Genomic DNA, 115,343 nt, shown 5'->3' on the forward strand with positions numbered 1-115,343 from the left:
CTTAGTTGAATCCCTCCCACAATTCATGTGCAGAGTCAATTCTAAAATCTAAAATCTAAAATCTAAAATCTAAAATTATTGCTGGGCGGTTTAAACTGCTGAGTCTGGTCAGGAAAATTCTGACCCGGATTTAATATGAGAGCTTAGTTGAATCCCTCCCACAATTCATGTGCAGAGTCAATTCTAAAATCTAAAATCTAAAATCTAAAATCTAAAATTGCTAGACTGACGGGCTTTATACTGTTTTTTCTGCTAAACTGCCCCGGAATATGTCAATAAATGTTTGATAACTGGTATGATTTACGTGCTTCGAGAGCATAAAATACTCGGAAGCAACCAGTGGGGCCAGACACAAACCTCACTATAAAACGCCGTAGAGGGAAAGATTGCCAGTACCTTGAAGGAAGTTCTCGATCTCCTTAACAGGAGTCAGAAGCCCACATCACAATCTATAGATTTGATGTAGGAGTGTCACATTCTAGAGCGCATTACAGGACAGGCTGAAGTAATGGCGAGACGACAATCTGACCAATTCCACACACCACCGCAATACAACCCATCCCCTAAACCGACGGCACAGTTCAGTGCAGAGGCGACAGGCGATGCGAGTTCCTTCGTAACGGCTGCGCCGACCGAAGGAAAAAGAACTTTTTGGCAGTGGCAGCTTATCTGGCTGAGTCTCCTGGTGGGATTTGGAGTAACGGGGGCCGCTGCATTTCTGTGGTTGCTGACGATGCCTCCACCGCCCAATTGCCAGCAACTGTCGCCGCTGGCGGCGGACGGAGAGCGACTTTACTGCGCTCAGCAAGCTGCTAAGTCGGGCAAGCTAGAACAGCTAGAATCGGCAATGGCATTGGTGCAGGCTTGGCCGAAAGAACATCCGCTATACTCGCAAGGTCAACATTTGATAGGGGAATGGTCGAAGGCCATTCTGGGATTTGCCAGGGCAAAAATTGAGAGGGGCGATTTGAAAGGTGCTCTGGAGATTGTGGCGAAAATTCCGAAAACCAGTCGGTCTTACCCCGAAGTAGAAGAGGCTGTGACTGCTTGGGAAAAAAATTGGCAGGAGGGCCAAAAACTCTACGATACAGCCCTAGCAGCTTTGAAAAGTGAGGATTTAAGGAAGGCTTGGGATTATGCTCAAGCTTTGTTCAAGCTGGAAAATATTTTCTGGAGTCAGAAGCGTTACAACGAGCTGATAGGGCAGATTTCTTTGGAAAGAAACGGCTGGCAGCGCTTGCAAGAGGCTAGAGATTTGGCGAAGGACGAGACTCCGCAAAAGTTCGCTGAGGCGATCGTCCTAGCTCGAAAAATAGACTCGCAGCTTTTTGCCCGCGCTAAAGCTGAGAAGGAAATTGAGGGCTGGAGCCGGACTTTGCTGGCAATGGCGACTAAGCGGTTGGGGGCGAAAGATTTGCCGGGGGCGATCGAGGCTGCTTCAGTTGTGCCGCAGGATTCCCCGCTGTTTGCGGAAGCTCAAGATTTGATGCAGTTGGGTAGGGCTCAGGCAGTGACGTGGAACCAGTCGATATCAACTCCGCTGCCGCAACACATTTTTAGCTTGCTGGAAGGGAAGGGGGCGGCGAGCCAAATAGCTCCGGGTCGCCCTCTGTATAAGCAAGCTCAAGTTCAAATTGAAAGTTTGCAGGTGCAGTTTCAAGATTTGCTGCGTCTGCAAGTGGCCAGCACGATCGCGAGTTTCGGTCACATAGGGACGTTTGGACTCGCGATCGAGCAAGCGCAAACTATCGGAATCAATCAGCCGCGGCGGATTCACGCTCAAACTTTGGTGGCTGCTTGGCGCCGAGAAATTCAGCGGATAGAAGACCAATCTTTTCTGACTCTGGCGAAGCAGTTGGCAGAAACGCAAACGGTTGAAGGACTCAAGGGCGGCATGGCTCAGTTAGTCCTGGTTGCTCAAAACCGGCCCCGCAGAATAGAAGCGCAAACTCTCTTGGCTGAGTGGACGAAACGCATAGAAGTTATTCAAGATCAGCCTTTTTTGGATGAAGCGATCGCCCTGGCGAAGCAAGGAAAACTTAGTGCTGCTATTGAAAAAGCTTCGGCAATTAAGAGCGGTAGGATTTTGTACGCGAAAGCTCAGGATAATGTCTATCAGTGGGTGAGCGAACTGCAAGTGGCTCAAGACAGACCGATTCTAGATCGCGCTGCGGAATTGGCATCTCAAGGCAGTCTAGGAGCGGCGATCGATACTGCTTCCCAAATCGGTTACGGTAGGGCGCTGTATTCAGAGGCGGCAGGTGCGATCGGGCGCTGGAGTGCTGAACTCAGAGCCAACAGTGCGCCCCCGCCGGAACCCGCTCGCGAGTACGCGCCGGAGCCCGCTCGCGAGTACGCGCCAGCTCCAGCAGAGGAGTACGCGCCAGCTCCAGCAGAGGAGTACGCGCCAGCTCCGCGACAGGAGGAGTACGCGCCAGAGCCAGAACCTTACTATCCGCCTGCGAGAGAGCCGGAACCGGAACCTTACTATCCACCCGCTCCGGAGCCGGAACCTTACTATCCGCCTGCGAGAGAGCCGGAACCGGAACCTTACTATCCACCCGCTCCGGAGCCGGAACCTTACTATCCACCCGCGAGAGAAGAGGCGCCGGCCCCGGCTCCGGAACCGGCTCCTCCGGCTCCAGCTCCAGAACCGGCGCCACCCTCGATTCCTGAATCGGTTGGGCCTCCTGATGCTAATTTGCTCCCGGAGTAATTGGGTTTTCGCGCGATCGCTCTCTAAAATCTCAAAACTAAAATCAAGTGAGTAATTTCCAAGTGCTGACGATCGAAGGCGACCCCATTTTCCGGCTGGGGCTGCGAATCGCTTGCGAGCAGTATCCAGACTTGCAAGTTGTTGCAGAGGTTTCAACCCCAACCGAGGCTTTGCGAGTTCTAGAAACTCGCTCGCTCGACTCTGGAGCAGCCAAGAAGCCCGCAGATTTGGTAATTTTGGCTGTTGAGACCCTAAATTTGCGATCGGGTCAAATAGAGGCGGTGGCATTTTGTCGCCAACTCAAAAGTTTGTACCCCAACCTGCCTCTGTTGCTGCTAGGCGGGCAGCTGACACCGGATCTGTTGGCGGAGTTACAGGCGACGGGCGCGAATGGCTATTGTCCTAAAGGTAGAGATATTTCCCTGACAATCGAAGCTATTCGCGCTGTGGCGTCTGGTTGCACTTATTGGGCGCCGGATGCGAGAGCTAACTCGGAAATAGAACTAAACGCAGCGGTGGTTCAAACAGTAGAAAAATCCGCAGTAATTGTAGATAAAAATGCAGAGAATTCGACAGTTGATACGCCAGTACACAAAAAAATGCTGGCTCATTTGTGCCTCTCTGGACTGCGCGAAATAGATGCAACTTTGGCGGTTGTTCAAGCTGATTTGCAAGAGATCAGATCCGCCGAACCGACAGATTTGCCCTCTATTTTAGATGGGGTTGTACTCAGCGGGCGCCGCAGGGAATTGCTCGCAGCTCGCTGGATAGTCAGTCAGTTATTATTTGAAGGGAAAGGGGAGAAGGCAGAAGGCAGAAAGCAGAGGAAAGAAGGCAGAGGGGAGAAAGAAGAAATTAGAGGCGAGAATTTGTTAAAGAATTCTCAATCGCAATTAGCGAAGTCCCAAGTTTTGGCGGGATCTTTGGTGGTTGCAACTAATTGGCAAGGTAGCTTGTTTGACTCGGCGGCAGCTAAATTGCAGTTTGATTTGGTGAATTTGACTGGCTTGCCTTTGGAAATCGATATTTTGCGATCGCCCAAAAAGCGTGAATTGATGAGTTCCATCCTGCGGAAGTTAAAGGATTTGCTGGAAGAATTGCGCTTTTCGCAAGTGCAGCAAACTCAATTGTCGCAAAAAATGCCTGCTATTTTACGGGATTTGTGGCAGGCGACAATCATAGATTTTTTTGGCAGATACTATACACTGCAAACGGGAGAAAATCTGGTTTTTGATGACAGTCAAACAAGCTTGAAACTGGCAGAAAGTCAAGGGGAAAGCGCTGCTGATATCTTGGCAGGCAGCGCTGTAGAAGTTGTGCCGATGCTGCTGGCAGATGCTGATGTAGTTGCAGCACAAATCCTTGATAAAATACCGATGACAGTTGATTTATTTGCACATTTGCTATTTGAAATTCCTCTAACAGTTGACAATATTTCTTGTGTTGCTGGCAGCCCGGAAGCGATGCAGCGAGCTGAAGCTTTGTTGGAAAATTTGGCAATTCAAGTTGCTAGCGGAGTTGTACAGCCTCTACTAAATAATTTGGCAAATATTGAAGAAATCAAGCAAATTTTTTACGATGGTAAGTTGATTTCGACGCGAGAAATTGAGAGATTTCGGAATGAGTTGTCGTGGAGATATAGCTGGGATAGATATTTTGTGGAACCGAAAGCTATTTTTGAAAGCAGGTTTGGGCTCTTTGTTTTGGGCGATTCGGGAATTAAGAAAATTTCTATTTATGCTCCGAGAAATCTGGAGTTAGCACAGTTGTCTGGGTGGCAGTTAGCCTTGACTTTGCTGCTGGAAACCAGGGATGCGATCGCACCTAGAGTTCGCGCAGTTATTTCGCTGTTGGGTGCTGGCGTTGTTTACGTTTTAACTCAGGTTATAGGGCGGGGAATTGGTTTGATAGGGCGGGGAATTATCCAGGGGATTGGTAATTCTTTGCAGGATAGCAAGTTTGGGAAAAATGGGTAATTATTTACAGGATATTCTAGGTTATAGAGTACACTAAAGCCAGTATATTAACAGGAAAATTAAACTGTACTTCATAAACCCGGAGTTTGGTCGGCATCTTGTAGCTGCAACAAAGCTTCGGTAACGCTCAATTAGGGTTCTCCCCGTTCCCAGGCGTAGACTAAATTAACAGCAGCTTTTACCGGAGTTTTCCCAACATCAGACCAAGTGTCCTTCGAGAGTAAAGCCGAGGTAATGTACTCCGAGGCTGCATTTTCATCTCTCTCTTCAAAGGTGACGAAGCTTGTGGGATAGATGCTTAAAGTTTGGTAGTCTGTGCGGGGTAGTGCTTCAAAGTATTTGCGGATAACAGCGGGAATTTTGGTGTCTTCTAAAGGTTGTGCGCTCAGAGATTCGATGAAGGTGATGGCGTTCGATTGAGCGACGATGTTGATGCCGTCGCGGGGGAGTTTTAAAAGTGCATCGGATTATAAATCTTATGCTTTGAGCTTGTAGATATAGCAATCCTAAATCATTTGTGAATTTCTTACTCCCTCCCCGCGGCTTCGGGGAGGGTTGGGGTGGGTAAAAAATTTATGACTCATTTAGGATTGCGATAGTTAAAATTTGATGCTCTTGGGTAGTTGGTACTGGCGAGTAGAGCAATTACACTAACTAATTTAACCTGTACACGCAAATATTAGGGAATAATTAGGAGGTGCTAATAAAGAATTTCCTCCCACATCGTCTAGGTGAAAATGGTCACCTTTTTTACTATCATGAGGGAAGAAATTTACCAATGACCTACCCAGTATATTAAAAGCAGATTTAGAACCTTCAAAAATCAGACGATTATTAGTGATACAAATTTTAATTAAACTTTTTCCCCCCGGACTTTCCATTGGTAATAACTTTATTGAAATGGCTTCCAAGTTTTCAGGATAAAACTTGGACTTTACTTGCTCTGCATGAATAGTTAAATCTTGACTAATTCCAAGGAAAAGCGTTCCCAGTTTGCTTAGACCGCTTGCCGAATCAGATATTTGTATTTCTGGTTCGTTCCAATTACCATCAAATAAAATATACATAGCTTGCATCCTTATTTAGTAATCTGTTGGCGTAATTGTTGTTGGGTCAATTGGAATATGAGGATCTGCTAAAGCACCCCCTTGAATAACACCGTCAAACTGTGTTTGAAGATTAAGATGCGATCCTAACTGCTGTACATGAGGAGTGTTAGAATTTACATCAAAACCTACACGTCGTGTGACTCTTGTACCCGTAGTATTTGCAAACTCTTGAATTGCTTGAACACCAGTCGGAGTTTCAATGAATCGCGTTGGTACATCGGGTTCCAGAAACTGCTCAGCTCTTTCAAGGGCTTCATCAAGGCTGATTGGATCTCCACCTCCAGCACAAGTATTATGAACCAGCACCCCCAACTCCGAGACAAAGTAAGTCGGGATACCCTCAACATTAAAATTGTCAACCTCAAACGGTCCTTCCCGCTTCTCAACCCGATCGACCTCAACAACCCGACCATCTCCAGTCTGCAACAACGACCCAACAACTAAATCCTTCGCCTCAATCCACCCTTTATCCGGTATCCAGAAAGGATGTTCTCCCGTAGTAGAAATTACCTCCCCATCTGCATAAAGGTCAACCAGCACATGAGTTTCCCGTACAAAAGTCTCCAAAACCTGCCGCGTCTCAATCCCCCGGAAATTTTCTATTTAAGGAGTTCTCAAAAGTTGATTGCATCGCTCTAGTACCATTAGCTCAATCTTAGGTAACATTTCTTGAAGATAGTCATCTTCTTTGCCTGCATAGGGAATCAGTTTGAAATTGGCTTCAATCTTTTGCAAAAAATCTATAATGTTTTCAGGTTTTCGGGCATCTAAATAATTTCATGCCAAAATTCACTATCTGTGGTAGAGCCTACAATTTCAGGAATTTTCATTAATATATCTTTACTATTGTCGCCAGTTCTACTTCGTATGTATATAGTTGCAGCAGCTTGAAAAAAAATAGTAAAATCCGAAGCTATTAATTTAGAGTCTTGATAAGATTGCCATCTAGCATAAGCCATTATTTGTGCAGTCTCAGTGTTTAATAAAATCACGTATCCATCAGAACCTGCTATTAATAAATAGTTATAGGGACGTTCGCCAATTCCCCACCAACGTAAAACAGTTTCTTGCTTTATATTATTTTTGACAAGATATTCTGCATAATTTTCCTTATTACCAAACCAAACTCCACCTAATGTTAGGTTGCCGCAATCATATTGAAGAATAATTTGTTGAAAAGATTCTGGAAGTTTTGTTTTCAAAATAGATTCCACTTGTTTTAAAGTTTCAATATTTATGTTAGATTGCTTTATGATTAAATCACTAAAATCCGATCTAATCTCAGTCGGAATTCCCAGAAAAAGCTGTTTCATTTTTTCTATAATTTCAGGCAATTTAAATAATAAATTTTCCATATCTTGAATATCTTTTTATTTTTATTTGTGGTGAAATGATCCACCTAAACCAATGTGAGTACCTTGGGGAACTGGGATAGCATGAGCACCTAGATCTACATAGGGATCGGTTTTGGTGATTTGTTGATTTATTAATGATTAATAGCAATTTTTTCGGTAATTAGGGGATTTTCCATTGCTGACACATTGATTTTATTGCATTTGCCTTATTCCTTATTTTTTATTCCTTATTCCTCCTTCGTTCTTGCTTCTGCTATAAAATGTTTATGGCTGGTGGTATTATAACTAAATGCTATCCAGTTGACAATCAAGCAATTGGGTCTCTTTCCCCCGGATTCATCGGTAGAAGCAAACTAAAATCTAACATAGGTTGACATTTTATGAGTATTATGATAGCGATAGATGCCGATCGCATAAACAGTTTAGATTTGTCTCCGGTGCGGACTGTGATTGAAAAGTGGCTGGCCGAAGGAGCGATCGCCCAAAACGAACAGCAGCTACAATTTGAAATTGAGTATCCGCGCGAAGACTTAGATCCGCGAGAAATTTCGGAAATTCCCGAAGTGCGGCTGTGGTTTATTCGCTTGGATGCTTGTTATCCTTGGCTGCCATTTTTGCTGGATTGGAAAGCAGGAGAATTGGCGCGCTATGCCGCAATGTTGGTGCCGCACCAGTTTCACCGAACCCAAGGTATTCAGTACAATCCTGAAGCTTTGGAAATGTTTTTGATGAACAAAATTTTTGTGTTGACTGATTGGTTGAATCAGCAGGGAATCCCCAGTAAATCGAAGTTGATGGCGATGTCGCAGATGTTTGGTTATGATTTGGAAGATGCTTTTTTTGATGTGATTGTGCCGCACAAATAAGCGAGCGCGCCTCTAATTAACATACTCCTAATTAGGTAGGCTACTCTATACCTTAAGACTAAGAACAAAGGTATAAACCCGGTTTCTTCCCTTGTGGGGCGGGCTTTCCAGTCCGCCTCCCCAGCTATAAGTTCCATCCACAATAGCTTAATTAATCTTAACAGCAACCGCAATCCGGCTTTAATACAATACTTTACCCAGCGCGCCTCAAAAAATTGTTGCTGGACTTCAGAATTTTCTCAGAATTGAGAGTTAGTTTAAAGAGACAACGATCGCCCGATTCAATCGATCGAGGAAATTTACCATGAAAACAGATTACCTCATCGTCGGCAGTGGTTTATCAGCACTGGTTTTCGGAGCTTTGATGGCAAACTCCGGCAAAACCGTACAAATCCTCGAAGCTCACGAACATCCCGGAGGCTTTGGTCACACCTTTACGATGGCCAAAAAATACACCTTTAATGCCCAATTCCACTACGTTTGGGACTGCGGCGAAGGACATACAGTCAATCGAGTTCTCAAAAAACTCGGTCTCGATCGAGATGTCACCTTTGAACGGTACGATCCGAATGGCTACGACCACATGAGAATGCCTGGGTATGCGCTCGATATTCCCTCAGAACCAGAGGAACTGATCCGCAGATTGTCGGCGCTGTTTCCCGAAGCGGGCGAGAGAATTCGCCAATTCGTCAACGAAGTCGAGAAAACCGGCAACGGACTCAGAAAACTCGCTCCTCCCGTCAAACCAATTGAATTGCTCAAAAATTTCGGGGACGTATTCTGTGCTGTCCAACACCTCAACAGCACGCTTCAGGACGTTTTCGACAAGTTCCAACTCCCGCAAGCCGCCCAAACCCTATTAGCCCTGCAATGGCCGGACTTTTTGCTGCCTCCGAACCAGCTTTCTTTCTATGCTTGGATTGCCTTGTTTAGAGGCTATCAAGAAGGTGCATTTTACCCGACGCAGCATTTTGAATATGTCATCAATTCTTTAGTTAAAGTCATTGAATCCAACGGGGGGAAAGTTCTACTAAACCATGAAGTCACGAATTTTAGGGTGACAAACAGAACAGTAACGGGAGTTGAAGCGATGGATTTGACCACCCATCAAACCCATGAATTCACGGGCGACACCGTAATTTGCAACCTAGACCCGAAAAGAGCGGCGAAGATGATTGGAGAGGAACTGTTCTCTAAAACAGTGCGGCGCAAACTCAACTATGAGTATTCTGCATCTAACTACATGGTGTACTGCGTTGTCAAAGACATCGAGCTCCGAGAGTATGGATTTGGCAAGTGGAATACGTTTCATTCGGAACACTTGGATCTAAATGAAGCCTTTGCTCAAATGTACGAGCAAAATGATTTTTCTCGTCCGAGCTTTGCAATTACAACTCCAACTTTACTGACCCAAGCGCGGCGGGATTGTCCAGAAGATTGTCAAATTGTGGAATTTCTGACTGTTGCTAATTACAGCTATTTTAAACAGCTTTGGGAGAGCGATCGCAAAGCTTACAGACAGAAGAAACAAGAGATTCTGGACTCGATTTTAGATGTAGTTGAAAAACACTATGTTCCGAATTTCCGCAAACACATGGTCTTTCATATTACCGGAAGTCCGACGACTAACGAGCGCTTCTGTTGGTGTCCTAACGGTAATTCCTACGGTTCCAGCCTGACGCCCCGCAACATGGGGGTCGATCGGCTAAATCATGAAACATCCCTCAACAATTTCTATTTCTGCAACGCCTCCTCGGGCTATCCAGGCTTTGCACCGACATTTTGGACGGGGGCGCTGCTTTATCAACGTTTATCCGGCGATGCGATTTTAGGCTAAGCAATGCCAATTAAATAACGGCGATATCTCGTAGGTTGGGTTGAGGCTTTGCGAAACCCAAAATTTGCTGATATCTGTCAGGAAACGGCAATGCCCTGTCCCTCGCCGGCAAGATTTGTAGGGATAGATGATTGCCGTTTCGTACCGATAATATCGGCATTCAATTAATATCTATTCAACTAATCAATAGCGGTACAGTTTGCAGTGTGTACCTACATATAAACCTTAGAGGTAAGTGTTGTAATAGCTATCAAATACAATTCGTCAAAAGAATGCAACCGTAGGCAATATTCCGACCACGAGCTTCATCAATTATTCCCAATTATTTCATCAAAAATCGAAAATACAAAATCCACAATGGTATAACCTATCAATCTAGGAGTGAACTATGAGAATTGCAATTGTTGGGGGCGGAGCGAGCGGTATGGCAGCAGCCTACTGGCTCGATAAACAGGGACATCACGTCACTGTGTTGGAAAGTCAGCCGATTTTAGGCGGACACATTCGGACGCTGAACAAAAATGTTGTACCCAACCAATCGGAGTGCAATGAAATATTAGAAAATGGGGTGCTGGAATTTCCCACTGTGTTTTACAATTTCGTGGCTTTTATGCAGGATCTAGGGGTGCAATTAGAACCCGTGCAGATTGGTTCAGCGCTGTTTTTTAAAGATGGCACTCACTTTTTGTCTGCGGTATCTATCCAAAAGAATTTCACCGGAATCCAACGCCTAATCGAGTATTTGCGACTTGATAGTCTTTACGCTCGTTCGGCGGGATTTATTTTAAAAATGCGGTTTGCTAAACAGCATGATTTCTACGATGTGCCGCTTTCTCAGAGTTTGAAAAGTTCGTGCATCCGCAATTATTGGCTGAAGTTGCTGACGATGTACAGCTACTCGATACCGTTTGAATTGCTCGACAATTTCCCGGCAGAATTAGCGATGCCTGTTTTGCGCGAATATGGCTCTGTCAACTGGGTGAGGATTAAAGGCGGGGTGTATTCTTACATTGAAAAGATTTTGGAGCGATTTAAGGGCGATATACGGCTAAATGTGGAGATTGCCAATATTTTTAGAAGTGCGAATGCTGTAAAAATTGTGCTTTCTGATGGGGAAATCCAGGAATTTGAGAAGGTGGTTTTTGCGATGCCACCAGATCGAGTTCTGAGGTTATTGTCTGATCCGACTGATGCGGAAACGAAGCGGTTTTCCGCGTGGAAAGCCAATTATGCAACGACTGTACTGCATTCGGATACATCGATGTACGATCGCTATGGTATCCGCAAGTTATCAGAATTTGATTTTTTCGAGACGGACAAGGGATGGGGATATAATGCGAGCTTGAATCAGCTTTGCGGTATCTCCTCCCCACGAGAGTACAGTTTAGCTTTTCAACTGCAGGAGTCGATCGCCCAAAAGCAGATTATTCACATTCAGAAACATCACACGCCGCTGTACACTGTCGAGTCTTTTCGATATCGAAATGAAGTTATCGAGACTAATGGCGAGAACAACACTTATCATGCGGGAGCTTATTTGGGGGATGGTTTGCACGAAGGAGCCATTACCTCTGCTTTGCGAGTCGCGAAATTAATCGGGTGAGATCAATTGTGATGCTACAAACTCTCGCAAATATCAGTAAATTTCTTGCCGGTGCAACACTCTCACAAAAGTAATGATGTCGGCATCAAAAGTTAAACCAATGCGAGAGTCGTACACTCGGATGCGAAATTAATTTTTGGCCTTGCCTAAGCTGCGACACCACGTGCTGCAGTTAAGTAGACATCATTGCTCAAAGATGGGGGGATTGTTGATCCGGCTAACTGAGTACCCTCAAAGTTGGTTCCCGTGAAACTTGCGCCGCTCAAGTCGGCTTCGCTCAAGTCTGCATAGCACAGCCTAGCCCAATCAAGGTTTGCCTGCACCAAAGAAACCCCCACCAGATTTGCCCTGGTTAAATCTGCTCCCATCAACTGGACGCCCCGCAACTGAGCCCCGCTGAGATTGGCAGCTAACAAGTTCGAGCCTTCCAGGTTTACCCCGTTTAGTTTGGCTTCACTCAGGTTGACGCCATTGAGATCCGTCCTGCTCAGGTCGATGCCATTGATATAAGCTTTGCTGAGATAGATGCCTGTTAGTTGAGCGCCAAAAAGCTTTGCACCGCTGAGTTTTGCCCCTCCGCAGTTTGCCCAGTTGAGGTTGGCTCCCGTGAGGTTGGCGCCTCGCAGGTTGATGAATTGCATGTCGGCTGTACACAAATTGGCGTTCCAGAGGATGGCGATCCGCAGGTTGCTACCGATGAGTTGGGCGCCACTCAACTTTGCCCTGGGCAGTTTTGCTTTGACGAGGAAAGCTCCGCTGAGATTGGCTTTTGTCAGCTCTGCATCGGCTAGTCTGGCTTGACCCATTTTGGCAAAACTCAGATTTGCCCTGTAAAGGTTTGCGTCGTTGAGTTCTGCTTTGGTGAGATGCGCCCGACTCAGGTTAGCTCCCGACAGGTTAGCCCTTGAAAGGTTGACGCCAACTAACATAGCTCCGCTGAGGTTTGCTCCGCTGAGGTTTGCGTCAGCAAAGTCTCTGTTTCCATTTTCGTATTCTTTGAGCAGCTCGGTTACTTCCATACGGGTCACATTCCTTATAGCGGAAATTAATCTAGAAATAAACACTCTTTATAAGTATTTTATCTCAAAAGGAGCGGACTGGATCGCACTTTCTTGAAAGCGGACAATTAACTTTATATTTATACATATACTTGGTGCTTTTTCCCTAGTCCCGATCGTTTTGAGGTCATAACCTGAAACCCTTGATTTACTTAGCCTCTAGTGTGCTTGGGCAAGGGTTGCGATCGTACTGAGATCCGTGAAACCATTATTCTCAGTAGGTAAGCCATCAAACCCTGTCCGAAGTGTTAATCAATAGTTAAAATCAATATTCTTATTGTCCACTGTGGCTAACAGCTTTTTTTAAACGGAGACGGCAAATTTGTTGTTGTTTTTGCGCCCGGTGTCGCGAAGGCTGGCATGGTCATAGCTCCATATTTTATCTACTGTCATTCGATTTTAGATTTTAGATTTTAGATTTTGGATTGACTTGCGCGAGATCAATTCGGGGGCGTGAGGATTTTAGATTTTAGATTTTGGATTGATTCCACGGATAAATCACGTGGCGGGTACCACATGAAGAAATTCGCTTGTCATTTTTCAGGAAAATTAGATGTGGAACAACAGCTTAATCAGCCCGAATTTTTCTCGGTAGTCTCGCAGCAGTTCTGCTCGTGCTTTTCAATATTTCCTTTAGTCGATCGGGTGAAAAGTAATTTCAGAAATTGTACTTCTAAGGAATTTATCGATATGCCTAACGGTAGAGGGGATTCGTTCAAGACCTAGCGGATAATATAGTGCAGATGGTACAAAACTAACAGCGAGTAATATCTGTATAGAATCACCCCCTCTACTGGCAGTTAGGCAAATGTGTCAATCTATGTTATGCTGAGTCAAAATTGAGGAAGAATCATGTCAAAAGAAAGAAAAAGCAACAAAGAAGTCAAAAAGCCAAAGAAACAACCTGATGGTGTTGCTAAGCCGAAGGATGACAAAAAAAATTATGGTAGCACGGACGGCCGCAAGTAGAGATAGCGGCCACTCTCGGAATTGCGATTAATTTTGTGTAATTGTCATTACTATCGATTTTTAACAGATTTAAATATCCTATTTTGGGATAATCCGAAAACAGGTTTATTATATCTAGGGAATATGCAGTGCTAAACCCAAAGTATAATGAAATCTGTTTTTAGCCATGAATATCAAACATTCTGTCGCCGATCGAATTTAACACCATTTTTTTAGACTTGGTTGAAAAAAAAGATAGTTCGATCGCCCAATCCCATCAAATCCCATCAAATCTATCACAGCGATATCTCAGTCACCGCAATATTACCCTCAAAACACACGTCAACATCAGTCCCCGCCGCTCGATCGCGCGATCCATACTCTCCCGCATAATAAAAGTATTCTCCCTCCATCCGGTAAACCACTGGCAGCGGCTGCGTCGAAGGCTGGCAAAACACAATTTCCGGTTCCGCACTTCCGGGCGCTAAATGCGGCAAATTCACATTCCAGAAACACCCCGACTTGGGTTCCCGGTTGAGCAAATCTGCTAACACCCGCGATGTCCAGCGAGTAGCGACATCCCAGTCAATTTCGAGCGGCCTTTTAATCCGGTGGGAAATTGCGATGCCCGGAATACCGTGCATCGCTGCTTCGCGCACAGCCGCCACCGTACCCGAAATATAAACGTCAACCCCCAAATTGCCGCCCGCGTTAATACCCGAAAGCACCAAATCCGGCTTCGCACAAACGTGATGAAGAGCGATACGGACACAATCGGCCGGTGTTCCCCCTACAGCATATTCCACGGACGATCGCCGATCGACATGAATCGGACTGTGGGCTGTCACCTGATGCCCGCAGCCGGACAATTGGCCTTGGGGAGCAACCATAATTGTTTTGCCCTTTACTGCTTGCAAAAGTGCTTGAATGCCGGGAGCATCGATGCCGTCGTCGTTGGTTAAAATTATCGTCATTAAAAATGTGTCGGTTTTATAGAACCGATTTGAGAGCGCAGAGGCTGGCAACCTTCTGGTAGTTCTAGCCTAAATTGGTTGTTGATTGGTGGCGATCGTCAGTAAGCTGTTCGGCATTTAAAGGACTTGCGTAAGGTGCGTCAGCATCTAAGGTTTTCCGTTTCAGCGTAAGGGTTCGCGAATGACGCACCCTACTAGCCTCGTTACTGGTTTAAATGCTCCACAGCTTATGAGCATTGCCACACATTTATATCATCGCATTAATTGAACAATTGCCCCAGAAATGTGGCGCGCCACATTTTAGCCGAGTCGCACCTTGATATGACAGCTAAAGCGACTTGTTACGCTTGCCCCAGTGCAGCATTCATGACATCAGTGTCGATGCAAACATCAATTAATCACATAATTTTTTCCTCGGCTCTCCCCGATGCTTTGTCTTAAAAGTAGCAGATGATACTAAGTATCTGAGACTGAACGTTGAAACTCTCGATCGTGCTAAATTCTTAGCTTGCGTTATCACCATAAGTACGAGAGAGCCGATAATAAGTTAATGTCGATTCCAATTGCGCTTTGACGTAGGGGAGGAGAGAATAAATATCAAATTTTTATCAAAGATAGTATCTAAGTTACTGTCCTCATTTCCCCTTCATAAATCAAATACTTATCTACACTGTTACCATTATTACATTGTAACTCAGGAGAGCCAGATGAACGAACCCACTCAAAGCAATACCAAAGCAGGCTGTCCCCCAGTTCCTCAGTCGATTATGAGCGCCAGTCGGGAAGAACTAGATCGCATCGATTTAGAATAGTTAATGAAAAGGGTAAGGTTAAAAAAACGATCATTCTTTCAGGATACGAAATTATAGAAAATATTTACGAAGGAGTCAGAACCGTTGTTTATCGAGGGATAAGAAATCGGGATCGACAGCTTGTCATCGTTAAAATAATAAAAAATGATTATCCTAGCCTTGAACAAATCACCAATTTAAGGCAAGAATTTATAATCACTCAAAATTTAGAGTGTGAAGGAATTGTCAAAACTTACAAGTTAGAGAATTATCAGAATAGTTTAGCGCTGATATTAGAAGATTTTGGGGGTCTATCCCTTTATCATTTTATGGCAGCCAATAACCTGTCAATAACCGAGTGGCTGAGGGTAGCGATCGCTCTATCCGAAACTTTGATCTATCTCCATCAAGTACCGATCATTCACAAAGACATTAAGCCCTCAAATATCATTATCAATCCAGCGACAGGAAAAGTAAAACTGACTGACTTTAGTATTTCATCGCGCTTGGAATTGAAAAACCAAAGCATTAGCAATCCCAACTTGCTAGAAGGGACTCTCGCTTATATGTCACCCGAACAAACGGGAAGGATGAATCGCGCAATTGACTACCGCACGGATTTCTATTCTTTGGGAGTGACTTTCTATGAAATGCTGACCAACCAGTTGCCATTTAGTACCACCGATCCGATGGAGTTGGTTTACTGTCATATTGCCAAACAACCCGTCCCACCTAAAGAGGTAGCAGAAATTCCTCAAGCGGTTTCAGATATTGTGATGAAACTGTTAGCAAAAAATGCGGAAGACCGATATCAAAGTGCGGCGGGATTAAAATTTGACCTGGAAACTTGTTTGCAGCAATTGCAGACAACTGGAAAGATTGAAAATTTTGCCATCGGTCAACGCGATCGCGGCAACCAATTACTCATTCCCCAGAAACTTTATGGTAGAGAAACCGAAGTCCAAATTCTTCTAGATGCCTTTGGACGAGTCAGCCTCGGTGCCACCGAGATGATGTTAGTTTCCGGTTATTCCGGGATTGGTAAAACTTCAATCGTCAATGAAGTTCATAAACCAATTGTAGCAGCTAGGGGATATTTTATTGCGGGTAAGTTTGACCAGTTTAAGCGCAACATTCCCTATGCGGCGTTAATCCAAGCATTTCAAGAATTAGTTCGTCAGCTATTAACAGAAATTTCCGAACACATTGCTATTTGGAAAGAAAACTTATTAAAGTCGCTAGATAATAACGGTCAAGTTATTATTGATGTTATCCCCGAAGTCGAACTAATTATCGGTAAACAGCCTGAAGTTCCTCAACTGGGTTCATCGGAATCCCAAAACAGATTTAATCGGGTCTTTCAACAATTTATTCGCGTTTTTTGTCAACCCGAACACCCGCTAGTCATATTCCTAGACGATTTACAGTGGGCAGATTCGGCATCTCTAAAGTTAATTCAACTCTTAGTCACTGACCCAGATAGCAAATATTTGTTAACGATTGGAGCTTATCGAGATAACGAAGTCAGTCCCGTTCATCCTTTAATTCAGACAATAGAAAAAATTCAAGAAACTGAAACGGCGGTGAATAATATCACCATTCAGGCGCTGGCTTTGGATAGCGTCAACCAATTAATCGCCGACACTCTCGATGCCAGCGTAAATTCAGACAAAATCAAAGTTTTTTCCGAGTTACTTTTTAATAAAACCCAAGGCAATCCGTTTTTCTTAACGCAGCTACTCAAAACCCTGTACTCGGAAAATCTGCTGGTTTATCAAGTAGATACAGACCGCTGGGAGTGGGATATTCAACAAATACAGGCGATTGGTATCGCAGATTTCAATATTGTTGAACTGGTTGGTCGCAATATTCGCAAACTCCCTGAAAAAAACCAGAAATCATTAAAATTAGCGGCTTGCATCGGCAACCAATTTAACTTAGAAGTTTTATCAATTGTCAATGAAGAATCAAACTTAGCGACGGCTGCTCATTTGTGGGAGGCAATGCAAGCGGGTTTGATTCTGCCGCTGTCTGAAAATTACAAAATTCCTCTAGTCTTTGCCCAGGAAGAGTTGGCATCTATACGCGATATCAAAGTTGACTACAAATTTTTGCACGATCGCGTGCAGCAAGCAGCCTATTCTTTGATTCCAGAATCGGAGAAAAAAGCCACTCACCTGAAAATTGGTCAACTACTGCTGAATAATACAACAGAGCAAGAGCGAAAAGATAATATTTTTGCTCTGGTTAACCAACTGAATTTTGGCACAGATTTGCTAACTAATCAGTCAGAAAAAGATGAGTTAGCCCAATTAAACCTGATTGCTGGACAGAAAGCAAAGGCAGCTACTGCCTATGAAGCCCCTGTTAATTATTTGAATGTAGGTATAGAACTCCTGAGTCAAGATAGCTGGGAAAGTAGATACGATGTGACATTTAATTTTTATCGGGAAGCGGCGGAAGCCGAATATCTCAATGCCAATTTAGAACGTGCGGAAATTTTGTGCGATCGCACTCTCAAAAAAGCCAAAACAATCCTCGAACAAGTCAACTTATACGCACTGAAAATTAGGCTTAACCTCGCTAAAAACCAGAACAATTCTGCGGTAGATACCGGACTGCAAGTTCTAGAAATGCTGGGAGTGACCATATCTCAATCACCGCCGCAAGAACTCAATATTGAGGAGTTAGCTAACCTGGCAGAAATGACCGATCCCTACAAGCTGGCGACTATGCAGTTTTTAGTTCTTATATTCGCACCTGCTTGCTTTGCAGAAAGCCCGCTATCGCTACCAATTCTATATACTATGATCGAACTTTCTCGTCAGTATGGGAATTCGCCACAGTGTACTTTTGCATATTCCATTTACGGAATATTCGTGTCTTGGCTCATACCAGATATAGATTTGGCCTATCAACTTGGTGAACTTTCTTTACAAGTATTAGAGCAGTTAGATGCCAAAGAGTTTCGTTCTAAAATATTGGTTAATGTTTCGATCGGTATTACGCACTTCAAAAAGCATACTAGGGAAACTCTAGAACCCCTTCGTCAAGCAATTAATAGCGGCTTAGAATTTGGAGATATAGAATATGCTTGTCATGCTGCTGATTACTACTGCGCTCATCTGTTTTTTAAGGGCGAGCATCTAGACTACGTGCAAGAACAACAAAAACACTATATTGATTTTGCCGATAACTTGTCCCAAGAACACCAGTTATATTTACTCAAAATCCTCGGTCAATTAGTAGAAAATTTAAGGGGGATGACAGATAATAAACTGCTTTTGATTGGCAGCATATTAAATGAGGAAGAAGCTATCTCTTATTTAAGAGAAGTAAAAAATTTTATGTGCTTATTCAGGGTTTATTATGCGAAAACTGTAGTTTGCTATTTATTTAAGCAATATGAAGAAGCTCTAGAATTTGCTAGGGAAGGGTTGAAATATTCAATTTACGTTCAATCAAATATTAGCTTTATTGAACATAGCTTTTACTATTGTCTGATTCTTTTAGCCCATTTTGAAGCAATTTCAGGAGAGGAAGAAAAGAAACAAAAATACCTTATTCAAGTCGAAGAAACTCAGAAAAGTATAAAAAATTGGGCGTTCCATTGCCCAATGAATCACCAGCATAAGTATGACTTAGTAGAGGCCGAAAAAGCCCGCGTCTTAGGGCAATCTTTCTCAGCAATGGAATATTACGACCTAGCGATAGATGGAGCCAAGGAAAATGGATACGTCCAGCACGAAGCCCTCGCCAATGAACTAGCAGCAGAATTCTATTTAGCATTAGGTCGTCAGAAAGTAGCGCGTACCTACATGATAGACGCTTACTATGCTTATATTCGCTGGGGAGCAAAGGCAAAAGTTAAAGATTTAGAAGAGCGCCATGCTGAATTACTCGCACCTATCGTCGGTAGGAAAAATAGCCTGACGAGTGGAAGAGACGAAACGATGGTTCAGAGCAGAACCACTGTCACTTCTACCAGTTCAGGTGCTGCAAACGAGCTGGATTTATCAACAATTATCAAAGCCTCCCAAGCGCTCTCAGGGGAAGTTAATTTAGATAAGTTACTCTCGAACTTGATGCAAGTCTTGCTGGAAAACGCGGGAGCAGAAAAGTTTTATTTTATCATACCTGACCCAGCAGGTAAGTGGACAATTGAAGCTCAATGTACGGGTGAACGATGTCAATTAATATCCAAGTCAGCGACTGAAAGTCAAGAGATTCCTATCTCCCTGGTTAATTATGTAGAACGCACGCAAGAAACTGTTGCGATCGATGATGCAACGAATAAAAGCAGGTTTGCCTCTGACCCGTATATTATTCAGCAGCGACCTAAATCTATTTTGTGTAGCCCCCTGATCAATCAAGGTAAGTTGGTAGGCATCTTATACCTAGAAAATAATTTAACAGCGGGGGCTTTTACGCGCGATCGCTTAGAAGTCCTCAACATCATTTCCGCCCAAGCTGCGATCTCCATCGAAAATGCCCGCCTCTATCAAACTTTAGAAGATAAAGTGCAACAACGCACCGCCCAACTCGCCCAAGCAAACCAGGAAATTAGCAGCCTCAATAACAAACTTAAAGCCGAAAACATCCGCCTCAGTGCTGAGTTAGAAGTCACCAAACGACTGCAACAAATGATCTTGCCCAAACAATCAGAACTAGATAAAATTAAAGGATTAGAAATAGCTGGATATATGGAACCTGCCGATGAAGTGGGTGGCGACTACTACGACGTACTAACCCAAAAAGATCGGGTAAAAATTACCATCGGCGATGTTACGGGACATGGTTTAGAAAGTGGCGTATTAATGATTATGGCGCAAACCGCCGTCCGCACTCTCCAAAAAATGAACGAAACCGATCCGGTGAAGTTTCTTGATGTGTTAAACCGCACCCTTTATGCCAATATCGAGCGCATCGACTCATCTAAAAACATGACCTTGGTTTTGTTAGATTATCAAGATAGTAACTTTACCATCAGCGGTCAACATGAAGAAATAATTGTAGTCCGTACTGATGGTAACATCGAACGGATCGATACAATCGAACTCGGCTTCCCTCTGGGATTAGAGGAAGATATTGCTGATTTTGTTTCCCAAGTTCAAGTGCATCTTAATCCAGGGGATGTAGTAGTGCTTTACACAGATGGAATTACCGAAGCTGTAAATATAAATAAAGTGTATTACGGCATAGAAAGATTGTGCCAAGTGACCAAAGAAAATCGCCACAAAACGGCTGAAGAAATTCGACAAGCAGTAATTGATCATCTGCTGCAACATATTGACAAACATAAAGTTTTTGACGACATTACGTTGGTAGTCCTAAAACAGAAATAACGCAAGTTTGTAATTGGTAATTAGTAATTGGTAATTGGTAAATTGTTTGAGCGTCCGACGATCGAAACCGACTTCACGCCCAACAATTTGGGAAATGGTGCGCGGACTCAGGAAGGTGCGATCGAAAGCTGAGCGCTACGTCTGTGCTAAGTTGGGCGATCGGGCGAATTGGTATTAGAGCTAATCGCAGGTTGAACAGACAAAACTTGCACTTTCATCGTCTTAATGAGTAATATCAAATCCGTTGGTATCGGAATTATTCATCTCTCTCTTCTCTGACTCTGTGTCCTCTGCGGTCTCTGCGGTTAAATCATTCCAAAATTAGACATCTCATTAAAAGCTAAGTCTAAATCCCCCTTTCCTGCCAATAACAGTAAAAGGGAGATTTAGGACGATCGCTAAAGCGTCAAAGACTGAGGATTTGTCTCAATCAACTTCGCTAAATCTTGCAAGAAAGACGCAGCATCAGCACCGTAAATAATCCGGTGATCGCAAGTAATATTCACCTGCATTTGGCGCTTCACTCCCATCAAACCATCTTCATTAGCCACTACTTGCGGCCGCGAAGAGCCGATCGCCAAAATCGAGCCTTGATTCGGCGGCAAAATCGCGTCAAACTTGTCTACTCCAAACATTCCCAAATTGGAAAGAGTAAAAGTCCCCGTGCTGTATTCATCAGGCTTTAACTGCTTGGTGCGGGCGCGATCGACTAAATCCTTCCAAGTGCGGGAGAGCGAATAAATATCGAGGCGATCGGCATTTTGCAACACCGGCGTAATCAAACCACCGCCATCCATCGCCACCGCTACCGCCACATTAATATCAGCGCGGTATTGAATTCCCGACTCCACATAAGAAGCATTCAGCAGAGGATGTTTTTGTAAAGTTACAGCTACAGCCTTCGCCAGCATAGCCGTCATCGTGACGCCCTTCGACTTAATTTGTTTGTAGAGTTTGTCCAGATTATCAGTAGTAATTGTGTAACCGACGCGGAAAGAAGGCACGCTCAAACTTGCTTCCATATTCCGCACCACCGCATTTTGCAGCGCATTCATCGGTACTTTTTGGCCCGAAAGTGCGATCGCCGGGACTGGTGCGGGTGCGGGTTTGGCTGCTGCGGGGGCGGGTGCTGCAGATGCCGGTGCGGGTGCTGCGGGAACTGTTACCGCTTGCTGAACCGGAGCTGGTTGAGCTTTGCCGGCTGCTGCTTCCACATCCTCTGCGACAATGCGACCGTTGGGCCCGCTGCCTTTGATAGAATTCAAATCTACTTTAAACTCTTTGGCTAATTTGCGAGCGCGGGGAGAAACGACGCTGCGGCCGTTTTGGCGACTAACATTTTGCTGTAAACCTGCTGAGGATGTAGCTGCGCTGACAGGAGCGGGGCTGGGAGCCGGGGCTGCGGCTGCGGTTGGGGCGGCGGCTCCTTGCTGCTGAGCTGTGGCGATTTCGGCTTCCGTTTCTGCTACCAGGGCGATTGCCGCCCCCACCGGAGCAACTTCGCCCGCAGGTACGATAATTATTGCTAAATAGCCTTCGTAGAAAGACTCCACGTCCATGTCGGCTTTGTCGGATTCAACGACTACCACCGTTTCGCCTTTTTCTACTTTGTCTCCGGCGGATTTGACCCAGGAAACAATTTTGCCCTCTGTCATGGTAGAACTCAGGGCTGGCATGAAAACTTCGCGAATCATCTGTAAAAAGTCCTTTTGTGTTGGTAATAGGTAATCGGTATTTGGCAATTGAGCATTGGCGATCGGCCACCGGCAATACTTATTATTATGCCAGTGTCTCGCATTCTTGATGTGTGACTGTTGACTCAAAATCAATTGCCAATTACCGATCGCCAATTACCACTTACCAATTTCTAAATATCACCTCGAATTTCTTCGACTATGCCGTCGCGGAGGAGAATTTCTACTTGCATTTTTTGAATCAAGTTTTCTCCCAGCCCGACAGTGAACGTGCCGTCAATTTGACCTTGACTCACTTCTTGTTCCAGGTCTAGCACCTGCACTTGCTGAAGCTGTTGCAGGTTTTGGTTTTTCTGTTCTAGCAGTTCGCTTTTTCTTTGATTCACCTGCACTTGAATGTTTTCTATTTGCTGCATTACTTGCGGGCCTGGGGGCTGCAAATTTGACTTTTGGATTTCTGAAATCATCCGCTGCCCTTGCATTTCTAACTGTTGTAGCTGAGAGTCTATTTGGTTGATTTGGGCTTGGAGTTGCTGTTGAGCTTCTTCTTTCCAGCGAGGAGTAACGACGACTTTAACGTTAATCGATCGCTTCAAGAGTAATTGTGGTTCCATAAAAAAGTTGTTGCTTGTCAATTAGGAATTAGGCATTAGTCATGAGTCATTAGTTGGTAAACCTGAACTAATGGCCCAGGACTGAGGACTCGGAATCGGGACTCGGGTGTTGGGATAATTTTTTCTTTTCCATTCCCCAAGTCCAGCGAATATTTCAAAACATCCCGTCAATCATATCGCGGTAGTGTTGCGTCACAACCGGGCGCTTAATTTTCAGGGTCTGGGTCAACATTCCATTCTCGATCGAAAATGGCTCCTGAATCAAGCGGAACGGGCCGATGCGATCGTCCGCGCGGTATCCAGGGCGATTTTGCACCTCTCGGTTCAATTCTTTGCGAAATAAATCTTGAATTGTCTTGCTATTCCAGTCAATTTCGTGTAAGGGGGGATTTTGAGTTTCTGCCCATTTCTGCACGGCTTCTGCATTGGGGACAATTAAGGCGCCGACGGATTTCTGGTCTTGACCTACTAGCATAATTTGGTCGATGTAGGGGCTGCGGACGCAGGCGTCTTCTATGGGCTGGGGTTCGATGTTTTCGCCGTTGGTGAGGACGATCGTATCTTTGGCCCGCCCGGTCAAGATTAAGTCGTTTCCCGGTGTCAGCCAGCCCAAATCCCCGGTGTCGAACCAGCCTTCGGAGTCGATCGCCTTGGCAGTCGCTTGGGGATTAAGATAATAACCTGCCATGATTTGCGGCCCGCGCGCCAATACTAAGCCGCGCTGGCCTGTGGGCAGTTGCTGTCTGGTTTCTGGGTCTACTATTTTAATTTCCGTATGGGCAATGGGCTGTCCTGCGGAACCTTTAAGATTGTGCCAAGGGCGGCGCACAGTTAAAACCGGCGAAGTTTCGGTTAAACCGTATCCCACCAACAAACCGATATTCGCTATTTCAAAGAAATTGTCTAAATGCGTTGCCAAAGAACCGCCGCCGCTAATTGCCCATTTTAAGCGTCCTCCCGTAGCTTCCCTGACTTTTTTGTAAACCAATTTTTCTGCCAGGCCGTGTACGGGCGACCACAGAATGCTTTTGATGCGGGCGATTAGTTTTTCGGAAGCAGAAGCCGGTTTCAAACTGAGAGTTAATCCTTGGGAAATGCGGCGGTTCTCGATGTATTGCTGGCTGGCAGATAACAGGAAATTCACCAATTTTTGTTTGTTAGGCGGCTGTTCCCGAAATTGCTTTTGTACGGCCTCATAAATCGATTCCCAGATGCGCGGAACGCTGACCATGTACTGGGGTTTGTAAGTTTTAAAGTCTTGTTTGAAATAGCGAATATTGGTGTAAATTTGCGTGCATCCTTGGGAAAGCAGGAAGTATTCGACGCTGCGTTCGTAAGCGTGCCAACTGGGCAACATACTGAGGGCGCATTCGCCCGGTTCTGGCTGGAGAACTGTACCTAAAGTGGTGACTTGGTGCAGCAGGTTGCCGTGAGTCAGCATGACGCCTTTGGGTTTGCCGGTGGTGCCGCTGGTGTAGAGGAGGGTGGCGAGGGTTTGCTGGCTGTGGTTGGTGGGTTTGAGGGGACGGTTGGCCCCTGTGGTCATGACTTGGGAAAATTTGACTGTGCTCAGGGTTTGGCTGATTTCCGGTTCTTCGTCCGAGAGGAGGACGATGAGTTGAACGGGCAAATCTGGGAGGCGGTGTTGCAGTTTTTTCAGTAATGCCAGGTTTTCGACTACCAAGGCACTGCTGCCGCTGTCTTGGATGATGTACAGGAGTTCTTCGGGGTCGGCGGTGGCGCCTCGAACGGCGTTGGCGCCCCCGGCCATCATGATACCTTGGTCGGCTATCAGCCAGCGGGGACTGTTGTCTGCGAAGACGGCGACGCGGGGAGGGACTGCTTCTTCGGGATTTGGTTCGATGCCTAGGGCTTGGAGGCCGGCGGCGAATTGCTGGATTTGTTGGTACAGGTCGGTGTAGGTCAGCTTGATTTCTGGCTGGGTGTGGGGGTCGTGGAGGGCGACGGTTTGACCGAATTTTTGTTTGACGATCGCCCAAATTTCGGGTATCGATCGAATGGAACTGTAATCGATTAGCTTGCTGAGGTTCGCGCGTTCGCGATCTGCCATTTGAGATGATGCGTAAGATGCTGTGCTGTTCATAAGGTATTTTCCTGAGTTTGTGCAGATAAAGTTATTGGCTATAAGTTTAATATCACAGTTATTTTAGAACTATCTGGCAGTCTCGTGACAGTTTACCAACGTGCCATTGTCTATTCAGGAAATTAGAGGTACAAGATGATGAAACTTATAGTTGCACAGAAACACATAAATTTAGCAAGTTTGATAGTAGTTGCTTTGAGTGCGATCGTAGCATTATCTGGAACTAGCCTCGGAGTGAAGGCCGCAGAAGTGCGATCGGGAAACAGAACGTTTGCTGATTGGTGTCGCGAAAAAGCTTCCTTGAGTCCTGAAGTTAAACATACAGTAGAAGTGCTGTTGGAGAAAGCAGGAGCCACTGAGTGCGATGAAGCTAATCAGAAACTTTCGAGTCTCGCAAACCTCAGCCTCGAAAACAATAAAATCAGCGACATCAAACCCCTAGCATCCTTGACTAACCTGAGTGTACTATCCCTCGACAACAATCAAATTATAGACATTAAACCGCTAGCATCCTTGACTAACCTGAAAGGGCTGAGCTTGAACGACAATCAAATTATAGACATCAAACCGCTAGCATCCTTGACTAACCTGACTGAGATCCTCCTCAGCGACAATAAAATCAGCGACATCAAACCGCTAGAATCTTTGACTAATCTAACTTGGCTGTTCCTCAGCGACAATCAAATTATAGACATCAAACCGCTAGAATCCTTGACTAACCTGACTGTTCTCGGTCTCAAAAACAATCAAATCAAAGATATCAAACCGCTAGAATCATTGACTAAACTGACTAGGCTGTTCCTCAGCGACAATGAAATCAGCGACATCAAACCGCTAGAATCCTTGACTAACCTGACTGTTCTCGGTCTCAACACCAATAAAATCAGCGAGATCAAACCCTTACAATCCTTGACTAAACTGGATTATCTCGATCTCGACAACAATAAAATCAGCGACATCAAACCCTTACAATTATTGACTAAATTGACTAAACTACACCTCATAAATAATCAAATCAGTGACATTAAATCTTTGCAATTTTTGACAGAATTGCGTGCTTTATATCTCAACGAAAATCCAATTTATCCCAAAACTTGTCCTCTCAAGCCAGAGTCTATCTGTAAGTGGTAACTCTAGAATTAAATGCTAAAACTTTCCCACAGTTCGGAAATAGGGTGTAATTTGCCTTCTTTAATTTGCTGGAGGGAGTTACAGAGGCTGGCTAAGACGAGTTCGGCAGGATCGTCATCGGGATCTGCGGGCGGGGGGACAATATGGCGACTGATTAATAGTTGGTAGAAGTCGTCCACAGACATTACAGCGAGTTGAGCGGCTTTATCGAGACTGAGGCTGTGCTGCTGATAAAGTACGATCGCCAATTCTATCCTCACATCGGCTTCAGTCAGGGGGAGATTGTCGGGAAGGTCGATCGTAATTTGCATGATTTATAGTACATTTTAATTTCAATTGTCTCTGAAGTGCGATCTTACAGATTCATTAAACTTTGATTCATTGTTTCTGCCTGTTCCTAACTTTTACAGCTATTGTGCAAAAGGCATTTGGGAAGTCGCAATGAGTAACGTGCAGGCTGCTCAATTACTAGCAGTTGCCTTGACTGAGCACAACTCAGGTGAAGCGGCATGAAATAGGGTGAATTCAACAACAGATGATAGGGCTAAGATGTGCCGAAAAGTACCCTTCCTCCCATCCCCAAAAGAATTTAACTCGATTGTGCGGCGGCAATCGCTGGGGAGCATCTCATATTTGTAAAAACACTTTTTCTGGCTCCTTCCTTCTTCCTTCTTCCTTCTTCCTCTTTTCTCCTGGCTCCTGACTCCTGACTCCTAACTCGAATTTCTAGCGGAGGGCGGCTTTCATTGAGATGCTCTCAATCGCTGGATTCTGCATAGTTAATTAGTCGCCACAAGTGTCTGGCATTGCATCACAGTAATTAACCGCGAAATCACCACCGTCAATCTTGGTTTCAACAGTGTCAGTAATTGAAAATACAAAGACTTGCCACCGCCCGTCGGGATGACAATCATCATATCCAGTTTTTGTAAAGCAGGTTCGACAATTTCCTGAGTTGGTTGTTGGATTCTACACTATTCCATGCTTTTGGAGAACCAATACACTGAGTGCGATCGCACAAAATTCCTTAAGCAGAGAAACCGATACTTTTAATCGGGGTTTAGATTGATAGTGATGGGTAGCGATAGTGATGGGTTTAGGCCATCACAGAAGTCACCCCCAAATGGAAGACCGTTATCAATAGCAAAACTTTCCATCTTACTTTAATCCGTTATATACCCAGACCAGAGGGTCAATTAATTGCTTGAATTGCTGCTACAAATTAACAGCCATCAATATTTCTTTACCACGATCCGGCCCTGGATTTCACAAACAAGCGTCGAAAATTGATGGTTTTTGAGTTGTGAATGTCAATTTCTGTGTATATATACGTATACCCGACACAACACCTGCCTCGCCCAGCTTCACAGAATCTTCACAAATATCCGTATAATTACTGTAGGTTTATAAAGATTACGTAAAGATTGCCCTTAAAGGTAGCCAAAACCACGATTCTGTAAGTTAAACTGAGAGCCAGCCAAAACCACACTTACGTAATCACCACAAAATCCTGAAAAAACGCAATTTTATATATCCTAAAGGCGTTGAAGGGATGCCGTAACTAAGAGGTGTTAATCGGACATATCGACAAACAGTTTGTAAGCCAACTAGGTTGCAACTAAACCAATAAAAATCGCTCATAACCGGGTTAGTTGCCATTCAAAAAAAATGAAACAACTTTTTGACAGGGTAAGTTATGAAAAAAAAATTAGGGGTGGGAAATCAACTTTTTAAAACCCCAGAAGCCTTGGAAAATTTCCCGGCTATTCAGAAAATTTTCGAGGAAGTCGGTGCAGGGCAGACTTTAGTGGCGAAATTAAATACAGCCTGTGAAATTTGCGAGTTTCAACTCGGAGATGAAATCACTCAATATCAAACATCAGATAGTAAAAATTTCCTTGAAAAAAAACAGAGCGATTCCCTACGGGATAGCTTCGCTTCACGCAATTTTTATTTAGTTTGCGAGGGAAGAGTCAGGCTGCTAGCGGTAGAAGCGTCGCAACAGCAGGAGATTTCGGCGGTGGTACTGGAAGTCGGAGCAATATTTGGCACAGATCACCTATTTATTGAAAGCGGACTGCCTTACAGGGCAATTGCGGCTGGGACTTGCCAAATCGGTCGAATTTCCGCCACCACATTGGAGCTGATTTTAGAAGAATTCCCGCAACTGCAACTGCACTGGCGGCAAGAATTTCAAAAGCGACAGCGGTTAATCTTTTTCAAGACACAAACAGATTTGCGATCGCTCCCTCCCCACAAACAACAGCTTCTGTGGCCGCACTTACTTCCTTACACAGAAGAAAGCCGAATTACTGCCGGAGTTTCCATCGCTGAGCACTGCCAAAACTCCAACAATCATTTTTGGCTCCGCAGCGGTCAAATTCAAGGTCAATCACCGCCAATTCTCGGCAGTAATTGGGAACATTCAGACGTAAAGAGCGACTGGATAGCGGTAACAGACCTGATAATTTACCAGCTTAGCAGCGAACAGTGGGAAATCGCCAACGCCACAATTAGTTCCGAAAGCAATTCCCGCCCTAAAATCATCCGCAAACCTCCAATCTTAAGCTTAGTAACGCCGCCCCAAAAGGCCAGCTCTACCTCACAAACCGAGCCATCAAAATTAACCGCAGTTGCTCAGCAAAAACCCGCAACCGGAATCATCAGCTTTCCCAAACCCAAGCATCTGCGCTGGTTGAGCAGCAGACACCCATTCATTCAACAACAGAGTTCAGCAGATTGTGGAGCTACTTGCTTAGCCATGATTAGCGAATATTGGGGTAAGAAATTCAGCCTAAATTACTTGCGGGAATTGGCAGAAATCGGCCGCAGTGGCGCGTCGCTCAAAAGTCTGGCAAAAGCAGCGGAAAGGATGGGATTTCAAACCCGTCCCGTGCGAGCTTCTTTAACTCCGCTGCGAAATCAAAATCCCTGGATTGCTCACTGGCAAGGCAATCACTACGTGGCAGTTTATCGGTTTAAAAATCAACAGGTTTTAGTGGCCGATCCGGCGGCGGGCAAGCGGTGGATGAGCATTAAAACTTTTACCGAAAATTGGACTGGGTACGCCCTAATTTTAGACCCAACAGCGGAACTATACCGCAATCACACTGCCGAACATCAAGGTATCAAACTTAAAAATTTTGTAGGCATAGTCTGGCCCTACCGGGGTGCGATCGCCCAAATTCTGATTCTCTCCTTGTTGCTCCAATTATTTGGTCTAGTTACTCCCCTATTTACCCAAGTAATTCTCGACCAAGTGGTTGTCAGCAAAAGCGTAGTAACTCTGCACGTTTTTGCGATCGGGCTGCTGCTGTTTAGTGTTTGGCGAACGCTGTTGGGTGCAACGAGACAGTATTTGCTGGATTATTTGTCGAACCGCATTGACTTGACTTTAATTAGCGGCTTTATCAGTCACACTCTCAGTTTGCCGATCAAGTTTTTTGAATCTCGTCAAGTGGGCGATATCTTGACGCGGGTTCAGGAAAATCAAAAAATTCAGGCATTTTTGACTCGCCAAGCTATTACGGCTTGGTTGGATGCTTTGATGGCTGTAGTTTACATCGGACTGATGGTTTACTATAACTGGCGTCTGGCGTTGTTGGTGCTGGCGTTGATTCCGCCGATCGTGATTTTGACTTTAGTTGCAACTCCCTTTCTGCGAAAAGTGTCGCGGGAGGTTTTTACCGAAAGTGCCAAGCAAAATTCATCTTTGGTGGAAATGATTACTGGGGTAGCGACGGTTAAGGCAACTGCTGCTGAGCGAGAAATGCGCTGGCGCTGGGAAGACCAATTAACCTGCATGATTAATGCTAAATTTCGCGGGCAGAAGTTGGCGAATTCTTTGCAGGTGATCGGGGGTGGGATTAATACTTTGGGGAGTACGGCTTTGCTGTGGTATGGGGCAATGCTGGTGATTCAAGACGAGTTGACGATCGGTCAATTTGTGGCTTTTAATATGATGATTGGGAGCGTAATTTCTCCTGTGCTTTCAGTGGTGGGACTTTGGGATGAGTTTCAAGAAGTGCTGGTTTCGATCGAGCGTTTGGATGATGTATTCTCTGCCCAACCTGAAGAAAGCCCTTACAAGCCAATGCTGGTGCTGCCTCGCATTCAGGGAAACGTCAAGTTTGACAATGTTTCTTTCCGTTATTCTCAGGATGAGGAACGCAATACGCTGCAAAATCTTTCCTTTGAGGTGCAAGCTGGAGAAACTGTGGCAATTGTCGGCCGCAGCGGTTCGGGTAAGAGCACTTTGGTAAAGTTGCTGCAAGGTTTCTATTATCCAGAAAAGGGGCGGCTGACAATTGACGGCCACGATATTCGGCACATTTCTTTGCAGTCGCTGCGAGTTCAGTTGGGTGTTGTTCCTCAAGATTGTTTCTTGTTTTCGGGAACGATTTTGGAAAATATTACGCTGTATAAAAACGGAAGCGATGCTGCTTCTGCAAGCTTGGAACAGGCGATAGAAGTGGCGAAGCTAGCAGAAGCTCACGCTTTTATTCAAGATATGCCGCTGGGTTATCAAACTCCTGTGGGGGAAAGGGGAACGAGTTTGTCTGGGGGCCAGCGACAACGAATTGCGATCGCCCGCGCTCTTTTGGGCGATCCCCGGATTTTGGTTTTGGATGAAGCAACTTCTTCGCTGGATACCGAATCTGAGCGCAGGTTTCAGCAAAATCTCGCCCGCATTAGTCGCGATCGCACTGCGTTTATTATCGCTCATCGGTTGTCTACGGTGCGTAATGCCGATCGAATTTTGGTTCTAGACAAAGGCATTTTAGCCGAACAAGGCAACCACGACGAATTGATGGCTGAACGCGGACTTTACTATCACCTCGCTCAGCAACAACTGGATATTTAAGTCATTAGTCATTAGTCATTAGTTATTGGTCATTAGTCATTGGTCATTAGTCATTGGTCATTAGTCATTGGTCATTAGTCATTAGCAAGACAAGGCTAAAGATAATTTTCATATCATGTCCGATCGATTAACCATAATATCCCGGTCGGGCGGGTTTTTGAGATTGTCAATTATTGGCAGGTATTGTTGGTGAGGGGATCCCCTACAAAAATCGCGATCGCTCGACCGGACATGATATCACTTACTTCTGACTCCTGACTGATAGCTCCTAACAACTCCCAACTGCCAACAGTCAACAGACTAATTTGGAGGAAAGACAATGTTTTCAGAAGATGCCAAAGAATTAGGCCACGCTCCTAACGAAATAGGCGAAGTTTATGGGGGCGTAGCTTCTAGGCAAGAAAACGAAATCCGAAAAAAAGAGCGCTCTTTAGAAGTTGTCGAATCTCAAAATCGCTCTTCTCAAACTCATGACGGTATCAATATTGCAAAATTACAGTTACGACAGCCTGATGCGAATAATTGGTCTACTTCTTTGCACTCGGTACTCGACCAGCCGCCAGTATCTTTTCCCCAGCGGTTGATATTAGGAGGAATGGTTTTTTCCGTAGCTTTTGGAGCGTGGGCAACTTTGGGAAAAATTGACGAGGTTGGTCATGCTCAGGGCAAATTAGTTCCCAAAGGCGCTGTTTACAAAATTCACCCGACGGAGACGGGAAAAATTATTAACCTCGCTATCAAAGAAGGTCAAAAAATCAAAGCTGGACAATTATTGGCGGAATTAGACCCGTCGAATGCCGAGAGCGAGGTGGAGCGTCTTGAGAAAATTCTGGACGCTTATCGGATTCAATTGATGCAAGAGATGAGTTCGATCGAGAGAACTCGACTGGAAGTTGAAGCGAGCCAAGCTATTGCGGCTGCGGACAAGCGGGGGGCTGAAGCTGCGATCGCCCGTGCTAGCGCTTCAGCGGCCACCACGCAGTCTCAAATCGAGCAATTGCAAGCAGATGTAGTGTCTCAGCAAGCGCGGCAACAACAGCTCAAACCTCTGGAAAACAATGTGCAAGACTTGCTCTCGCAACTGAAAACAGATATTAACTCCCAGCAAGGGCGGCGCGATCGGGTGAAACCATTGCAACGCAAGACTCAAGAATTGCTGGCCGGGTTGCAAGCAAAAGTGGTAGCTCACAAAGAGCGGATCGCGCGTCTCAAACCTTTGGTAGATGAGGGAGCACTGTCTAAAGACGTATTGTTTCAAGCTGAGGAAGCTCTGCGGGAAAGCGAAAATGCGGTGATTAGAAGCCAGTTGGGAGAGACAACTCAGGCTGACGATCGTGCCTTTGAAGTCGAGCAAACCGTTCGCGACAGGCAAAGTGCTGCCATCAGGAGTCAACTGTCTGATGCAACCGTGGTTAAGGAAAGGTTGTTTGAAGTCGAGCAAAATTTGCGCGATCGAACTAGCGCCATTTCTAGAACCCAAGGTGAATTAACTCAACAACTGGCAGAAGTCGATCGACTGCAAGCCGAAGCCGCCAGCAAACAAGCCGCAGCGCGCCAAATGCAGTTAGAAAAAGAGCAAAAAATTCAGCAGTTGGAAATGCAATTAAATCAAGTCAAATCCAAAATTGCCGAAACCCAAACCCTGCTCGATCAAGCAAAAAATCAGCTCAAACAAAGATTTCTCTACGCACCCGTCAGCGGAGTCATTTCCGCACTCAACGTTCACAACAAAGGCGAAGTAGTTCAACCGGGTCAAACTATTGCAGAAATGACTCCGAATCACGCTCCTCTGGTGCTGGAAGTGAGTTTGCCGAACCGAGAAGCGGGATTTGTCAAAACCGGAATGCCGGTGCAAGTCAAATTCGATGCTTTTCCTTATCAAAATTACGGCGTGATTCCGGGAAAAGTTTTATCTATTTCGCCGGATGCCAAAACAGACGAGCGATTGGGTGTTTTTTACCGGGTGGAAGTGAGTATGGATCGAGACTCAGTGAAAGCCAAAAACCAAACCTGGAAACTCAAAGCTGGCCAAACAGCTTCTGCGGAAATTGTCATTCGCCAGCGCAGCATAGCCGACATTTTGCTTGATCCTCTCAAGCAGCTACAAAAGGGCGGCATGAGTTTGTAGAACTTAGTTAAGTGGTTGTTGTCCTTTGTCACTCTTTATACACAAAACAGGATAAAATAATGAATTCCCAATTTCACCATTCTGCCAATCATTCCCAAGTTGGAATCAAACCAGAACAATTGGATGAGATAATTTCAGCCATCCTGGCAGGAAAGTATTCTTGGGCTTGTTTTTTACTTTTGCGGTGCACGGGTTACAACCCCCTCGACTATATCCCTTACCGTACTTCCAACCGCTTGCTTAAGGAAAACAGTCAAATCGGCAAGTCGAGTAAATCGGAAGCTAAGCCTGCATTGGGTAAAATTGCTGATTTAGATTATGTGGAAGTGGTGAGGGAAAAACGAGCCGGAGTTCGAGGGGGTTATGTAACAGAGGCTTTTACCGAGTTGCACTCAGATACCGCAGGTTTTGGACTTGAAGTCAAGGAAGGGCAATATCTCTCGATGCCGAAGGTTGAGTGTTTGCCAATTCCAAGTCAAGGATTTTTTGCGGGATTTAAGACGCGCTTGTTTAATTTGGCGGGTAAGTAATTTAGTCGAGAGATCGACAACCCGATTGCGGGCGTTGGGTGTACCAATTCTTTGGTTGACTCACCGCGGGCGATCGGGTTTTTGAGTGTCGAACATCCGCACTTCCGATAAATCTGCCAAAATGGCAACCTCGTGTGGCGATCGTACCTAATACTTTGTTAAGTAGGTCAACCTAAAAAAAGGGAATACCCAGATAAGCTGTTCGGCATTTAAAGGACTTGCGTAAGGTGCGTCAGCATCTAAGGTTTTCCGTTTCAGCGTAAGGGTTCACTCCTGACGCACCCTACTAGCCTCGTTACTGGTTTAAATGCTCCACAGCTTACCCGACTTCTTTAAGAAGTCGGGTATCTAAGATAATAACCTTTTACGTTGACTCAATCTCAAATCTCAAATCTCAAATCTCAAATCGGTTGACCTGTAATTCCTGCGGTTTAGCCTGGGCAGTCTTTATCTATACAAGTTATCAATTGAGCTAAATACTACAATCTTCCAGTCTCGTTAATAAACTCTAAAACGAGGCTGATTTTTGTATTTCAAAATACCTCGATTTTTTGTAGCTTTTGGACGAATAATTTACAAATATTCATGAATTTGAATTTACATTTTAATTTTCACAAATCTGCCAAATTGGCAACACAGCTCTAATTAGTCCAGATATATTAGGTACATCGAAAGCAAACAAGATTGCTTCGAGCAAGCACTTAACCAACAAGGGAAAAAACCATGATTATCTCTGACCTGAACCATGTCGAAGTTGTTTCCGAAGCAACCAGAATCGAAGGCGGTTTCACTGAATTTGATTTGATTGTCGGCCTAGTTTCATTCGGTTCATTCACTGCTGGCGTAGCAATTGGTAACGTAGCGGTAGCCGACGCTGGTGCCGATGCGATCGGTTATGGCTCATTTACCAAGGCTGCTACCAGCACATTTACGACTCCTTTTTCGAGTTCATCCGGTGCATTTTCCGTATCGGTTTCCGATTAAAAATTTGTCGCCAGTTGCTAGTTGAATAAGTCCGAACTGCTGGCAGCAAAACGATAGAATTACACAGTTTTTTAGTTAAACAAACCTGCAATAGTAAAGGCAAAAAACCATGATTATCTCTGATCTGAACCATGTAGAAGTTGTGTCCGAAGCAACCAGAATCGAAGGCGGTTTCACAGAATTTGATTTGATTGTCGGCAACGTTTCTTTCATTTCACTGACTGCTGGTCTAGCAATTGGTAACGTAGCTGTAGCCGACGCTGGTGCCGGTGCGATCGGTTATGGCTCATTTACCAAGGCTGCTACCAGCACATTTACGACTCCTTTTTCGAGTTCATCCGGTGCATTTTCTGTATCGGTTTCCGATTAGGAATTCAGTCGCCCGCTGCTAGTATAATTAAGTCCGCACTACTGGCAGCGGAACGATAAAATTACACATTTCTCAAGTCAAAAATACAGGCGTATCCAAGAATAATAATCAGATAAAGGTAAAAATCAATGAGAATTGAGGATTTGACATATTTGGATAAATTTTCTGACGAAGGCAATATTGTTGGCGGTTTTGCTTCAGTCGATATCAGTGTTTTTACCTCCGCGATCGGTGCATTCACCTCAACTGCTGCTAATTCTCAGTCTTGGGCAGTATCTTCGCCTTACGGTGGTTCTCTAGCGGTTGGTTACGGTCAGGTATTTGCGATCGCCTACACTCCCCCGTCATTTCCCAAGTTCCGAAACTAGATTCCGTGAATAATAGAAATTAAATAATTTTTATTATCTCGATAGGGTAATGAAATCAAAATAAAAATGTATAGCTCCATTGCTTTGACCCAGAGCAATCTTCAGTTGATTTATCCAGCTTAAAACAAATTTTAAGGAGATTAACAGCGATGCCTCAATTAGACGCATCTGCTCCTCCTACCCTAACGGTCGGTAGCAGCAGTCCAAGTGGCTCTAGCTTGTTAGCGGGTGGAACTGGTGCAAGTAATAGTGAACTTACTAACTATTCAGCATCTTCAGAACCAGCCCCAACAGCTAACATTTCTACTCCCAGCGAGGTTTCAGGAGGCAGCAGCAGTTCTGCCAAATCCACTTCATCCACTTCGGACAGCGGTGCAGGGAGTACAAGTAGTGCGACAGGTACTTCTCCAACGGGAGAATCTAGCAACAGCAGCCAAACAGTCTATACTCCGGGAGCCACCTCCAGCAGCGGTAGCGCTACAGCTACAGCCTCGGCGGGGGCTTCTCCGACGACAAGTGCCACAACTTCAGCCCCGGCAGCAACACCAACACCAGCACCAACACCAGCACCAGCACCAGCACCAACACCTGCACCTGCACCTGCACCTGCACCTGCACCTGCACCAGCACCTGCACCGTTAGGAGACAGCAGCGGTGCCAGCAGCAGCGCGACAGCGACTTCTCCGACAGGGAACAGCAGCAGCAGCAGCACTCAGACAGCATCGACTCCCGGCGACACTTCTAGCAGTGCGAGCGCCTCAGCTAGCAGCGGTTTAGATGCTCCGCCAACTACTAGCGCCACAGCACCTGCACCTGAACCAGCACCAACACCTGCGCCCTCAGAGAGTAGCAGTTCGAGCGAAACGAGCTCGATCGCCAATAATCAAGGCGTTACTAACAACAGCAGCGCGACAGTAACTTCCCCCGCAGGCAGTAGCACTAGCACTCAGACAGCCTATACTCCGGGAGCTACTTCTGGGAGTGCAGAAGCAACCGCTGCTACAGGCGCTCCACCAACAACTAACATCGCAACACCAGCGCCAACACCAACACCAGCGCCAACACCAGCGCCAACACCGCCAACACCCTCAAATAATCAGGATGCGGGTACGGGTGGTGGTGGCAGTAGCGCGATCGCTTCTAATCCGACAGATAACAGTAACAGCAATAATTCGATCGCACTTCCCGGTAACAATGCCAACAGCAATGCTGAGACAACGCCGCCTCCAGAAATGATCGCCCCAGAAAACTATCCTGACGCATTAACTATCAGCTATGACAGCAATGGCGACGGATATTGGCTCGGCACCAACGAGAGCGATGTGATTACTGGCGATAGCGGGAGCGATCGAATTTTTGCAGGAAGCGGCGACGATATTGTCACAGGTAACAAAGGTGATGATGCGATCCATGGAGGCGATGGCAACGACACTTTGCGGGGAGGAAAAGGTCAAGATTTGCTGATTGGTGACAACGGCGACGATTTTCTTTGCGGCGACTTCGGCACAGATACATTGATTGGAGGTAGCGGCGCTGATACCTTTGCCTTTAGATCCGAAACAGCGAGTGCAGCAGCTAATCCATTGTTAGCCGATCGAGTCGTTGATTTCAATTTCGCTCAAGGCGATCGAATTGGGCTGACAGGGGGACTTTCGGTAACAGACTTGACACTCGTCGCGTTTGATACTGACGGTGACGGTACGACAGACGCCACTCTGCTTAAGTTTAGTTCAAATAATGGCGATCGAATTTTAGCTGTTGTTTTGGGAACAGTTAACGCAGCGGGTGCAACAACTTTGAGCAATGCTGATTTTATTAGTTTGCCAAATGACATCTTGTAGCTAACCCTTAACCGTTAACCCCAACTACCCCGCAGGAATCTTCGGGGGATGAAGTTAATAAATTCATATAGGTTGAGAGAGAAAGATGAAAGACTTTTACGGGCCAATGATTGAAGCAAGTGAAATCATCGAACTACTCAAACAAGAGATGCAATTAAAAACATTTAGTCAAAAGGTTTTGCATAAAAAAGTTATTGAGAAAGCAGCCAAGGAACGGGAGTTAACTGTGACTCCAGACGAAATTCAAGCTGTGGGCGACCAACTCCGCCGCGAGAAGCGTTTGGAGAAAGCGGCGGACACGATTGCTTGGCTGGTCGATCAGATGATTTCCGTAGAAGATTTAGAGGCCGGGATTCGCGATCGGCTTCTCAGCCAAAAACTAGCCGAACACTTATTCAGCAAAGAAGTAGAAAAGATTTTTGTTCAAAACAAATTGCAATTCGACCAAATAATTCTTTATCAAATAATTGTTGCCAACCCCCAGCTTGCTCAGGAACTATTTTATCAAATTCAAGAAGGAGAAATCAGCTTTTTCGATGCTGCTCACCTTTACGATATTGACGAAAATCGTCGGCATATATGCGGTTGCGAAGGCAAGGTTTATCGGTGGGGTTTAAAACCAGACATAGCCGTCGCCGTATTTAGCGCTCAACCCGGAGAAGTAATTCGTCCAATTGAAACAGAACTAGGATATCACTTGTTTCTGGTTGAAAAGTTTCTCCCAGCGGAATTAACCCCTGAACGGTATCAAGAAATTTTGCACAATCTGTTTAACGAATGGCTGGCTAACGAAGTCAACCATTTATTGTACACTTCTAAAGTGTAGAAACTTAATTTCTCGCCGTCAAAAACCCCTATATATAATTTTGCCAAAACAAAGTACAATGCTAAAACTTAGGGTACTTCTGGGTGAAGAGAGAGACTTAATATCGTTTCCGGCTGCATCAATATTATTCAATCCTTGGGGCTGTGCGTGAGTGTAAACAGTCTCATGCTTGTGCATTTAAATATTCCTCCCTCTCACGCACTCTACTACTTAGATAAAAACTGGTTTTACGAGGTACTTATAGCTCAATAAGGTTCAGTTAAAAAGGTATTTTATCGCCCTAGCAGCTCACGAAAATTGAGAACAAAAGAAAGTCTCGGCGATAGCTTCTGGATTGCTTCGTACCCTCGCAACTGCGCGAATCATAGCGAACAATGACACACTTAGCTAACCCAAGCTTACTGACTTATAGCCCTCTTAAAATCACTTGTTAAATTTAAGTTTTGCCCACCCCCTATACGCCAGCTAGCAAAGCCAAATGAAAAAAATATATCTGTTAAAAACGCCACTCTAATATATTATCCCAAAAGCTACTTTTTGCATTCTCATTTTTCCCTCCTCTCTATTAATTATCTGCGTCCATCAGCGTACATCTGCCTACATCTGCGGTTAAAAACCGACATAATTTTGCCGCCACCAAGCCCGCACAAACTTAATTTCCTCAAACGTATAACGTTCTTCCAGAAAATCATAAATTGCTCTCAGTTTTTCATCCCCCATAACTTCAATAGCGTACACTATCGCCTGCTGGCGTTCCGATTCTACCAACAAATTTATATCAACTTCCCGGCCCATTTCCATCAATTCTATCAGATGCCCAGAAATAGTATTAGGGCTCATCCCCCGCGCATTAGCTATTCCTTGAACAGTCAAACCTTGTCGGTATAATTCCCAGGTTTGCATCTGCGAATAAGACGCAACGTTGGAAAGATTTGGAAGATTAGCGACATCAGAAGATGCAGCACCACTTGGCAATCCTTGTTCTTGACAAAAAGTGCGTATTGCCTCCAAGAAAACCTTACCGTACTTATCTCGCTTGTTGCTACCAACGCCGTAAACTTCCTCGAATTCTCTGAGATTTTGCGGGCGTTTTTCTGCCATATCTCGCAAGCTTTTATCGGCAAAAACTACGTAAGGTGGCACAAATTGTTCGTCGGCAATTTGTTTGCGTAGTGTCCGCAGTATGCTAAATAAAGCTTCTACTTCTACTGCCAAAGACCGAACTTTCGCCTGTACTTCCCGTTGGGGTTCAATGGCGATTTCAACTGTGCGCTGACGTTTCATAATTTCCCAACTTTTTTCATTCAGTTTCAAAATGGGAAATCCGTCTGTTCTTTCCTCTAAAAAACCTTGATTTAACAGGGAACGACTCAATTTTTTCCAATCGTCTGCACTTCTATCTTTGCCAATTCCGTAAGTAGAAAGTTTGTGGTGCTGGTATTGCAATACTTTTTGATTTTTGGAACCGCGCAGCACGTCAATAATGTGATTCATGCCGAATTTTTCTTGGCATCTGGCGACGCAAGACAGAAATTTCATTGCCTCAATCGTCCAATCTTCTACGGGTTTTTGGTTGCAACAGTTATCGCAAGTACCGCAGTTTCCGGGGAATGAATCGCCAAAATAACTTAACTGGATTGTGCGACGGCACTCGGTGGATTCTGCATAGTTGATTACTCGACGCAACTGTTGGCGGGCAATTCGTTGTTCTTGCGGGTCAGGTTTTTGCTCGATGATGTAGTCGATCATTTTGACATCGCCGTAGCCGAAAAATAAGCTGCAATGGGCGGGTTCGTTGTCTCGGCCTGCGCGGCCGGATTCTTGATAGTATCCTTCGAGATTCTTGGGTAAGTCGTAGTGAATTACAAACCTCACGTCTGGTTTGTTGATGCCCATACCGAAGGCTATTGTGGCTACCATTACTTGCACGTCGTCGCGAATGAAGCGGGTTTGATTGGTGGCGCGATCGACATCGTTCATGCCGGCGTGGTATGGTAAGGCTTGGATGCCACTTTGTTGCAATTTATAGGCAACTTCGTCAACTTTTTTGCGGCTGAGGCAATAGATAATTCCCGAACCGCCTTTTTTTTGGATGATTTGCAAAACTTCGGCAAAACTGTGTTTGGTTTTGGGGCGAACTTCGTAGTATAAATTGGGGCGGTTGAAGCTGGCGACGTGGATGTAGGGATTTCGCAGAGTTAGCTGCTGGATGATGTCTTGGCGGACGCGCTCGGTGGCGGTGGCGGTTAGTCCCATAATGGGAATGTCGGGATATCGATCGCGCACTCGCTGCATTTGCCTGTATTCTGGTCGAAAGTCGTGCCCCCATTCCGAAACGCAGTGGGCTTCGTCGATCGCAAATGCCGAAATTCCTAACTTATTTGCTACTATATCTAAAAACGGTAAAAATCTCTCACCGAGCAAGCGTTCGGGTGCAACGTAGAGCAATTTAATCTTACCTTCGAGAATTGCTGTTTCGCGCGATCGGGTTTCCTGAGAGCTCAAAGTGCTGTTGAGAAAAGTCGCCCCAATTCCATTATCCTGCAAAGCCTCCACCTGGTCTTGCATCAGAGCAATTAACGGCGACACAACCACTGTCAATCCCGGTTTCAACAGTGCCGGTAATTGAAAACACAAAGACTTGCCACCGCCCGTCGGCATGACAATCATCATATCCCGTTTTTGTAAAGCAGCTTCGACAATTTCCTGCTGTCCCGGACGGAAAGAGTCATAGCCAAAAAAATGTTTAAGAGCTTGTTCCAGGGACAGTGGCACAGAAGATATTGGCGGATGAGACGCTGGCATTTGCAGTAGTTGGTTGTTGGCTTCTCAACTATTCTATGCCTTTTGAGCACAAATACAGTTACAATAATTGAGAATCTCAATTTAACCAGAAAAACAGATGCCGAAAGCAATTTGGAATGGTGCCGTTTTGGCCGAGAGCGACAAGTGCGAAATTGTAGACAACAACTATTATTTCCCCGCCGATGCCATCAACCGTGAGTATTTCAAAGACAGCAGCACTCACACTACTTGCGGTTGGAAAGGTGTTGCTAGTTACTACAATGTCGAAGTCGGCGGACAAGTTAATAAAGATGCTGCTTGGTACTATCCAACTCCAAAAGATGCTGCTAAAAATATTGCCGGATATATTGCTTTTTGGAAAGGAGTTAAGGTAGAGGCTTAGGTTTTTTCCGCAGGTTTGTTAGCTGGCGATTCCGACAGGCCGCCAGGGAATTAATTCCCTGGCTCATAGCTGAAGTCGTCTTAAGACGACTGTGGAAATTAGGGAGGAATAACATAAGTTGCGATGAGTTCAAATAGAAATAATATCTAATATCTACTGATAGCGATTGCTCCTATGATAATTGTCAATCCTTTAAAATATAGGACAGAGCTTAATTAAATTCAATACCATAACCGCTATATTTAACAGTCCTCTTTGAGAGGACTTTCGCTCTCTCGACGGGGGTTTTGAACCCCCGGCGGACTGTTGGAGAAGCGAAAGCATCCTCAAAGTTTAATCGTTTTCCCAAACGGCGACAGCTTCCGAACCCAAACCACGGCGAACAACAATCGGTTCGCTTTGTGTCAAATCGAGAATGGTAGAAACTTGATATCCCGGATCGGAACCGTCATCGACAATGATATCTACTAACTTTGAAAAACAGTCAAAAAGTTCAGCTTTGCCAAAACTTTCTGCTTTTTCTGCTGGCACCGGTGCAGCACCTTCATCATCCGTGGTAATGTGAGCGGATGTTGAAATAATTGGATTTCCCAAGGCTTCCAACATGGTAAAACAAAGCCGCTGGTCTGGAACGCGAATTCCAGTGGTTTTGCGCTTCGGGCTCATTACCAACCGTGGCACTAACTTGGTAGCAGGCAGCAGAAATGTATAAGGCCCTGGTATTAACCGCTTGATAATTCTGTATGCTTCATCGCTGACTGTAGCATAGTCGGTGATATTTGACAGAGATGAACACAGGAACGTTAAAGGCTTATCATTGGATAGTTGCTTGATCTGCCTGACTCGTTCTACAGCAGACTTGGAGTTGAGATCGCAGCCGATCGCGTAAACTGTATCTGTCGGATAAAGCATCACGGCCCCATCTTTTAGAGCTTTGTTAATTTTCTCGATCCGGTCTCTTTGGGGTGCAACTGGATGCACTTCGTAAATAGTTGCCATGTTAAGATATTGCAGGCTAAGTGGGCGATCGAAATATCGAGTGAAACAATCAATGCTAAAAATTAATTGTTAACAATGAATAAAATAGCTTATTTTGACTGTCCAACCGGCATTGCTGGCGATATGTGCATCGGAGCTCTTGTCCACGCTGGCGTTCCTTTAGAATACCTAATCGAAAAACTCAATTTGCTCGGCATTTCGACAGAGTACCAGTTGCGGACGGAATTAGTCCACCGGAATACTCAACAAGCCACTAAATTTTATGTCGATTTAGCTGCGGATTTGTCGTTAAAACCAGAAAATCCCGCTACCGAACTCGATCCCTCGGAAACCGAATCCCCGACTTTTGACGCCCGCCACCACCATCATCACGGGGAAGAACATTCTCACAGTCACGGCGAAGCAGAGGCCGAAATTAGCCACAGTCATCACCGCAATTTACCCGAAATTGAGCAAATCATCGTCTCTGCAAAATTGCCTCCGCGCGTGGAAGCCGGGAGTTTGGCCGTATTTCGCAAATTAGCAGAGGCAGAGGCTGCAGTACACGGTATCCCCGCAAGCGAGGTTCACTTTCACGAGGTGGGGGCGACGGATGCAATTATTGATATTGTGGGTACTTGTTTGGGTTTGGATTGGTTGGATATTGAGGAGTTTTACTTTTCGGCGATGCCGACTGGTGGCGGTACGGTGAAGGCGGCCCACGGCCGATTAGCGGTGCCGACGCCGGCGGTGATGCGGTTGTGGGAAACGCACCGAGTGCCGGTTTATAGCAATGGGATCGATCGCGAATTGTGCACTCCTACGGGAACTGCGATCGCCTGTACTCTCGCCGCTGGTTTCGGCCCGCCACCGTCGATGCAAGTTCAGGCGATCGGTTTGGGTGCAGGTTCTCGAAACCTGGCAATTCCTAATATTTTGCGCCTCTGGATTGGGGAGAAGTCAGAAGGAAGTTCGGCAACGGATTCTGTAACGGATGTAACGGATGTCAGAAAGAGGGCAGAAGGAAGAGGGAAGTTTTTAAACAATACTCAATTCCCAATTACGGATTCCCAATTACCAATTACCAATTCCATAGAAACTATTACGGTACTGGAAACGCAAATTGATGATTTGAGTCCGCAGGCGATCGGCTATGTTTTTGATGCTTTGTTTGCCGCCGGAGCTCTGGATGTTTTTACTGCCCCAATTGTGATGAAAAAGTCGCGGCTTGGGGTTTTGTTAACTGCCATTTGTCATCCAGAATTTGAGGATGCTTGCGAAGCTGTGATCTTTCGCGAGACTACTACTTTGGGAATTAGGCGATCGACTCAACAGAGAACTATTTTGCACCGAGAAATCCAGACTGTTCAAACAGAATACGGCGAAGTCAAGATCAAAGTGGCGAAGTCTGGACAAACGATTGTTAATGTACAGCCGGAATACGAAGATTGCGCGGAAATTGCCAGACTTAAAAATATTAGCTGGCGGGAAGTTCACCGCTTGGCGCTGCAAAGTTGGTACGATCGCACTTAATCAATTACAGTGACTTACATGAGGAATTTAGTCCCTGACGGGCTGACAATCAGTCAGACCCAGCAGGCTTGAGGAATATCTAAATCAGAGGAATCAAAACCTCTGATATCATGTCGGGTCGATTACCCCTAATACGATAGGGGCGGGTTCACGAAAAATATCTGCCAATAATTGACCATCTCAAAAACCCGCCCTTTTAATCGCTTTTTCTTCAAGCTATTATAGAAACATACTTGATTCTCGATCGCATTATGGTTGCCTTACCCGATCGCCCATCGATGAGTGCAGAAGAATACCTGGCTTGGGAACCCACCCAAGAGGAACGCTACGAGTATTGGGATGGCGAAGTCGTCGCCATGAGTGGGGGCACCCGCAATCACAATCGAATTTCAGGAAATTTCTTCAGAATCCTAGATGATGCCCTTGTCGATCGCCCTTGCGAACCTTACATCGCGGATGTCAAAGTCCAAGTGGAACGAGGGCAAAAATATTTTTATCCTGATGTTGTGGTAACTTGTGATGAGCATGATAACGATCCGCAATTAGTGCAATTTCCTTCCTTAATTATCGAAGTTTTATCGCCTTCCACTGAAGCAGCAGATCGCGGCATAAAATTTGCTAAATACCGCCAATTTTCAACACTGCAAGAGTATGTATTGGTGCAAGTTGAACAGCCAGGAGTAGAGATATTTCGGCGCAATCAACAGGGGCAATGGGTTCTATTCGAGTATGGTTTAGGCGATTCCTTGCAACTTGAATCGGTGAATCTAGAAATTGCGATCGCCGATTTATATCGCCAAGTACAATTTTCTTAGTCTCGTATTTGTGTGTTACTAATTTGTAGGGTGCGTCGCTACCAGATGAGAAATGGAACTTGCAGATTGACGGGTGGCGACGCACCTTACCATTTGTGTGGTGCTAATATTTCAGAGCCCCGACTTCTTCAGCCAAGTCGGGGCTTTGGGTGTTCAGTTTTTTGAAATGAGCTTACTTAACCAGGATTTACGCACTCGACAAAAGAAACCGGGTTTTTTACCAAATCTTCGGACTGCAACGCGTCTTTTCGTAAAAAACCCGGTTTCTGAGCCCCATCGTAAGTCCTATTTAAACAAACTGGCCCGTTGGAGTCGATCGCACCCGACGAATTCCAATCACCGACGGCATCGGCGAACGACGCCTGTCATTCTCAATATTACTCGGCCACAAACTGCCGCGAGAAACACTACGAGTCTGATTAAAAACAGCACCGTTCAAATCCAACATTTCAATTTGCCGACTCAGTACAGTACCATCATCGATCGGACAATCTTCCCCAGGATGCTGCACCGCAAGCAACAGCGTATCTCCCACAAAAGTCGGCCCCGTCATTTCGCATCGGTTCGGGCCGTAAGCAAACGGAATTACTGTTCCTGCATTCGGCCCAGAAGTGGGAATATAAAACAGCCAATTGTTGCCAAAAACACCAGTCAAATCTGACACATTTCCAGTCTTGTTGTGGTCGATCGTCTTTGGCTCTCCACTCGCACCGACATCAAAACCGTTGTGCGTGCTCGTAGACATATCAGTGACGACCCAAACATTGCCTTGAGGGTCAAAATCCAAATTGTCTGCATTAGCAAATCCCGCCCCATCTACCGCACCGGCTTCTCCACCCTGAGCCAAACGCTGCCAGCGGAACGTCAAACCCGCACCGTCGGGACTGTCTTCAATTATTTTGTAAAGTCCTCCCGACTGCTGATTGCTGTTGACTGCGCTACCGTATTTAGCAACATTAAAAATGCGAGAATCTGGATAGCCGTCGCTTCCCGGTGCGCCGTCAGTATAAGCAATGAAAACTTCCTTCGTAGTAGGATTAACTTCCAAATCTTCCGGCCGCGCCGTCGGAGTGCCACCAATCAAATTAGCAGCTAAGAAAGCATCAACTAAAACCGCGCCTTGGCTGCTGTAGAAATTAGCCAGAGTTTTATTTTGGTAGCCCGAAATTGCTGTTGCTTCATTGGTTGTATCTACTACAAAAGAACCGCCGTCTTCGGTTTGACCAGCAATTCCGGCGCGTTTGGGCAAGCGAGTAGCGGCATCTCTTTGAGCTTTGCCAAAACTTGCTAATTCCGCCTCGCCAACTCTAGAAGGACGCACCGGATTTGTCGGGGTATTTAATGTCAGTGGCAGCCATCTTCCAGTACCGTTGCGGTTATATTGGGCAACGTACAAAACCCCATCTTCAAACAATCGGCTGTTGTTTTTATCTGCGGGATTGGTGACATTACCGTTGCTGACAAATTTCCAGGTGTGTCCGCCGCGCCGATCGTCCCCCATGTAGCCTATTAACTTGCGGCCTGCTTCAGCGCGAATCGCGACGTTTTCGTGGCGGAAACGGCCCAACCATGAGTGCTTCCGGGGGCGGAAACTTGGATCTAGGGGATCGACTTCTACCATCCAGCCGTATTTTTCGCCGACTAAGCCAAATTCCTCACCGATAGTGCCCTTGGCGTAGCTGGTTTGGCCACCGTTGGGTTTGACGTTTTCCTGAACCCCGACGAAAAATGCTTCGCTACCTTGGAAGTTTTCTTCGGCGGAGAGGATTGTTCCCCAAGGGCTTGTGGCGCCGGAACAGTTGTAGGCTGTACCGATGATGCGGTTGCCGAGTCCGTCGGTGTTGACTTGCGCGAAGACTTGGGTAGCTGCAGGGCCCGTGCCGATGAGGTAGTTGTCGTCCCCTTGTCTGGTTCCCCAGGAGGTGACATCTTTGTATTTGTCGGTACGCTGGCTGTTGATTCCGAGGCCGGAAAGTCCGTGAATACGGCGGTTGAGGGGGTCGCCGGCGATCGCCTGAAATCTGCCGTTGGCTTGTTTGGTGATGCGGACGATCGAACCACCGAGATTGTACAGGAATTCGCCGATGGTATCGCGATTCTTTACGGATAAGTCTATACCGAGGACGGCGCGCTCGGTTGTTGGAAATGATGCCAAGTCTGACGGGGTATCGGGTGCCTCTTTCGACATTGGGAAGGATACGTACTCGTGGTTAACCCAGAGATAACCGTCGTCATTGCTGCCGCGAAGGCCTACAAAGCCGGTGTAGTCGCAGTTGTAGCCGAAATAGTCTGCCGGATTGGGAAAAACTCGATCGCCCCAGCGGACAATCACGTAACGTTCGTATTCCGGCGGCACAACCACATCGTCAACAATGCTGTAACTCGTTAATCTAGTATCCTGTGAGGCAGCCATCACAGTTCCCTGTCCGTTTAAGCCCATCGGCATAAAGCTGGACAATTCTCGATAAATCGGCAGCGGGTGGGGAAGTCTTAACGGAGTGAAAGATAGCGGAACTACAGCTTCGGCCGAGGTGGAATTGATGCCGAATAGTGTTTTAGTTACTTGAGGGGCAAGCACAGTGGTAGCTGCACTGCTGCCGAAGAAAATTAGCAGTTGTCGGCGAGTTATTTTAGACATAAATTCCTGTTCAGCCCAACTTCCCTAATCAGATGATTCCGTATGAAACTATATCACTGTTCAATTAAGGGAAGTTAACCTGAAGGTTAATTAACATTGGGAGATATTTAGGTTAACAACAAGTTAAAAATAGGAAATTATAGCAATCATAAATCATTTGTGAATTTCTTACTCCCTCCCCTTGATAAGGGGAGGGTTGGGGTGGGGTAAAAATTTCACGAGTCATTTAGGATTGCTATAGTATGAGAGAGATATTTAGGAAAAAATATCTATCCGTGTATCCGTGATTTCCGTGTCGTGCTGTTGGTTATTTGTTATTTGTTATCTGTTACCAATGCCCGATGCCCGATGCCCCATGCCCGATGCCCGATTTCAATCATCTCGAAAACCTGGATCATTTTCTCTGGAGGTCGATCGACTAGGCGCAGGTACATTCCTCACTTGCGAAAATCCAGAATTTGGGGACGAAATACCGCCGTTTCTGAATCCCAGCAGCAATTGAGCATCGGCAAAATATCTAGTCCACTGTTCGATTCTCGCATCTTGTTGCCAGTCGCGACGGGATACTCTCGATCGCAAAACTGGAACTCTTTGTCGGCTGCGATCGGCTGTAATAATGACTGTAACTTCTGTTAATGCCGGATTTTCTTGAAACTCGCGGGCGATCGACTCTTTCGCTAAATCTTCCGCCTGCTGCACTAAACTCGCAAAAGATTGACTACCGTCCGAATCTAGGGTAAGGTAGCGCTCTTTTGTTTCAGCCAAACCTATTGATATACTTGCTGTTAAACTGATAATTGCTAGAATGACAGCCGACAATAAGCGTAGGTACAAATTCATTATGTTTGAAACTAAATACTAACACTTGTCAATAATAGTTAATAAAATTTAACATACTGTTAAGCTTAAATTAAAATAATATTTTGTGTTATCAGAATGCGCCAAAAATGCAGGCTTTAGGGGGAAAGTTTCGTAAAAATACAACTTGTATGGGCGGGTTAAACCCGAAATCTGTTTAGGAATCAAAGAATATTGATAAACCCGCGCCGCCTTAATCTTCTCTCTTCCTGACATCCGTTACATCCGTTACACAATCCGTTGCCGAACCTTCCTTATGAAACTAACAAAATGTGCGATCGCCCTCGGTAGCAACTTAGGCGACTCCCTAGCCACACTCTCTAGCGCGATCGTAACCCTAAACAACACCCCAGGAATAGCAGTAAAATCCCATTCAAGCTGGTATCAAACCGCCCCCGTCGGGCCGCCCCAACCCGATTACATCAATGCCTGTGCCATCCTAGAAGTTGCACTAGAACCCGAACAATTACTAGCAAAATTATTAGAAATTGAAATAAAATTTAATCGAATTCGCCGAGAAAAATGGGGGCCAAGAACCCTCGACCTAGATTTGCTGCTGTACGACAATTTAATCCTAGAAACTCCCACACTGACTCTACCTCATCCCCGGATGACCGAAAGAGCTTTTGTATTAGTACCTTTAGCAGAAATTGCCCCGGATTGGGTGCATCCGGTGACGAAAAGTGCGATCGTCCAACTCCTGCAAACCGCAGACTGTTCGGGAGTGCAAAAATTGTAACTGTAAAAAGTGAGTACAATTCACCGATCGTACCAGTTTCAAAAAAAATGCAACCGTAGCTAAGCTGCCAACTGTGATAGTCATCAGTCATTCCCAATCTAAAATCTAAAATCTAAAATCTAAAATCGTATTAGATCGCCTATGATGTCTTAAATCGGTGCACCCTAACATTATTCGCTTGTCGCTTATGTCGATCGGTCAAGAACTACCCCAACTCCTCAAACAACGCCTATTTTACCAAGGGCGCAAATTCAACTTTGACGTAGCCACCCTCCGTCTTCCCAACGGTTCCGAAGGCGAGTGGGAATGTATTCGCCACCCAGGCGGAGCACTTGCAGTTCCCGTCACACCCGAAGGTAAACTCGTCTTGGTACGCCAATATCGCTTTGCCACAAAAGGGCGAATTTTAGAATTTCCCGCAGGTACAGTAGAAATCAATGAAAATCCCGCCGAAACTATCAAACGAGAAATCGAAGAAGAAACCGGATATCGCGCCGGAAAATGGCAGAAATTAGGGCAATTTTTTCTCGCCCCCGGTTATTCCGACGAAATCATTTATGCTTTCTTAGCCCAAGATTTGGAAAAACTGGAACAGCCGCCAGCACAAGATGATGACGAAGACATTGAAACAGTTCTATTCACCCCTGAAGAATTAGAAAAAGCTATCTTAGCTGGGGAACCCATTGATGCAAAATCTATTTCTAGCTTTTTCTTGGCACGTCCCTTTTTGATGTAAATCTGACTGACGGAAAAACCCGGTTTCTTATAAAAATCGTGCGTCCAACCGATAAATATTAACTTAGAAACCGGGTTTTTGAACCCGCTTGTGTCCAGAACTGTAAAATCTAAAATCTAAAATCTAAAATCTAAAATCGAATGTCTGATATATCCAATCTAATTTTATTTTGGCACCGCCGCGACTTGCGTATTTCTGACAACATCGGACTGGCAGCAGCGCGCCAGCAAAGCCCGAAAGTAGTCGGAATTTTTTGTCTCGATCGCAATATCCTAAATCGCGATGACGTAGCCCCAGCCAGAGTCACCTACATGATCGGCTGCTTGCAAAAACTCTCCTCGCGTTACAGGGAAGCAGGCAGCCAATTGCTGATCATTCAAGATGACCCGATCCTAGGAATACCGAGATTAGCAACAGCTATAAATGCCCAAGCAGTATTTTGGAACTGGGATGTAGAACCCTACGCCAAACAGCGCGATCTGGCCGTCTCAAACGCCCTCCAACAAGCAGGAATTCAAGTTCAAAATTTCTGGGATCAACTCCTGCACGCCCCAGATGAAATTCGCAGCGCTACAGGGACTCCCTACACAGTTTATACACCATTTTGGAAAAAATGGAACAGTCAACGAAAAGCCCAACCAGTAGAGACACTGCCGATAACTTATCTGGAATTAATGACCGGATTAACCGCCGAAGAACAAGCAATCGCCAACCAAGCAGGTGCAAGGGAAACAGTGCCAACTGCCTCTAGTTTAGGATTTATTTGGGAAAACCCATTAGTAATAGAACCAGGAGAAGATGCAGCGCAAAAAAAATTAGAAGAATTTTGCGATCGGGCAATTTACAAATATCAAGGACAGCGCAATTTTCCCGCCATTAACGGCACATCCAAACTCAGCGCAGCCCTCAAATTTGGTGCAATTGGCATCCGCACTGTTTGGCAAGCTACCCAAATAGTAATGGACACTTGCAGCAGCGAAGAAGCGTCTACAAGCATCCGTACTTGGCAACAGGAAATAGCGTGGCGAGAATTTTACCAACACGCCATGTATAACTTCCCAGAATTAGCAGACGGCCCCTACCGTCAAGCATTCAAAGACTTTCCTTGGGAGAACAATGAAAAACTCTTTCAAGCTTGGTGTAAAGGCAAAACAGGCTATCCTATTATCGATGCAGCAATGCGGCAGTTAAATCAGACAGGTTGGATGCACAATCGCTGTCGCATGATAGTCGCCAGTTTCCTCACCAAAGATTTAATTATTAACTGGCAGTGGGGTGAAAAATACTTCATGCAAAAATTGATAGATGCCGACCTTTCTGCTAATAACGGCGGCTGGCAGTGGAGTGCATCTAGCGGCATGGACCCGAAACCTTTGCGAATATTTAATCCGGCGAGTCAAGCTCAGAAATTCGACCCGGAAGGGGAATATATTCGGCACTGGGTTCCCGAATTGCGTCGCGTTGATACTAAATTTTTGCTAACAGGAAATATTTCGTCTTTAGAACGCCGACTTCTTCATTATCCCTCTCCGATCGTAGATCACAACGAGCAGCAGCGCAAGTTTAAGGAACTGTACACGCAGCAAAAAATTTAAACATCACACCCAGAACCCCGACTTTTTGAAGAAGTCGGGTTTCTAGCTGCCCTTATTACACCTACCTAATTAATATGTGATATCATGTTCTGTTAATTCCCCTTAAAAAAATTGTTTGTAGTAAGGACTTGAGTCCTTGTTGACTCTATTCGAGGACTCAAGTCCTCACTACGAACTATTGATGGCTATATGAACGGAGAATTTTTCATGATTCAAACCATAATCAAATCTATAACATTTGAAGACTTTTTAGAATGGTATCCAGATGGAAAAGGACGTTTCGAGCTACGCAATGGAGTAATAGTTGAGATGAACCCAAATGGAGACCATGAGGAAGTTACAGGTTTTCTGCTTCGTAAAATTAACGTAGAAATTGACCGTTTAAATCTTCCTTATGTAACACCTTCAACTTATTTTGTCAGACCTCCCGAAACGACCACGGGCTACCAGCCGGATATTATAGTCTTAGACAAACCAGCCTTAATGTCAGAGCCACTCTGGAAAAAATCATCAGTTATTTCTCAAGGTAGCTCTGTTAAGCTTGTTGTCGAAGTAGTTAGCACTAACTGGCAAGATGATTACCTGGTAAAAGTGGCTGAGTATGAAAGATTGGGTATCCCGGAATACTGGGTTGTTGACTATGCTGCCTTGGGTGGTCGGCGGTTCATCGGCAATCCCAAACAACCTACTGTCTCGATTTACCAGTTGGTAGAGGGGGAATACCAGGTTAGCCAGTTCCGAGAGGGCGATACGATTATTTCGTCTGCCTTCGGGGAACTTAATCTGACTGTTGAGCAGGTTTTTAGCTCTATAATTTAAATAAATCGGAGGTTGAAATGGTAACGCTGCAATTAAGGCAAATCATTGTACCACCTGGACAGAGAGTGCTGTTAAATGATGTCAACTGGCAGGAATTTGAAGCAATTTTAGAAGAGTTGGGAGAACACCGTGGCTCTAGAATAGCTTACAGTCAAGGAACTTTGGAGATTAGGATGCCACTACCAGAACATGAATTCAATAAGGAAATCATTGGCGATATGGTGAAAATATTACTCGAAAAACTTGAAATCGATCGAGAATGTTTTGGTTCGACGACTTTTCAGCGAAAAAGTATGTTACAAGGAATTGAACCTGACAATTGCTTTTACATTCAGAATTATGCTCTAATGATTGGCAAAAAGCGGATAGACTTAACTATCGATCCGCCGCCTGACTTAGCTATTGAAGTGGATATAACTTCCAAAACTCAACTCGATGCTTACGAAGCTTTGGGAGTACCTGAAATATGGCGCTATGAAAATAAAAAGCTTCAGATTAATGTGCTTCAAGATGGGAAATATGTTGAATCGGAAATTAGTCCGACTTTTCCAAATCTGCCAATTATTGAAGCTATTTCTCAATATTGCGAACAAAGCCAAACAGTGGGCACGAGTCAAACTCTCAGATTGTTTCGCAAGTGGGTTAGAGACCAAATACAAAATTGATATGAAATCGGTCTTCCACGGACTTGCTGTAAGGAATCCGGCTTATTTACGATCGCCAAAAAGCAATTTTCTCACAGCAAGCGTCCTAATTCCGTTTTATTTTTAATTTCGCTTTTGGGAAATAGAGAGAGAGTAAGGGTGTTGACCTTGAGCTCGATCGCCCACAAAAATAACATAAGTCCCCTTGTCCCCATAACCGGAAAATTCTACATTCCCCGCAGCAGCATTCGCCGGCAGCACGCAGAAACGCCCCCTCGGCCCTTGAATCATCAAACTCGGAGCTCCAGCGGTTTGTACTGCAATCCGCCAGTAAGGCAAATCCTGCGTTACTTCAATGACGTGGTTCGGCCCTTGGGAGACAAAACCGCAGTCGCCACTATTGTTCGGGCCGCCGGAAACTCCAGAAACTCCCAGCGGTTCGGGAAATCCCGGAGCAATTTGTAGCGGTTGGCTCCGAAGGGCACCCGCATCCGCTAAAATCATTGCCAAGGCTACGGTCACGATCGAGCTAAACCACAGTTTGCCGCGATCGCCCGGATAATTTATCTTCATGTTTCCTCACACAATGGCATTTGGTTATAGTTCTTTGACGGTAGGGGATAATGGCAGTTCCAAACACATTAATCTAAAATAACTTCCGAATTTTTTTATGAATCCTCAAAATAACTTCAATTGGCAGCAAGCGTTCGGAGAACTAAAAGCTAAAGTAGAAAGATCGCGACTCATCACACAAAATTCCGACAGCTATCAAGCCCTCGGAACCTTATACAATCAATTACTAGACAAGTTTCACAGACTCCCCAAACCGGGGCAGGTGGCAGCCTTTGCCGTCGGAGCGATAATTGTCCTGACAGTCTTCAATAGCATCGTACAGCTAATTTCCGCCCTGATGACTCTTGCCGTTCTCGGAGTGCTAATCTACATAGCATATAAATTGGCAATTTCCCCCCAGTCCTCAAATACTAACGACAAATAATAGGAATTTCTAAATATGGCTAACCCCACCGCGCCCAGCGGCATCAATCAACCCGATCCGTCTTGGCAAACACAATCCAAGCAAATGCCACTGCTGGTTCGCAGGTGCGGCGCTTGGGCAGTGGAAATTTCGTTAATTGCGGCCAGCGCCCTCGTTCCCTTCAGTATCGGGGCATTAGTCAACCAGGAATCTCAAACCGTACCGCTCAATTCCTCAGTAGCAGCAGCATCCGAAACCGTCGCCCGTACCTTGGGCATACCCGTGCGCGATCGCAGCCCCAGAGTAGCACCCCTAACTAATCTATTCTGGTCGGGGGCGCTGCTGGCACCGGCAGTTTTAGCGGGGTGGCAACTGTTTTTGCTCGCCAGAACCGGTCAAACTATCCCCAAACGCTGGTTCGGCGTCAAAGTTGTCACAGCGTCGGGTACTCCTCCGGGTTTTGGGCAAGTGCTAATTCGCGAAAGTTTGGGGCGCTGGGGAGTGCCTCTGGGCGTCGCTTACGGCATTTGGCGCTTGACGGGAGCGTTTCCTGATTTGCTGATTTTAGGGGGGCTCAGCGGCTTGGCAGTGCTCGCAGACGGGGCTTTTGCATGGCGCTACAAACGGCAAACGGGACACGATCGCCTCGCCAATACTTTGGTCGTCAACGCTCGATCCCATCAACTGTCTGCCAATCCTGTCAAGACTCAAGATTGGACTGAGGAAGACGCGCAGATTGCGGCTTTGGTTGTGACTCCACCAAGCGGCCTGAAAGTAAATGCCAGTTTGTGGAATTGGATGCGCCAACACCCAGGCACAACTTTAGTAATAGTTACCGTCGGCAGCGCGGGATTGATTTTAACTTTGTTTGTCGGCACTCTCATCTACACTCAAAGTCAAGCAAATATGCGGGATTCCCGGCAGCGGAACGACGAATTATTTGTGGCTTTAGTCAGCAAATTGTCTCCCACATCGGCTAGCGGGGCATCGGGCAGGCGATCGGCAATTTTGGCTTTGGGGGCGGTGGAAGACTCCCGCGCCCTACCCCTGCTATCGGATTTGCTAGCTCAAGAAGACAACCGGGCCATGCTGGACGCGATCCAGCAAGCTTTAGTCAGTAGCGGGCCGAAAGCTTTGCCTGACTTGCAGCGGTTGAACCAAGCCCTCAGCAACGACCTCGATTCCCTGCGGTTTGACGGCAAGGCCCCGGAACGCGAGTTAGCGGCCGCCCGCCAGCGAACAGTACAAAGGGCGATCGGCAAAATTCTCACAGTGTATAGCAGCCAACTCAACGGTGTCGATCTCAGCCGCACGGATTTAGCTCAAAGTCCTGCCGGCCCATCTCAGTTTACTTTAGTTTTAAACAAAGTTGACTTGTCGGGAATTAAGTTGAGAAATGCCAATTTAACCAATGCCAGCTTGCAGGGATCTCGCTTTTACGGCACCGGCGAAGACAGGCGTCCGGGTACATTTGACGATTGGATTTCTGACTTGAGCGGCGCTAATTTGGAAGGAGTAAATTTGACCGGGGCGTCTTTGAACAGTGCTGTAATGAACGGGACTAATTTTGTGCGCGCTGTCATGAACAAAGCTAATTTGTCAAACGGCAATTTGAATTCAGCTAATTTCAGCAGTGCTATTTTAATTGGAGCCAATTTACAGGAAGCAATGTTAAAAAATGCCCGTTTTACCGGAGCCGATATAGGAAGCGCGAATTTGTCGCGAGCGGATTTGTCCGGTGCACGTTTGGGCAAAGTTAAGGCTCAAGGCGCTCAGTTGTCCTTGACAAATTTGTCTAAATCGGAATGGCAAGGTGCTGATTTATCCGGTGCTGATTTGAGCGGCGCAAACTTACAAAATGCCAATTTGACTTCGACTAAACTCGCCAACGTGAATTTAAAAGATGCTCGGTTGCAAGATGCCAATTTTCGGAATGCAGAGGTGAGTTCGGTTGATTTTCGGGGCGCGAATTTAGCGGGAGCGGATTTTAAAGGCGCGGTGTTTCTGGGGAAAGCAGCTTCGGAGCAATTTATTCAAAATCCCACGACTGGTAGTAAATCAGGTAGATTCCTAGGAGTTGATTTTGCGGAGGCTAAGAATTTAGATAAAAGTCAAATTGCTTACATTTGTTTGCAGGGGGGGATTCATCCAAAGTGCCCGCAGAAGAAGTAAGGATTTGTTGTTAGCGAGTAGGCTAATACAGTTGAGCATTTAAATTGTATATTCACGGCGGGTGGGACACCCCAAAAAAGTTTGATTATTTTTTGACATACAATTTAAATGCCACAACAGCTTAGTCAACAATCAATAATCATGAGGAGTGCAACCGGGATTGAGATTATGCAATAGCATCCGAAGTGACAAGAGTCTCGAATTGCGCCAATAGCATTGCCTCACCACTATTGGGAGTTCCAAAAATTTTAGGTAACTGGCCTGTTTGGGCGAGAACTTGTCTCACTTCTTGGTTAGATACATCGGCTAGATTTTTGTTATTTAGAATGGCATTAACCGCAGCGATACCCACACCTTGACCAACTGCAGCGTTGAATTCAACTATTCTGCCGACAGAACAGGCTAACCCTTCAAATCCCGAACACGGACTGACTACTGCCAAGTTAGGAACGTTTTTAATTAATGCGTGGCGGATGCCAATATTAAAGATAGGCTGTTTAAAACTCAGACTTTTAAACCATCCTAGACTGTTTGCTTTCTCGCCAATACCCTGGATGCCTCCCCGTACATCAAAATGATAGCTAAATGTTGCCAGGGCTTCATTAGCAGGTACGCCACCTAACAGCATTTGTGCGCCAGTTAAAGGTTCTACAACTCCCGTCACATTGCCAGCGTGTCTGATATAAAGTTCTGAGGCATAAGTAACAGAAGTAGCCCCCAAACTCCTCAGCCAAGTTGTAATAAATAACATCTCTCTTTGCATATTAGCCGTGGGTTTGCTCCCGCTTCTAGCTAAGGCTTCGGCTTCGCTGGCTGTGACTGCAAATAAAAGCGCATTCCACGAAAGTCGGTCATTTGGAAGTATTGCTATATTTCCCTCATCTAAAATTATGCCAGTTTCAGAAAAAGATAGTTTTCTTCCTCTAAATGAGTGGTAAGCTACAGACAGAGCCGGCGCGCGAACATCGATGTAATCGTTACCCGCCCACAGAGTTTTGAGATTGCCTTGAGTGTCCCTCATTTCCCGCCGCAGCTCTTCTGCTAGTTTGGCATCCTTGCCTGCGGCGTACAGCAAAAATTTTTGACTCTCTGCATCGGCCAGGTTGGTAAAGCGTTTTAGATAAATATAATCGAATTCTTTCAGTGCTCTTGCACTGAGTCCTTGGGTTTCAAAAACGAGGGTGACTGGAAGTTCTGAATTAGGCAGACCAAATGTTTCAAATCCCTTCAGCTTTCTCACACCGGCAGCTTGAGCTAATTCGGCATTGACAGTGGCATCAATAAATTGCTTGCCGGCATAAACTACGCCTTGAGAGGTGGTTATACTGACAATTTTTTGACCTTCTTTACTGACTGATTTAATTTCTACTTTGCTCAGGAGATCGGCCCCAGCTTTTACCAGCATTTCTTTCAGGGCTGCACTGGCTTTGCGGGGGTCAAGTGCAATTGCGGTGACACCGGATTTTTGTAAGAATTCTTTATAGATTGTCGCTGGTGAACCAAAGGTATCTAACTTTAAAGATTTTTGAAGTTCTTCACTAATCTGACTTCTATCTAAATAAGCAAGACCGCCTCTTACCAAATGCCCGCCAATTCCTTCTTGCAAGCTTCCTTTAGACATCAGTAGAATTCGCGGATAACGCTTTGTTCGGCGAAGATATTCTCTGGAGGCAGAGATAACAGCTAGAACTCCTGGAACTTCATCACCAAAACAGATGATATCGTAAGAACGCAGATTCATGACCATTATTTAATAACCTCTGTTGATTTTCATGTTTTCGAGCTGCATCTCAATGTTTGCCGTCCAACTTTCTGTTTTTCCCAAATCTAGCTAGATACTTCCTGATTTTTGCGATAATATTCACACATTTCTGGAGGCAGAAACCGGGTTTTTTCCAGAAAATCCTCCTTTGAGGACGATCGATCGGGCGTTGCAAAACCCGGTTTGTGAGCGTCTAGAGTACAACACTGAGGTACTCTTGATTGCCATCAGCCCAGATTATCAGGATCTATCCCCAACTCCCGCAATCGCTGAGCCAGTCGATCGGCGCGCTGGGATTCCTGTTGGGCGCGCTGCGCTGATTCTTTCACCTGTTCTTCAGGTGTCAGATAACGTTTTCCATCGGCATCATACCAATACAACCACTCTCTTGTCACCCCAGAATAACTTCCCCTTTCACAACCAATCCCCAAACCAATTTCAGGCATCCAAACTGGATGTTCTGGCTGTAACTCGTACTTCCCATTGACTAACTTGTGTACTTCCAAATGAGGTTTACGGCGGCGGCGGGAAGAATAAATGACGTAATAAAGTACGCCTAAAGCTTGATAAGTGTCTAATTTTGTGCTGTATTCCTTGCGATAAGTTGGGGAAACAACTTCCAGCACAAAAGTAGGCAGAACATTTTCATCCCACAGCACGTAACTGGGGCGCAATTCTTCGTCGTAAAATCGTTCTACTCCTAAACTTAAGAAAGCATCGGGGACAATGGGCGGTTCGTCAGGGTGATGATAAATACCCATATCTATGCCAAAAAACCAGTCCATGCGTTCTGCCCAAAGTATGAGCAATATTGCTTTTAACAACCCTGGTATTAGTTCTTGCAGTTCGTTATCCACAGGAGTTTCATCTGAGTCTGGTAGTTCATCGGCTGAGGGCCAGTGCCTCGGAAATTTGTAATCTAACATGGCGGCTTTCCTCAAAACTCACTAATATTATACCGTTGATTTGTTGGGCAATAGTATTTATGGAACGAACCGCGAAGACGCGAAGGAAGAGAAGATGAGAGGTAATTTTGACTTAGGAACGCGAATTAAATAACTTACAATTTTAATTGTGATTGTGGGATGGGTGTCCCGCCCGTCCACTCATGACGGGCTATAAGAGCCCATCCCACTTTCAAGAGTGGAAGTTATTTAATTCTCATTCCTTAGTTAATCTGAAGTAATTTTTGTAAAAGATTTGCTGAGACTTACGCGATCGACTAAACTATGTGTAACCAGTCGGTTCTAATGGGGAGCAGCCGTTAGAGGAAACGGGGAAAGTTCGGTGCAAGTCCGGCGCTGTCCCGCAACTGTAATGAGAGTTTTGTCGCTTTCTGAGTCAGGATGCCCGCCGATGTGTTAGTTTACATAGTCTCATCTGCGAGGTTCAGCGTGAAGGCCAGAAATCGGAAATTGGTCAGCTTGGGATTGATGGCTGGCTTGAGTTGTTATATTGTCCTGGGTTCGGCAACGCCCGCCGCAGCTATGCACATTTCGGAAGGTTTTTTGCCGGTGCAATGGGCGGCGTTTTGGTGGATGGTGGCGTTGCCTTTTTTTGCAGTAGGTTTGCGATCGATTACTCGTATTACAAAAGAACACCCGGAACTTAAATTATTGCTTGCTTTGGCGGGTGCGTTTACTTTTGTGCTTTCTGCTTTAAAAATTCCCTCGGTAACGGGCAGTTGTTCTCACCCGACGGGTACCGGTTTGGGTGCAATTTTGTTCGGCCCTTCGGTGATGGCTGTACTGGGGGCTTTAGTTCTGCTGTTTCAAACGTTACTGTTAGCTCACGGCGGGCTGACAACGCTGGGAGCGAATATGTTTTCGATGGCGATCGTCGGCCCTTTCGCTGCCTATTTTATCTATCAATTGCTGATGCGAACTGGCAGGCAACGGGCGGCAATTTTTTGTGCGGCGGCTTTAGCAAATTTACTGGCTTATGTGACGACTTCGATTCAATTAGCGTTAGCTTTTCCGGCAGCAATTGGCGGTTTTATGGCTTCGTTTCTCAAGTTGGCTGGCATCTTTGCTATCACTCAAGTACCCCTGGCGATTAGTGAAGGATTGCTGACTCTATTGGTCTGGAATTGGCTGCATTCTTACGGGAAGCCGGAGTTGGAAACTTTGAAATTATTGAGACAGGAGTCATAAGCCGTGAGTCAAAAAAACACAAGAAATCAGCAAGCTACTTCACAACAAAATTGGATGTTGGTAATTGCTGTTATCGCGCTTGCCGTTATTCCCCTAGTTTTTGTCCGGGGTGAATACGGCGGATCGGATGGGGAAGCACAGAAAGCGATTGCGGAAATTCAACCTGACTATCAACCTTGGTTTAACCATTTTTTTGAGCCTGCTAGCGGAGAAATTGAAAGTTTGCTGTTTGCGACTCAAGCGGCGCTGGGGGCTGGCGTAATTGGATATGCGATCGGGCTGTACAAGGGGCGATCGCAGCGACAAAAATCTGATGATGAATAGCCGTCAGAATGAACCATCAGATTGATAGTCTGGCTTATACAAATCGCTTGCGGGGGTTGCCGCCATCTCACAAGTTATCCTTTGCGATCGCCCTTTTAATTCTGTCTCTCGTTTCTGGGGCGATCGTCCAATTGTCGATCGGCTTTTGGTTAACCGTCTGGATCGTCATCTATGCGGGTATTCCGGCGAAACTGTATTTGCGGTTGCTGTCGCTACCGTTGATGTTTTTGCTGACAAGTTTGCCTGCTTTGGCGCTGGGTGCGGTTGAGTTAAGTCAAATTCAGGAAATTCAGTGGGATATTTGGCAAGGTTGGGGCATTAGCATCGGCACTTTTTATCTGTATGTGAGCCGCACTGGAATATACCAAGTGAGCTTGCTGTTTGCCCGCGCCTTCGCATCGACAAGTTGTATGTATTTCATTCTCTTGACGGTTCCATTTACCGAAATCTTGCAGATTCTCAGACAATTACGCTGTCCAGAGTTAGTCACAGAACTGCTATTACTAATGTATCGGTTTATTTTTAGCTTATTGGCGATCGCCCATGAACTTTGGATAGCACAAAACTCGCGCTGTGGCTACCGCACTTGGAAGCGGGGAATGCAGAGTTTAAGCATTTTAATCGGGCAATTGCTTCAGCGAACTTTGGAAAACTACCGTCAAGTTTCGTTGAGTTTAGCGTCGCGCGGCTTTAATGGAGAATTGCGCGTTTGGAATTCTTACCCTTATAAACCTTCGCGAAGATATACATTTGAAGCCGTGTTTGGTTGCACGGTTTTAACTTTGTTAAGCGCGGTACTTCAACGCTAAATTTATTGTTATTCCTGGACGAATGGGGGTCAGAAACCGGGTTTTTTGACCTAATCTGCGATCTAACGCGTCTTTTCGTAAAAAACCCGGTTTCTTTGGTCGGAGTGGGTAAGTCCTGCATGATATTCACGATTAGTGCCGGTGACGGTGGCGGTGGTTAATATCAACGGGAGTTACGCATCACAATCAAAGAAACCGGGTTTTTACAGAATCTGCGGGTTGTAACTGAGATATTGCAGCATTCTCAATAATCTTTTTATGAACAGGCTTTCCGGCTTGTTCCACAAGAAAATTTATCTCTTGTGGAACAGGCCGGAAAGCCTGTTAAGCGAGAATGGTGCAAGATGTGAGTTGTAACCAAGTATTCTCGCAAAAAACCCGGTTTCTGAACACCCGCGCCTCCAGGAATATTGTTGATAATTCTCCTATTCTCGTTAGTTTAGCGGGCCGGATTTGAATAAGGGCGATCGCACTTCTTGCAACAGCTATTACAAATACAGCGGATTCCAGGTTTATAAAGTACACCCCAGAAACCGGGTTTCTTGTGGATTTCTCGCCAGAAACCGGTTTGATTCAAGAAACCCGGTTTCTCTGTACTTCACTTACCTGGAAAGTGCTGTATGACTTTTATGAACTTAATTAATGAATTATATGAATTGACGTGAACATTAGTTGAATGAATAATTACAGTATCAAAATAAATAGAAAAAATTCTGTATCAAGATACTAACAAAAACAACAGCCCGCCCCCCATTATTTTTATTATTGCCATCGGCTTAATTTGGTTGGGCGCCTACAAGTTCCTTCCCGGTTTATTGAATGCCAAAAATTAAAATAGACCTACATCTACATCTACATCGGCAACGATCGCACCCGGAGCGCCAGACGAGCTTTGCCAATAATCTATCAGGATTTGGCAGCTACATCTTTCGGACAGTACCCAATATTAGCTTAATGGCAGCTCCCTTAGCAGAATATGGAGTGAAAACAGCAGCCAAAACTAATATTGCGGTTTGTTATGATTCCCAAGCACCGGATAACATATCATTTAAAGATGAATTTGTGGCATCTCTTACTGCTGCTGGTGGCAAATTAGTTCCCACTGTTTGCGACTTTTATTTACCCTCTTTTAATCCCGAAAGTGCGATCGCCGATGCTGTCAGCAAAGGTGCACAAGGATTGATGGTAGCGCCCCACATCGATCGCATTGACCGTGCCATTTCTCTGGCTCGCATCAATCGAGGCAAATTGCCACTCTACGGCAGCACTACGCTCTACACCTTTCAAACTTTAAAAGACGGACAAAAAGACGTTGACGGGATTGTTTTGCCCGTTCCCTGGCATCCTGAAACTAATCCCGGTAGCCGTTTCCCAGAAAATGCCCGCCAGCGTTGGGGAGGCATTGTGAATTGGCGAACAGCAACGAGTTTTGACGCGACTCAAGCTGTCATCGCTGGCTTGCGGCAAAGCAATACGCGGGAAGGGTTGCAACAAGCACTCAGAAATCGGAGTTTTTCAACAGCAGGATCGAGCGAGGATGTGAAGTTTTTGCCCACGGGCGATCGGGCTGGGAAGCCGATTTTAGTGCAAGTTAAACAAGGAGGAAGCACTGGCTATAACTTTGTCCCGCTGCGGTAAGTTTGTTAAGTAATATCATGTCCAGTCGATTGACCATGATTCCTGTAGGGGCGGGTTCACCAACAATATTTGCCAAAAACCGACAATCTCAAAAACCCGCCCCAGCTTATGTATTATGCGCGATCGATCGGACATAATATAAGTTTCCTAAGTGCGATCGGACTCATATTTTGCATCATTTTTATTAATAAAGGGCTAGTTTGTGGGGTGGGGGCGGGTTTATTTAACCTGTCTGCACCATGAGAAAGCTTTTGGCGAACCCGCCCCTACAGGCTTTTTCTTTTTCTCAGACTATTCGTGGGAATGCGTAGCCGAAGCTGCGGTATCCAAATAATATCGAAATAAAGATAACAAATCATCCCTATAATTAAGGATTTTTAAGATAAACTGAAATGAGTAGATTAAAGGAGAGCGTTGTGTATGATCGCGCAAGTTGAAACCAAAACCTACACCGCTGAGGAATATCTAGAATTAGAAATCAATTCTCTGGATCGGCATGAATTTATCAATGGGGAGATTGTTCTGATGGCTGGCGGCACACCGGATCACAATGAAATTACCACTAATTTAGTTGTTGCGCTGAAACTGGCGTTAAAAGGGAAACCATATCGGACTTTTAGTTCGGATCAGCGGCTTTGGGTTCCGCAGCTTAATAATTATACTTACCCGGATGTGATGGTGGTAGCGCGCCCGATCGAGATGCAATCTGGACGGACGGATACAATTACTAATCCGCTGCTAATTGCTGAGGTGCTGTCTAAAGGTACCAAAGCTTACGATCGCGATGAAAAGTTTGCTGCTTATCGCAGTATTCCTAGTTTTCAGGAGTATTTATTAATCGACCAATATCGGCTACAGGTGGAGCAATATTCTAAAACTGATGCGAATAAGTGGATTTTTTCGGAATATAGCTGTATGGGCGATCGGCTGAGTTTAACATCTGTTGCTGTGGAGATTTCGCTGGCTGATTTGTATGAAAATATTGAGTTTGGTTAATAGGCACACGGCTTTTTTTGTCAAATATCCCAAATAGTGGTAATATCCCCGTATATCGATCGGCTCTGATGAAAAACACACATCAGACGTAAGGGGGAAAGTTCGGTGCGAATCCGGCGCTGTCCCGCAACTGTAATGAGAGCATTGCATCTCTGAGTCAGGATGCCCGCCGATTTGTTTACAATCATGTTTTTCATCTGCGAGGTATGGATGATGGTGAGTTCAATATTTTTACAAATAATCTGCTGTTGTGCTCCGTTTCCCGATCGACAATAACGAAATTTTAGGCAGCGGGAAACTAAAAAAATGCGAATCGAAGATAGTGTTTGGCAGGGTAGTTTTGGCTACTGGCAAAACTTGTTTATTCATCAGAATATTTTGTCGATCGGACATACCGCTTGGAATGGCTTTTTGCATCAAGGACGAGGCTTGGTTGCTTGCAAAATCAATACTCCCATTAACGGCTATGTGAATTGGAGCGTAGATACTATCAAGTACGATCTGGAATTTATTTCCGACTTGGAGGCAACCGTTTATTTGCAACAACTAGAAATCGAGCAAAATACTGTTTCAAATCTGCTCCAAATCATTGATAGCTACGAACCCAAGGAAGCAATTATATTTTTGTCGATCGCCCACGGTCACATTGATATCAATTTGTTGCAAAAGTTGGCAATTTCTCCGGTTGAGTGCTATGAACAGGTATGCAAGCGCTGGGAAGAATTTCAACTCAGCCCTAAATCCTAAAACTTACTAAATTTTCCCAATGTCGCAGCCAAAATCTATCGAAATTTCTAAAGTAACTCGCTACCAAAATGCAGCGCTTAATTACTATTTGGGCTTGACAGATTCGCCCTACCTTCACTACGGCTATTGGGAAACCCTACCTGTGCCCGCTGACGAACTCACGATCGCACGATTGCGCGTCGCTCAGCAAGCTTATACTGTAAAACTGTTAGATGCAATCCCCAAAGGCACTCATACGATACTCGATGTGGGCTGCGGGATTGGCGGAAATGCGGCTTATTTGCTCGATCGAGGTTTTGCAGTCGAAGGGGTCGCACCCGATCCTTTCCAACAACAGCGCTTTCTTAAGTGTACGCGCGATCGGGCAATCTTCCACCTCACGAGGTTTGAAGACTTCAAAGCAACCCATTTCTACGATCTTATTCTCTTTAGCGAAAGTAGCCAGTATATGTCGGCTGTTGATATTGCTAACGGTGCCGCCAAAATCCTCAATCCCGGCGGTTACGTTTTGCTGGCTGATATGCTGCGATCTGATGCTAATTATCAAGAGGGAATGTTCTCTAATTGTCATGTTGTTACGGAACTTCATGCAGCATTAAAGCAAGCTGGATTCACTTTAGTAAAAACTGAGGATATTTCCGCCCATATTTTGCCAACAATCGATTTGTATGTCGATACTTTCCGCCGATATGGACTAAATACAATGATTTATGTTGCAGATTTGATTGCGATTACAGTTCCCCCCGTCCACAAATTCCTGCGCTGGATATTTCGTCGCTGGTTCAAGAAGCTGGTGGTTGAAGGATTGGAGGCAAGTCAACTTTTTGAGCAACATCTCTGTTATGAAATGCAACTTTGGCAGTTGGCAAAATCTGATCGAGACTGACACAAATTTAGCAATTATAAATCATTTGTGAATTTCTTACTCTCTCCCCTTGATAAGGGGAGGGTTGGGGTGGGGTAAAAAGTTGACGAATCCTTTATGAATTTCTTACTCCCTCCCCTTGATAAGGGGAGGGTTGGGGTGGGGTAAAAAGTTGACGAATCCTTTGTGAATTTCTTACTCCCTCCCCTTGATAAGGGGAGGGTTGGGGTGGGGTAAAAAGTTGACGAATCCTGCAAGGATTGCTATACAATGAAAATCGGTAATCGGTAATTGGTAATCATTCATCGGTAATCGGTAATTGGAGGCATAGCCTCCGGGTATTTATTCCCAGGCAGAGCCTGGGAACAAGGTTATAAAAAATAAAAAATAACGAATATGTCTGAATGGATTCTCGAATTCGATCGCACTTCCTACTCCTATCCCTGCGGTTCGCGAGTGGCAATTCAGGGTTTAAATCTCAAAGTTCCCGCTGGGAAACGGTGCGGGCTGATCGGTCAAAATGGCTGTGGCAAAACCACATTTTTTCTGTTAGCAAATGGCTTATATCAACCGCAACAGGGAATGATTCGCTGGCACGGTGAACCCTTGCGCTACGATCGCAAATCTTTGATGCAACTGCGCCAACAAATCGGACTCGTCTTTCAAAATCCCGAACATCAATTAGTAGCTTCGACGGTAGAAGAAGATATTTCCTATGGATTGTACAATTTAGGCTTGAGAGAATCCGAAATTGCTCAACAGGTGCAGCAGGCGATCGAGCAATTCGATCTAAGCGAACTCGCCCGCGAACCAATTCACAATCTCAGTTTGGGCCAGAAAAAGCGGGTTTCCATCGCCGATATCATGATTCTCAAGCCCAAACTGCTGCTGTTAGATGAACCTACCGCCTATCTCGATCCGCGTCACACCCGACAACTGATCGGTTTACTCCAACAAATTCACAACGCTGGAACCACTATCCTTTTAGCAAGTCACGACCTCGATTTCATCTACCGCTGGGCTGATTGGGTGTTTGTAATGGATCGAGGAAAATTGATTTTAGAAGGAACACCGGAAACCGTTTTTGCTCAGCGGGATGTCTTGGAACAATTGCAGCTTGGCGTACCGCTGGCGATCGAGCTAATCGAGCAAATAAGGGCGATGTTTCCAACAGACGATCGCTCAAAAATCCCCGTTTTCGAGCAATGGCAACAACAAATTTTACAAGCACGTCGGCTGCTTTAACGGGACTTAGACAATTGATAATTGGGGTTGCTGATTCACGGTATGAATCACCTTTGATCGGAATTTACAAAACTCACCCGACTTGGTTTATAGCAATTGCAAAATCTTGAATTCCTACCTGTATCCAGTAACGCCCCCCGTGGGGGGAAGTTCAGATTACACATTACCAATTATCAAAAATTGATTTAGGAAAAAGGCGATCGCCCCACTGCCGATCGGCACAGTCAGATTGTCAATTCCCAGCTTGGAAACCGACTCCAAAGTAGCAGCAGCCAAAGCTACAACAGCAGACACAGCCCAAGTTTGCCAAATATTGCCTTGAACCGCCAGCAAAATCAAACTACTAATAGCAAAACTCACCAAATACATAGTTGCAGAACCTTCCCAACTCTTTTGTATTCCCCCAACTCGATAAATATGTTTGCCGTATTTCTGGCCGATGACAGCAGCCAATCCGTCGCCCCAAGTCATCACTAAAATGCCCAAAGCAGCGTATTCCTGATGTTGCAGCGGCCAAAACCAAGCTACAAGAACGCTGATACTAACAGCATAGAAAAAAGTCCCCCAACTCTTCCGGTTGATACTGTTAAGACTGGGCAAAATCGGAACTTGGTAAGAAATTAGGGCGATCGCACCTGCTAAAACTCCCGCCGAAATCCCCACCCAACCGGGTATTTCCAGCCACCAAGCCAGCAAAATCACATTTCCAGTACCGATGTGAACCACCTTCCGCGATACTTCAGGATTGACAGAAGTAAAGCGATTTAACCCCTCAGCGACCAGTAAAATCAAACCCAGCCAGATACCCACGAGGGAAATTTGCAGCCATACAGTGGGAATTTCGGAAAATATAGACACGATATTTAGGAAAAACTTAGAGCGGGCAATGTTTATAACTTTAGTGGAAATAGGAAGGTGAAACGATCGATCGAGCCATAGAAATAGCAGGAAAAACGGGCACTCCTGCTAAACCACTACTATTTTGGCGAATTCGCGCCTTGTTACACAGGCGCTCCCAAGGGGATGCCTTTGTTGTCAACCACAGCGACGGCTTGTCGCAAGGCTGCGGTACGATCGCTCATGACATGCTCTGGCGCAATCAGATCCAACAATCCCAACTTCTGCAAGCGCTGCTGAATTTTCTCGCTGGCACCGACGATGTAAACCTGCAAACCCTTATCGCAGGCATCGCGAATCGCATTTTCGATCGCCAGCGAAGCCGTCACCCCCAGCATGGGCACAGCAGTCAGATCCATCACCAAAGCATCCGCATCCTTCATAGCATTGTGTTCGCGGGAAATCGCCTTCGACAACCCAAAAATCATCGGGCCGCTCAAGCAGAACAGCAACACGCGCCCCCTACCCCGATCCAAGAGTTGCTTCTCCTCCTGACTGAGGACCACATCATCATCCGTATCGGAAATCAGCTTCACTCCCGCAGACTGCAAACTACTCAACCGTTCGATAGTCAGGATATTGGCAATAAAGACGCCCACACCCACCGCCACAATCAGATCCACAAACACAGTCAAAAACAGCACCCCGTACATGATCAGGGAACCCTTAACAGATACTTTGTGCGATCGTTTCAGGAAACTCCAGTCAAGAATATCAATCCCCACCTTCAGCGCAATCCCCGCCAACACCGCCATCGGAATCGGTTCAGTTAACTTCGCCGCGCCCAAAACCACCACCAGCAGCACCAACGCCCGAGTTAAACCCGACAACGCCGAAGTCGCGCCTGTTTGGATATTGACCACAGTTCCCATCGTTGCCCCGGCCCCCGGTAAGCCACCGCAGATCCCCGACATGATATTGCCAATTCCTTGACCGATCAACTCCTTATCGGACTTGTGCTCAGTCCGCGTCAGACTGTCCGCCACCACCGCCGTCAGCAAGGTATCGATACAGCCCAGCATCCCCAGCATCACCGCATTCACAAACATCACCGTGAGTTGACCGGCGGAAAAAGTCGGCAATTGCAAGGGAGGCAGTCCCACCGGAATTTCTCCAATCCGGCGAATATCCGCGCCCTGAAACACAGTCAGGGAAATTACCGTGCCGACAATCAGCGCTATCAATTGCGGGGGTACGATTTTCTTCAGCTTTTTGGGCATCAGGAAAATAATTGCCACCGTCAAGATACCGAGAATTGCTTCCGGCGGATTTACGTTTGCCAGCAACTGCGGAATTGCCATAAAAGTGCCCAAAACACCTCCTTTGGGAGGGGCTTGACCCAGAAACGGTGCAATTTGCAGAATTATCAAAATCACGCCAATTCCCGACATAAAGCCCGAAATCACGCTGTATGGCATCAGGGTGACGTATTTCCCTAGCTTGAAAATACCAAAGATGATTTGAAACAACCCCGCCAGCATCACAACGGTAAACGCCATTGCTAGCCCTTGTTCGGGATTGCTGGCGGTGAGGGATGCGACGATCGCAGTCATCACCACAGTCATCGGCCCTGTGGGTTCCGAAATCAGTGTTGGGGTGCCGCCAAACAGCGCCGCAAAGAAGCCAACACAAATGGCACCGTACAGTCCCCCGATCGGCCCGATTCCCGAAGCGACCCCGAAGGCGAGGGCCAGGGGCAGCGAGACAATGGCAGCCGTGACACCGCCGAAGATGTCGCCCTGGAGATTATTGAAACTAATCCGATTAGTTATTGACATGAGTGGTGCATTAATAAAATAGACAGAATTTAACAATGCTGACTTTGATCCCTTCACCCACTCTCAGGGCAAAAGTTTTCCCTAATCGCCTGACAGATAGCACAAGCAGGGCAGACCCAAGGAAAGGTCTGTACTCGTCCCCGATCGATGTCAAAGTCGTAAATACTTAATTTTCAGTATTTCTTAATTTCTTAATTTAATCTAAAACGTGTCCGATCGAATTTTTATTTTTAGCCTACTCTCTCAAGGCTCCCCGAAAAGTTTTCTATCGAGCCAAATCTGAGCAAATCTCAATGCCAAACAAAACCCCCTACTCTAATAAATTAATATCTTATATCCTGCTGATAATTAATAACTCTTATTGATGGTTACGATCGCGAATTAAATAATTTACACTCTTGAAAGTGGGATGGGCGTCCCGCCCGCCGTTTCTGGACGGGCTATAAGATCCCATCCCACAAGAACCATCACGCATTCTAAGTTATTTAATTCTCATGCCTTATTTAATCAACTCTCGCACAAACTCAAACGCTTTTGGACGCAACTCGACCGGCAGCAGCGACAATCCCAAACCTGCCCACATTTTCGCCGCAGAAACAGACTTTCCCTCCCGCACCATCCGGCGTCCTTTTGCAGTTTCACCCACCTCAATCAGCCGCAAACCCAGCGCTAATTGAGTTTCTGCAATCCTTTTGAGCCTGACTGTTTCCAACTTCTCGGAATCAAATTCGTAGCCGGTCAAATAGCGCAATTTATCGCTTAAATACGGAATTGCCCGATCGACTCCTTGCTGTCCTGCATGAACTCGATACTCCATCAACAGCTCCGGCAAGTAATAGCACTTTTTGCCAGCAATCGCAAGTCTTACAAACAAATCGTTATCTTCGCAATTTTGCAAATTCGGCCGCAGAAATCCCACTTCTTCCAGGGCGCGGCGCCGAAACAAAGTCGCCCCTATTTGCAAACTTTGTCTGAGAAAAACAGCAGATAGCAAATCCTCAATAATTCCAGCCGACAACTCGGTGCGCCCCCACCGCTGCGAATTGAGTTTCGTCTGGTTTTCATCTATATAATTGTTAATGTCGATCACCCAGTGATCTGTACTGACAAAATCGATGCTGGGGTCTTTATCTAAAATAGCAGATGTCCGCTCTAGAAATTGCGGGCTGAGGCGATCGTCATCGTCAAACTTGATAAAATATTTGCCCCTTGCAGCAGCAAAGCCCGATCGCATATTATTACTCTTGCCGATATTCTGCGGGTGGCGAATGTAGCGAATCGGGCGATGGCGTCCCGCCCCGCAAGCTACGACAAATTCCGACATCAACAAAGGAGTGCTGTCAGTAGAACCATCATCACAGATAATTAATTCAAAATCTGTATAAGTTTGATCTAGCACGCTGGCGATCGCACAAGCCAGCAGATGCACTCGATTGTAAGTAGGAATGCAAACGCTAATTTTAGGCACTAACTTAGACAATTTTAGATTTTAGATTTTAGATTTTAGATTGCTAAAAAGTGACTAAGCTGTTGTACATCTAATTTGACAGTCATTTTTTATACAATTATTATTGTGGAACTGGCCCCAGAACCCGGATCTGGATTCAATTTAAATGCGTAGCAGCTTACAATTTGGTATTAACACTTTTGGGTCCAGGAAAATTAACTTTAACTCAAACGAGCCGTACATTCGAGAATTAACTTTTGATTCACCAAAGCAAACGGTTGAATTTCCAAAGCGCGACGAAAAGCTTGAATAGCATTTAGGTATTCTCCCAAGGCAGCGTAGCACAAACCCAGACCGTGCAACGCCCCAAAATGCACCGGGTTCAGTTTGAGGACAATTTCGCAGTCGTCGATCGACTTTTTATAATTTCCTTGAGTATAGTGAAGTACGGCGCGTCGGTTCCAAGCTTCCGCAAAATCCGGCGCTTCCGCAATCAATTTCGTCAGCAAATCCAAAGCGTGGTGAACATCGCCTGCATCCAGCGAAACTTGCGCTCGCCTGAGAATTTGCATCCCATAGTCACCTTTCTGGTTAAACCAAGTGTGCCAGAGTTCAGTAGTTGCCCGATCGCGAACACTTTCGTCGGACTTTTTCAAGTCTTCCAGCAGCGCCTTAAGAGATAATTCGTCCATAGGTGCGAAGATTGTAAAAAAAAAACGTTTTATCAATCAATTTTATCGCGCAAGCGGCAAATTTATTTATCCCACATCCCATGAAGATTTTAATGCTTTCCTCAACTTTTCCCTATCCGCCCAGCCGCGGAGGAACTCAGGTAAGGACGTTTAATTTATTACAATACTTGAGCCAGCGACATGAGGTAATTCTCGGCACTGTACGATCGCCCGATGTCACCGACGCACAAATCGACGCATTGCGCCAGCAAGTCACAGAATTAGCAGTTTTTCCCAACCCGCGATTACCCCCCCAACCCCCCCTTGCTAAGGGGGGGCTAAGACTCCACCAGGAGACTGAGGAAGGATTCTTACCTCCCCCCCTTAACAAGGGGGGGACTGAGGGGGGGTTATTTCCTGCCCTTAACCAGGGGCTTGAGGAGGGCTTCTTGCCTCCCCCCCTTAACAAGGGGGGGACTGAGGGGGGTTTCTCTGAAATAATAGGAAAATTCCACAGATTCGGTCGATTTTTGTTGTCCGGGACACCTCCGAACGTCCTCTCAAGCTACTCCCAAGCAATGCAGAATTGGGCAGACGAATTAGTAACAGCAGGCAAATGCGATGTTGTCACCTGCGAGCACAGCGTTAACGAGATTTACGTGCGTCCAGAATGGCGACAAAAAGTGCTGACAGTGGCAAACATTCACAGTTCCGTTTGGGGAACTTGCAGGGAAATGTTAGCAACCGGCACCTCGGAAAAACCCCTGCGGGATCGACTAAATTTACCCCTACTCGCCCGCTACGAAAAACGCTACTGTTCCAAATTCTCCCGCATTGTGGCGACAACATCCACAGACAGAGAGCAACTCCTCGAATTACTGTTGCCTCCGGTTCGAGTGCCAGGAAAACAAGATTTTTTTGTACCTCCCATAGATGTAATTCCTAACGGCGTGGATTTAACTCAATTTCCGTACCGGTCGATCGATCCGGGAGGACACACCTTAATTTTTGCAGGCGCAATGAACAATTTGCCCAATATTGACGCGGCGCGGTTTCTCAGTTTGCAAATACTGCCGCCTTTGCAGCAGCGCTATCGGGATGCTACCCTCACCCTAGTCGGGGCTTCGCCAGTCCCGGAAGTGCTCGCCTTGGGAGAACTTCCCGGAATTCAAGTAGTAGGTCGGGTGCAAAGGGTGGCAGAATATTTGCATCAAGCTGCTGTTTGTGTGGTGCCGATGCGGATAGGTTTTGGGATTAAAAATAAAACTTTGGAGGCGATGGCTGCGGGAACTCCCGTGGTTGCTAGCGATCGAGGTTTGGAGGGTTTAGCCGTCGATGGCGGCCCACAACTGATAAGGGCCTTGCGGGCGAACAATGTTCAGGAGTATGTTGAGGCGATCGCCAGTTTGTTTGAAAATCAGCAGCTAAGACAGGAGCTCTCTGTCAACGCGCGATCGCTCGTTGACAGCCAATACACTTGGGATATCATAGGTCGGCAGTACGATCGGCTATTGCAATTTTAAACTCTAAATTCTAAAATCTAAATTCTAAAATGGCATGATGGAACACAAAATTAACCCCTCAAAAAATCGAGCCAAACCCCCAGAAAATCCCAAAGTTGCTCCTCCCCCGACAAGACGCCGTCGCCAAACCCGACGCCCCAAAAATCTTCAAGAGTCCCCGCTTCCAATACCTACTCCCCGAACTCGCGCCAGATATCCCTGGAAAAGACTGATAGCTAATTTGACAGCCCTCAGCATCTTGGGTGGCTGTGCAGCTTTAATGGGAGGCGGCGCTTGGCTGAGTTATCAGCTAATTGTCGATCCCAATGGCAACAAGTTGATCTCTCAATTTGTGCCGGAATGGTCGCGCCTGCCTACAGGTAGCAGAGATTCGATCCAAACTCTCGATCAAATCAAAGCCAGCATCCGCAAATTGGGATTCGTAACCGGAGAAGCCCTGCCGCTTCCCGTCGATCAATCCCGCGATAATTCTATTGCCGATTTGCTATTACCGGTGATGGTAGAAAGAACTGTTAAGGCTTCTACTGTTTGCAAAAATCCTTGTCGTCAAATTGTCGAACTTCGGGTGTACAAGCGAGTGCAATTTCCCGATCGCAGTTCCGATAAAGAGCAGTATTTCCAACTAGCAAGTTCTGTGAATGTAGAAGGCCCTGCAGAATCTTTTGTCATTGCTTCTTTAGCTGACTCTACATCTAACAATCAAGCCTCCAATCAGTCGCTACCCCTAACAGAACTGCGCCGCTTTGATGGCAAGCCCCCCGCATCGGGCATTTGGTTTAATGTCAGCGGTCAACTAAAGCAGGGCGACAAGAAAATTCCCTACGGACAAGTCGTTCGCTACAACCCCAGCCAAAATCATTTAATGCCGCTGTTGGAGTGGGCGAGTGCGGCTGGACAACCGCCGAATTGGCAGCAAATTGTTAAGGGCGAAAACCCGCAGTTGGCGATCGACCAAACAGTTGGTTTAGAGCCGCAATTTACCCTTTATCAAATTGGCCCGCGCAAATTTTTGCCCAACCCAGTTCAGTTAACGGCGATTTCTTTAGAAGAAATTGCCTTCAATGACGAGACTTACAAAAATGGGCTGCGACTGGCGAAAAGCGGCCTGTGGTCTCCAGCATTAAATGTCATGCGTGTGGCGAAGGGGAAAGCCGGCAAAAATTGGCCCGCAGTCGCGCAAGCTCAGCTAGAAACGATCGAATTTCACGCTAAAATCACTCGGGCTCAGGCGATCGCATCTTGGGCCAGTCCCGGTCAACAAGTTCTCGCAGAATTAATCGACGGCCGCTGGACTGAAGCTTTGCAAGTATTTGAAGCCGATCCGAGCAACTCTCACGAAATAGCCACAACCCTCAAAAATGACAGCGGGCGGATCTGGAACCGCATCGACGCCGCCTTGAGAGTGAATGCCGCTGACGCCGATGTCAAGGCTTGGGGCGCCCTGATTGTAGCTTCTCAAGACGGCACTCGCGAAGCGATGAATTGGCTCGACCAGCAATCAGATACTGACAGCGAAACAAGAACTCGAATTCGGAATTTGGTCAACAAACTTCAGGAAGCAGTTTCTCAGGCGGAAAGTTTAGAAGACCACAAAAGTCAAATTATGGGTTCTGCTACTTTAATTAACAGTGTCAATCCCGCTGAGTGGCTGGAACCAGAACCGAACAATGAGTTAAAATTGGCAGGAGAACAAGTTTGGTATCAGGTGCAGGTAGCAAGTTTTTACGACGGTAGCCGCTGGGTTAATTCACCATTTTCTGATGTACAAGTGAGTTCTTTTCCTGCTACTCAAGTCAAGTGGCTCTGGGGGCGGCTAGGATTACAGGCTGACCCCAAGATTAAGATTGAGGTAGCGATGGCTAACGGTCAACAAAGAGTTGCTGTGGGAACGGTGAAAGCAGTGCAGATTCAAGACGGAAGTCTGCGCTTGCTGGCGGCGGTTGACAAGCGATCGTAATCTGGCAGAAAGCCTTCGGCAGATAGAACAGTCCCGGAGACACTCTTGATATTACAGCGGATTCCAGGTTTATAAAGTACACCCCAGAAACCGGGTTTCTTCTGGATTTCTCGCCAGAAACCGGTTTTATTCAAGAAACCCGGTTTCTCTGTACTTCACTTACCTGGAAAGTGCTGTATGTCCGGTCGATTACCCATAATACGGTAGGGGATCCCCTCACGAAAAATATCTGCCAATAAATGACAATCTCAAAAACCCGCCCTTTTAATCGCGGTCACTCGATCGGACATGATATGACACAAAGAAACCGGGTTTTTTTACCATTTCTGCCGATCGCAACAGAAGTATTTTCGTAAAAAAACCCGGCTTCCTTCCACCTGTACGTCCAAAACTCGGAAAAAGGAAAATTCTTTCTCTTGCCTCTCCCGCAACTCGGACAACAATGCAGACAAAAATTTTGTTAATTTAATTAATTAACACAACCTGTGCACAAAAAACCCACAGATGTCAAATCGCGCCCTTTTTAGAGAGTGCTGCAATCATCTGCCGTTTCACTGCTTTAGCCCAAAGCTCAAACTCCAAACTGTTGATATTCTGAATTTTCACTTCCTCAACAGGCTGAGTTGGGGCTTCCTTCTGTGCTGTAGTCTCCATTGTTTTTTCCCTCGTCAAAAAATGTTAGTAGTCGCTCGCAAACGCTTAGCATCATACATCTATTTTAATAACTAATTCTGGCAAGAAATTACACTAAAGGCATAGAATTTAACCATAAAATGCAGTAAATACATCTAGATCATGCAATTTACGAATTTAATGTAATAAAACCCTACAAGCCATGTTATATATAGGCTTTTCTTGACATTAAAATTTTACAACTTACATTATATCGCACTATCAAACCACTGCTTATGTTAGTAAAGTTATTTTTAAATGAATGTATTGACATATACAGCAGAAAATAATTTTATTGAATTCACATAGTCCCGTAAAGTCGATCGCCCGCATCTCCCAGTCCGGGTACAATATAGCCATGCTCGTCCAAACACTCGTCAACAGCAGCCGTATAAATCTGCACGTCAGGGTGTTGTTCGTGAAAGTGCCCCACTCCCTCCGGTGCCGCCAGCAAGCACAAAAATTTAATAGACTTCGGATGAACTTCTTTCAGCCTATCCACTGCCGCCACTGCTGAATTACCAGTAGCCAGCATCGGATCGACAATTAAAACATCTCGCTGTTCGATATCCTGGGGAACTTTGAAATAATATTCAATCACCATCCGAGTTGTCGGATCGCGGTACAAACCAATATGTCCTACCCTCGCAGACGGAATCAGCTCTAAAATACTATCTAACAGTCCCTGACCAGCACGCATAATCGAAATAATCACAATTTTCTTTTCAGCAGCCAGCACCGGTGCATTCATTTTCGCGATCGGCGTTTCTATTTGTTCGTATTTTAGCGGCAAATCTCGCGTCACTTCATAGGCTAGCAGCATTCCAATCTCTTTGAGCAATTGGCGAAATTTCGCCGTACTCGTTTGAGTTTGCCGCATCAGAGTTAACTTGTGCTGTATCAAAGGATGGTCAATGACAGTAACTTTAGCACTCATTTTTTTGAATAATTAATTGGCTTTATTATAACTTATCAGCCATCGAGGCATTCTTGACGCAAAAAAAAACCGATTTCTGCGGCCCCTGCGTCCTGGACTACTTATATCAAACCCTATTGAAAACACGAATACCGCGCGAATAAAATTGCTCCGACAATTACCTTTCATCCCCCCAGAGCGACACTAAGGAATGAAAATTAAATAACTTCCACAAGATTGTGGGACGGGCGGGACGCCCATCCCACAATAACAATTAAAATTGTAAGTTATTTAATTCGCGATCCTAAGCCAGTTTTAAATCGGAATCTCAGGGGCCAAACTAACTACAATGTTCGAGATAGCTTAGCCACTATAGCGAATGTTTGGTCTCGCTGTGGTGATAGTGTAAATATGAGAGTAAATGCTGCAATGACAGCCCGCGGTGCCGGCATGGCCACCGTTGACTCCTTCGATTTGGCTCATCGCGGTTTAGTTTATCGCGTCAAATATCGCACTTGCCGCTAAGCAGCTTGTTGGGAGTGTAGTGTGAGGTATAGTTTTCAGGTTTGAATTTGGAATTTTTAATTTTAAGTTGGAAGAGGGAATAAATTTCCCTCTTCCTTCTTGCTTCTTCCCTCTTTCTTCTTCCCTCTTGCTTCTTCCCTCTTCTTGACATCCGTTACATCTGATATCTTGCACCATTGTCAGCAACAGGCTTTTCGGCCTGTTCCACAAGAAAATCTACTCTTTGTGGAACGGGCCGAAGAGCCCGTTCTTGAGAATGGTGCAAGATGTGAGTTACATCCGTTACATCCGTCGAGCGAATCCGTTGCCGAACTTCCCTTTTCCTTCTTCCTGACATCCGTTATATCCGTCGAGCGAATCCGTTGCCGAACTTCCTTCTTCCCTCTAAAACACAGTCCCGTCACTTTCAATCTGAATTGGCGGCACTCCACCAGGCCTCAATTCGCCCGCAATTTTCCGCCCCGCCGCCCAAGTTCCTCCTTGCAAAATCTTCACCAGCGGCAATTCTTCCGCACTCAAATGCAGCTTTTCTCGAATAGCAGCGGCAATTTTATCTAAAAGATTCACAGTCAGCGATCGCCATTCTACTATAACTTCCGAACCAGGCAAGTAACTCTGTGCAAAAATAGCCGAATCTTTGGGCTGCAGCAGCCCGATATCCAAACACAAACCGCCGTTGCGGTACTCCGGCAATCCCGTTAACTCATCCAATCCCGCGACTTCTAAACCAACTTCTTGCAGCGGTTCCAACAGCGAATAAGTCAACCACTGCGAGAGTTTGTGAAACGGCACCAATTCATCTCCCAGATTTTCTCCTGTTAAAGCCGGATGCCGCCAAACATCGCCTAAATTAACGCCACCAATTGCATATCTTCCCGGCCAAATTTCCCCAAAACCTGTCAAAACAGCGCTCAATACTTCAGTAGCATTCACAGTTTTGTCTCCCGAAACCCGACTGTCGAGCAAGTATTTTGCCAAATTGCCGGGACGCGGGTTTTCGCTACCAAATAATAATGGATGCTGGCAAATCGCCTTCCCCAAACGCTGCAATAATTCTAATCTGCCTGTTAAACCAACTAGCGGATTGTCTCGACTTACCTGAAATCCAGCAGCTAAGGCTTCTAGTTTTAATTGAGAAAGTCCGCGAAAATCAGCTTGCCAAGGAAAATCGGGATTGCTGGAAAAAACACCTTGACAAAACATCCGCAAGCTGGCTATTGCTAACCCTTCAGAACGGCGGTAAACCTGTCCGGTTTCGGATTCGCAATACTGCCAATCTGCACCAGCACCGGCATCAAGCAAAACGCTGACAATGGCTAAATCAAATTTGATCTTAGCTTGCTCTATGAGTGCAAATTTGGCTATTGCTGCATCCAATTCGGCGATTCGCGACAAGTTGCCGGCTTCAAAATGTCGCCAGCGACTGTGAAAGGGAATGTTAAAATCGGGATATTGTTGGCGCGTGGTGTCAATTACATAATTTGCTGCTTTGTCGAGTTGGGATAAATCGACACGGAAGTAGCGAAGTTTGTCCTGGCTGGCTAAATCAAAAAGCCGATCGCACTTTTGACGAATAGCAGCCGGCGTTCTCAGATATTCTACAGTCTCAAGTTCACTATTGCCCAAGTTCATACTACCAAACAGCGGTAAACATCATTTTCTTGAAAAAAGTCAAACTGACTGTAATCTAAAAGATTATCTAAAATCGCATTTTTATCGATTTTGATCAGCTTATATTCCCACTTAGACCCGCTGACTTCGCGTTTTATTTGATCGGAAACTATGACCGAATTTCTTTCTCTACCCGGACATACTATTTTACTTAAATCTTCCAGCCTGTCGGCTATGTGAATATCTTTTCCGTAAGTGCAAGACCTAAATATATATAAATTTCCCTTAGCAACTCCCACCGACAAGCCGCAAGGTATTTGATTGGCGTCAATAAAAAGTTTCCAATTCTCGCACAGACTTTCCATTGCCGCTAAGGCTGAGTGAGCTTCCGGGAAAGTCAACAAATGCGAATCGCCAACAATACTCCGAATTGTGCCGCCGTATTCTTCGCAAATTGTTTTTTCAAAAGTATCAAAGTTTGTGAGCAAATATTCCACATCTTTGATCGAATTAGATTCTTGATAGGCTATAAAACCTCTCAAATCTGCTTTAATTATTGCTTGATTCTTGATAATTCGCGTTTTGTAACTTTGGTCAACTTTGTAAACTTTTTCAGGTTCGCTCATCCCTTTCAAAGAAAACTCGTTGACAAAAGACGTTTGCACTTCTGCTTTGTTGAGCGCTAGCCATGCTGCTTGGGACAAATATATTTCATCCGGCGGAGTTACTGATTCTATGCGCGCTGTTAAATTCACCGTATCGCCAAAGATATCTTTATCTTGATGCAAGACATCTCCTAATGTAATCGACACGCGAATAGCCAATCGTTCGTCGTTCGCCTTGCTAGATTGTTGCGCTCTCAATTCTTGCTGCATTTCTATGGCTGCTACCGCCGCTGCTGTGACGCTGGGAAAAATTATCCAAAATGAATCACCTTCCCCTTTAATCACGCTGCCTTCATTTCTGGCGCTAATATCTGAAACAAAAGTTTTATGCTCGTTTAACAAACTACTTAAGTCCGACTGAGATAATTTTTTGACTCTGGCGGTATATCCACAAATATCTGTTTTTACGATCACACTAGAACGCAAATTAGCCATAACCTACCCTGACTGATCAAAAACCAGCAATAATTTTATGTGGCCAAGACGCGATAGTTCGCGTCCGATCGCGTCTTAGCCCTCTCAATCTCCTAAATCGCGTCCGATCGCTTCTGCAAGAATTGTAGCATCTGGCACAGGGTCAGGCGTGTAGTAGCCGGCGGCTTTTTTGGCGACGATTTCGACTTGTGCGTCTGCAGGAATCCAATCTTCAGGAATGGGGATGCGATCGACCACCTGAATGCCAGAATTGATAATCGCATTGTATTTCATATCGCTCATAGAAACTAAACTGTCAATGCGAGAGATCCCCAACCAGTGCAGCACGTCTGGCATTAGTTCTTGAAACCGCATATCTTGAACTCCCGCAACACATTCAGTGCGCGTAAAATAGGCATCAGCTCGATCGCCGCCTTCCTGCCGTTTTCTGGCATTGTACACCAAAAACTTAGTCACTTCCCCCAAAGCTCTCCCTTCCTTGCGGAAGTAAACTATTACCCCAGAACCGCCGGATTGTGCAGTTTGGATGCAAATTTCCATCCCGTGTACCAAATAAGGGCGACAAGTGCAGATATCCGAACTGAAGACATCTGAACCGTTGCATTCATCGTGTACCCGTACCGCCAACTGCTTATCGGTGTCAGAAATATTCCCGACATCGCCAATAATATAAACCGTAGTTCCGCCAATTGGTGGCAAGAAAACGTGTAAATCTGGCCGCGTCACTAAATCCGAGAACATTCCGCCTGTTTGCTCGAACAGGACACGGCGGAGAACGCTTTCTTGGGCGCCGATTCGCCTCGCAATTCCCGGCAAATACCACACCGGATCGATCGCAATTTTAGTTACTGCTAAATTGCCACCTGCTTTGACTATTTTGCCATCAATTTGCACTCGCCCCTTAGCGATGGCATCTTGCAATTCCGGCATATTAATGTGAGCTTTAGTGACAGCAATTGTCGGTCGAATATCGTATCCCTGCTGGAGAAATGAAGTATAAACTTCGCTAACCAAACCCCCAAAGGGATCGAGAGAAACAATCAAATTGCGATCGCCCCAACTCGGATGCGGCCCGATGTGTGCCGCCGGAGAGGTGTTGGTAAAATCGGGGCGGTGATCGGCTTGGAGTGCGCCGTTCGCAACTGCTAGCGCGCGATAAACAGAGTAGGAACCCGAATGAGTGCCGATCGCATTCCGGTGAGACGATTTGGTGAGGCTACCAATCACAGGCCCCCGTTTCAGGGGATCGATTTCTCCCCAGTAAATGGGATGAGGTTTTGTGCCGGATCTGTCGGGATGGGATGTTAAAACTATATGCTTGGGTTTTGACACAGTTTTTTTGGGATCTTGCTATGGATGCTGCTGTTAGTTGAAAGTGAAATTGCAATTTGAAGCAGTGATTTATGATAGCAAAAGGATTCAGGCTCTGGAAGTATCCGGCATAGCAAAACTCGTGAAGCTGACTTGCGCGGTTTCTTCAAAAATATAAAAATTTTATATTTGTGCTTCAGCGATCGGGGCTGCACTACCAACAACAAAGCTACATATTTAATTCAAGTTTCTTTAGCGATTCTATTTCATTTGTGCATGAGATTTTTTTGAACTAACCACAGAGGGCGCAGAGGACGCAGAGCCTCTATAAAATATAGAAAGAGGAAAAGAGAGATGTTCACAATTCCTGCAAGGGTTGCTATAGTTACAACTGGTAGTGCTGAATTATCAAGAAAATACATACTAACTCACAAAATTAATGTTGCCAAGTACATCTAATTATTTGCTCAAAAATGGTCGCGTACCCACGTCTCTTCTAGAGATGAAATCGATCGCCTCGTCAGCTTCTACTGTGGCGACAACGGGGAGTGAGAACAATTTTTGTTTGGTGGATTTGGAAATTGCAGCAGGGACGATCGCCCAAATTATCCCAGTAGGTAGAAAACCTGTATCCTCCTCTGGAGATATCCCAGTTGTAGATTTGCACCGCGGCTTAGTTTGGCCTTGTTTTGTGGATATGCACACCCATTTAGACAAAGGCCACATTTGGGAACGATCGCCCAATCCCGATGGAACTTTTGCCAGCGCGATCGAAGCAGTGGGCGCTGACGCTCAAAAAAACTGGAATGCAGAGGATGTTTATCGGCGAATGGAGTTCGGACTCAAGTGCAGCTACGCCCACGGAACCAAGGCTATCCGCACTCACATCGACAGCGCGGGCAAACAGGGAACCGTTAGTTGGGGAGTATTTGAAGCGCTGCAAGCCGAATGGGGCGATCGGCTGATCTTGCAAGCAGTTTCCCTGGTTTCCCTCGACTATTTCCTGACACCAGCCGGCGAAAAATTAGCCGATCGCATGGCCCAAACCGGCGGCATTCTCGGCGGAGTCGCCTATATCAACCCCGACTTAGACAAACAACTCGATCGAGTTTTTGCCTTAGCCAAAGAACGAAATTTAAACCTCGACTTCCACACCGACGAAAACGACGATCCAGATTCAGTAACACTGCGGGAAGTCGCAAAAACCGCCATCCGCCATCAATTTTCCGGTCAAATCATCTGCGGACACTGCTGTAGTTTAGCTGTACAACCGCCAGATTTAGTAACAGAAACTATCGCATTAGTCAAGGAAGCAAATATTGGCATTGTCAGCTTGCCGATGTGCAACCTTTACCTGCAAGACCGAGAATCTCAGCGTACACCTCGCTGGCGAGGAGTGACACTGCTGCACGAACTCAAAGCAGCCGGAATTCCCGTTGCAGTTGCTAGCGACAATTGTCGCGATCCGTTTTACGGATTTGGCGATCATGATGTTTTGGAAGTCTTTAATATGGCAGTCCGCATCGCTCATTTAGATAGGCCCTATGGAGACTGGCCCTGTACAGTGACAAAGACTCCTGCAGATTTAATGGGATTGCCGAAGTTAGGACGAATTGCAGTTGGTTTACCAGCAGATTTAATTTTGTTTAAGGCGCGTAATTTCAGCGAATTGTTATCTAGAGCGCAGGGCGATCGTACAGTCTTGCGGCAGGGTAAAGAAATTGATACAACTTTGCCCGATTACCGGGAACTCGATGATTTATTAGCAACTGAAATCTGACATTTTGTACGAATATCAAGAACAGGCTCTCCGGCCTGTTCCACAAAAGATGAATTTTCTTTCTACTCGTTACTAGGCAGAGCCGGGAAAGCAGTTAATTGAGTTTTGTGGAACGGGCCGGAGAGCCCGTTCTTGACAATCGTGTAATATGTAGGTTTCAAAAATCATTTAGCCTTGGTATATTGTCAATTTGCAACTATTTTGATATAAATATAAAAGCGAATTCAAGTGAGGATGTTTTAAGTGAAAGCAGTTATTTTATTGTCGGGAGGGCTGGATTCCTCAACAGTTTTGTATCAAGCCAAAGCCGACGGCTGCGAGTGTTACGCTATTTCCTTTGACTACAATCAAAGACACCGGCGGGAGTTGGAATCAGCAAGGGCGATCGCACTTTCGGCAGCGGTTAAGGCACATCAGATAGTAAACTTTGACTTAACACTGTGGGGCGGTTCCGCTTTGACGGATAATGAGATGGAATTGCCTCGCGATCGCACTCTTGGAGAAATGTCTCAAAACATCCCCACTACCTACGTTCCAGCTAGAAATACGATCTTTCTCAGTTTTGCCCTCGCCTACGCAGAAACTCTACAAGCCGATCGTATTTACATCGGCGTCAACGCTTTAGATTATTCCGGCTATCCCGACTGCCGCCTCGATTACATTCAAGCCATGCAGGAAGTATTTCGGTTAGGAACAAAGCAGGGAAGAGAAGGAGAAGCTATTAATATTGTAACACCTTTGATCGAACTTAAAAAAACCGAAATTATTCAATTAGGCAACAAATTAGGAGTACCTTGGGAGCAAACTTGGTCTTGCTATGCAGGCGGGGAAAATGCCTGTGGCGTTTGCGATTCTTGTCGGTTGCGGCTGGCTGCTTTTGAGGAATTGGGATTGAAAGATCCGGTGCCTTACGCTTAAAGATGACTTACGCACGACGGCCCAGAAACCGGGTTTTTTCGAGTCTCTTCGCTTCCGCCCGCCGAAACGGTAAAAAACCCGGTTTCTAAGCATCGCAGCGGGTGGTCAATCGATTTGAGATTTTAGATTTTAGATTTTAGATTGACCCCACGGATAAATGCGGGGGCTTGAGGATTTTAGATTTTCGATTTTGGATTGATTCCACGGATAAATCCGGGGGCTTGTACCATCAAGAAATTCCTGGTCAGAAACCGGGTTTTTTCGCAAGAATATGTTACAGATGGCAGAAACTGCCAAAGACCCGGTTTCTTGGGTTTTGATGGGTAAGTCCTGCATGACTAAAATTTTTAAAATTGATTCTTAGTTAGTTTTGAATCATCCGAGTGCTTATTTACCTTCCGGCTCATCCTCAACTTCCAGTTGACTCTCGTCTTCCTGTCCGAACGTAATTTCATTTTGCAGCGAATTCAATGGGACTAAAAGCATATCAGCTATTTGCGATTGTCCTCTAGCCCTGTAGATATCTATCGCTTTCTGAAAATCTTCTACTCCCCCCTGTTTTTCTCCAATTACAGCTCGCATACGAGCACGGATAATATAAGCTTCTACAAAATCCGGATTAAGATTAATTGCTTTAGTAAAAGCTTCAGCAGCTTCCTTATACTGTCCTTTGCGACCGAGGTCAAATCCTTGTTCATAAAGTTCTTTAGCTTCCATCGCATTCCTTAATTTATTTTGAATCAGTAGGCTGCTTATTTGTCTTCCGGCTCATCCTCAACTTCCGGTTGACCCTGGTCTTCCTGTTCATCCTTAATTTCATTTTGCAGCGTATTCAATGGGACTAAAAGCTGATCAGCTATGTCTGATCGTCCTCTAGCCCTGTAGATATCCATAGCTTTCTGAAAATCTTTAACTCCCCCATGTTGGTCTCCAGTTCCAGTCCGAGCATAAGCACGGTAAATATAAGCTTCTACAAAATCAGGATTGAGATTAATTGCTTGAGTAAAAGCTTCAACTGCTTCCTTATACTGTCCTTTGCGACCGAGGTCAAATCCTTGTTGATAAAGTTCTTGAGCTTTCATGGCATTCTTTAATTTCTGCTGTTCATCTCGCTTGCATAAAGGATCGAGTCTATTTACTTGACCTGATGAATCAATTATAAAGCACCCTGGTTGTTCCTGAGCATTCGCTAGAGTCTGAAAAAGAGGTAGACTAATTATTGATTGTTTTTTACAAGCTAAAAATTATGTCTATTGAAGAGCGCCGAGGTATTGAAACAATTGACAGAAACCAAAATCTACTTCTCGTTCGCGCTCCTATTGAGTCAGTGGCGCAAAAGCTTAGTAGGGCGAGACGCGCGGATGTCTGGGAACGGGATATCTACGATCGCGAAATCGAAATTACGGCCGAAAGCTATATTGTATTTCAGTTCCGAGGACATCCTTGGACGATCGTTGAGCAACTGAATCATCATCCCGGTTCCCTTGTATTTGGAGAAGGAGATGCGATCACTCTTTCCAGCTTCCCATCCACTCGCGCCATCTACTACAAATGCAGCGACACTTGCGGTTACATTGGTTATAACTGCTACGACAGAGGTGCATTTGCGGAGATGCTGTACTTTGAGGAAGAAATGGATCTCCTATTCCTCTCTGACTTTCGTGAGGTTAAAGCTGAGGACATTGACAGTGCCTTTCGCTTTACTTACGCTTTTATGGAGGAGCAAGATATCTACATTCCCTTCGTATATTACGAAAATGTGAGGGCTGGCGATCGCATTAATTTACGCCCCAAAGGCCCGACGTTAGATGATTTAGTACGCAGCGACTTCGAGCGAGTAGATTATCTAGGTATTCGCTAAAATATTCTCAACTAGAAAATTTCGCCACACTACTCACCCCGCTATTCTTTCGCCCTTTCCCCACAACTTCCTCATCCGCTGCTGCAATTCCATCTAAAGCTCGATCGCCCGCAGCCCCTTCCAACAAGTGAATTTGAAGTTGATCCAAGCGCGGCCCGGACACAGAAACAACCGTAAGTTCCACATTTTCGCCGCGCCAAACTTCCCCAGCAGCCGGCATTCTTTGCAACTGATAGCTCAGAAAACCTCCGATTGTCTGATATTCGTCAGTTACTGGCAAATCCAAATTCAATATTTGATTCACATCATCTAAATTTAACTGCGCTTGCACTAAATAAGTGCGATCGTCCAATACTTGCAAAGCAATTTCTTTGCTGTCGGGTGACTCGTAGCTGCGGCCGATTATTTCCGCAATCAAATCCCTCAGCGTCACTAACCCGGAAATGCCACCAAATTCATCAACTACGATCGCAATTTCTTCCGACGAACTCTGCATCAAAGGCAGCAGTTCCCCCAGCAGCATCATCTCCGGTACAAACCTCACCGAACCCATCCAAGTTACAATTGGCGTGTCGGGAGATAGCAAACCTTCAGCTAGGGGTTTCGCAAGTTGTTTGAAGCCAATAATGCCGATAATGTCGTCTAAAGAATCTCCCGTCACGGGATAGCGGGAATGGTTAGAAATCGCCATTTCGTCGAGCAAATTTTGAAATGTGGCCGTCTTGGGAAGTGCGACAATGCTAGGCCTCGGCACCATTACTTCTTCTACCCAAACTTCGCCAAATTCAAACACGTTGTTGAGCAATTCTCGCTTTTCTGCTTCCAAGCCGCTGGATTCGCTGGAAGTAGCGATAATTAATTGCAGTTCTTCGGGAGTAACCGGTCGATGCCTTAGATCGTATTCGATGCCCGCAAACCGCAAGAGCGATCGAGTAGATTGATTGAGAAACGACACAAAGGGCTTGAACAAACGGGCAATCAATAAACTCGGAGGCCCTAAACTTCTGGCTAACTGTTCGGAATACAGTAAGGCTACAGATTTGGGAAAGAGTTCGCCCAGTACGATTTGCAGGTAAGCTAGCAACAAAAAAGTTACTATTGATATGCTAAAAGAATGGGCGATCGCCGACTTGATGTAAATTGGCAGTGGCAAATAGCCGATCGACATTCTCACTAGCACGGCGATCGTACTTTCCCCAATCCAGCCGAGAGCTAAACTAGAAAGAGTGATTCCCAACTGCATTGTTGAGAGCAATCGCTCAATACTTTGCTGCAAAGATTGCACAGTTAAAGCTGCAACGTCGCCAGCGTCCACTAACTGATTGATGCGCGATCGGCGTACCGTCACCATCGAAAACTCAGCCGCCACAAAAAAAGCATTAATCGCAATCAGCAACAGCACTGACAGCAACCGCGACAGCACCTCTGTCAAACTCATCGCGGGTAAATCAGATATCTCCTGCACTCTCGCCCCTAAAAGTGACACAATGCTCCCTAAAAAAACTTTCTCGATCAAACCTGAGAATCCCTCTGCAGGTTTGGTCTTCTTTTATATTACTTCGCCACTGGAATGCCAGATATTTGCAACTGAAGTTTTTGACCTGGATAATCTGTCAGCGTCAACGAAACTTCCTTAGCATTTTCTAGCAAAGCTGTGGGAATACTCACCGTACCGTAAAACACCTGCCCGTTGGGGGGCAGTTCCGACGGCAAATCCTCGGCAGTCGCGCTCAGGGCCCGGCCACGATCGTCAGTGACGTTCAAGAAACTGTAGAGAAACCTCACAGCTTGGGAGCCTTCATTTTTCATGCTCACGTCTAGCAGCATGGAATTGTTGCGCTGACTGGACGCGCTCACTTCCAGAGTTATTCCCCCGTCGCGACTGTTCAGGGGAAACTTGGCGCTGGCATTTTGTGCCGCCGGTTTTTTGGCCGCGGCTGCTTTAGAGCTTGCCTTCTCTGTTTTAGTATTTGCCCCGGCCGTTTTTTCGGGATCGCGACCTTCTACCCGTGCTTTGACGGTTGTGAGAATGTCTTTTTCTTTCAAAATGCTCACTTGGTCTTTGCTAGCGGTCTTTCCAGGCTTGCCGCTGCCAGCATTGTTGCTGGGACGAACATCGGGTTGAGTCGTTCCTTGCAAGGCTTCGCGACCTATAGTAAATCCCCAAACAGAACTCGTCACGCCTGCTCCAAACATGAGAGCGAGCAGAATTAGAGTCAGCACTACCGTCGAATTCACTGCCATTGCCTATAAGTTTATGCCGAGTCCTAGAAACTGCTTTGTCCGGTCGATCGGCTTGCCTAAGATTGGCTAACAGGCGATCGGGACTCAGCCGCTCTAAAGATTTTGATTTTTGTTCTCTAGTTCTAGCACGGACTGAGAAATTATGTTATAATTCATTTTGAGTTAGGTCGAAGAAATCGATTTAACGGCAGTTGGCCGAGCGGTTTAGGCAGCGAACTCATAATTCGCCCCAGGCAGGTTCAACTCCTGCACTGCCGATTTTTAATAACTTAGGACGCTCAGCGCCCGAAAAACCCCGTTTCTTCCTAGAGGATTGCTTACCCAAAAGCCCCTATTCTGGTAGAAACCGGGTTTTTTACGTTGTCAGCGGGCGGAAACGAAGTATTTTGCTCGGTGATGGACGCAAAAAGTGGCTTGACGCGCTACTTACAGCGCACCCTAAGTAGTTTATTTAGCTGGACATTGTTTAACAGTCATTTGTGCCCAATCTAAAATCTAAAATCTAAAATCTAAAATCGTATTATCCCTTAATTAACTCCACTCCGTCGCGCCCGTCGATATCTTGAACGTAAACCTTAACTTGTTCTTCCTTTGCAGTCGGCAACTTTTTACCCGTAAAATCCGGCTGAATCGGTACTTCTCGGTGGCCGCGATCGACTAATACCGCTAACCAAATTTTCTCCGGCCGCCCGTAATCGTTTACCGCATTCAAAGCCGCTCGACTCGTTCTGCCTTTATATATAACGTCATCTACCAACACCACGGTTTTGCCCGTCAAATCGAAAGGAATTTCTGTTTTAGCCGGTGTCCGCATCGCAACTCGATCCAAGTCATCTCGATAAAAGGTAATATCCAAAGCGCCCACGGATACTTTGACTTGTTCGAGGACTTCAATTTGATCTGCCAAAATTTGAGCTAAAGGCACTCCTCTACTATGAATGCCCAACAGCACTAACTCCGAGGGATTCCCTGATTTTTCGACAATCTGGGAAGCGACGCGGGTGAGAGTGCGCCTCACTTCATCAGGGGATAAAATTTGGATAATTTTAGTCATGGGTTGCTGCGAGCTAATTGTTGGCTGTTGGCATATCGAACAATTTGAGATTTGAGATTTGAGATTTGAGATTTTAGACTGACTTGACAAATGAGACATCTTGCATTCATTCGCTCTCCCTCGCAAATTATCTGCGTTTATCTGTGTGTATCTGCCATTATCTGCGGTTTATGTATCAATCAAAGATTTGTGCAATTGCTCGTCTATGAATCTGGGAGTGGAACGATTTGGGATTTGAGCTTTGAGATTTTAGATTGACTTGATAGATGAATCTGGGGTGGGAACTACTAACGTCAAAACTTTTTTGCTCTCCCAGACTCCTGCTGAGAGCTGGTATCTGTGGTCGGGTGCAGTCAGCAGTTAGCGGCTCAAACATAATAAGGTATAAAAAAGCAATGATAGTCCCAACCAAATCAGAAAGCAATACCGAGTTAATTGCAATGCTTGGCAAATTAGCGGCGCTGCGATCGGGTGAACCGGCTCGCCTAACAGCGGTTTGTGTTTGAGAACTCCGCGATAGGAATTAGTACCTCCTAGTTGCACTCCCAAGATGGCGGCGTAAACGCACTCGCTCCAACCGGAATTGGGGCTGGCATCTTTAACAGCATCTCTCTGACAAATTTGCCAAATGTAAATCGGTTTGCCAGATATAACGGCTAAAGTAATCACTGTTAGCCGGCAAGGAATCCACGTCAGCACGTCTTCTAGTTTGGCGCTAAACCATCCTAAATCAGTGTATGGCGCTTCTTTGTAGCCGATCGTAGAATCTAATGTGCTGGCTGCTTTGTAAGCGATCGCCAAGGGGACTATAGCACTCGCCCACATCGAGTTAGGATCGATCGGCGCACCGGTAACACTTAATAATAGATGTGGCAGAGCGAACCCAAGTAAGGCATAAAATAGCGGTGCTGTCACGCCATCGACTGCATTCTCTGTTACAGTTTCTAACAATGCTCGCAGAATTTCTGGCTCGGATAAGTTTTCGGTATCCCGGCCGACGTAAAGGCTCAACCTTTCTCGCGCCTTGACTAAATCTCCAACATTTAAAGGTGCTAGCACATCCTCTGCTGCCGCCCTCAAACTGCGACCTGCAAAACAGCTTGCCAGCAAAATGGTCTGTATGGCAATACCTAAAAGAGGATGCACCCAACTAGCAGCTTGGACGATCGACCAACTGACAGTATAACTGCCTACAATCAGCCCGATCGCTAGTATTGTACCAGCACCTCGCAGCAGCAGTTTGTGCTGCTCGCCAGCGGGACTATCCCCGGCTTCAGGCATTTTGCCTGCGGGATTATTCCATATATTAAAGACAAGTCGAGTATAACGGTCGATCGCCCAACCCATCGCCTGCACGGGATGCGGCCAACCCCAAGGATCGCCGATCGAATAATCCAACACCGCAGCTAAAATTAAAACAGGAAATTCATCCGGCATCATTATATATTGTGTCAAACTTGATAGTCCGTCAATCCATTTTAGATTTTAGATTTTAGATTTTAGATTTTAGAATTGAAGAAAGCGACTCCACCGATAGATCCGGGGACTGGCGATGGGGAGCGAGGATCTTTTTTCTCGCTCCACGGATGAATCCGGGGACTCGAAGCATCTTCCTTCATTGTCACAGCAGGAGTTATCGCCCCAGAGAGCAGATTTTAACTCCTGCTACCCTTGCGGACTTTGATTTTTTGAGGGGCGATTTTATAGTAGAAGAAAGAAGGAAGAAGCAATAAAGGCAAGGGTTTGAGCAATTCAAAACCTCATCATCATCAGGCGTGGTTGCTCTAACTGCTGAGATTACTGTAGTCGCCCAGCAAGTGTACGTTCTCCTCCCAATTAACACCGTCAAAGGGTAGGATCTGAAAGTGTTTGATGGCATCTGAGTCAAGACAGCGGACGTTGACATCGAAATGATCCGGATGCGATCGGGGGCGATAGAACGAGTGAATGCCGCAAATTCGGCAGAAAGTATGTTGAGCGGTTCCTGTATTAAATGTATAGGTTGTCAAAACATCTTCGCCACTGAGCAAGGTAAAACGTTCCGGTGGCACAATGAGGTGCAAAAATCCCTTCTTTTTACAGATAGAGCAGTTGCAATCAGATGCTTGGTGTTTGTCAACGGCGACACGGAAGCGGACAGCACCGCAGTGACAGCCGCCAAAGTAAGTAACAAGTGTTGCGTCCATGTATGCTTGCTGCCGATCGAATGAATGAACTTACCATTTAAATGATAAAGCTAGTTTCTTCCCCAAGAGCCGCTTGCCAACTGCGGACATCATAGTATAAGTCTTCGAGGGAAATACTGTACAGCGCTTCGGCAAGTTTTTTGTGCAATCGGTTCCACAAACTGAATGTTACCCAGTCCTCTGCTTGCGTCGCGTCGGGAAAATGTCGAGGTAAAGGTTCAATAGTTTCACCTACAGCCTCTAAGATTTGTCCTAAAGAGATTTGAGCGGGCTGGCGGGCCAATTGATATCCACCTTGGGCACCCCGAACTGATTGGACTAAACCGGCTCGTCGCATTTCAATCAGCAATTTTTCTAGATAAGGAGCCGGTAACTCCTGTCGCTTCGCTATCGATTTCACCGATGTCGGGCCGAAGCGAGGTTGCAAACTTAGATCCAGTAATGCTTTGACACTGTAGTGTCCGCGTGTGGTTAACTTCATGGGATTTTAAGAGCGGGGCAAATATTCAGCTAGCTGATAGGTGATAGCTTATGCTACCGAGTTTAGAGATTGCTCGCACCTGCTGCTGCTACTCCTCAAGAAAGACTGCAGGTTGTTAAAAATATTTAGATAATAGTGGTTAACAATTGAGCCGATCGGTGTAATATAGTTTTACGACCAGCTATAAAGCTAAAGTTTCTTGGTCAAACCAAAAACCTACCGAGAAAAAATCCGTACACCAGTTGAATATTTCAGGACTCAGTAAATGGCTAAAAAGAAAAATATCGAACCCCTTGAAGGCGAAGATCTGATCAAAAAGGTCAAAGACCTAGAGAACCTTACCAAGGAAGAAAAAGCTAGAGCCTGTGGCTACTATACCGTTACCAAGAACGGCGTAGAACGGGTCAACATGATGAAATTCCTGAATGCGCTGATTGATGCAGAAGGCATTCAGCTAGACGGGAAGCAAAACGGCAACGGACGCGGCGGACGCTCTGCCAGCTATCGGATTAGCGTTCAATCTAACGGCAACTTACTGATTGGAGCGGCCTACACCAAACAGATGGAACTCCAGCCGGGAGATGAATTTGAAATCTCTCTGGGACGCAAGCACATTCACCTGCGCCAAATCGATCGCGAAGAAGAAGAATCCTAGGCTTTTACGACTTGCTTTGACTTCTTGCTTGAACAGGTTGGTTTGACTTCAAGCATTGACTGCGAGCAGAGAATTGGCTCTGAAATCTTTCTGTGAGCCTAAAACACTATGGCTTCTATAGATGGCAATGGCTCGACAAAAGCCACTGCCACCACTTTATATTTTGCGAGAATACCTATTCTCGCCCCTCGCTATATCCGTTTGGACAAGCGGGGGATTTTCCGCGTAGCTGTTGAAGAGAAGTTCTGCCGCAGATTGTGTACGGGATTTAACGGATGTAACGCATGGATGCTCACCAAGGGATTGTATAGCGCATTTAACGGATGAATGTTAAGTTTCGATGGTCGAGGTTCCAGGCAAGAAGCAGGTTAGGTTGAGCTACGAAACCTAACAAAGCAAGAAAATTGCGGAGGTATTCTGGGCCAAGAGTGCGTAATACCCGTTTAAAATTAAAAAAAAATAATGCAAGTGTCGGCAAACTCCAAAGCACGTGCTTCCTCATTCATCCCTAATTATTTAGGAATGAGAATTAAATAACTTCCACTCTTGAAAGTGGGATGGGCGTCCCGCCCGTCTTTTAAGGACGGGCTATAAGAGCCCATCCCACAATAACAATTAAAATTGTAAGTTATTTAAGTCGCGATCCTTAATCTAAAATCTAAAATCTAAAATCTAAAATTGTATAAGTTTCGTGCTTGCTCATGAGTTGTGTCTGTGTGGGAGGGGTTTTGAGGGCAAGGAAACACCTCGATCGCCCGTAAGTGAAATTACAGGCTGGAACAGTTAAAGTGTTAGGGAGCAATTAGTCACCAGCCTATGCCGTTGCCCCGATTCGCGAGCAAAACTTCTCAACACCAAATAAAAATCCCCCTGCGTCACCTTCTAGTGGCCTCTTTTGTGCTGCAAATCGTCGCAGCCGTTGGGATTGTCGGGTATCTGTCCTTTCGCAACGGAGACAAAGCAGTCGAAGAGCTCGCCGAGAAATTGATCGCGGAGACGGGAAAGAGAGTTGAAGAAAAGCTGATTTCTTTTCTCGAACCTACCCAGTGGGTAAATCAACTTAACGCCTCGGCGATCGAGCGCGGTGAATTAAACTTACAGTTAGAAAAGCCCCAGCCTCGGGGAGAGAAGTTCCTCTGGCAGCAAATGCGATCTTTTAAAAGCATTCAATGGATTTCCTTCGGTGCTGAAAAATCAGGAGAATATCTCGGCATTTGGCGCAACCCCACTGATCGCAGCTTGCAAATTGTCGCGGCGAACAAGTCTACCAACTTTCAGAACATATACTACGCTACAGACGGCAACGGCACTCGCACCGCTAAATTAAAGGCAGAACCCGGAACCTACGATGCCCGTCTCCGCCCCTGGTACAAAGAAGCTGTCGCAGCTAATAAACCGATTTGGACGAGTATTTATCGAGGTTTTACTCCTGGGACTGTTTTTATTGCTGCCAGCCAACCAATTCGCGATCGAAATGGTAAATTGCTGGGAGTTTGTGCCGTAGACTTTTCGCTCTCGGAGCTTCAGCAATATCTCCATCGCATCAAGCTTAGCAAAACGGGACAAATTTTCGCGATCGAACGATCGGGCTTGCTGATTGCCAGTTCAAGTCAAGAATCACCCTTTAGAAAGATGTCGGGAAACCCGCAACTGCAGCGGCTGAATGTTTTAGACAGCCAAACTCCTATCATTCGCACCGCAGCTAAATATTTGTACGAACACTTCGGGGGCTTTGGCGACATTAAGCAGCGACAGCAATTGCAATTTAGCCGAGACGGGCAGGAATATTTTGTGGAAGTGCTGCCGTTTTCTGATGTTTACGGTTTGAACTGGCTGATTGCGATCGCAGTGCCCGAATCCGATTTCATGGGGCAAATTAACAAAAATACGCGCACTACAATTTTACTTTGTTGGGCGGCGCTACTGCTATCGACAATTGCTGGAGTGCTGACAGCTAGGTGGGTAACGCTGCCGCTGTTGCGGCTCAATGAAGCAGCTAAAGATATTGCCGCCAGAGAGTTCGATCGCGCTGTGGCTGTCAGTAGGCTTGAGGAAGTCGGCGAATTAGCCCAGTCTTTCAACGAGATGGCTGCTCAACTGAAAAAGTCTTTTCAAGCTTTGGCAGAAAGTGAAGAAAAATTTGCCCAACTGGTAGAAAATTTGCCTGTTGGAGTCTCGGCGATGACTCCGGGTGGCGCAGTTATTTTCATGAATTCGGCGGGTGAGCAGATATTGGGTAGGGGAGAAATGCCCGATGCTACCGCAACAGAGCTAGCAGAAGCTTATCAAACTTATATAACAGGAACCGATCAACTTTACCCGGCAGATCAAATGCCGTTTGCACGGGCGTTGAGTGGCTTCGAGGTGATTGCTGAAGATATGGATATTCGCCTGGATGGGAAAAATATTCGTTTGGAAGTGCGAGCGCTGCCGGTGTTTGACGGTGGGGGGAATATCCTTTATGTTCTTAATGTTTTTAAAGATATTACGGCTCGCAAACACGCAGAGCAAATATTGGCTGACTACAACCGTACCCTGGAAATTGAAGTAGTCGATCGCACGATCGAGCTAGCCTCGATCAATGCCCGCTTGCAGCTCGAAATTGAGGAGCGCCAGCAAGCTGAAAAAATTATCCGTCAAGAGCGCGACTTTAACTTAAAGATTATCGAAAATTCTCCGATTTTTTTTGTGGCGATCGACTCTGAGGGTAAAATCCTGCTGGCGAATAACTGTATGCTGGAAGCGGTGGGCTATACTGCCACAGAAGTTGCAGGCAAAGATTACTTAGCGACATTTGTACCCCCAAGCGATCGAGCCGGATTGCATTCGATTTTTACGGGCGTAACAGCGCGGGAGCAAACGGTTAACGAACATCGCATTCTCACTTCGGACGATCGGACTTTGTTAGTGGAGTGGCACGGCACACCGGTGCTCGACGAAGGTGGCAACCTGGATTTCTTGTTTGGATTTGGGATTGATATTGGCGATCGCAAACAAGCACAATTAGCCCTGCAAAAAAGCGAAGCTCTGTTTCACAAATTAGCGAACACTGTTCCGGGAGAACTTTACATATTCGTGCAGCATCCCGACGGATCAGTCAAGATGGAATATATCAGTCCTCGATGCCGAGAGATTCAAGAATTAGAGCCGGAGGAAATCCAGAACAACTCTGCTTTACTCTACGAACAAATGCACCCGGACGATCGATCCAGTCACTTCGAGGCAATTGTCAAAAGTGCCACTGATCTAGAACTATTTTCCCACGAGTGGCGGATTGTGACAGCATCGGGAAAACTCAAATGGCTGCAAGGTTATTCTCGACCAGAATTGCGCGAAAATGGAGATATTGTCTGGCACGGCATAATTATTGATACGAGCGATCGCAAACAAGCAGAACAAGAACTTCAACAAGCCAAAGAAGCCGCAGAAGCTGCCAACAAAACTAAAAGCCTCTTTCTCGCCAACATGAGCCACGAATTGCGAACCCCCCTCAACGCCATTCTCGGCTTCGCTCAATTAATGGAACCCAGCACTAATTTAACTTTGCCGGAAAAAGAAAATATCAAAATTATTCGCCGCAGCGGAGAACACCTGCTCCAAGTGATCAATCAAGTCTTAGACTTATCTAAAATAGAAGCTGGCCGCATGACACTCAACGCCAAAACTTTTGACTTGTACCGCTTGCTGGGGGACGTGAAAAATATGTTTCAAATTCCGGCAAAAAATAAAGGATTGCAATTAATTATTGACTGCTCTTCCGATGTTCCCCAATACGTGCAAACTGATGATGTTAAGTTGCGACAAGTGCTAATTAACTTATTAGATAATGCGGTTAAATTTACCCCTTCCGGTTCAGTTTCAGTTACTGTGGAGCCGAATAAAAAACAAATAATTAAGCCTATATTGAACGAAGCTTTTGATTTTGTGGAAACTCAAAAGACAGTCATTATTTCCTTTGCCATAGCAGATACAGGAGTTGGTATTTTCCCGGACAAATTAGAAAGCATATTTGAATTATTGGTGCAAACTGCATCTGAAAAAAAAGTTCAAACAGGTACGGGTTTAGGATTAAATATCAGCCGCGAGTTCATAAGATTAATGGGGGGCGACATTACCGTCGAGAGCGAAGTGGGACAAGGGACTGTCTTCAAGTTTGATATTCAAGTTGTTACCGCAACGGGTGCTGGTGAAGTCATCAATAAATATGTTGAAGTCAAGGATTTATCGCCGAGTTCAAGTATGGTACAAGAAAAAATATCTGATAGTGCTGCAATATTTACGCTGGACTCCAAGCCGAAAGTTTCCCCAGAATGGGCGAGAACTCTAAAACAGGCAGTCCGTGAGGCTGACTTCGATTTGATTGCCACAACTATTGAGGAAATCGGCAGCGATAATGATGTTTTTGCGGAAGTTCTGAGGAATCATCTATATAATTTTGATTATCAAAAAATACTAGATTTGATGGCTGAAATTGAGCGATAGGGGGCTGAGCTTTCGAGTGCGCCGAAGCCCACCTTATCTATAAAGTAGCTGTTCTGCATAGATGCTCCCCGAACAGTTATTTTAGCTGCTGCCACAAGAGTCATGAGATGGCATAAGGTGTTCGTTCAGACTCTCAATACACTATGATAATCATGTTTGATTTACTGCTAATAATTGAGTGGTTGACTTGACTTTTTTGAAGCTAAAGTTAACCCCCCCGATCGCCCTTTTGGTAAGGGTAAATCGAGGGGGTTAACTCTTATTTGTCAAGTATCTGAGGATATCAAGCAGGGTTCGCTTCGGCTCGTCTTTGTAACAGGCGGGCAATTTCAGCTTTTTCTACAAGTCCTACTAGGACACCGTTTTCGCGAATGACGGGGAGTTCTTGTACTTTGAGTTGTTCCAGAAGGGTGACGACTTCAAGGAGGGATAATTCTGGTTTGACTGTGGTGGAAAATTCGATCGGCTTCAGGAGTTCTTTGACTAAAACTTCGGGCCAGCGTCCGGTAGGAATGGTTTTGAGGTCATCAAGGTCGATCGCCCCTACCAATTGTCCGGCATCATCTGTTGCCAGGAACCTGCGCCAGGTTTGAGCGCTACCGATAACGTAGTTGTTGGCAAATTCTCTGAGGGACAAGTCTTGGGAGACGATCGGACTTTCGGGGGTAACAGCATCTGCGGCTGTCAGGCCTGCCAGTTGATTTTGGACTGTGGCATATTGGGCCGATTGACCGGCATTTTGCAGTAAGAACCAACCGATTACTAAATTCCAAATATTGCCGAACACGCCTGTAGCAATGGCAATCCAACCAATTATTTGACCGACGCGGCTAGCAAAAATTACACCTTTGTAAGGGTTGCCAGTAATTTTCCAGACAATTGCTTTGAGGATGTTGCCACCGTCGAGGGGCAAACCGGGAATTAAGTTAAATAAGGCTAGAACTAAGTTGATGGAAGCTAAAAGTCCCACGATGGCTGCTGCGGGGCCTGTGAGTCCAGCACCGATGCCTATGGCTGTTAACAAACCGGATAAAAATAAGCTAACCAACGGGCCTGCAATGGCTACCCAAAATGCTTCGGCTGGGGTTTTGGATTCTCTTTCTAAATTAGCCAGTCCGCCAAACAGAAATAGCGAAATCGATTTCACGCCAATTCCCTGTTTAATGGCTACCCAACTGTGTCCTAATTCGTGGGCTAAGACGGAAGCAAATAACAGTAACGCTGTGAATAATCCCAGCATCCAGGGCGCTACGGGGCCCAATGTGGGAAACAGGGCAGCTAATGCGCCGCCGTACTGCCAGGTTACTAAACCCAGAACTAAAAACCAAGATGCGTTGACAAAGAAGGGAATCCCAAACAGGTTGCCGACGCGAAATGTACCGTTCATAATGGCTACCTCTGATTTTACGAAGGAGAGGTTTTTCTCTCTGTCTCCTTATCGTAACGAAACGTAACGGCGATGTTAATGCTTCCATTAGGGTGTTATCCGTCTGTGGAGGTTCGGTTTGCGGAATCATCATTGGCAAATGCGGTTGAGTCCGCCTGGGGTTAAAAATCCCTGTCTGAAAGCGGAAGTCCTCGCTATGAGGGCTGATGAGGATATTTTCTTTTATTTTCTGTTTGAGTTTTGAGTCGGTTTTAACTCAATAAGCTGTGGAGCATTTAAACCACTAACGAGTTTGTATGGTGCGTCAGGAGTGAACACTTACGCTTACAAGGGAAACACTTCTGTACGCTGGGCACCCTACTATCGTCTTTTAAATGCCGAACAGCTTACGCTTGGGTTAAAACTGTTTATTCCGGGCGAGATCCTCCTCGCATCCCCCTTGCTAATCAGGGTGAATTAATTTTCGGAAAAATCAACTAAGCTGATTGGAGTAATTGCTGACGTTACCTGAAGGATTGAACTGGTTTATCTCGGCACTGAAAACCGAAAAGCAACTCACTGATATTTTCAAGTTGGTTAGCCATCAATCTTAAAGCGCAGGGGTTGAGTATTCGTACTACTCATCCGATCTTTCGGGAGCATCTTAATATTTGTAAAAACACTTCTTCTGGCTCCTTCCTTCTGACTTTTTCCTCCTGCCCCGCAGCAAGATGGCCTCAAAACTCTAATTTATAGCTAGTCTGCTTTCATTGAGATGCTCCCTTGTCACCCTCCGCGATCGCAGAGCGTTATTATAACTTGATGAGGGAAAAGATCCCAAATGGCTTCTATAAATTGTACTTGACCACGAATTTCTTCATGTGGTACCCGCCACGTGATTTATCCGTGGAATCAATCCAAAATCGAAAATCCTCAAGCCCCCGCATTTATCTGGCGCAAGTCAATTCTTTAATCTAAAATCTAAAATCTAAAATCTAAAATCGATTGACTTTAGGGGCAAGATATAAAGGAGCATCCTGTCAATAGCGGTTCTTGTGAACCCATTTGAGATATTTATGGCGATCGACAGACAACGGGCGATCGACTCGCACCCTCCAAGATGTCAAATGGGTTCTATACCAAATTAGATGAGCTTACCGGGCTTATTGTACCATATTCATTTGTTTAGATGGATGTGTTACTTTACTTGGAAATGGAAAAAGCCGTCGTAAAAGGACGGGGTTTTAAACCCAATCTTCTGATAAAAAACCCTCGCCTCACCCGTAAAAAATGTTGCAAAATTTATTGATTAAAGTACGAATTTATACTTGTTGCCTAACAGTCTTGGTGTTGGGTGGCTGCCAGCAACAGCTACAGCCAACCTTGCAGCAGCAGCGCAGCAAACAGGGGATGGCAGTTTCCGCTCACCCTCTGGCGAGCGCTGCGGGGCTGGCCCTGCTGCAACAGGGCGGTAATGCAGTGGATGCGGCGGCTGCTACTGCTTTGGCGATTTCGGTGGTGGAGCCTTTTTCGGCGGGTATCGGGGGCGGGGGTTTTTTGCTCCTGCGGCGGGCCGAAACGGGGACTGTGCAAGCGCTGGATTTCCGGGAACGAGCTCCGCAACGGGCAGCGCGGGATATGTACCTCGACAAGCAAGGGAAGGTGCGCCAAAGGGCAAGTCTGGACGGGCATTTGGCGGCGGGTATTCCGGGCACTGTTGCTGGACTTTATACGGTGCACCGCGAGTATGGTAAGTTGCCTTGGGCACAGGTGGTGGCGCCGGCGATCGCCCTGGCTGAAAAAGGCTTTCCGGTAAGTTCGCGGTTTACCACGGCTACCGGGCGACGACAGGAGGTGCTCAAAAAAAACCGGGCGGCGCGGGAGATTTTTACTCGTGGTGGCATTTTATACCAGCCGGGTGAGCTTTTGGTGCAGCGGGATTTGGCGCGGACTTTGCGGCAGATTGCACAAAATCCCCAGAGTTTTTATACCGGGGACATTGCGCGGGCGATCGCCGCCGACATGGCTAAAAATGGCGGCATTATCACTCTCGAAGATTTGAAAAACTATACGCCGATTTGGCGAAATCCGGTTTGTGGCAACTTTCGCAGTTACGAAATTTGCGCGATGTCGCCTCCTTCTTCCGGCGGCGTTCATTTGTTGCAAATCTTAAATATTCTGGGAGATACGGATCTCAAGAGGTTGGGAAGGCAAAGTCCAGATACTTTGCACTTGCTGGCGGAGAGTATGAGGATTGCTTATGCCGATCGGGCTGAGTATTTGGGCGACCCGGATTTTGTGAGTGTACCAGTCAAAGCTCTAACTAGCACCAATTATGCCAAATTGAGACGATCGCAAATCCAAATGTCAAAAGCCAGACCCTCCAGCGAGGTAAAAGCTGTTGACGCTGAAACTTTGAACCGTCTCCTGTGGGAGTCTCCCGAAACTACCCACCTCACGGTAGTTGACAAAGAGCGCAATGTGGTATCTTTGACGTTTACAGTGAATGGCGGTTTTGGGGCTGGAGTCGTGGCTGCAGGTACGGGAATTTTGCTCAACAACGAGATGGATGATTTTGCAGCGGCGCCAGGAGTGCCGAATTTGTTTGGTTTGGTGGGCGGGGAGGCAAATTCGATCGCCCCTGGGAAAACTCCTTTATCCAGCATGACGCCGGTCATCGTGACAGAAAATGGCAAATTTCGCCTCGCTGCGGGGGCTCCCGGAGGCAGCACGATTATTACTACGGTGTTGCAAATTGTGCTGAATGTGTTGGTTTACGACATGAATGTTGGTGAGGCTGTATCCGCACCGAGGATTCACCATCAGTGGCTGCCCGATCGCCTGATGGTGGAACGGGGAGGTTTTGAGGCTGCGACGCTTTCGGAGTTGCGGCGGCGGGGACACCAGATTGTCGAAGGTGATGGCTGGGGCAATGCCAATGCGATCGTCCTGACTGCGGATGGTTGGTTGGAAGGGGCTGCCGATCGGCGCGGCGAAGGAGAAGCAAGGGGATTTTAGTCAACAGTCAGTCGATTAGAGATTTTAGACTTCGACGCGCCGTCGAGTCGCACTCAGTCGAAGGATTTTAGATTTACTCCAGAGATCAATCTGGGATATTGAACTAGGGTCAAAAATTTTGATCTCTCTACGACAGGAATCGGGGGCTTGTATGGTTTTTTTGGGCGAGGTCATCTTTCATGAGTCATGAGTCCTTAGCTATTAGTCATCTTTCATGAGTCATGAGTCCTTAGCTATTAGTCATGAGTCATTTTGGAGAGTCCCAACGGTATCAAAACCAGGTTTTTTGGGTTGCCAGTGCGTAAGGGATAAAATTATTAGTCTGTGTACTTGTATTTTTGCCTCCGTATTTTTGCGCTGAGGTTTATAGGCTGACAAACTGCCAATAACTACAAAAAAAAATAACCACACAAAGCGTAAATCTACTTATATGTAAAGTTATTGTAAAGCTACTAGACATTAATAGTTATATAATGTAAAAATTAAGGTGTGCAGAGAATCAGGTTTGTATCTTTTAGGAAAAATTTATGATAATTACTCACAAAAATGCTGCCTTAACAGCTACATTAACTACTGCTCTGAGTTTGTTGGCAGCGCCAGCCATGGCATTTTCGGTAGGGGCAACGAATAACACTGAGACTTTGAAAAATAATTTATTGGGAGCTAATACAGTCGGCTTGAGTAATTTTTCTGTTTCAATTACGGGTAATTCTGCTGCTTTTGGTACTTTCACTAATGACCCCTTCGGTTTGACATCAGGTGTTGTTCTGAGCACTGGTAGAGTCACCGATATACCGGGTCAGAATCGGAAAGATAACTTCACGACAGAGGACAGCGATTTAAGCACGGATTTTGGTGCTAAGGGTGAACAAGGGGATACGACTCAGCTAAACCTCAGCTTTTTTGCTAATAGCACTGTTCAAAAGTTATTCTTTCAATATGTATTTGCTTCTGAGGAGTTTCCTGAGTTCGGCGGTTCTAATAAATATAATGACAATTTTGAACTGCTGCTGAACGGCACTAATTTGGCAAAATTGAGCGACGGAAAAACTGTTACGATTAATAATCTTGTTCCCGATCCATATAATCGCTCTAAAGATCACCCCGACTATATTGACAACCCAAGTTGGACAGGTATTGCTGCTAACATCGTTAAGCTCGACGGTTTTACTAAAGTTTTAGGTTTTGAGGGTTTGCTCAAGCAAAATCAGACGAATGTTCTCAGCATCCGCATTAAAGATGTGGGCGATGGCTATTTAGATTCTGCTGTATTTATTAAAGGCGGTTCTCTGGAGACGGTTCAACCTGAGCCGGTTCCCGAACCGATGACTGTGGGGGGTTTGATGGCGGGAGGCGCTATGCTGGCTGCTGGACGAAAGTTACGCAATCGCCGTGGTGGAAGTAATTAATAAGGGAAGGAAGTTCGGCAACGGATTATGTAACGGATGTAACGGATATAACGGATGTAAAGGATAGAAGGAAGAAGGAAAAAGGAAGAAGGAAGAAGGAAGAAGGAAGAAGGAAGAAGGAAAAAACAGAACAGGAACCATGTTGGCGGTTGCTGTAATATGAATCTCGATTAGCCGTGTTGGAGACAGAAAGGGGGTTTGATGAACGAACAAACCTCGTTGCAGTTGTTGAACCGGGTAAAAAAACTCGGTTTGTGCGATCGCGATCGCGTAATATCATGTCAAGTAATTTAAGCATTATGGGTACGCAGCGAGGAATGCAAGTCCTCATAGAATTCTGACGACGAACCGCCTCACTACGAACCAATTTTCTTGCGGTTGTTCTAGCGGACAGTATATAAGTTTTTATCCCAAATTCGCAAAGGGCGGATTTTTTTGTATTTGGAGTTGCAGCAAATATTGCGGGTAAAACCCGCGTCTACCACCACTGACTAAAAACTAAATATATTTAGCTATGAACAGTACCGTCGGGTAAGATTGTACCTGTTAATGTAGTCCGGGTAAGTTTGACCATAACTCGATCGCCGTAACCAATTTTCGCTCCTGTCAAGTCAGCACCGCTCAAGTCAGCACCGCTCAAATCGGCTCCGATTAAGTTGGTTTCTCTCAAGTTGGCATTGATCAAACAAGCTCCTAACAAATTAGCCCTGAACAAGTTAGCTTGGTGCAAATTCGCGCCTGTGAGATTGACGTTGTGTAGAAAAGCATCACTTAAGTCGGCTTCACTCAGGTTTGCATTGCTCAAGTTTCTCCCTGAAAAATCCTTTTCTTTTAAGGAAGCTCCTTTGAAGTTGGAACCGCTCAAATCGGGAGCTTGGGGCCCCGCTTGGCGGTAAGACTGAGATGGCGGGGGCTGCGATTGGTAGCGGGAGGCCTCTGAATAGGGCCCTGCAGGGTTTCCCCCATAGTTTCCCGCATAATTTCCAGGATATTTCCCTGAAGAGGGTTCAGAAGAGTAGCGGGGTTCTTTTGGGGTGGCTGGTGGTGGCTGAGTGTTTTGCTGCTGGGTGTTTGGATACTGAGTATTTCTGTACTGAGTGTTTTGGTACTGAGTATTGGGTTGCTGAGCGTTTTGGTACTGAGTGTTTTGTTGCTGAGTGTTTCTGTACTGAGCGTTTTGTTGCTGGGTAGTTTGTTGCTGAGTATTTCTGTACTGAGCGTTTTGTTGCTGGGTAGTTTGTTGCTGAGTGTTTCTGTACTGAGCGTTTTGTTGCTGGGTAGTTTGTTGCTGAGTATTTCTGTACTGAGCGTTTTGTTGCTGGGTAGTTTGTTGCTGGGTATGTTTGTGCTGGGTGTTTTGTTGCTGGGTGTGTTTGTGCTGAGTATGTTTGTGCTGAACGTTTTGATTCTGACCTCTTGGTTGAATCGATCGCAATTGTTCGCGAGCTTGATTAATTTCCTTAATCTTCTCTTCAGCTTTCTGTAGTAGTCTGGGATTGTCTTTGGGGATGCGATCGGGGTGCCAAATGAACGCTAAATCCTTGTAGGCTTGGCTAATTTCTTCTCTGGAAGCTCCCGGCAACAGTCCCAGCACTTTATAGTATTGGTCGAGGTCGTTCATTGTACCACCTTTCGCTTTAAGAAATTAGAAATTAAAAATTAAGATCGGAGCAAAAGCCGTTCTCAAAGCTTGCGTGTCCGATCGTACATTAGATGAACAATAACTCAGCTAAGCCGCTGCTGGCAAAAAGTCTCGAATTCGCTGCAAGTATGTTGCGGCATCCTCCAGCATCGGAAAGTGAGCCGTATTCGGAATTATAACAAATTCTACTTTTTTGCTGAGGGAGGCTGCTTGCTCTCCCATGGCGGCGGGAATAATTTGGTCAAATTCTCCTGCCACAAGCAGTGTGGGAACACTCAGCCGCGCAAATTCTTGGGGCATTTCCTCGGCTGCTCTTTTACTGACTGCCGTCACCATTGTACCAATAGCAGCTTGCTCGTCTGCCATTAAAAAATCCTTGAGAAACGCCAGACTGACCTCTGTGGGCAGGGAACGGCGCAAAAACCGGGCCATAAATAGCCGATCGGCAAAAGGGATCGATGCCAGCCAAGATGGTCTAAATTTTACCACATAGCCACCGAATTTGTGAAAAGTTGTAAAGGCTTTTTCGTCGTATTCAAAAATCCCGCTGCAAGTGAGAATTGCTTTTTCTACTTTTTCAGGGTAAAGGTTGAGAAATAAAGTAGCAATTGATGCACCTGTGGAGTGAGCATTGAGAAAGACGCGGCTTAAATTCAGAGATTCTAATAATTCCGCTAAGTCGTGGGCATAGGTTTCGAGTTCGTAGCTGGACTCAGGAGGCTCTTTCGGCAAGGGCGATCGACCAAAACCTCTCATATCGTAGAGCAAACAATCAAAATCATCAGCAATAGCCCGTGCCGTGCTTTCCCAGTAGCGCGCTGAACCCGCCCAGCCGTGCAGAAATACCATCACTGGTTTCCCGCTGGGTTGGGCCGTGTTATCTGCCGTTATCCACTCGTAATAATGTTCTACACCGCGAATTGAAATGAAAGACATGATATTGATTTTGGATTCTGAGATTTTAGATTTTAGATTTTAACTCATAATTGTTCCGTAAATACCAAAATTCCCGACTTCTTTAAAAAGTCAGGAATCTCAAGACTACATCCCTCAAAAAATTCTGCGTTAATCTGCGTCAATTTGCCCACATCTGCAGTCAAAAAATACCAACATAAAAACTAATCATAAATCTTAAGCAGCAGAAGCAGCCAACCAAAATAAACCATCTACCAAAAGCGTGCTTAACACCGCGCCGCTGAAAGCGCGCCAGTGCAGTTCTCGATCGCGCAAACTCAGCAAACCGACTGTTAGCAACACAGCGATTAGAACTAAAGCACAGCCTATGCCCCAAGGAGTTTCAATTTGACCGATCGCACTTTGAAAAATCGGCATAGCTAATTCCGGTTCCGCGTGCATCACTTGGCGCCAGTAGGGCATCAACCCAGTTAAATAAAAATATAAATCGGTAATAGCAGTGCCAAATAGGGAACCCAAGTAAAAATAGCTGCCAACTTTTCCCCAAGATTTGCCCAAGCACCAAATAGCAAAAGGCAAGCCAATTGCTTCTATAGGTAGATGTAAAATTGGTTCCCATCTAAACCACCCCCAATAGATAGAACCTGCCAGCCAACATCCGGCGAATCCTAATAATAAATCTCCCCAAAGTTGTGTTTTGGGGCGGAAAATTAGAATTAAACTCAGAACGAACCAGGGGATAGTTGACAGCAAACTGATGGTTGGATATAAACGCACTAACGGTGCTTGCACGAAGACGGGAATTGAGACTAAAAATGCTGAGGCGCTAAATATCAACCACTGTTTGATGGTGTTTGTTGTGGCTGAAGAGACAGAATTGTCGAGGCGGGCGATGGTGGCAATAGGTGCGATCGCTGAGGATACTAAATTTAGATTAAACAACTGATTGGACTCCGTATTGTTTCAATAGGTGGACTAAAAATTTTGCTGCGGTTGTGGGTGCGAGAGTCTCAATGCCGGCGGCGGTTTGGCTGAGGTGCCAGCCTTTTGCCGTTTGGGGAGCTCGCCATAAATCCAAATGTTCGATCGCGGGATCTGCATAAAAGCTTTCTCCACCGCCACCGAGAATTGCCGAACTCCAGTGCGTAAAGCGATCGTGGCTGATGCGGTGGATGGGAAAATTTCCCACCAGAGGTACTCCCCAACCGTCTAAGGCAAAAAAAGCCCCGACTTTGCCACCGAGTTGCTGCCACAGAAGAGCCGCCCCGATCGCCCCGGCTACTCCTGCCGAAAAGCTGACAAATACTAGACTTTCTCCTGCTAACTTTTCGCTGCACAAAAATTGCAATATGTCAAGAGCTGAGAAAGGCGGATATTTATGAGCGGGAAAAATCTTGACACGATCGACTATTTGCTGGTTTGGGCGATCGGCTGCCAGTCCCCAAAGCCCCGAAAGTCCCGTCAGGAAACAGTCGGTTAGCTTTGGTTCGTGAACTCCGGGGCAAATTACCAGTCTCATAGTTCGTCAAGAAAGTTAATATAGTTCGCAACATAACTTTATCATATACCTACTATATCATATACTACCCCAGGGGATAGGGTGTTAAACTTATAATAGAGTCAAGTTTGAAGAGTATCCCCCCAAGTTAAAAGCTGGGAACGCTCCAAACCCCATTAATCTGAGGCAAGGTCAGGGAGTCTTAAGAAAACATGAAACTTATCCCCCCCCGCCCCATCTCCTGTCAAGCTTAGCAAAGGCTGATTCTAGTTCTAGCCACCCTACGAATTTCGGGTCAGGGTCAAAAAACCGACTTAGGACTGATGCCCATCAATCCGGTTTCTAGGATAAATAAGAGGTTTGACCGGGAAGTAGGGGCGCAGAAACCGGGAATCAGCCCAGCACGCAACCGTCGTGCGATCGCACACAATGAAAAATCTCCGATTCACCCTTCATCCTGTTTGGATCTCTTAGAATAAATAAAATTGAGGAATACAAAGTGGTTGCTTCTCCAGAAAAAATCGAGTACAAAACATCTGCAGCACCCGCAAGTAACGATCGCGTTGCTGTATTGCTGATGGGTTATGGCGAAGTCGAAAGCTACGACGATTTTGCCAACTACAACGAACAAGCTTTAAATTTGCTTACGGCAAAGTTTGCGCCAGTACCGCTGTGGATTTATCCGCCGCTGGCGAAGATTTTAGCAATCTTTGACTTGCACGAGTGGAGTCACCAACACGGTAAATTCGTTTCGCCGCACAATGCAATTTTTGAACAGCAGCGCGCCGGGATTGAAAAGAATTTACAGGAGAAATGGGGCGATAAAGTAAAAGTGTTCAAAGCTTTTAACTTTTGCGCGCCGTTTTTGCCGGAACAAGTAATTCCGCAAATTCAAGCAGAAGGATTTGACAAAATTCTGATTTACCCGCTGTTGGTAGTTGATTCTGTTTTCACCAGCGGCATTGCTGTCGAACAGGTGAATAAAGCTTTAGCACAAACCTTTGATGGTAAGGAACATTGGGTAAAAGGACAGCGCTACATTCCTTCTTTTTACGATGAACCTGCTTACATCCAGCTAATGGCGGATTTGGTAGAAGAGGAAATTAAGAACGATTTAGCTGTAGCGCATTTGCCTTCTCAGATTGGGATTGTGCTGATGAATCACGGTTGTCCGCACAAGGCGAAGGGCTTTACTTCGGGAATTGTGGAAAGTCAAGCTTTGTACGATCGCGTGCGGGAACGTTTGATGTATCGCTATCCTTTGATTTCGGTGGGTTGGCTGAATCACGACACGCCGCTGATTGAGTGGACGCAGCCGGATGCGACGTTGGCTGCGAAGAATTTGATCGATTTGGGTGCAACTGCGATCGTCTTTATGCCGATCGGATTTGCGACAGAAAATCACGAAACATTGTTAGATGTAGACCACATTATTGAGTCTTTGCAGAAACAGCGTCAAGGAGTTACTTACCGCAAATTGCCTTGCGTTAACGACCATCCAGAGTTTCTGAAAATGGCGGCCGAGTGGGCAAATCCGCAGATTGAAGCGTTGTTGAGTGAGACTGCGGTTGCTGTTAATCCGAGTTTGGCTTCCGCACACCGCGAGCACGCGCATTCTCATGAAGGACACGGGCATTCTCATGGGGATCACGGGCATTCTCACGGGCACGGTCATTCTCACGGGCACGGGCATTCTCATGGTGAACACGGTCATTCTCATGGCGGGCACGGGCACAGTCATTAATAGGACTTAGGCCTGAGAGCTCAGAAACCGGGTTTTTTGCGAAGATACTGCATGGAAATGGCAGATTTAGTGAAAAACCCGGTTTCTTTTGTTGGGGTGCGTAGGTCGAAATTTGGGCGAAAAGGGCGATCGTCCTTTGTTGTTTTTAGGGAAAGGGCGATCGGCTTTTTTGTCAAATTTTCTGTGCTTGTCAAACATCCGCTTAGTCGCTACACTGTAGATACTCTGTATATACTTTCTCTGAGAAAGGGTAAATTCCTCAGAGTGATATCACTAACTAGAGGTTCAGGCTATGGTTGCGACGATCGCAAAATGGGGAAACAGTCTTGCTATTCGGATTCCACAAAATTTAGCTAAAGAGATTAACTTGACTGAGGGTTCCGAAGTGAAGCTTGTCTTGATAGATGGCAAGCTGACAATCGAGCCTATCGTTCGTCGGCGGTATTCGCTTGAGGAGTTGATCGAGGCAATGACGCCAGAGAATGTTCATACTGAGATTGATACTGGAATTGCTGTGGGGAACGAAGTTTGGTGACACAATCAAATCCCTACATTCCGAGTCGAGGCGATATCGTTTATTTAGACTTTGACCCAACTAAGGGACACGAGCAAAAAGGACTTAGACCTGCTTTTGTGCTGTCGCCTCGCTCCTACAACGAGAAAAGCTCCTTAGCTCTATTTATGCCGATTACAAAACAACAAAAAGGGTATCCTTTTGAAGTTATCCTACCCACTGGATTAAAAGTTCAGGGAGTAATTCTTGCCGATCAAATTAAGTGTTTAGACTGGAAAGCTCGCGGTATTCGATTGGTTGAGTCGGTATCTCAAGATGTAATTGAAGAGGTACAAGCTAAAATAGAGCCGTTGTTATTGTAAAAGCATGAAGTTCACGGGGCTGGATAAATCAGACGATCGCGCTTTTCCTGAAATTACCTATGTGCGGGGCGCTAGCGGCGAACTCGTCCCCGTTTTGCGCGGCACTCGCTTGCGGTTGCAAACAGTAGTAGTTGCATCTCAGAAATGGGGTTTTTCGCCAAACCAAATTGCCACTGAGTATGATTTAAGTGAAGCTCAAGTGAACCATGTTCTCGCTTTTTATGCAGCCCACTCTCAGGAAATAGATGCCTCTATTGACGCTGAGAAAATTATCGAACCGGTAACTCGTTGGCGGTATTCCATTGAGGAGTTGGTTGAGACGATCGCGCCTGAGAATCTTCATAATGAGATTGACAGTGGAGTTGCTGTGGGGAACGAAGTGTGGTGACACAATATTGCTATTTGTATGGTGCGTCGCTGTGAGATTTTCCTGCTAGTTGAAATAGCTACGGGAAGCGACGCACCCGAAGGTATTACTGTAGGGAACGAAGAGAGTTTCCTGTCATACTCACCAAATTGTTTGAATAGTAGTTAACCCTTGAATTTTTGCGTCGCGAGTAACTAACGGAAGACTCAAAGATAAAGCAGTAGCCGCAATAATCCTGTCTGGCATATCAGGAACTGTTGCCCTGTCAATTTGTTGAATAGTTGCCGAGATATTGCGATCCAAAGGTGCTAGCAAAATCCCCACATTTGGATCGTCCGCAGCATTTAAAACTCGTGTCAGCACTTCGCCTGCCAAACGCCCTCGCTCAATCAAGTAAGCAATTTCTACAATTGAAATTGCGGAAAAGTAGATAAAATTTCCCTCGTTAACCGCTTGTTCTAATGCTATTAATGCTGCTGGCGACAATCTTGGTAGTTCAAAAATGTACCAAATTAGGGTATGGGTATCTGCTACGACTGAGGGCATCAAACAATCTCCCTGGGAAAATTTCCCCACATTTCTTGTCGGGCTTGGGCGATGTCTTCTTCCGTAATATCTACTTTTAAGTCAGCACACAACCCTTTGGCACTCTTTAGGGGTCGTTTAGCCATAGTTTTTTGTTGAAGAAACTCAGCAAAATCTAAAACTTCTTGCTGTCGTTCAGGGGGCAATGCCCGCAACTTATCTAAAACTGCTTGCTCTAAATTCATCGTTTATTGCCCTCCGTAATTACTCTAAAATTATCTTCACGCTTTTACTTACCAAATTCAAAAAATGTGCTGGCAACCTACTTACCATATTATAAGGTAAATCCCACAAAAAACTAACGCCTCTTGCATCCTATTTTGAAATAATATTTTTCGGAGTGGAGTGCGATCGCCCCTAATTTTGTAGGTGCGTCGCTATGAGATTTTCCAGCTATTTGAAATAGCTCAAGGCGACGCACCCTACGTTATGGCGATCGCCCCAACCAACTTATCAATCTCCGCCTCAGTTGTAAAATAGTGAACACAAGCCCGCACACAATCAGGATTAAGAATAGTCCTTACCATAATTCCCTGTTTTTCCAACAAATTGACAAGCTTGTTGTGCGGCATCCCATTACTTAACCGGAACGAAACTAAACCAGCTTCCGGCGCAGATTTTCGCAAACATTCCACATCAGGAAGTACCGACAAACGCTGCCAGAGATACTTACTCAAACGGCAAATTTCTGCATACCTTTCCTCGATCGTACCCCATTCATGTTGCAGGGCGATCGCACTCCGCAAACCCGCATACAAAGGATAAGCCGAAGTCGCAATTTCATAGCGCTGCGATCCAGGCTTCCACCCAAGGACCTTAGCATTAGCATCCGTCACAATTCCCCGCCAACCTATAAACACCGGATGCAAATCTGCCAAAGCTTCAGCACTCACATAAAGCCCCCCCAAACCTTCCGGGCCACACCACCATTTGTGACCAGTAAAAGCATAAAAGTCAACCCCCGATTCAATCAAATTTAAAGGCAAAACCCCCACAGATTGAGCAGCATCAACTAATACTTTGACTTTTGTTTGATGACACACTTTCACAATCTCAGCCAGAGGCAAAACTTGGCCAGTATTCCACAAAATGTGACTGATAACCAACAAGCGAGTATTTGGCCGCAAACTATCAGCAATCACCGCCACCGCATCGCCCTCATTCAAAGTAGCCGCCAACGGACAAATCGAAACCTCAATGTTGAAACGGCGCTGAAGTTCCATTACACTAGCTACAATGCCGGGGTGTTCGCAATCAGAAAGCAGCAAATGGTCGCCTGCTTTCCAGTCAATGCCCCACAGCGCAATATTGCAGCCGACGGTGACATCTTCAGTTAGGGCGATGGTTTCAGGAGGTACCGTCAACTCAGATGCGATCGCACGTCGCGTCAGCATCGCCTCCTGAACCACCCAAGCCCCCACCTCCCCCGAAAACGGCCCCCCAAGCTGCACCCGTTTGTAAGCCTCATAAATCGCGTCTAAAGCAGGCTCAGGCAGCGGCCCTTGTCCGCCGTAGTTAAAATAAGCTTTATTGGCCAAAGCTGGGAATTGTTGCCGGTGATTGTCCTTTGTCATTTTTTCTGGCGAATTATTGATAGCGTTAATATTGAATAACTGATGGTGTGAACTTTCTATCCTTTGACTTTTGCCTCAAGCTAAATAATCAATCCGTGTATCCGTCTCAAAATCCGTGTCGTGCTTTCCTTCTAATTATTCTATGCCTTGCGAATACTAAATGTTAATAACTGACAAACTGCTACTTTCCTATCAGCGATGCCATCTCCGAGCATTTTTAGACACCTGCGGAGACTGGAAACAACTAGATCCCCCCAGCGACTTTCTGCTGAAACTGATGCGCGACAGCGCCGCATACCAGCAGCAAGCTTTGGAACAGGAGACTTACCAACAACCATATTATCCGAGAGGGGATTGGGAAGCCGGCGCGGCCGCTACATTGAGTTTAATGCAGCAAGGGGTCGATCGCATTTACCGAGGAGTTCTGATCCAGGGCGAATTCGGCCAAACCAACGCCGCAACAACTTCTCTGGTAGGAATTGACAGTCAATATTTCCCCGAATTTGGCGAAATCCCCGAAACTCTCGTTGATATTTCATCCTCCAATCTGCACTCTTCAAACATTACTCTGATCAGCCGCCCCCATTTATTAATCAAACAGCCGGGACAATCAAAATTTGGCGATTGGAGTTATATTACTGCGGATATTTGGCTTAGCAAGCGACCAAAACAAGAGTATCAAATTATCGCAGCTTTTCACGCCCAAGTTTTAGCTTCCGTACAGGAAACAATGCCAGAGACTGCGTCGCTGATGCTGCGAAAAAAAGGGCTATACTCCGTGAATCTCGACCAGCGAACTCCTCAGATGTTCGAGATTTTAGATGATTGCATTCGGATGATAGAAAATCGGGATAAACCAGAGGTGTTCATTTCCCGGCAAAAGTGCAATCTTTGCGGTTGGTATACTATCTGTCACGCCGAAGCCGAATCTATTAAACATCTTTCGTTATTGCCGGGAGTTACTGCCAGCCGCTATGCTAGACTAAAAACTCTCGGAATTACTGATGTACAAGCTCTCGCTAATGCTAGTTCCAAACTGCTGGCTGAGTATCCCGAATTCCCGGACAGAGTGGCTTTTGATGTCGTGCAGCAAGCTCGATCGCACTTGCTAAATCAACCGCTGTTGCGAGAAGAAGGAAGTTCGGCAACGGATTCTGTAACGGATGTAACGGATGTCAGTCCGATGGAAGTCGGAAGAGGGAAGAAGGAAGAAGGAAGGCACGACACGGATTTTGACACGGATACACGGATTAATGATCGAGAAGAAGGTAGAAGTGAGAATTCAGAAGAACTTAACTCATCTGAAATAGTACCAGATATTGTAGACAATATCTTGAATTACACCGCAGTTGAGGAATTAAAAATTAGAGAAAATAAACCTGCGACATCTTCTATACCTGCGCCAATTCTCCGCAAAAAACCAATTCCGTATTCCCAATCTGTGTTTTTGCCGATCGCCCCAATCGAACTCTACTTTGATATTGAAGCCGAACCAGAGTTAAACTTGGATTACCTCCACGGAGTCTTAGTTGTTGACAGGTACAACAATACGGAAAAATTCCACGGTTTTTTAGCTGAATCAGCAGCAGAGGAAGGTGCAATCTGGGAGCAATTTTTAGAATTAATGTGGGCTTATCCTATTGCTCCGATTTTCCATTTTTGCGACTACGAAGTCAAGACTTTTAAGCGACTGGCTAAACTTTACAATACTCCAGCTTATTTGTGGAAACCCGTGCTGAAACGGTTTGTAGATATTCACAAACAAGTGACGCAAAAAGCGATTATGCCGGTGGAAAGTTACGCACTCAAACCAATTGCCCGTTGGCTGGGTTTTGACTGGCGAGATGCTAAGGCGAATGGTGCTCAGTGCGTCTGCTGGTATGACGATTGGCTCAAAACCGGCGATCGATCGCTCTTGGAGGCGATCGTCCGCTACAATGAGGACGACTGTCGTGCTACTTATGTCGTTAAAGATTGGTTGACCAATTTTTTGCTGAATCAGAAACAGTGAATTTATGATTTAACGAACCGCGAAGGCGCAAAGGGCGCGAAGGAAGAAAGAGAAGAAGAAGGTAGTTAAGCTAAAAAATATTTGCTTGGTCTTTTGAAAAATATTACACTTCTTGTATTCGGCCTCCTGTGAAATTATTGTGGGGTGGGCATCTTGCCCGCCCCAATATGCAGGCTCAAAGTGAAATAGTTTAATAGCCTACTTATTCATCAAATGCGAAATCTAATAAAAGCAACTATATTTATTGTCTGTTTTTTGATGGCAGCAAGTGTTGCTATTTGGGTAAATCAATCAGCTCAATCTTTCGCTGTTACGAAAATAAATTTTATCGGCAGAGCAATATTTCCTACAGGTTCTCAGTTTCAGGGGACGGAAATTGGCGGACTTTCGGGCATTACTTATGATGGCGATAAACAAGTTTATTATGCCATTTCTGATGACCGCAGCAGCAAGGCTCCGGCGCGCTTCTATACTCTCAAAATTAACTTGCAATCTGGGAAACTGGAAAAAGAGCAAATAACTTTTACTGGTGTCACTACTTTATTAGATGAAAACGGCAAAGGTTTTCCTGAATTAAGTTTAGATCCCGAAGGGATAGCTTTTACTGGCAATAGCGTGTTTGTTTCTTCTGAGGGAGATGTCGATCGCCAAATAAATCCTTTTATCAAAGAGTTCTCTCTAGATGGTAAACTCCTGAAAACGCTGGCAATTCCAGAACTATTTTTGCCCGACGACAAAGGCAGTAAAGGCATCCGCAACAATCTATCATTTGAAAGTTTAACTTTAACGCCCGATCGCAAACACCTATTCACCGCTACCGAAAACGCCTTGGTACAAGATGGCGCCGCAGCTTCCCTGGAAACCGGGACTCCGTGCCGGATTTTGCGCTACGATGCGGTGAGCGGCAATCCAGAAGCATCGTTTCTCTACATCACCGAACCGCTACCCGCTGGTGCGAATCCTGTGGGAAAATTAACTACTAACGGTTTAGTAGATTTGTTGGCGATCGACGATAACCGCTTGCTGAGTTTAGAGCGTGCTTTCTCCCTGGAAACCGGCACAACTATCAGAATTTTTGAGATTTCTCTGGAAAAGGGCGATCGTATTGAAGCACTCGAAAGCCTCAAAAGCCGTCTGGGCGAGGTTTCTCCCGCTCAAAAACGCCTGCTGCTGGATTTGGAAACCCTAAAAATTCCCCTAGACAACATTGAGGGGTTGACATTTGGCCCCGCCCTGGCGGATGCTAGCAGAGGTCTGATTTTGCTGAGCGACAACAACTTCAGTCCGCTGCAAGAGACTCAGATTTTGGGCTTCCAAATAAAAGTTCAAAAAACCTCTTGACAAAAGGTGAAGTGATAGGCATAATAGAAATTGTGCCTGAAAAAACGGCAAAACGAGGGACAGTAGTTCAATTGGTTAGAGCACCGCCCTGTCACGGCGGAAGTTGCGGGTTCGAGCCCCGTCTGTCCCGTTCTCTCGTAAATCGAAAGTTTAAAATACAAAGTTTAAGCTTTTGGTATTTTATTAATTGAGTAAGGAGGAGCGAAATATGACTGTTACGCTCATTAACTTCTCACCGGAAAAAACTACACAACGGGTAGTATTATCTAATATCAGTTGGCAGACTTACGAAAGCTTATTAGCAGAAGCAGGAGACAAGAGAGCCTCGCGATTTTCATACTCTCAAGGAGTCTTAGAAATTCTCATGCCATCCGACTTGCATGAAACTATTAACTGTTTGCTCAAACGGATTGTTACAGCTTTGACTGAGGAGTTGGACTTGAAGATTAAGGGATTTGGTTCGACGACTCTCAACCGTGAAGATTTAGAACAAGGTGCAGAACCAGATTCATGTTTTTATATCCAAAATGTCGATCGCATTCTAGGGAGAAGGCTTGACATCTCAACTTCTCCTCCCCCAGACTTGGTAATTGAAGTTGATATTACCAGTCCTTCTTCTAATAGATTTGTCGTTTACACACAGCTAGAAATCCCTGAAGTTTGGCGG

The 115,343-nt window shown here is 45.7% G+C and carries 97 protein-coding genes, 2 tRNA genes and 2 riboswitches (1 of these 101 running past the window's edge); of the genes, 55 read left to right on the top strand and 44 right to left on the bottom strand.

The genetic code is table 11. From position 1 onward, the window contains the following. The first annotated feature begins 508 nt into the window (after positions 1–508). Entirely contained in the window at positions 509–2,716 is a 2,208-nt protein-coding gene (locus QUB39_RS09720; protein WP_333056301.1) for a hypothetical protein, read from the top strand. Between the two features lie 47 nt (positions 2,717–2,763). Further along, a complete protein-coding gene (locus QUB39_RS09725) occupies positions 2,764–4,692 on the top strand; it encodes a DUF3685 domain-containing protein (RefSeq protein WP_333208740.1) in 1,929 nt (642 codons plus the stop codon). Between the two features lie 659 nt (positions 4,693–5,351). Here the strand turns inward: QUB39_RS09725 and QUB39_RS09730 are convergent. The 3 genes from QUB39_RS09730 to QUB39_RS09740 all read right to left on the bottom strand — a co-directional run bounded on the left by QUB39_RS09730 (position 5,352) and on the right by QUB39_RS09740 (position 7,156). Beyond that, positions 5,352–5,768 (bottom strand): hypothetical protein, encoded by a 417-nt coding sequence (locus tag QUB39_RS09730; RefSeq protein WP_333056298.1) that lies wholly within the window; start codon positions 5,766–5,768, stop codon positions 5,352–5,354. Positions 5,769–5,774: 6 nt separating this feature from the next. Beyond that, positions 5,775–6,368, bottom strand: coding sequence for a Hint domain-containing protein (locus QUB39_RS09735; RefSeq protein WP_333056297.1), 594 nt, complete (start codon positions 6,366–6,368; stop codon positions 5,775–5,777). 200 nt (positions 6,369–6,568) lie between these two features. Then, complete coding sequence (locus QUB39_RS09740; protein ID WP_333056296.1) at positions 6,569–7,156, bottom strand: SMI1/KNR4 family protein; 588 nt, start codon at positions 7,154–7,156, stop codon at positions 6,569–6,571. A gap of 380 nt (positions 7,157–7,536) precedes the next feature. Between QUB39_RS09740 and QUB39_RS09745 the strand changes: the two genes are divergently transcribed. The 3 genes from QUB39_RS09745 to QUB39_RS09755 all read left to right on the top strand — a co-directional run bounded on the left by QUB39_RS09745 (position 7,537) and on the right by QUB39_RS09755 (position 11,462). Beyond that, a complete protein-coding gene (locus tag QUB39_RS09745) occupies positions 7,537–8,022 on the top strand; it encodes a CRR6 family NdhI maturation factor (protein WP_333056295.1) in 486 nt (161 codons plus the stop codon). 304 nt (positions 8,023–8,326) lie between these two features. Further along, positions 8,327–9,859, top strand: coding sequence for an NAD(P)/FAD-dependent oxidoreductase (locus QUB39_RS09750; protein WP_333208742.1), 1,533 nt, complete (start codon positions 8,327–8,329; stop codon positions 9,857–9,859). Between the two features lie 388 nt (positions 9,860–10,247). Beyond that, positions 10,248–11,462: an FAD-dependent oxidoreductase gene (locus QUB39_RS09755; protein WP_333056291.1), complete on the top strand. Its 1,215-nt coding sequence runs from the start codon at positions 10,248–10,250 to the stop codon at positions 11,460–11,462. Positions 11,463–11,608: 146 nt separating this feature from the next. Here the strand turns inward: QUB39_RS09755 and QUB39_RS09760 are convergent, their stop codons facing one another. The 3 genes from QUB39_RS09760 to QUB39_RS09770 form a co-directional block, all read right to left on the bottom strand. After that, positions 11,609–12,481, bottom strand: a complete 873-nt coding sequence (locus tag QUB39_RS09760) for a pentapeptide repeat-containing protein (RefSeq protein WP_333056290.1) — start codon at positions 12,479–12,481, stop codon at positions 11,609–11,611. Positions 12,482–13,764: 1,283 nt separating this feature from the next. Next, entirely contained in the window at positions 13,765–14,442 is a 678-nt protein-coding gene (gene surE, locus QUB39_RS09765; protein WP_333208745.1) for a 5'/3'-nucleotidase SurE, read from the bottom strand. Positions 14,443–14,506: 64 nt separating this feature from the next. Next, positions 14,507–14,632, bottom strand: coding sequence for a hypothetical protein (locus QUB39_RS09770; protein WP_333208747.1), 126 nt, complete (start codon positions 14,630–14,632; stop codon positions 14,507–14,509). A 675-nt stretch (positions 14,633–15,307) separates the two neighbouring features. Between QUB39_RS09770 and QUB39_RS09775 the strand changes: the two genes are divergently transcribed. Both QUB39_RS09775 and QUB39_RS09780 read left to right on the top strand, forming a co-directional pair. Next, positions 15,308–20,578, top strand: coding sequence for an AAA family ATPase (locus QUB39_RS09775; RefSeq protein ID WP_333208863.1), 5,271 nt, complete (start codon positions 15,308–15,310; stop codon positions 20,576–20,578). Between the two features lie 46 nt (positions 20,579–20,624). Further along, entirely contained in the window at positions 20,625–20,756 is a 132-nt protein-coding gene (locus tag QUB39_RS09780) for a hypothetical protein (protein WP_333485053.1), read from the top strand. A 220-nt stretch (positions 20,757–20,976) separates the two neighbouring features. Here QUB39_RS09780 and QUB39_RS09785 read toward each other — a convergent pair whose 3' ends face one another. The 3 genes from QUB39_RS09785 to QUB39_RS09795 form a co-directional block, all read right to left on the bottom strand. Next, positions 20,977–22,272 carry a dihydrolipoamide acetyltransferase family protein gene (locus tag QUB39_RS09785; RefSeq protein WP_333055090.1) on the bottom strand — a complete coding sequence of 432 codons (1,296 nt, stop codon included), beginning with the start codon at positions 22,270–22,272 and terminating at the stop codon, positions 20,977–20,979. Positions 22,273–22,445: 173 nt separating this feature from the next. Beyond that, positions 22,446–22,886: a YlqD family protein gene (locus QUB39_RS09790; RefSeq protein ID WP_333054966.1), complete on the bottom strand. Its 441-nt coding sequence runs from the start codon at positions 22,884–22,886 to the stop codon at positions 22,446–22,448. Positions 22,887–23,040: 154 nt separating this feature from the next. Beyond that, positions 23,041–24,990: a long-chain fatty acid--CoA ligase gene (locus QUB39_RS09795; protein ID WP_333208749.1), complete on the bottom strand. Its 1,950-nt coding sequence runs from the start codon at positions 24,988–24,990 to the stop codon at positions 23,041–23,043. A gap of 135 nt (positions 24,991–25,125) precedes the next feature. On the opposite strand from QUB39_RS09795, the gene QUB39_RS09800 reads away from it, so the two are divergent. Beyond that, positions 25,126–26,121: a leucine-rich repeat domain-containing protein gene (locus tag QUB39_RS09800; protein WP_333054968.1), complete on the top strand. Its 996-nt coding sequence runs from the start codon at positions 25,126–25,128 to the stop codon at positions 26,119–26,121. Between the two features lie 8 nt (positions 26,122–26,129). On the opposite strand, the gene QUB39_RS09805 is transcribed toward QUB39_RS09800, so the two are convergent. Together QUB39_RS09805 and QUB39_RS09810 are read right to left on the bottom strand one after the other, a co-directional pair. After that, positions 26,130–26,432: a UPF0175 family protein gene (locus tag QUB39_RS09805; protein WP_333054969.1), complete on the bottom strand. Its 303-nt coding sequence runs from the start codon at positions 26,430–26,432 to the stop codon at positions 26,130–26,132. Positions 26,433–26,900: 468 nt separating this feature from the next. Beyond that, positions 26,901–27,038 (bottom strand): hypothetical protein, encoded by a 138-nt coding sequence (locus tag QUB39_RS09810; protein WP_333054970.1) that lies wholly within the window; start codon positions 27,036–27,038, stop codon positions 26,901–26,903. Between the two features lie 779 nt (positions 27,039–27,817). On the opposite strand from QUB39_RS09810, the gene QUB39_RS09815 reads away from it, so the two are divergent. From QUB39_RS09815 to QUB39_RS09850, 8 genes are all read left to right on the top strand, one after another. Continuing rightward, positions 27,818–30,985, top strand: coding sequence for an ABC transporter transmembrane domain-containing protein (locus tag QUB39_RS09815; RefSeq protein WP_333208751.1), 3,168 nt, complete (start codon positions 27,818–27,820; stop codon positions 30,983–30,985). 319 nt (positions 30,986–31,304) lie between these two features. After that, a complete protein-coding gene (locus tag QUB39_RS09820; RefSeq protein WP_333054975.1) occupies positions 31,305–33,113 on the top strand; it encodes an HlyD family efflux transporter periplasmic adaptor subunit in 1,809 nt (602 codons plus the stop codon). A 59-nt stretch (positions 33,114–33,172) separates the two neighbouring features. After that, complete coding sequence (locus tag QUB39_RS09825; protein WP_333054976.1) at positions 33,173–33,643, top strand: HetP family heterocyst commitment protein; 471 nt, start codon at positions 33,173–33,175, stop codon at positions 33,641–33,643. 723 nt (positions 33,644–34,366) lie between these two features. Then, a complete protein-coding gene (locus QUB39_RS09830) occupies positions 34,367–34,627 on the top strand; it encodes a hypothetical protein (protein ID WP_333054977.1) in 261 nt (86 codons plus the stop codon). Between the two features lie 109 nt (positions 34,628–34,736). Beyond that, entirely contained in the window at positions 34,737–34,997 is a 261-nt protein-coding gene (locus QUB39_RS09835) for a hypothetical protein (RefSeq protein WP_333054978.1), read from the top strand. Between the two features lie 128 nt (positions 34,998–35,125). After that, positions 35,126–35,365: a hypothetical protein gene (locus QUB39_RS09840; protein ID WP_333054979.1), complete on the top strand. Its 240-nt coding sequence runs from the start codon at positions 35,126–35,128 to the stop codon at positions 35,363–35,365. Between the two features lie 149 nt (positions 35,366–35,514). Beyond that, positions 35,515–37,206, top strand: coding sequence for a hypothetical protein (locus QUB39_RS09845; RefSeq protein ID WP_333485054.1), 1,692 nt, complete (start codon positions 35,515–35,517; stop codon positions 37,204–37,206). Between the two features lie 85 nt (positions 37,207–37,291). Next, on the top strand, positions 37,292–38,032 hold the full coding sequence (locus QUB39_RS09850) for a peptidylprolyl isomerase (RefSeq protein WP_333208756.1): 741 nt from the start codon (positions 37,292–37,294) through the stop codon (positions 38,030–38,032). 609 nt (positions 38,033–38,641) lie between these two features. Here the strand turns inward: QUB39_RS09850 and recQ are convergent. After that, complete coding sequence (gene recQ / locus QUB39_RS09855) at positions 38,642–40,837, bottom strand: DNA helicase RecQ (RefSeq protein ID WP_333054987.1); 2,196 nt, start codon at positions 40,835–40,837, stop codon at positions 38,642–38,644. 97 nt (positions 40,838–40,934) lie between these two features. Here recQ and QUB39_RS09860 point away from each other — a divergent pair, with 97 nt between their 5' ends. Continuing rightward, the gene (locus QUB39_RS09860; RefSeq protein ID WP_333037862.1) at positions 40,935–41,219 is read left to right on the top strand and encodes a DUF427 domain-containing protein; all 285 of its coding nucleotides are present in this window, start codon (positions 40,935–40,937) and stop codon (positions 41,217–41,219) included. A gap of 333 nt (positions 41,220–41,552) precedes the next feature. Here QUB39_RS09860 and QUB39_RS09865 read toward each other — a convergent pair whose 3' ends face one another. Further along, on the bottom strand, positions 41,553–42,218 hold the full coding sequence (locus QUB39_RS09865) for an L-threonylcarbamoyladenylate synthase (protein ID WP_333054988.1): 666 nt from the start codon (positions 42,216–42,218) through the stop codon (positions 41,553–41,555). Positions 42,219–42,293: 75 nt separating this feature from the next. Here QUB39_RS09865 and larC point away from each other — a divergent pair, with 75 nt between their 5' ends. Both larC and QUB39_RS09875 read left to right on the top strand, forming a co-directional pair. Continuing rightward, complete coding sequence (larC, locus tag QUB39_RS09870) at positions 42,294–43,730, top strand: nickel pincer cofactor biosynthesis protein LarC (protein WP_333208759.1); 1,437 nt, start codon at positions 42,294–42,296, stop codon at positions 43,728–43,730. A 233-nt stretch (positions 43,731–43,963) separates the two neighbouring features. Further along, positions 43,964–44,545 carry a Uma2 family endonuclease gene (locus QUB39_RS09875; RefSeq protein WP_333278384.1) on the top strand — a complete coding sequence of 194 codons (582 nt, stop codon included), beginning with the start codon at positions 43,964–43,966 and terminating at the stop codon, positions 44,543–44,545. 289 nt (positions 44,546–44,834) lie between these two features. On the opposite strand, the gene QUB39_RS09880 is transcribed toward QUB39_RS09875, so the two are convergent. Both QUB39_RS09880 and QUB39_RS09885 read right to left on the bottom strand, forming a co-directional pair. Beyond that, positions 44,835–47,183, bottom strand: coding sequence for a PhoX family phosphatase (locus tag QUB39_RS09880; RefSeq protein ID WP_333054991.1), 2,349 nt, complete (start codon positions 47,181–47,183; stop codon positions 44,835–44,837). A 372-nt stretch (positions 47,184–47,555) separates the two neighbouring features. Continuing rightward, a complete protein-coding gene (locus tag QUB39_RS09885) occupies positions 47,556–48,023 on the bottom strand; it encodes a hypothetical protein (protein WP_333054992.1) in 468 nt (155 codons plus the stop codon). Between the two features lie 274 nt (positions 48,024–48,297). On the opposite strand from QUB39_RS09885, the gene folK reads away from it, so the two are divergent. The 5 genes from folK to QUB39_RS09910 all read left to right on the top strand — a co-directional run bounded on the left by folK (position 48,298) and on the right by QUB39_RS09910 (position 52,595). Continuing rightward, positions 48,298–48,780 (top strand): 2-amino-4-hydroxy-6-hydroxymethyldihydropteridine diphosphokinase, encoded by a 483-nt coding sequence (gene folK, locus QUB39_RS09890; RefSeq protein WP_333054993.1) that lies wholly within the window; start codon positions 48,298–48,300, stop codon positions 48,778–48,780. Between the two features lie 187 nt (positions 48,781–48,967). After that, a complete protein-coding gene (locus QUB39_RS09895; RefSeq protein ID WP_333055091.1) occupies positions 48,968–49,516 on the top strand; it encodes an NUDIX hydrolase in 549 nt (182 codons plus the stop codon). A 149-nt stretch (positions 49,517–49,665) separates the two neighbouring features. After that, the gene (locus tag QUB39_RS09900) at positions 49,666–51,111 is read left to right on the top strand and encodes an FAD-binding domain-containing protein (protein ID WP_333055093.1); all 1,446 of its coding nucleotides are present in this window, start codon (positions 49,666–49,668) and stop codon (positions 51,109–51,111) included. A gap of 207 nt (positions 51,112–51,318) precedes the next feature. Beyond that, the gene (locus QUB39_RS09905) at positions 51,319–51,930 is read left to right on the top strand and encodes a Uma2 family endonuclease (protein WP_333054994.1); all 612 of its coding nucleotides are present in this window, start codon (positions 51,319–51,321) and stop codon (positions 51,928–51,930) included. A gap of 17 nt (positions 51,931–51,947) precedes the next feature. Further along, entirely contained in the window at positions 51,948–52,595 is a 648-nt protein-coding gene (locus QUB39_RS09910) for a Uma2 family endonuclease (protein ID WP_333208764.1), read from the top strand. Positions 52,596–52,697: 102 nt separating this feature from the next. On the opposite strand, the gene QUB39_RS09915 is transcribed toward QUB39_RS09910, so the two are convergent. After that, a complete protein-coding gene (locus tag QUB39_RS09915) occupies positions 52,698–53,147 on the bottom strand; it encodes a hypothetical protein (protein WP_333054996.1) in 450 nt (149 codons plus the stop codon). A gap of 97 nt (positions 53,148–53,244) precedes the next feature. On the opposite strand from QUB39_RS09915, the gene QUB39_RS09920 reads away from it, so the two are divergent. Next, positions 53,245–53,571, top strand: coding sequence for a hypothetical protein (locus QUB39_RS09920; protein WP_333208766.1), 327 nt, complete (start codon positions 53,245–53,247; stop codon positions 53,569–53,571). Positions 53,572–53,586: 15 nt separating this feature from the next. Further along, positions 53,587–55,722 carry a pentapeptide repeat-containing protein gene (locus QUB39_RS09925; protein ID WP_333054998.1) on the top strand — a complete coding sequence of 712 codons (2,136 nt, stop codon included), beginning with the start codon at positions 53,587–53,589 and terminating at the stop codon, positions 55,720–55,722. 166 nt (positions 55,723–55,888) lie between these two features. Here the strand turns inward: QUB39_RS09925 and QUB39_RS09930 are convergent, their stop codons facing one another. Next, positions 55,889–57,463, bottom strand: a complete 1,575-nt coding sequence (locus QUB39_RS09930; protein ID WP_333231893.1) for an FAD-dependent oxidoreductase — start codon at positions 57,461–57,463, stop codon at positions 55,889–55,891. Positions 57,464–57,711: 248 nt separating this feature from the next. Next, positions 57,712–58,410, bottom strand: a complete 699-nt coding sequence (locus tag QUB39_RS09935; RefSeq protein WP_333055000.1) for a Uma2 family endonuclease — start codon at positions 58,408–58,410, stop codon at positions 57,712–57,714. Positions 58,411–58,709: 299 nt separating this feature from the next. Next, positions 58,710–58,856, top strand: a riboswitch (cobalamin riboswitch). A 61-nt stretch (positions 58,857–58,917) separates the two neighbouring features. Between QUB39_RS09935 and QUB39_RS09940 the strand changes: the two genes are divergently transcribed. The 8 genes from QUB39_RS09940 to QUB39_RS09975 all read left to right on the top strand — a co-directional run bounded on the left by QUB39_RS09940 (position 58,918) and on the right by QUB39_RS09975 (position 66,261). Further along, a complete protein-coding gene (locus QUB39_RS09940; protein WP_333055094.1) occupies positions 58,918–59,637 on the top strand; it encodes an energy-coupling factor ABC transporter permease in 720 nt (239 codons plus the stop codon). 3 nt (positions 59,638–59,640) lie between these two features. Then, positions 59,641–59,961, top strand: coding sequence for an energy-coupling factor ABC transporter substrate-binding protein (locus QUB39_RS09945; RefSeq protein WP_333055001.1), 321 nt, complete (start codon positions 59,641–59,643; stop codon positions 59,959–59,961). A gap of 8 nt (positions 59,962–59,969) precedes the next feature. Next, the gene (gene cbiQ, locus QUB39_RS09950) at positions 59,970–60,770 is read left to right on the top strand and encodes a cobalt ECF transporter T component CbiQ (RefSeq protein ID WP_333055002.1); all 801 of its coding nucleotides are present in this window, start codon (positions 59,970–59,972) and stop codon (positions 60,768–60,770) included. A gap of 819 nt (positions 60,771–61,589) precedes the next feature. Then, the gene (locus tag QUB39_RS09955; protein ID WP_333055003.1) at positions 61,590–62,408 is read left to right on the top strand and encodes an ABC transporter substrate-binding protein; all 819 of its coding nucleotides are present in this window, start codon (positions 61,590–61,592) and stop codon (positions 62,406–62,408) included. A gap of 420 nt (positions 62,409–62,828) precedes the next feature. Continuing rightward, positions 62,829–63,404, top strand: coding sequence for a Uma2 family endonuclease (locus QUB39_RS09960; RefSeq protein ID WP_333055004.1), 576 nt, complete (start codon positions 62,829–62,831; stop codon positions 63,402–63,404). A 43-nt stretch (positions 63,405–63,447) separates the two neighbouring features. Then, positions 63,448–63,592, top strand: a riboswitch (cobalamin riboswitch). A gap of 118 nt (positions 63,593–63,710) precedes the next feature. Beyond that, entirely contained in the window at positions 63,711–64,151 is a 441-nt protein-coding gene (locus QUB39_RS09965; protein WP_333055005.1) for a hypothetical protein, read from the top strand. 19 nt (positions 64,152–64,170) lie between these two features. Beyond that, positions 64,171–65,037: a methyltransferase domain-containing protein gene (locus tag QUB39_RS09970; RefSeq protein ID WP_333055006.1), complete on the top strand. Its 867-nt coding sequence runs from the start codon at positions 64,171–64,173 to the stop codon at positions 65,035–65,037. Positions 65,038–65,412: 375 nt separating this feature from the next. Beyond that, a complete protein-coding gene (locus QUB39_RS09975) occupies positions 65,413–66,261 on the top strand; it encodes an ABC transporter ATP-binding protein (protein WP_333485055.1) in 849 nt (282 codons plus the stop codon). 156 nt (positions 66,262–66,417) lie between these two features. On the opposite strand, the gene QUB39_RS09980 is transcribed toward QUB39_RS09975, so the two are convergent. The 4 genes from QUB39_RS09980 to QUB39_RS09995 form a co-directional block, all read right to left on the bottom strand. Next, complete coding sequence (locus QUB39_RS09980) at positions 66,418–67,119, bottom strand: diacylglycerol/polyprenol kinase family protein (RefSeq protein WP_445242995.1); 702 nt, start codon at positions 67,117–67,119, stop codon at positions 66,418–66,420. A 143-nt stretch (positions 67,120–67,262) separates the two neighbouring features. Further along, complete coding sequence (gene bicA / locus QUB39_RS09985) at positions 67,263–68,936, bottom strand: bicarbonate transporter BicA (protein ID WP_333055009.1); 1,674 nt, start codon at positions 68,934–68,936, stop codon at positions 67,263–67,265. Positions 68,937–69,435: 499 nt separating this feature from the next. Then, on the bottom strand, positions 69,436–70,404 hold the full coding sequence (locus QUB39_RS09990; RefSeq protein WP_333055096.1) for a glycosyltransferase: 969 nt from the start codon (positions 70,402–70,404) through the stop codon (positions 69,436–69,438). A 200-nt stretch (positions 70,405–70,604) separates the two neighbouring features. Next, entirely contained in the window at positions 70,605–71,075 is a 471-nt protein-coding gene (locus QUB39_RS09995) for a tetratricopeptide repeat protein (protein ID WP_333055010.1), read from the bottom strand. A gap of 80 nt (positions 71,076–71,155) precedes the next feature. Between QUB39_RS09995 and QUB39_RS10000 the strand changes: the two genes are divergently transcribed. After that, on the top strand, positions 71,156–72,577 hold the full coding sequence (locus QUB39_RS10000; RefSeq protein WP_333208775.1) for a glycosyltransferase family 4 protein: 1,422 nt from the start codon (positions 71,156–71,158) through the stop codon (positions 72,575–72,577). Between the two features lie 34 nt (positions 72,578–72,611). Continuing rightward, positions 72,612–74,534 carry a hypothetical protein gene (locus QUB39_RS10005; protein ID WP_333208777.1) on the top strand — a complete coding sequence of 641 codons (1,923 nt, stop codon included), beginning with the start codon at positions 72,612–72,614 and terminating at the stop codon, positions 74,532–74,534. Positions 74,535–75,041: 507 nt separating this feature from the next. On the opposite strand, the gene QUB39_RS10010 is transcribed toward QUB39_RS10005, so the two are convergent. Beyond that, a complete protein-coding gene (locus QUB39_RS10010; protein WP_332946242.1) occupies positions 75,042–75,188 on the bottom strand; it encodes a hypothetical protein in 147 nt (48 codons plus the stop codon). 319 nt (positions 75,189–75,507) lie between these two features. Further along, on the bottom strand, positions 75,508–76,143 hold the full coding sequence (gene upp, locus QUB39_RS10015; RefSeq protein WP_333208779.1) for a uracil phosphoribosyltransferase: 636 nt from the start codon (positions 76,141–76,143) through the stop codon (positions 75,508–75,510). Between the two features lie 216 nt (positions 76,144–76,359). On the opposite strand from upp, the gene QUB39_RS10020 reads away from it, so the two are divergent. Continuing rightward, positions 76,360–76,647: a DUF4360 domain-containing protein gene (locus QUB39_RS10020; RefSeq protein ID WP_333208781.1), complete on the top strand. Its 288-nt coding sequence runs from the start codon at positions 76,360–76,362 to the stop codon at positions 76,645–76,647. Between the two features lie 154 nt (positions 76,648–76,801). On the opposite strand, the gene QUB39_RS10025 is transcribed toward QUB39_RS10020, so the two are convergent. The 4 genes from QUB39_RS10025 to QUB39_RS10040 form a co-directional block, all read right to left on the bottom strand. Further along, a complete protein-coding gene (locus QUB39_RS10025; RefSeq protein ID WP_333208783.1) occupies positions 76,802–76,984 on the bottom strand; it encodes a hypothetical protein in 183 nt (60 codons plus the stop codon). Between the two features lie 47 nt (positions 76,985–77,031). After that, positions 77,032–78,279 carry a URC4/urg3 family protein gene (locus QUB39_RS10030; RefSeq protein WP_333485056.1) on the bottom strand — a complete coding sequence of 416 codons (1,248 nt, stop codon included), beginning with the start codon at positions 78,277–78,279 and terminating at the stop codon, positions 77,032–77,034. Continuing rightward, positions 78,276–79,358, bottom strand: a complete 1,083-nt coding sequence (locus QUB39_RS10035; RefSeq protein WP_333055017.1) for an adenylate/guanylate cyclase domain-containing protein — start codon at positions 79,356–79,358, stop codon at positions 78,276–78,278. Before QUB39_RS10035 ends, QUB39_RS10030 begins: the two co-directional genes overlap by 4 nt. Before the next feature lie 84 nt (positions 79,359–79,442). Continuing rightward, positions 79,443–80,690, bottom strand: a complete 1,248-nt coding sequence (locus QUB39_RS10040) for a GTP cyclohydrolase II (protein ID WP_333231889.1) — start codon at positions 80,688–80,690, stop codon at positions 79,443–79,445. A gap of 418 nt (positions 80,691–81,108) precedes the next feature. On the opposite strand from QUB39_RS10040, the gene QUB39_RS10045 reads away from it, so the two are divergent. Then, positions 81,109–82,449 (top strand): cytosine deaminase, encoded by a 1,341-nt coding sequence (locus QUB39_RS10045; protein ID WP_333485057.1) that lies wholly within the window; start codon positions 81,109–81,111, stop codon positions 82,447–82,449. Between the two features lie 243 nt (positions 82,450–82,692). After that, entirely contained in the window at positions 82,693–83,367 is a 675-nt protein-coding gene (gene queC, locus QUB39_RS10050; RefSeq protein ID WP_333208792.1) for a 7-cyano-7-deazaguanine synthase QueC, read from the top strand. 387 nt (positions 83,368–83,754) lie between these two features. Here the strand turns inward: queC and QUB39_RS10055 are convergent, their stop codons facing one another. Together QUB39_RS10055 and QUB39_RS10060 are read right to left on the bottom strand one after the other, a co-directional pair. Next, a complete protein-coding gene (locus tag QUB39_RS10055; protein WP_333208794.1) occupies positions 83,755–84,084 on the bottom strand; it encodes a tetratricopeptide repeat protein in 330 nt (109 codons plus the stop codon). 35 nt (positions 84,085–84,119) lie between these two features. Next, positions 84,120–84,449, bottom strand: a complete 330-nt coding sequence (locus tag QUB39_RS10060) for a tetratricopeptide repeat protein (RefSeq protein ID WP_333147054.1) — start codon at positions 84,447–84,449, stop codon at positions 84,120–84,122. 164 nt (positions 84,450–84,613) lie between these two features. Between QUB39_RS10060 and QUB39_RS10065 the strand changes: the two genes are divergently transcribed. Beyond that, a complete protein-coding gene (locus QUB39_RS10065) occupies positions 84,614–85,228 on the top strand; it encodes a hypothetical protein (RefSeq protein ID WP_333208796.1) in 615 nt (204 codons plus the stop codon). A gap of 7 nt (positions 85,229–85,235) precedes the next feature. Here the strand turns inward: QUB39_RS10065 and QUB39_RS10070 are convergent, their stop codons facing one another. Both QUB39_RS10070 and QUB39_RS10075 read right to left on the bottom strand, forming a co-directional pair. After that, positions 85,236–86,714, bottom strand: a complete 1,479-nt coding sequence (locus QUB39_RS10070) for a hemolysin family protein (protein ID WP_333208798.1) — start codon at positions 86,712–86,714, stop codon at positions 85,236–85,238. 68 nt (positions 86,715–86,782) lie between these two features. Next, the gene (locus tag QUB39_RS10075; protein WP_333055025.1) at positions 86,783–87,472 is read right to left on the bottom strand and encodes a hypothetical protein; all 690 of its coding nucleotides are present in this window, start codon (positions 87,470–87,472) and stop codon (positions 86,783–86,785) included. 185 nt (positions 87,473–87,657) lie between these two features. Between QUB39_RS10075 and QUB39_RS10080 the strand changes: the two genes are divergently transcribed. Beyond that, positions 87,658–87,730: transfer RNA gene (locus tag QUB39_RS10080), tRNA-Ile, on the top strand. Between the two features lie 262 nt (positions 87,731–87,992). Here the strand turns inward: QUB39_RS10080 and pyrR are convergent. From pyrR to QUB39_RS10100, 4 genes are all read right to left on the bottom strand, one after another. After that, on the bottom strand, positions 87,993–88,526 hold the full coding sequence (gene pyrR / locus QUB39_RS10085; protein WP_333055026.1) for a bifunctional pyr operon transcriptional regulator/uracil phosphoribosyltransferase PyrR: 534 nt from the start codon (positions 88,524–88,526) through the stop codon (positions 87,993–87,995). Between the two features lie 360 nt (positions 88,527–88,886). Then, the gene (gene cbiB / locus QUB39_RS10090; RefSeq protein ID WP_333208867.1) at positions 88,887–89,966 is read right to left on the bottom strand and encodes an adenosylcobinamide-phosphate synthase CbiB; all 1,080 of its coding nucleotides are present in this window, start codon (positions 89,964–89,966) and stop codon (positions 88,887–88,889) included. Positions 89,967–90,310: 344 nt separating this feature from the next. Beyond that, positions 90,311–90,712, bottom strand: a complete 402-nt coding sequence (locus tag QUB39_RS10095; protein ID WP_333208801.1) for a GFA family protein — start codon at positions 90,710–90,712, stop codon at positions 90,311–90,313. 37 nt (positions 90,713–90,749) lie between these two features. Continuing rightward, positions 90,750–91,193, bottom strand: a complete 444-nt coding sequence (locus QUB39_RS10100) for an Rrf2 family transcriptional regulator (RefSeq protein WP_190656033.1) — start codon at positions 91,191–91,193, stop codon at positions 90,750–90,752. Positions 91,194–91,458: 265 nt separating this feature from the next. Here QUB39_RS10100 and QUB39_RS10105 point away from each other — a divergent pair, with 265 nt between their 5' ends. The 3 genes from QUB39_RS10105 (at position 91,459) to QUB39_RS10115 (ending at position 96,330) form a co-directional block, all read left to right on the top strand. Then, positions 91,459–91,848, top strand: a complete 390-nt coding sequence (locus QUB39_RS10105) for an AbrB family transcriptional regulator (protein ID WP_015179394.1) — start codon at positions 91,459–91,461, stop codon at positions 91,846–91,848. Between the two features lie 108 nt (positions 91,849–91,956). Next, entirely contained in the window at positions 91,957–92,175 is a 219-nt protein-coding gene (locus tag QUB39_RS10110; RefSeq protein ID WP_333208803.1) for a hypothetical protein, read from the top strand. Positions 92,176–92,745: 570 nt separating this feature from the next. Next, a complete protein-coding gene (locus tag QUB39_RS10115; RefSeq protein ID WP_333208805.1) occupies positions 92,746–96,330 on the top strand; it encodes a PAS domain S-box protein in 3,585 nt (1,194 codons plus the stop codon). Positions 96,331–96,613: 283 nt separating this feature from the next. Here the strand turns inward: QUB39_RS10115 and QUB39_RS10120 are convergent, their stop codons facing one another. Next, on the bottom strand, positions 96,614–97,717 hold the full coding sequence (locus QUB39_RS10120) for a site-2 protease family protein (RefSeq protein WP_333208807.1): 1,104 nt from the start codon (positions 97,715–97,717) through the stop codon (positions 96,614–96,616). A 1,269-nt stretch (positions 97,718–98,986) separates the two neighbouring features. Here QUB39_RS10120 and ggt point away from each other — a divergent pair. Further along, positions 98,987–100,714, top strand: a complete 1,728-nt coding sequence (gene ggt, locus QUB39_RS10125) for a gamma-glutamyltransferase (RefSeq protein ID WP_333055038.1) — start codon at positions 98,987–98,989, stop codon at positions 100,712–100,714. A 527-nt stretch (positions 100,715–101,241) separates the two neighbouring features. Beyond that, positions 101,242–102,123, top strand: a complete 882-nt coding sequence (locus QUB39_RS10130; RefSeq protein WP_333055039.1) for a choice-of-anchor L family PEP-CTERM protein — start codon at positions 101,242–101,244, stop codon at positions 102,121–102,123. A gap of 508 nt (positions 102,124–102,631) precedes the next feature. Here the strand turns inward: QUB39_RS10130 and QUB39_RS10135 are convergent. The 4 genes from QUB39_RS10135 to QUB39_RS10150 all read right to left on the bottom strand — a co-directional run bounded on the left by QUB39_RS10135 (position 102,632) and on the right by QUB39_RS10150 (position 106,199). Continuing rightward, positions 102,632–103,744 (bottom strand): pentapeptide repeat-containing protein, encoded by a 1,113-nt coding sequence (locus QUB39_RS10135; RefSeq protein ID WP_333485058.1) that lies wholly within the window; start codon positions 103,742–103,744, stop codon positions 102,632–102,634. A gap of 108 nt (positions 103,745–103,852) precedes the next feature. After that, positions 103,853–104,701, bottom strand: coding sequence for an alpha/beta hydrolase (locus QUB39_RS10140; RefSeq protein ID WP_333055042.1), 849 nt, complete (start codon positions 104,699–104,701; stop codon positions 103,853–103,855). Positions 104,702–104,896: 195 nt separating this feature from the next. Further along, positions 104,897–105,622 carry a DUF3120 domain-containing protein gene (locus tag QUB39_RS10145; RefSeq protein ID WP_333055043.1) on the bottom strand — a complete coding sequence of 242 codons (726 nt, stop codon included), beginning with the start codon at positions 105,620–105,622 and terminating at the stop codon, positions 104,897–104,899. Next, a complete protein-coding gene (locus QUB39_RS10150; protein ID WP_333231875.1) occupies positions 105,615–106,199 on the bottom strand; it encodes a hypothetical protein in 585 nt (194 codons plus the stop codon). The genes QUB39_RS10145 and QUB39_RS10150 overlap by 8 nt, the downstream gene beginning before the upstream one ends. Positions 106,200–106,501: 302 nt before the next feature. On the opposite strand from QUB39_RS10150, the gene QUB39_RS10155 reads away from it, so the two are divergent. The 5 genes from QUB39_RS10155 (at position 106,502) to QUB39_RS10175 (ending at position 109,186) form a co-directional block, all read left to right on the top strand. Then, entirely contained in the window at positions 106,502–106,657 is a 156-nt protein-coding gene (locus QUB39_RS10155) for a hypothetical protein (protein WP_333231873.1), read from the top strand. Positions 106,658–106,677: 20 nt separating this feature from the next. Then, positions 106,678–107,922, top strand: a complete 1,245-nt coding sequence (locus QUB39_RS10160) for a ferrochelatase (protein WP_333485059.1) — start codon at positions 106,678–106,680, stop codon at positions 107,920–107,922. A gap of 292 nt (positions 107,923–108,214) precedes the next feature. Next, positions 108,215–108,457, top strand: a complete 243-nt coding sequence (locus tag QUB39_RS10165) for an AbrB/MazE/SpoVT family DNA-binding domain-containing protein (RefSeq protein WP_333055047.1) — start codon at positions 108,215–108,217, stop codon at positions 108,455–108,457. Beyond that, on the top strand, positions 108,454–108,798 hold the full coding sequence (gene mazF / locus QUB39_RS10170; protein ID WP_333055049.1) for an endoribonuclease MazF: 345 nt from the start codon (positions 108,454–108,456) through the stop codon (positions 108,796–108,798). The genes QUB39_RS10165 and mazF overlap by 4 nt, the downstream gene beginning before the upstream one ends. A 4-nt stretch (positions 108,799–108,802) precedes the next feature. Further along, positions 108,803–109,186: a DUF433 domain-containing protein gene (locus tag QUB39_RS10175; protein WP_333312478.1), complete on the top strand. Its 384-nt coding sequence runs from the start codon at positions 108,803–108,805 to the stop codon at positions 109,184–109,186. A gap of 120 nt (positions 109,187–109,306) precedes the next feature. Here the strand turns inward: QUB39_RS10175 and QUB39_RS10180 are convergent, their stop codons facing one another. The 3 genes from QUB39_RS10180 to QUB39_RS10190 all read right to left on the bottom strand — a co-directional run bounded on the left by QUB39_RS10180 (position 109,307) and on the right by QUB39_RS10190 (position 111,324). Beyond that, positions 109,307–109,711 carry a type II toxin-antitoxin system VapC family toxin gene (locus QUB39_RS10180; RefSeq protein ID WP_333312476.1) on the bottom strand — a complete coding sequence of 135 codons (405 nt, stop codon included), beginning with the start codon at positions 109,709–109,711 and terminating at the stop codon, positions 109,307–109,309. After that, the gene (locus tag QUB39_RS10185) at positions 109,711–109,935 is read right to left on the bottom strand and encodes a DUF2281 domain-containing protein (RefSeq protein WP_172189408.1); all 225 of its coding nucleotides are present in this window, start codon (positions 109,933–109,935) and stop codon (positions 109,711–109,713) included. Before QUB39_RS10185 ends, QUB39_RS10180 begins: the two co-directional genes overlap by 1 nt. Before the next feature lie 237 nt (positions 109,936–110,172). Next, the gene (locus tag QUB39_RS10190) at positions 110,173–111,324 is read right to left on the bottom strand and encodes an aminotransferase class V-fold PLP-dependent enzyme (RefSeq protein WP_333485060.1); all 1,152 of its coding nucleotides are present in this window, start codon (positions 111,322–111,324) and stop codon (positions 110,173–110,175) included. Positions 111,325–111,484: 160 nt separating this feature from the next. Here QUB39_RS10190 and QUB39_RS10195 point away from each other — a divergent pair, with 160 nt between their 5' ends. The 4 genes from QUB39_RS10195 to QUB39_RS10210 form a co-directional block, all read left to right on the top strand. Further along, the gene (locus tag QUB39_RS10195; protein WP_333208829.1) at positions 111,485–113,335 is read left to right on the top strand and encodes a TM0106 family RecB-like putative nuclease; all 1,851 of its coding nucleotides are present in this window, start codon (positions 111,485–111,487) and stop codon (positions 113,333–113,335) included. 258 nt (positions 113,336–113,593) lie between these two features. Beyond that, positions 113,594–114,676: an esterase-like activity of phytase family protein gene (locus tag QUB39_RS10200; RefSeq protein WP_333240509.1), complete on the top strand. Its 1,083-nt coding sequence runs from the start codon at positions 113,594–113,596 to the stop codon at positions 114,674–114,676. A gap of 56 nt (positions 114,677–114,732) precedes the next feature. Then, positions 114,733–114,806 (top strand) — tRNA-Asp (locus tag QUB39_RS10205). 78 nt (positions 114,807–114,884) lie between these two features. Then, positions 114,885–115,343 carry the 5' portion of a Uma2 family endonuclease gene (locus QUB39_RS10210; protein WP_333208833.1) on the top strand. The gene runs 204 nt beyond the window's last position, so only the first 459 of its 663 coding nucleotides appear in the window; the start codon lies at positions 114,885–114,887; the stop codon falls past the right edge of the window.

This window comes from Microcoleus sp. AT8-B5, from assembly GCF_036705565.1.
Taxonomy (GTDB): Bacteria; Cyanobacteriota; Cyanobacteriia; order Cyanobacteriales; family Microcoleaceae; genus Microcoleus.

Coding starts and splice junctions, on each gene's coding strand:
- QUB39_RS09935 (WP_333055000.1), bottom strand. CDS start 58,410: ATGTTAGATTACAAATTTCCGAGGCACTGGCCCTCAGCCGATGAACTA.
- QUB39_RS09845 (WP_333485054.1), top strand. CDS start 35,515: ATGCCTCAATTAGACGCATCTGCTCCTCCTACCCTAACGGTCGGTAGC.
- QUB39_RS10045 (WP_333485057.1), top strand. CDS start 81,109: ATGTTGCCAAGTACATCTAATTATTTGCTCAAAAATGGTCGCGTACCC.
- QUB39_RS09865 (WP_333054988.1), bottom strand. CDS start 42,218: ATGGCAACTATTTACGAAGTGCATCCAGTTGCACCCCAAAGAGACCGG.
- QUB39_RS09745 (WP_333056295.1), top strand. CDS start 7,537: ATGAGTATTATGATAGCGATAGATGCCGATCGCATAAACAGTTTAGAT.
- QUB39_RS10105 (WP_015179394.1), top strand. CDS start 91,459: ATGGCTAAAAAGAAAAATATCGAACCCCTTGAAGGCGAAGATCTGATC.
- QUB39_RS09785 (WP_333055090.1), bottom strand. CDS start 22,272: ATGATTCGCGAAGTTTTCATGCCAGCCCTGAGTTCTACCATGACAGAG.
- QUB39_RS09975 (WP_333485055.1), top strand. CDS start 65,413: ATGTCTGAATGGATTCTCGAATTCGATCGCACTTCCTACTCCTATCCC.
- QUB39_RS09940 (WP_333055094.1), top strand. CDS start 58,918: ATGGCTGGCTTGAGTTGTTATATTGTCCTGGGTTCGGCAACGCCCGCC.
- QUB39_RS10060 (WP_333147054.1), bottom strand. CDS start 84,449: ATGAAAGCTCAAGAACTTTATCAACAAGGATTTGACCTCGGTCGCAAA.
- QUB39_RS09995 (WP_333055010.1), bottom strand. CDS start 71,075: ATGGACGAATTATCTCTTAAGGCGCTGCTGGAAGACTTGAAAAAGTCC.
- QUB39_RS10065 (WP_333208796.1), top strand. CDS start 84,614: ATGTCTATTGAAGAGCGCCGAGGTATTGAAACAATTGACAGAAACCAA.
- QUB39_RS09720 (WP_333056301.1), top strand. CDS start 509: ATGGCGAGACGACAATCTGACCAATTCCACACACCACCGCAATACAAC.
- QUB39_RS10190 (WP_333485060.1), bottom strand. CDS start 111,324: ATGACAAAGGACAATCACCGGCAACAATTCCCAGCTTTGGCCAATAAA.
- QUB39_RS10175 (WP_333312478.1), top strand. CDS start 108,803: ATGAAGTTCACGGGGCTGGATAAATCAGACGATCGCGCTTTTCCTGAA.
- QUB39_RS09885 (WP_333054992.1), bottom strand. CDS start 48,023: ATGAATTTGTACCTACGCTTATTGTCGGCTGTCATTCTAGCAATTATC.
- QUB39_RS09790 (WP_333054966.1), bottom strand. CDS start 22,886: ATGGAACCACAATTACTCTTGAAGCGATCGATTAACGTTAAAGTCGTC.
- QUB39_RS10110 (WP_333208803.1), top strand. CDS start 91,957: ATGGCTTCTATAGATGGCAATGGCTCGACAAAAGCCACTGCCACCACT.
- QUB39_RS10150 (WP_333231875.1), bottom strand. CDS start 106,199: ATGAGACTGGTAATTTGCCCCGGAGTTCACGAACCAAAGCTAACCGAC.
- QUB39_RS09965 (WP_333055005.1), top strand. CDS start 63,711: ATGCGAATCGAAGATAGTGTTTGGCAGGGTAGTTTTGGCTACTGGCAA.
- bicA (WP_333055009.1), bottom strand. CDS start 68,936: ATGTCAATAACTAATCGGATTAGTTTCAATAATCTCCAGGGCGACATC.
- QUB39_RS09840 (WP_333054979.1), top strand. CDS start 35,126: ATGAGAATTGAGGATTTGACATATTTGGATAAATTTTCTGACGAAGGC.
- ggt (WP_333055038.1), top strand. CDS start 98,987: ATGTTGCAAAATTTATTGATTAAAGTACGAATTTATACTTGTTGCCTA.
- QUB39_RS09730 (WP_333056298.1), bottom strand. CDS start 5,768: ATGCAAGCTATGTATATTTTATTTGATGGTAATTGGAACGAACCAGAA.
- QUB39_RS10095 (WP_333208801.1), bottom strand. CDS start 90,712: ATGGACGCAACACTTGTTACTTACTTTGGCGGCTGTCACTGCGGTGCT.
- QUB39_RS10180 (WP_333312476.1), bottom strand. CDS start 109,711: ATGCCCTCAGTCGTAGCAGATACCCATACCCTAATTTGGTACATTTTT.
- QUB39_RS10140 (WP_333055042.1), bottom strand. CDS start 104,701: ATGTCTTTCATTTCAATTCGCGGTGTAGAACATTATTACGAGTGGATA.
- QUB39_RS09905 (WP_333054994.1), top strand. CDS start 51,319: ATGATTCAAACCATAATCAAATCTATAACATTTGAAGACTTTTTAGAA.
- QUB39_RS09860 (WP_333037862.1), top strand. CDS start 40,935: ATGCCGAAAGCAATTTGGAATGGTGCCGTTTTGGCCGAGAGCGACAAG.
- QUB39_RS09800 (WP_333054968.1), top strand. CDS start 25,126: ATGATGAAACTTATAGTTGCACAGAAACACATAAATTTAGCAAGTTTG.
- QUB39_RS10195 (WP_333208829.1), top strand. CDS start 111,485: ATGTTAATAACTGACAAACTGCTACTTTCCTATCAGCGATGCCATCTC.
- QUB39_RS10030 (WP_333485056.1), bottom strand. CDS start 78,279: ATGAACTTGGGCAATAGTGAACTTGAGACTGTAGAATATCTGAGAACG.
- QUB39_RS09915 (WP_333054996.1), bottom strand. CDS start 53,147: ATGAAGATAAATTATCCGGGCGATCGCGGCAAACTGTGGTTTAGCTCG.
- larC (WP_333208759.1), top strand. CDS start 42,294: ATGAATAAAATAGCTTATTTTGACTGTCCAACCGGCATTGCTGGCGAT.
- QUB39_RS09810 (WP_333054970.1), bottom strand. CDS start 27,038: ATGATGATTGTCATCCCGACGGGCGGTGGCAAGTCTTTGTATTTTCAA.
- QUB39_RS09760 (WP_333056290.1), bottom strand. CDS start 12,481: ATGGAAGTAACCGAGCTGCTCAAAGAATACGAAAATGGAAACAGAGAC.
- QUB39_RS10010 (WP_332946242.1), bottom strand. CDS start 75,188: ATGGAGACTACAGCACAGAAGGAAGCCCCAACTCAGCCTGTTGAGGAA.
- QUB39_RS09755 (WP_333056291.1), top strand. CDS start 10,248: ATGAGAATTGCAATTGTTGGGGGCGGAGCGAGCGGTATGGCAGCAGCC.
- QUB39_RS10165 (WP_333055047.1), top strand. CDS start 108,215: ATGGTTGCGACGATCGCAAAATGGGGAAACAGTCTTGCTATTCGGATT.
- QUB39_RS10120 (WP_333208807.1), bottom strand. CDS start 97,717: ATGAACGGTACATTTCGCGTCGGCAACCTGTTTGGGATTCCCTTCTTT.
- QUB39_RS10185 (WP_172189408.1), bottom strand. CDS start 109,935: ATGAATTTAGAGCAAGCAGTTTTAGATAAGTTGCGGGCATTGCCCCCT.
- QUB39_RS09930 (WP_333231893.1), bottom strand. CDS start 57,463: ATGAATCTGCGTTCTTACGATATCATCTGTTTTGGTGATGAAGTTCCA.
- QUB39_RS10135 (WP_333485058.1), bottom strand. CDS start 103,744: ATGAACGACCTCGACCAATACTATAAAGTGCTGGGACTGTTGCCGGGA.
- QUB39_RS09920 (WP_333208766.1), top strand. CDS start 53,245: ATGAATCCTCAAAATAACTTCAATTGGCAGCAAGCGTTCGGAGAACTA.
- QUB39_RS10025 (WP_333208783.1), bottom strand. CDS start 76,984: ATGTCAGGAAGAAGGAAAAGGGAAGTTCGGCAACGGATTCGCTCGACG.
- cbiQ (WP_333055002.1), top strand. CDS start 59,970: ATGAACCATCAGATTGATAGTCTGGCTTATACAAATCGCTTGCGGGGG.
- QUB39_RS09825 (WP_333054976.1), top strand. CDS start 33,173: ATGAATTCCCAATTTCACCATTCTGCCAATCATTCCCAAGTTGGAATC.
- QUB39_RS09830 (WP_333054977.1), top strand. CDS start 34,367: ATGATTATCTCTGACCTGAACCATGTCGAAGTTGTTTCCGAAGCAACC.
- QUB39_RS09795 (WP_333208749.1), bottom strand. CDS start 24,990: ATGAACAGCACAGCATCTTACGCATCATCTCAAATGGCAGATCGCGAA.
- QUB39_RS10075 (WP_333055025.1), bottom strand. CDS start 87,472: ATGGCAGTGAATTCGACGGTAGTGCTGACTCTAATTCTGCTCGCTCTC.
- QUB39_RS10000 (WP_333208775.1), top strand. CDS start 71,156: ATGAAGATTTTAATGCTTTCCTCAACTTTTCCCTATCCGCCCAGCCGC.
- upp (WP_333208779.1), bottom strand. CDS start 76,143: ATGAGTGCTAAAGTTACTGTCATTGACCATCCTTTGATACAGCACAAG.
- QUB39_RS10100 (WP_190656033.1), bottom strand. CDS start 91,193: ATGAAGTTAACCACACGCGGACACTACAGTGTCAAAGCATTACTGGAT.
- QUB39_RS09820 (WP_333054975.1), top strand. CDS start 31,305: ATGTTTTCAGAAGATGCCAAAGAATTAGGCCACGCTCCTAACGAAATA.
- QUB39_RS09955 (WP_333055003.1), top strand. CDS start 61,590: ATGCCAAAAATTAAAATAGACCTACATCTACATCTACATCGGCAACGA.
- cbiB (WP_333208867.1), bottom strand. CDS start 89,966: ATGATGCCGGATGAATTTCCTGTTTTAATTTTAGCTGCGGTGTTGGAT.
- QUB39_RS09805 (WP_333054969.1), bottom strand. CDS start 26,432: ATGCAAATTACGATCGACCTTCCCGACAATCTCCCCCTGACTGAAGCC.
- QUB39_RS10130 (WP_333055039.1), top strand. CDS start 101,242: ATGATAATTACTCACAAAAATGCTGCCTTAACAGCTACATTAACTACT.
- QUB39_RS10155 (WP_333231873.1), top strand. CDS start 106,502: ATGCCCATCAATCCGGTTTCTAGGATAAATAAGAGGTTTGACCGGGAA.
- QUB39_RS09970 (WP_333055006.1), top strand. CDS start 64,171: ATGTCGCAGCCAAAATCTATCGAAATTTCTAAAGTAACTCGCTACCAA.
- pyrR (WP_333055026.1), bottom strand. CDS start 88,526: ATGACTAAAATTATCCAAATTTTATCCCCTGATGAAGTGAGGCGCACT.
- QUB39_RS09850 (WP_333208756.1), top strand. CDS start 37,292: ATGAAAGACTTTTACGGGCCAATGATTGAAGCAAGTGAAATCATCGAA.
- QUB39_RS09835 (WP_333054978.1), top strand. CDS start 34,737: ATGATTATCTCTGATCTGAACCATGTAGAAGTTGTGTCCGAAGCAACC.
- QUB39_RS09740 (WP_333056296.1), bottom strand. CDS start 7,156: ATGGAAAATTTATTATTTAAATTGCCTGAAATTATAGAAAAAATGAAA.
- QUB39_RS09895 (WP_333055091.1), top strand. CDS start 48,968: ATGTCGATCGGTCAAGAACTACCCCAACTCCTCAAACAACGCCTATTT.
- QUB39_RS09750 (WP_333208742.1), top strand. CDS start 8,327: ATGAAAACAGATTACCTCATCGTCGGCAGTGGTTTATCAGCACTGGTT.
- QUB39_RS10005 (WP_333208777.1), top strand. CDS start 72,612: ATGATGGAACACAAAATTAACCCCTCAAAAAATCGAGCCAAACCCCCA.
- QUB39_RS09815 (WP_333208751.1), top strand. CDS start 27,818: ATGAAAAAAAAATTAGGGGTGGGAAATCAACTTTTTAAAACCCCAGAA.
- folK (WP_333054993.1), top strand. CDS start 48,298: ATGAAACTAACAAAATGTGCGATCGCCCTCGGTAGCAACTTAGGCGAC.
- QUB39_RS09925 (WP_333054998.1), top strand. CDS start 53,587: ATGGCTAACCCCACCGCGCCCAGCGGCATCAATCAACCCGATCCGTCT.
- QUB39_RS09880 (WP_333054991.1), bottom strand. CDS start 47,183: ATGTCTAAAATAACTCGCCGACAACTGCTAATTTTCTTCGGCAGCAGT.
- QUB39_RS10055 (WP_333208794.1), bottom strand. CDS start 84,084: ATGGAAGCTAAAGAACTTTATGAACAAGGATTTGACCTCGGTCGCAAA.
- surE (WP_333208745.1), bottom strand. CDS start 14,442: ATGACGATAATTTTAACCAACGACGACGGCATCGATGCTCCCGGCATT.
- QUB39_RS10035 (WP_333055017.1), bottom strand. CDS start 79,358: ATGGCTAATTTGCGTTCTAGTGTGATCGTAAAAACAGATATTTGTGGA.
- QUB39_RS10200 (WP_333240509.1), top strand. CDS start 113,594: ATGGCAGCAAGTGTTGCTATTTGGGTAAATCAATCAGCTCAATCTTTC.
- QUB39_RS09910 (WP_333208764.1), top strand. CDS start 51,948: ATGGTAACGCTGCAATTAAGGCAAATCATTGTACCACCTGGACAGAGA.
- QUB39_RS09960 (WP_333055004.1), top strand. CDS start 62,829: ATGATCGCGCAAGTTGAAACCAAAACCTACACCGCTGAGGAATATCTA.
- recQ (WP_333054987.1), bottom strand. CDS start 40,837: ATGCCAGCGTCTCATCCGCCAATATCTTCTGTGCCACTGTCCCTGGAA.